The 115,343-nt window shown below is 42.3% G+C and carries 108 protein-coding genes and 1 tRNA gene (2 of these 109 running past the window's edge); 60 read left to right on the forward strand and 49 right to left on the reverse strand.

Annotation, left to right across the window (positions count from 1 at the left end; translation table 11 throughout):
• Together mltF and OS173_RS00870 are read left to right on the forward strand one after the other, a co-directional pair.
• Nucleotides 1-965 carry the 3' portion of a membrane-bound lytic murein transglycosylase MltF gene (gene mltF / locus OS173_RS00865; protein WP_267182384.1) on the forward strand. Its footprint begins 469 nt before the window's first position, so 965 of the gene's 1,434 nt are visible here — the last part of the coding sequence; the start codon falls outside the window, past its left edge; its stop codon occupies nt 963-965.
• A gap of 162 nt (nt 966-1,127) precedes the next feature.
• Complete coding sequence (locus OS173_RS00870) at nt 1,128-1,832, forward strand: PP2C family protein-serine/threonine phosphatase (RefSeq protein ID WP_267182385.1); 705 nt, start codon at nt 1,128-1,130, stop codon at nt 1,830-1,832.
• Here OS173_RS00870 and OS173_RS00875 read toward each other — a convergent pair.
• Together OS173_RS00875 and OS173_RS00880 are read right to left on the reverse strand one after the other, a co-directional pair.
• Nucleotides 1,829-2,893 (reverse strand): anhydro-N-acetylmuramic acid kinase, encoded by a 1,065-nt coding sequence (locus tag OS173_RS00875; protein ID WP_267182386.1) that lies wholly within the window; start codon nt 2,891-2,893, stop codon nt 1,829-1,831. The genes OS173_RS00870 and OS173_RS00875 overlap by 4 nt on opposite strands.
• A 14-nt stretch (nt 2,894-2,907) precedes the next feature.
• On the reverse strand, nt 2,908-4,272 hold the full coding sequence (locus OS173_RS00880; protein WP_267182387.1) for a peptidoglycan DD-metalloendopeptidase family protein: 1,365 nt from the start codon (nt 4,270-4,272) through the stop codon (nt 2,908-2,910).
• A gap of 120 nt (nt 4,273-4,392) precedes the next feature.
• Between OS173_RS00880 and tyrS the strand changes: the two genes are divergently transcribed.
• Complete coding sequence (gene tyrS / locus OS173_RS00885) at nt 4,393-5,592, forward strand: tyrosine--tRNA ligase (RefSeq protein ID WP_407659805.1); 1,200 nt, start codon at nt 4,393-4,395, stop codon at nt 5,590-5,592.
• 60 nt (nt 5,593-5,652) lie between these two features.
• Here the strand turns inward: tyrS and OS173_RS00890 are convergent, their stop codons facing one another.
• The gene (locus tag OS173_RS00890; protein WP_267182389.1) at nt 5,653-6,381 is read right to left on the reverse strand and encodes a DUF481 domain-containing protein; all 729 of its coding nucleotides are present in this window, start codon (nt 6,379-6,381) and stop codon (nt 5,653-5,655) included.
• A gap of 129 nt (nt 6,382-6,510) precedes the next feature.
• Between OS173_RS00890 and coq7 the strand changes: the two genes are divergently transcribed.
• The 3 genes from coq7 (at nt 6,511) to OS173_RS00905 (ending at nt 9,189) form a co-directional block, all read left to right on the forward strand.
• Entirely contained in the window at nt 6,511-7,143 is a 633-nt protein-coding gene (coq7, locus tag OS173_RS00895; RefSeq protein WP_267182390.1) for a 2-polyprenyl-3-methyl-6-methoxy-1,4-benzoquinone monooxygenase, read from the forward strand.
• Nucleotides 7,140-8,786, forward strand: a complete 1,647-nt coding sequence (locus OS173_RS00900; RefSeq protein WP_267182391.1) for an electron transfer flavoprotein-ubiquinone oxidoreductase — start codon at nt 7,140-7,142, stop codon at nt 8,784-8,786. Before coq7 ends, OS173_RS00900 begins: the two co-directional genes overlap by 4 nt.
• Before the next feature lie 187 nt (nt 8,787-8,973).
• A complete protein-coding gene (locus OS173_RS00905) occupies nt 8,974-9,189 on the forward strand; it encodes a cold-shock protein (protein ID WP_267182392.1) in 216 nt (71 codons plus the stop codon).
• Nucleotides 9,190-9,262: 73 nt separating this feature from the next.
• On the opposite strand, the gene OS173_RS00910 is transcribed toward OS173_RS00905, so the two are convergent.
• A complete protein-coding gene (locus tag OS173_RS00910; RefSeq protein ID WP_267182393.1) occupies nt 9,263-10,651 on the reverse strand; it encodes a GntP family permease in 1,389 nt (462 codons plus the stop codon).
• An 89-nt stretch (nt 10,652-10,740) separates the two neighbouring features.
• Nucleotides 10,741-11,709: a DUF4920 domain-containing protein gene (locus OS173_RS00915; protein ID WP_267182394.1), complete on the reverse strand. Its 969-nt coding sequence runs from the start codon at nt 11,707-11,709 to the stop codon at nt 10,741-10,743.
• Nucleotides 11,710-11,778: 69 nt separating this feature from the next.
• Here OS173_RS00915 and OS173_RS00920 point away from each other — a divergent pair, with 69 nt between their 5' ends.
• Both OS173_RS00920 and cdd read left to right on the forward strand, forming a co-directional pair.
• A complete protein-coding gene (locus OS173_RS00920) occupies nt 11,779-12,318 on the forward strand; it encodes a hypoxanthine-guanine phosphoribosyltransferase (protein WP_267182395.1) in 540 nt (179 codons plus the stop codon).
• The gene (gene cdd / locus OS173_RS00925) at nt 12,311-12,715 is read left to right on the forward strand and encodes a cytidine deaminase (protein ID WP_267182396.1); all 405 of its coding nucleotides are present in this window, start codon (nt 12,311-12,313) and stop codon (nt 12,713-12,715) included. The genes OS173_RS00920 and cdd overlap by 8 nt, the downstream gene beginning before the upstream one ends.
• On the opposite strand, the gene OS173_RS00930 is transcribed toward cdd, so the two are convergent.
• From OS173_RS00930 to OS173_RS00955, 6 genes are all read right to left on the reverse strand, one after another.
• On the reverse strand, nt 12,687-13,580 hold the full coding sequence (locus OS173_RS00930) for a UTP--glucose-1-phosphate uridylyltransferase (RefSeq protein WP_267182397.1): 894 nt from the start codon (nt 13,578-13,580) through the stop codon (nt 12,687-12,689). The two genes, cdd and OS173_RS00930, sit on opposite strands and share 29 nt — an antisense overlap.
• Complete coding sequence (locus OS173_RS00935; protein ID WP_267182398.1) at nt 13,537-15,399, reverse strand: polysaccharide biosynthesis protein; 1,863 nt, start codon at nt 15,397-15,399, stop codon at nt 13,537-13,539. Before OS173_RS00935 ends, OS173_RS00930 begins: the two co-directional genes overlap by 44 nt.
• Nucleotides 15,400-15,408: 9 nt before the next feature.
• Nucleotides 15,409-16,356, reverse strand: a complete 948-nt coding sequence (locus OS173_RS00940; protein ID WP_267182399.1) for an MraY family glycosyltransferase — start codon at nt 16,354-16,356, stop codon at nt 15,409-15,411.
• Nucleotides 16,343-17,491 carry a lipopolysaccharide assembly protein LapB gene (lapB, locus tag OS173_RS00945; RefSeq protein WP_267182400.1) on the reverse strand — a complete coding sequence of 383 codons (1,149 nt, stop codon included), beginning with the start codon at nt 17,489-17,491 and terminating at the stop codon, nt 16,343-16,345. The genes OS173_RS00940 and lapB overlap by 14 nt, the downstream gene beginning before the upstream one ends.
• A 20-nt stretch (nt 17,492-17,511) precedes the next feature.
• Nucleotides 17,512-17,832, reverse strand: a complete 321-nt coding sequence (locus OS173_RS00950) for a lipopolysaccharide assembly protein LapA domain-containing protein (protein WP_267182401.1) — start codon at nt 17,830-17,832, stop codon at nt 17,512-17,514.
• A 383-nt stretch (nt 17,833-18,215) separates the two neighbouring features.
• Nucleotides 18,216-18,941 (reverse strand): lysophospholipid acyltransferase family protein, encoded by a 726-nt coding sequence (locus tag OS173_RS00955; RefSeq protein WP_267182402.1) that lies wholly within the window; start codon nt 18,939-18,941, stop codon nt 18,216-18,218.
• A gap of 161 nt (nt 18,942-19,102) precedes the next feature.
• On the opposite strand from OS173_RS00955, the gene OS173_RS00960 reads away from it, so the two are divergent.
• The 11 genes from OS173_RS00960 (at nt 19,103) to OS173_RS01010 (ending at nt 30,873) form a co-directional block, all read left to right on the forward strand.
• Nucleotides 19,103-19,396 carry a hypothetical protein gene (locus OS173_RS00960; protein ID WP_267182403.1) on the forward strand — a complete coding sequence of 98 codons (294 nt, stop codon included), beginning with the start codon at nt 19,103-19,105 and terminating at the stop codon, nt 19,394-19,396.
• Nucleotides 19,393-20,391 (forward strand): aminoglycoside phosphotransferase family protein, encoded by a 999-nt coding sequence (locus OS173_RS00965; protein WP_267182404.1) that lies wholly within the window; start codon nt 19,393-19,395, stop codon nt 20,389-20,391. The genes OS173_RS00960 and OS173_RS00965 overlap by 4 nt, the downstream gene beginning before the upstream one ends.
• An 8-nt stretch (nt 20,392-20,399) precedes the next feature.
• Nucleotides 20,400-21,074, forward strand: coding sequence for an N-acetylmuramate alpha-1-phosphate uridylyltransferase MurU (gene murU, locus OS173_RS00970; RefSeq protein ID WP_267182405.1), 675 nt, complete (start codon nt 20,400-20,402; stop codon nt 21,072-21,074).
• A gap of 43 nt (nt 21,075-21,117) precedes the next feature.
• A complete protein-coding gene (locus OS173_RS00975; protein WP_267182406.1) occupies nt 21,118-22,767 on the forward strand; it encodes a Na+/H+ antiporter NhaC family protein in 1,650 nt (549 codons plus the stop codon).
• Complete coding sequence (locus OS173_RS00980; protein WP_267182407.1) at nt 22,764-23,210, forward strand: NUDIX hydrolase; 447 nt, start codon at nt 22,764-22,766, stop codon at nt 23,208-23,210. The genes OS173_RS00975 and OS173_RS00980 overlap by 4 nt, the downstream gene beginning before the upstream one ends.
• 13 nt (nt 23,211-23,223) lie before the next feature.
• Nucleotides 23,224-24,339 (forward strand): tRNA 2-thiouridine(34) synthase MnmA, encoded by a 1,116-nt coding sequence (gene mnmA / locus OS173_RS00985; protein WP_267182408.1) that lies wholly within the window; start codon nt 23,224-23,226, stop codon nt 24,337-24,339.
• Nucleotides 24,336-24,944 carry a high frequency lysogenization protein HflD gene (gene hflD / locus OS173_RS00990; protein ID WP_267182409.1) on the forward strand — a complete coding sequence of 203 codons (609 nt, stop codon included), beginning with the start codon at nt 24,336-24,338 and terminating at the stop codon, nt 24,942-24,944. Before mnmA ends, hflD begins: the two co-directional genes overlap by 4 nt.
• 136 nt (nt 24,945-25,080) lie before the next feature.
• On the forward strand, nt 25,081-27,744 hold the full coding sequence (gene acnA, locus OS173_RS00995) for an aconitate hydratase AcnA (RefSeq protein WP_267182410.1): 2,664 nt from the start codon (nt 25,081-25,083) through the stop codon (nt 27,742-27,744).
• A gap of 83 nt (nt 27,745-27,827) precedes the next feature.
• Nucleotides 27,828-28,802, forward strand: a complete 975-nt coding sequence (locus tag OS173_RS01000; RefSeq protein ID WP_267182411.1) for a DUF1207 domain-containing protein — start codon at nt 27,828-27,830, stop codon at nt 28,800-28,802.
• Between the two features lie 18 nt (nt 28,803-28,820).
• Nucleotides 28,821-29,717: a GGDEF domain-containing protein gene (locus OS173_RS01005; RefSeq protein ID WP_267182412.1), complete on the forward strand. Its 897-nt coding sequence runs from the start codon at nt 28,821-28,823 to the stop codon at nt 29,715-29,717.
• Nucleotides 29,718-29,802: 85 nt separating this feature from the next.
• Nucleotides 29,803-30,873, forward strand: a complete 1,071-nt coding sequence (locus OS173_RS01010) for a sensor domain-containing diguanylate cyclase (RefSeq protein WP_267182413.1) — start codon at nt 29,803-29,805, stop codon at nt 30,871-30,873.
• A 2-nt stretch (nt 30,874-30,875) separates the two neighbouring features.
• Here the strand turns inward: OS173_RS01010 and dapB are convergent, their stop codons facing one another.
• From dapB to OS173_RS01030, 4 genes are all read right to left on the reverse strand, one after another.
• Nucleotides 30,876-31,649 (reverse strand): 4-hydroxy-tetrahydrodipicolinate reductase, encoded by a 774-nt coding sequence (dapB, locus tag OS173_RS01015; RefSeq protein ID WP_267182414.1) that lies wholly within the window; start codon nt 31,647-31,649, stop codon nt 30,876-30,878.
• Entirely contained in the window at nt 31,649-32,788 is a 1,140-nt protein-coding gene (gene dnaJ, locus OS173_RS01020) for a molecular chaperone DnaJ (protein ID WP_267182415.1), read from the reverse strand. The genes dapB and dnaJ overlap by 1 nt, the downstream gene beginning before the upstream one ends.
• A gap of 94 nt (nt 32,789-32,882) precedes the next feature.
• The gene (dnaK, locus tag OS173_RS01025; protein WP_267182416.1) at nt 32,883-34,820 is read right to left on the reverse strand and encodes a molecular chaperone DnaK; all 1,938 of its coding nucleotides are present in this window, start codon (nt 34,818-34,820) and stop codon (nt 32,883-32,885) included.
• Nucleotides 34,821-35,053: 233 nt separating this feature from the next.
• On the reverse strand, nt 35,054-35,671 hold the full coding sequence (locus OS173_RS01030; protein WP_267182417.1) for a nucleotide exchange factor GrpE: 618 nt from the start codon (nt 35,669-35,671) through the stop codon (nt 35,054-35,056).
• Between the two features lie 108 nt (nt 35,672-35,779).
• Here OS173_RS01030 and recN point away from each other — a divergent pair, with 108 nt between their 5' ends.
• From recN to OS173_RS01085, 10 genes are all read left to right on the forward strand, one after another.
• Nucleotides 35,780-37,450 carry a DNA repair protein RecN gene (gene recN, locus OS173_RS01035; protein WP_267182418.1) on the forward strand — a complete coding sequence of 557 codons (1,671 nt, stop codon included), beginning with the start codon at nt 35,780-35,782 and terminating at the stop codon, nt 37,448-37,450.
• Nucleotides 37,451-37,454: 4 nt separating this feature from the next.
• On the forward strand, nt 37,455-38,651 hold the full coding sequence (locus OS173_RS01040; protein WP_267182419.1) for a hypothetical protein: 1,197 nt from the start codon (nt 37,455-37,457) through the stop codon (nt 38,649-38,651).
• Between the two features lie 36 nt (nt 38,652-38,687).
• Nucleotides 38,688-39,773, forward strand: a complete 1,086-nt coding sequence (locus OS173_RS01045; protein WP_267182420.1) for a hypothetical protein — start codon at nt 38,688-38,690, stop codon at nt 39,771-39,773.
• Between the two features lie 91 nt (nt 39,774-39,864).
• Entirely contained in the window at nt 39,865-40,860 is a 996-nt protein-coding gene (gene ubiU, locus OS173_RS01050) for a ubiquinone anaerobic biosynthesis protein UbiU (protein ID WP_267182421.1), read from the forward strand.
• Nucleotides 40,857-41,750 carry a ubiquinone anaerobic biosynthesis protein UbiV gene (ubiV, locus tag OS173_RS01055; protein WP_267182422.1) on the forward strand — a complete coding sequence of 298 codons (894 nt, stop codon included), beginning with the start codon at nt 40,857-40,859 and terminating at the stop codon, nt 41,748-41,750. The genes ubiU and ubiV overlap by 4 nt, the downstream gene beginning before the upstream one ends.
• 19 nt (nt 41,751-41,769) lie before the next feature.
• Nucleotides 41,770-43,287: a UbiD family decarboxylase gene (locus tag OS173_RS01060; RefSeq protein WP_267182423.1), complete on the forward strand. Its 1,518-nt coding sequence runs from the start codon at nt 41,770-41,772 to the stop codon at nt 43,285-43,287.
• Nucleotides 43,263-43,784: a ubiquinone anaerobic biosynthesis accessory factor UbiT gene (ubiT, locus tag OS173_RS01065; RefSeq protein WP_267182424.1), complete on the forward strand. Its 522-nt coding sequence runs from the start codon at nt 43,263-43,265 to the stop codon at nt 43,782-43,784. The genes OS173_RS01060 and ubiT overlap by 25 nt, the downstream gene beginning before the upstream one ends.
• Nucleotides 43,785-43,850: 66 nt before the next feature.
• Nucleotides 43,851-46,025 (forward strand): TonB-dependent hemoglobin/transferrin/lactoferrin family receptor, encoded by a 2,175-nt coding sequence (locus tag OS173_RS01070; protein ID WP_267182425.1) that lies wholly within the window; start codon nt 43,851-43,853, stop codon nt 46,023-46,025.
• A gap of 145 nt (nt 46,026-46,170) precedes the next feature.
• Nucleotides 46,171-48,318, forward strand: coding sequence for a cytochrome D1 domain-containing protein (locus OS173_RS01080; protein WP_323373161.1), 2,148 nt, complete (start codon nt 46,171-46,173; stop codon nt 48,316-48,318).
• Nucleotides 48,319-48,437: 119 nt separating this feature from the next.
• A complete protein-coding gene (locus OS173_RS01085; RefSeq protein ID WP_267182426.1) occupies nt 48,438-49,145 on the forward strand; it encodes a Crp/Fnr family transcriptional regulator in 708 nt (235 codons plus the stop codon).
• Here OS173_RS01085 and OS173_RS01090 read toward each other — a convergent pair.
• Nucleotides 49,140-49,856 (reverse strand): NAD-dependent deacylase, encoded by a 717-nt coding sequence (locus OS173_RS01090; RefSeq protein WP_267182427.1) that lies wholly within the window; start codon nt 49,854-49,856, stop codon nt 49,140-49,142. The genes OS173_RS01085 and OS173_RS01090 overlap by 6 nt on opposite strands.
• A gap of 104 nt (nt 49,857-49,960) precedes the next feature.
• Here OS173_RS01090 and ccmA point away from each other — a divergent pair, with 104 nt between their 5' ends.
• The 10 genes from ccmA to OS173_RS01140 all read left to right on the forward strand — a co-directional run bounded on the left by ccmA (nt 49,961) and on the right by OS173_RS01140 (nt 57,077).
• Nucleotides 49,961-50,584: a heme ABC exporter ATP-binding protein CcmA gene (ccmA, locus tag OS173_RS01095; protein WP_267182428.1), complete on the forward strand. Its 624-nt coding sequence runs from the start codon at nt 49,961-49,963 to the stop codon at nt 50,582-50,584.
• Nucleotides 50,581-51,243, forward strand: coding sequence for a heme exporter protein CcmB (ccmB, locus tag OS173_RS01100; RefSeq protein ID WP_267182429.1), 663 nt, complete (start codon nt 50,581-50,583; stop codon nt 51,241-51,243). Before ccmA ends, ccmB begins: the two co-directional genes overlap by 4 nt.
• A 10-nt stretch (nt 51,244-51,253) precedes the next feature.
• Nucleotides 51,254-52,009, forward strand: coding sequence for a heme ABC transporter permease CcmC (gene ccmC, locus OS173_RS01105; RefSeq protein WP_267182430.1), 756 nt, complete (start codon nt 51,254-51,256; stop codon nt 52,007-52,009).
• A 1-nt stretch (nt 52,010) separates the two neighbouring features.
• Complete coding sequence (gene ccmD / locus OS173_RS01110; RefSeq protein WP_267182431.1) at nt 52,011-52,169, forward strand: heme exporter protein CcmD; 159 nt, start codon at nt 52,011-52,013, stop codon at nt 52,167-52,169.
• The gene (ccmE, locus tag OS173_RS01115; protein ID WP_267182432.1) at nt 52,166-52,597 is read left to right on the forward strand and encodes a cytochrome c maturation protein CcmE; all 432 of its coding nucleotides are present in this window, start codon (nt 52,166-52,168) and stop codon (nt 52,595-52,597) included. The genes ccmD and ccmE overlap by 4 nt, the downstream gene beginning before the upstream one ends.
• A 1-nt stretch (nt 52,598) precedes the next feature.
• Nucleotides 52,599-54,542: a heme lyase CcmF/NrfE family subunit gene (locus OS173_RS01120; RefSeq protein ID WP_267182433.1), complete on the forward strand. Its 1,944-nt coding sequence runs from the start codon at nt 52,599-52,601 to the stop codon at nt 54,540-54,542.
• Nucleotides 54,539-55,066, forward strand: a complete 528-nt coding sequence (locus tag OS173_RS01125; RefSeq protein ID WP_267182434.1) for a DsbE family thiol:disulfide interchange protein — start codon at nt 54,539-54,541, stop codon at nt 55,064-55,066. Before OS173_RS01120 ends, OS173_RS01125 begins: the two co-directional genes overlap by 4 nt.
• A gap of 23 nt (nt 55,067-55,089) precedes the next feature.
• Nucleotides 55,090-55,452, forward strand: coding sequence for a cytochrome c-type biogenesis protein (locus tag OS173_RS01130; protein ID WP_267182435.1), 363 nt, complete (start codon nt 55,090-55,092; stop codon nt 55,450-55,452).
• Nucleotides 55,449-56,561 carry a tetratricopeptide repeat protein gene (locus tag OS173_RS01135; RefSeq protein WP_267182436.1) on the forward strand — a complete coding sequence of 371 codons (1,113 nt, stop codon included), beginning with the start codon at nt 55,449-55,451 and terminating at the stop codon, nt 56,559-56,561. Before OS173_RS01130 ends, OS173_RS01135 begins: the two co-directional genes overlap by 4 nt.
• Nucleotides 56,562-56,711: 150 nt before the next feature.
• A complete protein-coding gene (locus tag OS173_RS01140) occupies nt 56,712-57,077 on the forward strand; it encodes a response regulator (protein ID WP_267182437.1) in 366 nt (121 codons plus the stop codon).
• Nucleotides 57,078-57,107: 30 nt separating this feature from the next.
• Here OS173_RS01140 and orn read toward each other — a convergent pair whose 3' ends face one another.
• Nucleotides 57,108-57,674: an oligoribonuclease gene (orn, locus tag OS173_RS01145; RefSeq protein WP_407659804.1), complete on the reverse strand. Its 567-nt coding sequence runs from the start codon at nt 57,672-57,674 to the stop codon at nt 57,108-57,110.
• Nucleotides 57,675-57,749: 75 nt separating this feature from the next.
• Between orn and rsgA the strand changes: the two genes are divergently transcribed.
• Together rsgA and OS173_RS01155 are read left to right on the forward strand one after the other, a co-directional pair.
• Nucleotides 57,750-58,640: a ribosome small subunit-dependent GTPase A gene (gene rsgA, locus OS173_RS01150; protein WP_267182438.1), complete on the forward strand. Its 891-nt coding sequence runs from the start codon at nt 57,750-57,752 to the stop codon at nt 58,638-58,640.
• A gap of 13 nt (nt 58,641-58,653) precedes the next feature.
• Entirely contained in the window at nt 58,654-59,220 is a 567-nt protein-coding gene (locus tag OS173_RS01155; protein WP_267182439.1) for an NUDIX hydrolase, read from the forward strand.
• Between the two features lie 50 nt (nt 59,221-59,270).
• Here the strand turns inward: OS173_RS01155 and OS173_RS01160 are convergent, their stop codons facing one another.
• The 16 genes from OS173_RS01160 to OS173_RS01235 form a co-directional block, all read right to left on the reverse strand.
• A complete protein-coding gene (locus OS173_RS01160) occupies nt 59,271-61,442 on the reverse strand; it encodes a winged helix-turn-helix transcriptional regulator (protein ID WP_267182440.1) in 2,172 nt (723 codons plus the stop codon).
• Nucleotides 61,443-61,633: 191 nt separating this feature from the next.
• Nucleotides 61,634-62,911: a choice-of-anchor Q domain-containing protein gene (locus OS173_RS01165; RefSeq protein WP_267182441.1), complete on the reverse strand. Its 1,278-nt coding sequence runs from the start codon at nt 62,909-62,911 to the stop codon at nt 61,634-61,636.
• A gap of 570 nt (nt 62,912-63,481) precedes the next feature.
• On the reverse strand, nt 63,482-63,961 hold the full coding sequence (locus OS173_RS01170; RefSeq protein WP_267182442.1) for a UPF0158 family protein: 480 nt from the start codon (nt 63,959-63,961) through the stop codon (nt 63,482-63,484).
• A gap of 125 nt (nt 63,962-64,086) precedes the next feature.
• Entirely contained in the window at nt 64,087-65,034 is a 948-nt protein-coding gene (locus OS173_RS01175; protein WP_267182443.1) for a hypothetical protein, read from the reverse strand.
• Between the two features lie 118 nt (nt 65,035-65,152).
• Entirely contained in the window at nt 65,153-66,781 is a 1,629-nt protein-coding gene (pruA, locus tag OS173_RS01180; protein WP_267182444.1) for an L-glutamate gamma-semialdehyde dehydrogenase, read from the reverse strand.
• A gap of 95 nt (nt 66,782-66,876) precedes the next feature.
• Nucleotides 66,877-67,854, reverse strand: coding sequence for a malate dehydrogenase (locus OS173_RS01185; protein WP_267182445.1), 978 nt, complete (start codon nt 67,852-67,854; stop codon nt 66,877-66,879).
• A gap of 83 nt (nt 67,855-67,937) precedes the next feature.
• A tRNA-Pro gene (locus OS173_RS01190) sits at nt 67,938-68,014 on the reverse strand.
• A 363-nt stretch (nt 68,015-68,377) separates the two neighbouring features.
• On the reverse strand, nt 68,378-68,731 hold the full coding sequence (locus tag OS173_RS01195) for a MerR family transcriptional regulator (protein ID WP_188365322.1): 354 nt from the start codon (nt 68,729-68,731) through the stop codon (nt 68,378-68,380).
• Complete coding sequence (locus OS173_RS01200; RefSeq protein ID WP_267182446.1) at nt 68,709-69,017, reverse strand: integration host factor subunit alpha; 309 nt, start codon at nt 69,015-69,017, stop codon at nt 68,709-68,711. The genes OS173_RS01195 and OS173_RS01200 overlap by 23 nt, the downstream gene beginning before the upstream one ends.
• Nucleotides 69,014-71,395: a phenylalanine--tRNA ligase subunit beta gene (pheT, locus tag OS173_RS01205; protein WP_267182447.1), complete on the reverse strand. Its 2,382-nt coding sequence runs from the start codon at nt 71,393-71,395 to the stop codon at nt 69,014-69,016. Before pheT ends, OS173_RS01200 begins: the two co-directional genes overlap by 4 nt.
• Nucleotides 71,396-71,398: 3 nt before the next feature.
• On the reverse strand, nt 71,399-72,397 hold the full coding sequence (gene pheS / locus OS173_RS01210) for a phenylalanine--tRNA ligase subunit alpha (protein WP_267182448.1): 999 nt from the start codon (nt 72,395-72,397) through the stop codon (nt 71,399-71,401).
• Between the two features lie 122 nt (nt 72,398-72,519).
• Entirely contained in the window at nt 72,520-72,876 is a 357-nt protein-coding gene (gene rplT / locus OS173_RS01215) for a 50S ribosomal protein L20 (protein ID WP_267182449.1), read from the reverse strand.
• A 13-nt stretch (nt 72,877-72,889) separates the two neighbouring features.
• Nucleotides 72,890-73,087, reverse strand: a complete 198-nt coding sequence (gene rpmI, locus OS173_RS01220; protein WP_267182450.1) for a 50S ribosomal protein L35 — start codon at nt 73,085-73,087, stop codon at nt 72,890-72,892.
• Nucleotides 73,088-73,239: 152 nt separating this feature from the next.
• On the reverse strand, nt 73,240-73,746 hold the full coding sequence (gene infC / locus OS173_RS01225) for a translation initiation factor IF-3 (RefSeq protein ID WP_267182451.1): 507 nt from the start codon (nt 73,744-73,746) through the stop codon (nt 73,240-73,242).
• A gap of 39 nt (nt 73,747-73,785) precedes the next feature.
• Nucleotides 73,786-75,693, reverse strand: coding sequence for a threonine--tRNA ligase (gene thrS, locus OS173_RS01230; protein WP_267182452.1), 1,908 nt, complete (start codon nt 75,691-75,693; stop codon nt 73,786-73,788).
• Between the two features lie 82 nt (nt 75,694-75,775).
• A complete protein-coding gene (locus tag OS173_RS01235) occupies nt 75,776-76,507 on the reverse strand; it encodes a pyridoxine 5'-phosphate synthase (RefSeq protein WP_267182453.1) in 732 nt (243 codons plus the stop codon).
• A 331-nt stretch (nt 76,508-76,838) separates the two neighbouring features.
• On the opposite strand from OS173_RS01235, the gene OS173_RS01240 reads away from it, so the two are divergent.
• Nucleotides 76,839-77,606 carry a DUF3826 domain-containing protein gene (locus tag OS173_RS01240; protein ID WP_267182454.1) on the forward strand — a complete coding sequence of 256 codons (768 nt, stop codon included), beginning with the start codon at nt 76,839-76,841 and terminating at the stop codon, nt 77,604-77,606.
• Here the strand turns inward: OS173_RS01240 and OS173_RS01245 are convergent.
• A complete protein-coding gene (locus OS173_RS01245) occupies nt 77,601-78,449 on the reverse strand; it encodes a tryptophan 2,3-dioxygenase (RefSeq protein ID WP_267182455.1) in 849 nt (282 codons plus the stop codon). The two genes, OS173_RS01240 and OS173_RS01245, sit on opposite strands and share 6 nt — an antisense overlap.
• Nucleotides 78,450-78,868: 419 nt before the next feature.
• Here OS173_RS01245 and pdhA point away from each other — a divergent pair, with 419 nt between their 5' ends.
• The 7 genes from pdhA to OS173_RS01280 all read left to right on the forward strand — a co-directional run bounded on the left by pdhA (nt 78,869) and on the right by OS173_RS01280 (nt 85,072).
• Nucleotides 78,869-79,951 (forward strand): pyruvate dehydrogenase (acetyl-transferring) E1 component subunit alpha, encoded by a 1,083-nt coding sequence (gene pdhA, locus OS173_RS01250; RefSeq protein ID WP_267182456.1) that lies wholly within the window; start codon nt 78,869-78,871, stop codon nt 79,949-79,951.
• Nucleotides 79,944-80,924 carry an alpha-ketoacid dehydrogenase subunit beta gene (locus tag OS173_RS01255; protein ID WP_267182457.1) on the forward strand — a complete coding sequence of 327 codons (981 nt, stop codon included), beginning with the start codon at nt 79,944-79,946 and terminating at the stop codon, nt 80,922-80,924. Before pdhA ends, OS173_RS01255 begins: the two co-directional genes overlap by 8 nt.
• Entirely contained in the window at nt 80,921-82,234 is a 1,314-nt protein-coding gene (locus OS173_RS01260) for a dihydrolipoamide acetyltransferase family protein (RefSeq protein ID WP_267182458.1), read from the forward strand. The genes OS173_RS01255 and OS173_RS01260 overlap by 4 nt, the downstream gene beginning before the upstream one ends.
• A 160-nt stretch (nt 82,235-82,394) precedes the next feature.
• Entirely contained in the window at nt 82,395-82,805 is a 411-nt protein-coding gene (locus OS173_RS01265; protein ID WP_267182459.1) for an HvfA family oxazolone/thioamide-modified RiPP metallophore, read from the forward strand.
• A 9-nt stretch (nt 82,806-82,814) separates the two neighbouring features.
• A complete protein-coding gene (locus OS173_RS01270) occupies nt 82,815-83,669 on the forward strand; it encodes an HvfB family MNIO-type RiPP peptide maturase (protein WP_267182460.1) in 855 nt (284 codons plus the stop codon).
• On the forward strand, nt 83,647-84,393 hold the full coding sequence (locus OS173_RS01275) for an HvfC family RiPP maturation protein (RefSeq protein WP_267182461.1): 747 nt from the start codon (nt 83,647-83,649) through the stop codon (nt 84,391-84,393). The genes OS173_RS01270 and OS173_RS01275 overlap by 23 nt, the downstream gene beginning before the upstream one ends.
• A gap of 10 nt (nt 84,394-84,403) precedes the next feature.
• The gene (locus OS173_RS01280; RefSeq protein WP_267182462.1) at nt 84,404-85,072 is read left to right on the forward strand and encodes an HvfX family Cu-binding RiPP maturation protein; all 669 of its coding nucleotides are present in this window, start codon (nt 84,404-84,406) and stop codon (nt 85,070-85,072) included.
• 210 nt (nt 85,073-85,282) lie between these two features.
• Here the strand turns inward: OS173_RS01280 and OS173_RS01285 are convergent, their stop codons facing one another.
• Nucleotides 85,283-86,395, reverse strand: coding sequence for an OmpA family protein (locus OS173_RS01285; RefSeq protein ID WP_267182463.1), 1,113 nt, complete (start codon nt 86,393-86,395; stop codon nt 85,283-85,285).
• 151 nt (nt 86,396-86,546) lie between these two features.
• Complete coding sequence (locus OS173_RS01290) at nt 86,547-87,071, reverse strand: cob(I)yrinic acid a,c-diamide adenosyltransferase (protein ID WP_267182464.1); 525 nt, start codon at nt 87,069-87,071, stop codon at nt 86,547-86,549.
• A gap of 81 nt (nt 87,072-87,152) precedes the next feature.
• Here OS173_RS01290 and gcvT point away from each other — a divergent pair, with 81 nt between their 5' ends.
• The 4 genes from gcvT to OS173_RS01310 all read left to right on the forward strand — a co-directional run bounded on the left by gcvT (nt 87,153) and on the right by OS173_RS01310 (nt 90,609).
• Complete coding sequence (gcvT, locus tag OS173_RS01295) at nt 87,153-88,223, forward strand: glycine cleavage system aminomethyltransferase GcvT (protein ID WP_267182465.1); 1,071 nt, start codon at nt 87,153-87,155, stop codon at nt 88,221-88,223.
• Between the two features lie 4 nt (nt 88,224-88,227).
• Nucleotides 88,228-88,620, forward strand: a complete 393-nt coding sequence (gene gcvH, locus OS173_RS01300) for a glycine cleavage system protein GcvH (RefSeq protein ID WP_267182466.1) — start codon at nt 88,228-88,230, stop codon at nt 88,618-88,620.
• A gap of 8 nt (nt 88,621-88,628) precedes the next feature.
• A complete protein-coding gene (gene gcvPA / locus OS173_RS01305) occupies nt 88,629-89,984 on the forward strand; it encodes an aminomethyl-transferring glycine dehydrogenase subunit GcvPA (RefSeq protein ID WP_267182467.1) in 1,356 nt (451 codons plus the stop codon).
• A gap of 88 nt (nt 89,985-90,072) precedes the next feature.
• Nucleotides 90,073-90,609 (forward strand): DUF2937 family protein, encoded by a 537-nt coding sequence (locus tag OS173_RS01310; RefSeq protein WP_267182468.1) that lies wholly within the window; start codon nt 90,073-90,075, stop codon nt 90,607-90,609.
• Nucleotides 90,610-90,640: 31 nt separating this feature from the next.
• Here the strand turns inward: OS173_RS01310 and OS173_RS01315 are convergent, their stop codons facing one another.
• On the reverse strand, nt 90,641-91,138 hold the full coding sequence (locus OS173_RS01315; protein ID WP_323373162.1) for a peptidylprolyl isomerase: 498 nt from the start codon (nt 91,136-91,138) through the stop codon (nt 90,641-90,643).
• A gap of 113 nt (nt 91,139-91,251) precedes the next feature.
• Between OS173_RS01315 and OS173_RS01320 the strand changes: the two genes are divergently transcribed.
• Entirely contained in the window at nt 91,252-93,372 is a 2,121-nt protein-coding gene (locus tag OS173_RS01320; RefSeq protein WP_267182469.1) for a prolyl oligopeptidase family serine peptidase, read from the forward strand.
• A gap of 84 nt (nt 93,373-93,456) precedes the next feature.
• On the opposite strand, the gene tldD is transcribed toward OS173_RS01320, so the two are convergent.
• The 7 genes from tldD to rsfS are packed head-to-tail and all read right to left on the reverse strand — an operon-like array spanning nt 93,457 to nt 102,309.
• Entirely contained in the window at nt 93,457-94,899 is a 1,443-nt protein-coding gene (tldD, locus tag OS173_RS01325; RefSeq protein ID WP_267182470.1) for a metalloprotease TldD, read from the reverse strand.
• Nucleotides 94,865-95,716 carry a paraquat-inducible protein A gene (locus tag OS173_RS01330; RefSeq protein ID WP_267182471.1) on the reverse strand — a complete coding sequence of 284 codons (852 nt, stop codon included), beginning with the start codon at nt 95,714-95,716 and terminating at the stop codon, nt 94,865-94,867. The genes tldD and OS173_RS01330 overlap by 35 nt, the downstream gene beginning before the upstream one ends.
• Nucleotides 95,706-99,374, reverse strand: a complete 3,669-nt coding sequence (locus OS173_RS01335; RefSeq protein ID WP_267182472.1) for a YhdP family protein — start codon at nt 99,372-99,374, stop codon at nt 95,706-95,708. Before OS173_RS01335 ends, OS173_RS01330 begins: the two co-directional genes overlap by 11 nt.
• Nucleotides 99,375-99,397: 23 nt before the next feature.
• Nucleotides 99,398-100,855: an Rne/Rng family ribonuclease gene (locus OS173_RS01340; protein WP_267182473.1), complete on the reverse strand. Its 1,458-nt coding sequence runs from the start codon at nt 100,853-100,855 to the stop codon at nt 99,398-99,400.
• 15 nt (nt 100,856-100,870) lie between these two features.
• Nucleotides 100,871-101,467 carry a Maf family protein gene (locus OS173_RS01345; RefSeq protein ID WP_267182474.1) on the reverse strand — a complete coding sequence of 199 codons (597 nt, stop codon included), beginning with the start codon at nt 101,465-101,467 and terminating at the stop codon, nt 100,871-100,873.
• Between the two features lie 3 nt (nt 101,468-101,470).
• Nucleotides 101,471-101,941, reverse strand: a complete 471-nt coding sequence (gene rlmH, locus OS173_RS01350; RefSeq protein WP_267182475.1) for a 23S rRNA (pseudouridine(1915)-N(3))-methyltransferase RlmH — start codon at nt 101,939-101,941, stop codon at nt 101,471-101,473.
• Entirely contained in the window at nt 101,941-102,309 is a 369-nt protein-coding gene (gene rsfS, locus OS173_RS01355; protein WP_267182476.1) for a ribosome silencing factor, read from the reverse strand. Before rsfS ends, rlmH begins: the two co-directional genes overlap by 1 nt.
• 171 nt (nt 102,310-102,480) lie before the next feature.
• Here rsfS and ovoA point away from each other — a divergent pair, with 171 nt between their 5' ends.
• Entirely contained in the window at nt 102,481-104,607 is a 2,127-nt protein-coding gene (gene ovoA, locus OS173_RS01360; protein WP_267182477.1) for a 5-histidylcysteine sulfoxide synthase, read from the forward strand.
• Nucleotides 104,589-105,719 carry a pyridoxal phosphate-dependent aminotransferase gene (locus tag OS173_RS01365; protein WP_267182478.1) on the forward strand — a complete coding sequence of 377 codons (1,131 nt, stop codon included), beginning with the start codon at nt 104,589-104,591 and terminating at the stop codon, nt 105,717-105,719. The genes ovoA and OS173_RS01365 overlap by 19 nt, the downstream gene beginning before the upstream one ends.
• Here OS173_RS01365 and OS173_RS01370 read toward each other — a convergent pair whose 3' ends face one another.
• Together OS173_RS01370 and OS173_RS01375 are read right to left on the reverse strand one after the other, a co-directional pair.
• On the reverse strand, nt 105,720-107,528 hold the full coding sequence (locus OS173_RS01370; RefSeq protein ID WP_267182479.1) for a GGDEF domain-containing protein: 1,809 nt from the start codon (nt 107,526-107,528) through the stop codon (nt 105,720-105,722).
• 329 nt (nt 107,529-107,857) lie between these two features.
• Nucleotides 107,858-109,237, reverse strand: a complete 1,380-nt coding sequence (locus OS173_RS01375) for an FAD-binding oxidoreductase (protein WP_267182480.1) — start codon at nt 109,235-109,237, stop codon at nt 107,858-107,860.
• A 48-nt stretch (nt 109,238-109,285) separates the two neighbouring features.
• On the opposite strand from OS173_RS01375, the gene serA reads away from it, so the two are divergent.
• Complete coding sequence (gene serA / locus OS173_RS01380; RefSeq protein WP_267182481.1) at nt 109,286-110,518, forward strand: phosphoglycerate dehydrogenase; 1,233 nt, start codon at nt 109,286-109,288, stop codon at nt 110,516-110,518.
• Nucleotides 110,519-110,559: 41 nt separating this feature from the next.
• Complete coding sequence (locus OS173_RS01385; protein WP_267182482.1) at nt 110,560-112,338, forward strand: DUF885 domain-containing protein; 1,779 nt, start codon at nt 110,560-110,562, stop codon at nt 112,336-112,338.
• A 396-nt stretch (nt 112,339-112,734) separates the two neighbouring features.
• Here OS173_RS01385 and OS173_RS01390 read toward each other — a convergent pair whose 3' ends face one another.
• Nucleotides 112,735-112,941: a YgaP family membrane protein gene (locus tag OS173_RS01390; RefSeq protein WP_267182483.1), complete on the reverse strand. Its 207-nt coding sequence runs from the start codon at nt 112,939-112,941 to the stop codon at nt 112,735-112,737.
• Between the two features lie 123 nt (nt 112,942-113,064).
• Here OS173_RS01390 and rnt point away from each other — a divergent pair, with 123 nt between their 5' ends.
• A complete protein-coding gene (gene rnt, locus OS173_RS01395; protein WP_267182484.1) occupies nt 113,065-113,679 on the forward strand; it encodes a ribonuclease T in 615 nt (204 codons plus the stop codon).
• A 64-nt stretch (nt 113,680-113,743) separates the two neighbouring features.
• On the opposite strand, the gene OS173_RS01400 is transcribed toward rnt, so the two are convergent.
• Nucleotides 113,744-113,929 carry a hypothetical protein gene (locus OS173_RS01400; RefSeq protein ID WP_267182485.1) on the reverse strand — a complete coding sequence of 62 codons (186 nt, stop codon included), beginning with the start codon at nt 113,927-113,929 and terminating at the stop codon, nt 113,744-113,746.
• Nucleotides 113,930-113,944: 15 nt separating this feature from the next.
• The gene (locus OS173_RS01405; RefSeq protein ID WP_267182486.1) at nt 113,945-114,586 is read right to left on the reverse strand and encodes a DUF2959 domain-containing protein; all 642 of its coding nucleotides are present in this window, start codon (nt 114,584-114,586) and stop codon (nt 113,945-113,947) included.
• Between the two features lie 280 nt (nt 114,587-114,866).
• Here OS173_RS01405 and OS173_RS01410 point away from each other — a divergent pair, with 280 nt between their 5' ends.
• On the forward strand, nt 114,867-115,343 hold the 5' portion of the coding sequence (locus OS173_RS01410; protein WP_267182487.1) for an ACP S-malonyltransferase. Its footprint extends 444 nt past the window's final position; 477 of the gene's 921 nt are visible here — the first part of the coding sequence; the start codon lies at nt 114,867-114,869; the stop codon falls past the right edge of the window.

A 115,343-nucleotide genomic window follows, 5' to 3' on the forward strand; every position in this document is an offset into this window, starting at 1 on the left:
ATATTGAAGACTTATCAGAATTGACGGAAGCCAAAGGCTATATTTTAGCCGGCAGTAGTTACTTAAATTACTTGTCATATTTTAATCTTGAACAACAGAAAAGGATCACGGTTAGTGACACCTATTCGTTGTTTGAATTAATCCGGGAAATTAATTCAAAAAACATTGATTTCACCATTGGCGACAGTGAAATCATCACGATTTATCAAAAGTTTATACCGGGTCTGTACACCCCTGTTCAAATCTCAAACAATCAAAAAGTGGCATTTATGACTCACATCAGTCGTGCCAATAAATTGTTACAAAAGCTTAATCAATTTATTGTAAAAAGTGAACAAAATGGCCTACTTGAAACCTTTAAAAAGCAATTATTAAATTATATTCCTGAAATTGATACGGCCAATACTGTGACCTTTTTCAATAAGCTCCAGTCGGTATGGCCGGAGGTGAAACATTGGATTTACGAAGTGGCTGAAGAAATGGATTTTGATCCCATGTTATTGGCGGCCATTAGTTACCAGGAATCCCACTGGGATGTGGATGCCACATCCATTACCGGTGTTAAAGGATTGATGATGTTAACCCGATTTACTGCCAGAGAAATGAAGGTCACTGACCGCACTGACCCGGTACAAAGTTTGCGTGGCGGCATTAAGTATTTTAGGAAAATGAAAAACAAATTACCGAAACGTATTCGTGATACGGATCGCACCAAGCTGGCTTTAGCTGCTTATAATATGGGTTATGGTCATTTAGAAGATGCGCGAATACTTACGCAAAGACATGGTAAAAACCCTGACTTGTGGTCAGATGTAAAAAATTACTTGCCCAAGCTGAACCAACCGGAAGTTGGGCATACTTTAAAACATGGTACTGCAAATGGTAAAACGGCCAGAACCTACGTTGAAAATATTATGATTTTTCGTAAATTAATGGCCTGGCAACAGCAAAAAGAGCAAAATTAAATGACAGAAAATGTCGCCATTTATCGTTATAGAATTAAAAGACATTGTTTTTTTGTGAGCAATAACTCAAATTTGCGTATAATTGCCCGCTTCAATTAACTTGTTATTGTGGTTGTTTTTACAACACTGTATCCTTTAAAAAAAACCGTTACCCGGAAAACTATGAATTATCAGTTGGCACATAACAGCCACGAAGGCATAAAACGCAGCCACAATGAAGACACCTATGGTATAGATAATGAGCATCATGTGTTCTTGGTGGCTGATGGTATGGGCGGTCATGACCATGGTGAAATAGCCAGCGCTTTGGCGCGAGATTATATTATTGCCGGTATTGTGAAGGGCAAAAGCTTTTCTGAGAGCATTCAAGAAGCCAATGACGCCATTATTGCCTGCTCCTTAGAAAAAGAAAGTCAGTTACCCATGGGAACCACGGTGGCCTTGCTTCAATTTGATAATCAGCATTGTCATTGTGCTTGGATAGGCGATTCGCGTATTTATCGCTTACGTTCGGGTAAGCTCACTGCCATCAGCTCTGATCACTCCTATGTACAAGAGTTGGTTGATCAGCAACTCATTACCAGTGAACAAGCGCGGAGTCATCCGCACAGAAATGTAGTAACCCAAGCTTTGGGCGTAACGGATAACAGCGAAATGAAGATTGCTGAAATTACCGATAGTTTACAATCCGGTGACAAATTTTTGGTGTGTAGTGACGGCCTGACTGAAGAGGTAGAAGATCATGATATTGAACACATTTTGTGTCAAAATTTATCACCCAAAGAACTGTGTGATCAATTGATTATTAAAGCGTTGGAAAATGGTGGCTCAGATAATATCACAGCCATTGTTGTGAGTTTAGATTAACCTACGCCATAGCGAATCCCATAAATATGAGGTTTTTGACAGCCGGTAACTGTTTTTAAGTTTGTTTTTTGTCCACGGCAATGACGAGCAGCCAGCCACGCCATTAACATGGCTTCTATGTCATCGGGGGATATCGATAAGGCTTCACTGGTCATGACCGTGCAATCGAGTTTTTCTTGTAAGGTGACCATTAACAGTACATTATGACTGCCGCCACCCACCACAATCAATTGATCCAAGGATATTTGACTGTCTGTTATGGCTTGTTTAACTGATTCCGCCACCAAAATGAGCAACGTTCGTTGAACATCCTCGGGTAACACCTTCATGGCTCTAATATAAGCATTTAACCAACGCTGATTAAAATATTCACGACCGGTGCTTTTCGGCGGTTGTTTGAGAAAATACGGGTCTTGAAGAAAGGCATGGAGTAAGTTCGTATTTACTTGTCCGGTTTTAGCCCATTGTCCTTCATAATCATAGGCATGACCGGTGTGTAATTGGCACCACTCATCTAGTAAACAATTTGCAGGACCCACATCAAAACCAATTAATTGCTCACCAATAAGTGTTAGATTGGCAATACCGCCTAAATTAAGCACGCCAATATTTTGATTTGATTGCTTAAATAATGCCTGATGTAAAGCCGGTGCTAGTGGCGCACCCTGTCCGCCATAAACCATATCGGTTCGTCGAAAATCGCTGATTACCGGGATATTTGTTTGTGATGCCACTAAAGCCGGATGACCCAATTGTATGCTGTTGTTGACCGAGCCATCAGGCAAATGAGCCACTGTCTGACCGTGTAAACCAATTGCTTGGATAATTGTTCGATCGAGTTGATGTTTCTCTACGAAATGGTTAATGGCGTCGCTGTAAGCCTGTCCTAAATCAGCATCTAAACGTGCCATGTCACAGGCGCTTAAAGCCTCGCCTTGAATAACAGCCAATACCCTCGACTGAAGGTCTTTTTTAAAAGGAATGTAATCACTGCTAAGCAAAGTCAATGGCTTATCTTCAATCAAAGCCAAATCAATGCCATCGGCTGAGGTGCCGGACATAACCCCGATGGTTTTCACTCTATATGCGCAATTAAACCGTTATTAATGTTATGTAATTGACCCAAAATCGGTCTGGCATAATCTTGAAAATCAGCCATTTTATTTTTAGCCAATGGTTCTGCTTTGGGTAAATCAACCGTTCTTGGATTGCGGTGAACACCGTTGTAGATAAATTCATAATGTAAATGCGGTCCGGTGGCTAAACCGGTTGCACCAACATAACCGATGGTTTGTTTTTGCTTCACGCGCTGTCCTTGCTTGACGGCTCGCTTAGTGAAATGGAGGTATTTTGTCACAATACCGTTGGGATGCTGAATAAATACATGATGACCGTTGTATTTATTGTAAGCCGAGCGAATGACTTTGCCGGCACCTGCGGCATAAACAGGCGTACCTGTGGGCGCACTGTAATCAATGCCCCGGTGAGCTTTAACACGTTTTGTGACCGGATGAAGTCTTTTGGGGTTGAAGTTTGAACTGATATATGAAAAATTAAGTGGTGCACGTAAAAATGCTTTCTTCATACTACGACCATTGGGTGCGTAATATTGAGGATCATTTTCGCCATCATCATATAACACGGCTTCAAAGTGACGATCTTGGTTAGTGAAACTGGCCGCCAATATACGGCCATCCGTTAAAAACTCACCTTCTTTATATACTTTTTCATAAATCAAACTAAACTGATCGCCGGCTCTAATTTCCAAGACAAAGTCAATGTCCCAACTAAAAATATTGGCTAAATCCATAATCATTTTGTCACTTAAACCGGCTTTTTTTCCGGCAGAAAAAACCGAGTGATTGATAACGCCTTGAGTACTAACCAAGCGAACTTGCTGATCTTGGGTGATTATTTCGGTGGAAATCTGACCCATGTCATAATGAATGAATAAGGTTTTAAACTCAGACACTTGATAGGCCAAGCGTGTCAATTCACCGCTGTGATTAAGCTTAAAATCAATCGTATTGCCCGGCATGACTTTCGTTAATAAGCGACTATCTTCATTAAAATGCGCTATTTCTAGCAATAAAGACTGAGATAAACCCACTTCTGTAAAAATACCAGATAAGGTTTCGCCTTTTTTGACTTCACGACTAATGTGTTTGAACTGCTCACTACCAATTAAACCATTCTCAGAAAAGCTCATCAAAGGCGTGACAGGAATCGGTAAATCGTTATAGACCGGTCGGCTGTCTACGTGAGCGTCGGCACCCACGGATAATATATCAGCAATGGCAAGTAATACGAACACCACCATCATCGCCATAAAAAGAGACTTTTTACGGGTGAGTTTTGATAACAGTGATAGATTGTTCAAACGCGACTTGATAGTAGGCGTGTTTGATTTGTTAGGAATGGCCTGGGCTTTAATAACCAATTCTCCGATGTGTTGACGTTCAATCGGGATTATATGTTATTTTTTGGCTCATTACCTTAATTAAGGTTCTCATTTTCGCTGTGTTTTTGTAGAATTAACCCCTTTTTAACGAACTTATTAATCATGTCCATTCAAGACACCTTAGATTTAATTTGTCGCGGTACAGAAGAAGTCATTAAACTTGATGAACTAAAAAAGAAGCTATCATCCGGGAAGCGACTTAAAGTTAAAGCAGGATTTGACCCAACAGCACCTGATTTGCACATTGGACACACGGTTTTAATTAATAAAATGCGCCAGTTTCAGGATTTGGGGCATGAGGTCATTTTTCTAATCGGTGATTTTACAGGTATGATTGGTGACCCCAGTGGTAAAAGTGCCACCCGTAAACCCCTCACCCGGGAACAGGTATTGGACAATGCCAAAACCTATCAGCAGCAAATTTATAAGATTCTTGATCAGGACAAAACCACCATTGCCTTTAATTCACAGTGGTTTAAAGACATGAGTGCTGCCGATATGATTGAGTTATCTGCACAATATAATGTCGCCAGAATGCTGGAAAGAGATGATTTCAATAAGCGTTATAAATCAGGCCAGTCCATCGCCATTCATGAATTTATGTATCCATTGGTGCAAGGTTATGACTCTGTGGCGCTCGAAGCAGATGTGGAATTAGGTGGCACTGACCAAAAATTTAACTTATTGGTGGGCAGACACTTACAGGCACAAATCGGTCAGGACCCTCAAGTGGTGATTACTGTGCCTTTATTAGAAGGTTTAGATGGAGTGCAAAAAATGTCTAAATCATTGGGTAACTATATTGGCATTGATGAAAAGCCTGAGGTGATGTTCGGTAAAATTATGTCGATTTCAGACGAACTCATGTGGCGTTATTTTGATTTGCTGAGTTTTAAAAGTAATCAAGCGCTGGATCAACTCAAAACAGAAGTTGCAGCCGGTAAAAATCCGCGTGATGCAAAATTTGAGCTGGCATTAGAAATTATTGCACGTTTTCATAATGATGAAGCGGCAAAAAATGCGTTAGCCAGTTTTAAAGCTCAATTTCAGAAGGGTGCTATTCCTGATGACATCCCTACCCTGAACTTAACCACCGAGTCCGGGGAAATGGGTATCGCACATATTCTTAAAAATGCGGATCTATGTCCAAGCACATCAGAGGCCATTCGCATGGTTAAACAAGGCGCTGTCAAATTAAATGGTGAAAAAATTGAAGATCCTAAACAGATGTTTAGTGCCGGAACCCAAGGTGTATTTCAGGTTGGTAAACGTAAATTTGCGGAAATAACACTCAATTAATCATGTAAAAACCCGGCCAGTGGCCGGGTTTTTCTGTGTAAATTTTCAAGTAATTGCGCTTTAAAAGTCGTAAACCAAATTAGCGGATACCAAAGAATCATAGGATTTTTTACCGGGTGCAACATCCGTGTTATATCGGTATTGATGGGCCAACTTAACCGAAAACTGGCCATTCACTTTGAATTTCAAGCCCAAATCATTTTGCATAAACGTGTTGTCCTCACCGGATTCAATCAGTAACACTTCGCTCAATTTCATGGTTTCGGTTAATGCCCGCATATAATTCAATTTTCCGACAACAACAGCACCGGTGTTTTCAGTTCGATCGACATCTAGAGCTTCAATTTTATAACCAACACCAATTTCAGTTGAGAATTTATAATTTTCCGAATCAATAAATTGATGCCCCCAACCAAAGGATGTGGTAATGGTGTAATCAAAGCCTGAAAACTTATCTTTATCATAGCGGGTGTTGTTATAAATATAATCATTGTCATCAAATTTATAACCATTTCGAGAGCTTAAAGTATAGCGTTCAGCTGTTTCTTCGCCATCACTGGAAGCCCGCACCACATCAAGATTAAAGCTGTTAACCCATTTTTGCGACTCCCGTTCTAGCATTAACCCTGCCGTTAGGCTCTCATTGTCAGAATTACCAGAGGCCATCGAAAACCCGAGTTGCCCGGCACCGGACCATTGGCCATTGGCTGTGTCTTCATCGGCTGCTGTGGCCGGCATAAAGAAAAGTGTGCCTGATAACATTAAAAGTGAATTGAGTTGGTTACGCATAACTGTTCCTGTAAGAAAAAGGTTTAATTTAATGGTTTTATTCATAATTTCAATAATCAATGACTTAATAACTCAAAAAACCGCCGTTAAAATGTTAAAATTTGACTGTATTTAACGCAATTGATAACTATGGCAGAAACCTTAACAAATCGGTTAATGACTGAATTTGATCGTTTTCTTAAAGTGATTAACCACCAAAGTGACACCACAAAAGCGCATCCCGGACAGGCGATTCAAGCGCCGGAGTTAAGTGCCCGAGACAAACAACATGTGGGTGGTTTAATGCGCATTAATCATACCGGTGAAGTCTGTGCTCAAGCACTTTATAATGGTCAAGCCTTATGGGCGAAAGATGCCAAAACCCATGCCCACCTTCGCCAAGCGGTCGCTGAGGAACATGATCATTTAAACTGGTGCCAGGTGCGTTTAGATGAGCTGGGTGATACAGTCAGCAAGACCAATGTTCTGTGGTATGCACATTCTTTTGCGATTGGCAGTTTAGCGGCTTTTTTTGGTGATGCTGTGAGCTATGGTTTTGTGATTGAGACAGAGCGACAAGTAGAAAACCACCTTCAGGAACACCTTGACGACATAGGTGAGCAAGATCCGCGTTCTGAAGCCATTTTAAAACAAATGCAGCTGGATGAAATCAGACATGGTGAAGATGCCAAAGCTGCCGGCGGTGTTGAATTACCCGAACCTGTCAAAGTGCTGATGACCGGCCTTTCTAAATTAATGAAATTTGTGAGTTATAGAATATGAATAGAGAATCGATGGAATTTGATGTCGTTATTGTCGGCGGTGGCCCTGCGGGATTAGCCACGGCTTGTCGTCTGGCACAATTGTCACAAGAACAAAAAAAAGATTGGCAAATTGCACTGGTGGAAAAAGGTTCTGAAATTGGTGCCCACATCATGTCCGGTGCGGTGATTGAAACCGAAGCCTTAAGCGAGTTATTCCCGGATTGGAAAAATATGGGCGCTCCGGTGAAAACCGAAGTTAAAGACGACACCTTCTACTATTTGCGGGGGGCTGAAAAAGCCACAAAAATCCCCGGTCTATTTATTCCAAAACCCATGCGCAACCATGGTAATTACATCATTTCATTGGGACAGTTATGCCGCTGGCTGGGCGAACAAGCAGAAAACTTAGGTGTTAATATTTTCCCGGGCTTCCCTGCTTCTGAACTTATTTATGGCGAAGATGGTGCCGTAAAAGGCATTATTACCGGTGATATGGGCATTGGCCATGATGGTCAACCCAAAGACAGTTTTGAGCCGGGGTATGAGTTATTGGCCAAACAAACCATATTTGCCGAAGGTTGTCGCGGCTCTTTGGGTAAACAACTTAAACAACAATTTGATTTAGAAAAGGACTGTGATCCCCAGCATTATGGCTTGGGCTTTAAAGAAATTTGGCAAATTGATGAGCGTCTATCGAAACCCGGTGAAGTGGTTCATACCCTGGGTTGGCCTTTAGACAATCACACTGAAGGCGGGGGGTTTTTATACCACTCCGCTCCAGGCTTGGTGTCTTTGGGTTTTGTGGTGGCCTTAAATTATAAAAACCCCTATTTAAGTCCTTTTGAAACCTTTCAGCAATGGAAACTTAACCCGGTCATTAAACAACTACTCAAAAATGCCAAACGCATTTCCTACGGTGCCAGAGCACTCAATAAGGGCGGTTTTCAATCTTTACCGAAATTAACGTTCCCCGGTGGTTTATTGGTTGGTTGTGACGCCGGTTTTTTAAACCCTGTTAAAATCAAAGGCACCCACACCGCCTTAAAATCAGGGCTCATTGCCGCAGAATCACTGGCCAAACATCTACTCACTACGAATCCTAACTCAGAGCTCACATCCTATGGTGAAGAAATTAAACGCTCAAGCATTTATCACGAATTACAAAAATCAAGAAACTTTGAGCCTGCGTTAAATAAACTAGGTACATTCTGGGGTGCGGCTTTCACCTACATTGATCAAAATATATTTCTCGGTCATATGCCGTTCACCTGGCGAATAAAACAACCCGATTATGCCAGTTATCAACCGGCAGCTGAAAGCACACCGATTGAATACCCAAAACCGGATGGCGAGATTACCTTTGACCGCCTCTCTTCGGTGTTTTTATCCAGCACCAATCATGAAGAAGATCAACCAAGTCATATTAAACTTAAAGATCAGGATATTCCGATTCAAGTTAATTTACCGCAGTGGGCCGAACCATCGCAGCGCTATTGTCCGGCGGCTGTTTTTGAGGTGGTGGAAGAATCCGGTGAACAAAAGTTCAGAATTAACTTTCAAAACTGTGTGCATTGTAAAACCTGTGATATCAATGACCCCTCTCAAAATATAGTGTGGACAACACCGGAAGGCGGTGGTGGTCCAAATTATTCAAATATGTAAAGACAACTGTAACGATAAAATTAATTTTTATTTGACTCAGGCGAAGACTGTGCGTACAATCTCCCTTGCTCGAAGACTCGCCTGATTACATTTCCTATTCAAAGCTTTATCTTCAAAACATTGACCAGTGGGTGAAAATCCGTCGAATATCGAGTATTTTTAATTTTAATATATATAGAGTAAATTTATGTCAGAAAAAGTAACAGGTACCGTCAAGTGGTTTGACGAGTCAAAAGGTTTTGGTTTTATTCAACAAGCTTCCGGATCAGATGTGTTTGCACATTACAGTGCAATTAGCAATGACAACGACGGCTTTCGAACTTTGAAAGAAGGCCAACAAGTTGAATTCAACGTCACCCAAGGTCAAAAAGGCCCACAGGCTGAAAATATTGTTGCGTTGTAATTTCTAACTCATTACGCAATAAAAAAGCGGACGTCATGTCCGCTTTTTTTATGCCTGTAGGTAATTGCTGTCTTCATACAAAAAACACACTTAATACCGCAACTGTTAAAGCAGTTATCGATACCGGTATCGCCAAAGAAACCATGGCAATGTCTTTATAGGAGGTTTTATGCGTCAACCCACAAATGGTCAACAAGGTGATCACCGCACCGTTATGCGGTAAAGAGTCAAAACCACCGGAGGCCATCGAAGCCAAACGATGCATCCATTCGGGATTAATACCAAACTGAACCGCCATCTCAGCATAGGTGCTGCCCAAAGCTTCTAGGGCAATGGTCAGGCCACCCGATGCTGAACCGGTAATACCGGCCAATACATTCACCGCCACCACCTCTGAAATCAGGGGATTGTTGGGAGATATATTAATCACCGCCTCTTTCACCAAAGTAAATGCCGCTAAAGAAGCAATGGTGGCACCATAACCCACTTCAGAAGCGGTGTTAAAGGTCGGTAACATCGAACCAATGGCGCCTTTGGTCATACTGGTGTTGACATTGCGGATACGATTCCAGTTAAGCGCAATAACCGCCAAAACAGCCATAATCAACGCCATAATCATGGACCAGATAGACACCAATTTATCGGGATTAATGAAGCCAAATTTAGCGGTGTTGAGATAATCGGTGTTCCAGCCGGGGATGACATACTTTTGTAGAACAAAGTTCGATGCCACCACAATCACCACAGGCACCAAAGCGATCCAAATATTGGGCAGACTTTTTTCTAATTCGTGATCAATCACGGGCTCCATTTTATGGTGAGAACCATAGCCTTCGGCTTTAAATTTTTCGACCCGCCGTTTTATCCACCAGATACCGGTAAACATAATGGTAAATCCGGCCACCAATCCGACAATCGGTGCAGCATACATATCCGTACCGAAATAACTGGTGGGAATAATGTTATGTATTTGTGAGGTGCCCGGTAAAGCCGTCATACTAAATGTAAAAGCACCCAATGCAATGGCGGCTGGAATAAAGCGCTTGGGCATATCTGCTTCTTTAAATAAAGCGGCCGCCAAAGGATAAACAGCAAAAGCTACCACAAACACAGAAACACCGCCATAGGTTAACAAACCACAAGAAGCGACAATGGCAAACACCGAATGGTGCTGTCCCATTTTATTGATAAATGTTTGGGCGATGGCTTTGGCTGAACCGGAATCCTCCATTAATTTACCAAATATGGCACCTAACAAAAATATCGGAAAATATTTTATGGCGAAACCACCTAGCTGTACCATAAAGACTTGGGTGTATATACCTAAAAGCTGGGTTCCCTCACCGGCTAAAACCACTGCCAGCATGGCCAATACCGGTGCTAAAATAATAACGCTAATGCCACGGTAAGCTAAATACATCAATAACGCTAAAGACAATAAAATTCCCAATACGCCGAGCATATTAATATCCTATGAGAGTTCGAGGTTATGTTTTAGGTACAGTCACCTCAGTGAATAAAAAACCCGAAATAACTCGGGTTAAACTTAAATTAATTGAGTAGCAGGACTGAATCTGCAATTAACTCATGGCTTTTTGCCGGCATCTCGCCTGCGCCCTCTGCTTTAAAGTGAGCTATTTTTTCGGGGCTGTGTTCAACCACTGTTAATTGTCCATGTACATGTGCTTGTCCGCGACTGTCTTTAGGAATCAAAAAGCTGTGGTTTTTAAAATCAACACGCACAAATTGTTCACCGGACTTAAGCATCATCCAACAACCCATTTTTTGACAAACCTGGGTGATTTCACCTTTAAAATAATGTTTGTCTTGTGTGTAATCTTCAGGGTTGCTTAACGCATTGGCCACATCAACCACTTGGGCATCACCTATTTGCCATGAATCACCATAGACTACGCCGGCATCGATTTCCTCTGTGATGACTGGTTGTTGCTGTTCATGGTTTTGCGAATCATTATTTGAAACTTCTTCAGCGTTATTTTCTTCGGTTTGCAACTCATCTAAAGCGGCTAATACTTCACTAACATGTGTGTTTGGATCCACTTCTTCAAAATGTCTGGCAATCATGCCTTCGGGGTTGACGATAAAGGTTTGGCGTTTGGCGTAACTAAAAAAAGCGGCACCACCATCAACACCATAAGCACGCGACATCACTTTATCGCTGTCCACCAATAAGTTAAAAGGTAAATTATGTGCTGCAATAAATTGACGATGTGACTCAGCATCATCCAATGAAATACCTAAAACCTCAGTGTTCATGGCTTTCAGTTGTTGATAATTATCTTTAAACTCATTGGCTTCGACAGTACAACCTGAAGTGCCATCTTTCGGATAAAAATACAGCACCAACCATTGACCATCATAATCAGCCAATTGGTGTGCTTCTCCATTTTGATCCTTTAAATTAAACACCGGCGCGGGTTGTCCTTGCATACTGCTGGCAACCGCCATAAAATTCATCAACATGAACAGAACAATGAGCGTATATTTTTTTAACATCATGGCGTCTCTTTGGTATAAAAACGAATGATTCTAACAAAACCACAGTCTTAAAAACCAATTAAATTTAATATGTATCAAAAAATATTACCTGAAAGCGCTAAAATTTTAGTGGATAAAAATAAAATCGACGCTTCCACAGCCCAAATTGCCCATCAAATTAATCAAGATTATGCCGATAAAGAAGTGGCATTTTTAACCATTATGAATGGTGGCATGATATTTGCATCAGAACTCAGCTTACGTCTGAATATCGATATGGAAATGGATTACCTGCAATTATCACGATACGGTAAAAGTACCACAGGCGGTCAACTGGTGTGGAAATACCAACCTGAAATACACTTGCAAAATAAGCACGTTATTTTATGTGACGATATTTATGACCAAGGTCATACTTTGAAAGCAGCTCATGATTGGTGTTTACGTAAGGGTGCGGCCTCTGTTAAATCAGTGGTTTTGGTGTTCAAAAAACATGACCGTGGCTATGCTAATTATCAGCCTGAATATTCGGCATTACATATTGATGACCATTATATCTTTGGTTATGGCATGGATTTGGAAGAGCGATTACGTCACTTACCCGCCATTTATTACTTACCTGATGCCTGATTTAAAACGGCTCATTGATACTGCAAAGAAAGCCATGGAAAAGGCTTATGCGCCGTACTCCAACTTTCAAGTGGGTGCGGCTATTTTAGATAACAATGGTCAATTACATGCCGGTTGTAACGTCGAAAATTCAGCTTATCCAATTGGCTGTTGCGCCGAACAGGCGGCTGTTACTGCCATGATATTAGGGGGTGGTCAAGCCATACAGGATATTGTTGTAATTGCTAAAAAACACAACCCCTGCCCACCCTGTGGCGCTTGTCGACAAGTGATAGCAGAACACAGTGATCACAACACCAAGATACATCTGTTAACCCAAGGCGATGGATTAACGACTTTCCAGGTCAGCGAATTATTGCCACAGGCTTTTAGCCCTGATCATTTAGATAGTTGCTGATTTTAGTGCGTAATTGAGGATCTTTCATGGCGACGTGTAAATTCGCCATAACAAAACCTTCATGGTGTCCACAATCAAAACGTTGCCCATCCAATTGCACCGCATGCACACCTTCCTGTTGAAGTAAGGTTTTAATGGCATCGGTTAATTGAATTTCACCTTTACCATCAGCAGGTGTGGCTTTGAGCACCTCAAAAATACGAGCGGGCAAAACATAACGTCCTATAACACCAAAGTCTGAAGGCGCCTCATCTTTGTGTGGTTTTTCAACAATGGCATCGATTTCTGCTGTTCCCTGATGCCATTGCTTGGGTGAAACAATGCCATAGCTACTGATTCTCTCTGCGGGCACTTGCTCGACGCTGAGCGTGGTTTGACCGGTCACACGGGCACATTCAATTAATGCCAATAACGGGTTTTGAGGGGCTTCAATAAAATCATCGGCCAATAACACTGTAAACATTTCATTCACGCCAATTAAACTTTGGGCTTGCAACACGGCATGACCTAAACCGAGTGGTTCACCTTGCGGAATATAAACTGTTTTTATGTCCGGTGATAAGATATTGACCTTCTCCACTAAATCCATTCGACCCTGTTGCTCAAAACGCATTTTCAATGAAGGCATCGGATCAAAATGATCAAAAATCGCGTGTTTACTGGCACTGGTGACAAATATTAAAGTTTCGATACCCACCGCCAAAGCTTCTTCCACGGCATATTGAATCAATGGTTTGTCAATAATCGGCATCAATTCCTTGGGCATTGACTTTGTGGCCGGTAAGAAGCGTGTACCTAAACCGCCCACCGGAAAGACAGCCTTAGTTATTTTTGCCGGATGATTGTTGTCCTGATGTGATGACATTGAGTTGATTTCCTTTAAATTCCTTGATCATTTTCTGTAACAACACCTTCAAATCTCGATGTTGATAATTAACCGCCGCTGTTCTGCCCTGCTCAATCTGTTTTATTAACTGTGCAGTTGGAATGCTATTGTGTTTAGCCAAATTGATTTTGTCAACTTCAGTGGCTGTCAGTTCTTCATTGGCATAATGCAATTCTTCAAATAACTTTTCACCTTGACGTAAACCGGTATATTCAATTTGTATTTTTCGAGACTGACCGGTTAACGCGATCATGCGTTTGGCTAAAGATTTTATTTTGATGGGATGCCCCATATCAAGTACCAAAATGCCATCATCATGGTCAACGACTAAGCCTTGTAAAATTAATTGACAAGCCTCCTCAATGGTCATGAAGTAACGCTCCATACGGGCATCTGTTACAGTGACCGGTCCACCCTGTTCAATTTGTTTTTTAAATAAAGGCACCACGGATCCCGCTGATCCCAAAACATTGCCAAAGCGCACTGTCACATAATCTGTTTTACTGATGGTGTTGAGGTATTGACAATATTTCTCAGATAACCGTTTGGTGGCACCCATAACGCTATGCGGATTGACCGCTTTATCCGTTGAAATCAACACCATTTTAGACACGTTGAATTGGTCACAGCAGTCTGCAACAATGCGGGTACCTATGACATTATTCAAATAGGCTTCGCAGAGGTGGTTTTCCAATAACGGTACATGCTTATAAGCAGCTGCATGGAATACCACATCAGGTTTAACTTCTTTAAATAGATAGAACAACTGCGCTTGGTTGGTGATGTCACCTAAATGAGAACGAATCAAAGTTGGACCGCCGGCTAATTCATTATCAATCGCATATAAATTATATTCAGAATGATCAACAATGGTTAATTGACTCACCCCAAAACGGGTTAATTGGCGACACAATTCAGCACCAATTGAACCACCACCACCGGTGACCATGACGGACTTGTTACGCACAAACTGAGCCACTTTTTGCCAATCCAGCTCTACTTTTTCGCGGCCTAATAAATCTTCCACTGTAATGGGTTGCAAATCATTGACGTTGGCTAAGTTACTGTCGTAATCATCAGGATCCGGGGCAATACGGATTTGACAATCACCATCGGCCAAAGCATCCACCACAGTTCGAATTAAATTTGCATCCGGATTTTGTTTGGTAATGACCACCAAATCCACATCATATTGCGCAACTAAATCTGGCAGTCGCTCAACGCCACGCTGGATTTTAATACCGCGTAATTGGGTGCCTTGGTATTTCACATCATCATCGACAATGCTCATGACGTGACAACTGCGATTGGTCACTGCATTGCGGATAAATAAATCAGCAATATTGCCGGCGCCAACCAATATCACCCGCGGTATACTGTCGCTACTTAAATTAAAATATTTATCTTTCCACAAGCGATAACTGATGCGAGGCACTCCCCAAAACAGCACCAATAAAATCGGATACATAACAATGACACTGCGTGGCATTCCACTTAATCGATTCATTAAGAAAAACAAACCGGCAATGGCTAACGTCCCTACCAACGCTGATTTAAGCAGATTCATCAAATCAGGGACACTGGCAAATCGCCACAAACCTCGGTACATATCAAAATAAAAGCTAACCAAACCCTGAACCAGCAGCACCAAAGCAATTTCCAATGACCATAATTCCACTGTCGGTGACATCGGCCAAATACTGTAACGGATATAAAAACTGGCCACCCAAGCCAACCACACCATCAATAAATCATGTGTAATAACAGCCAGTCTCAAATGCACCATTCGATTAATCATGCTGCTATTTTACCTGCCGATTGAGCGACTGTGAAAAAAAACAACCGCTAAAATGGCATAAACTGACACAAACCACAACATTTGCTGTTTTAATGAAAGCTCAGTCATCATATAGACCACCAAACAACAGACAGCTGTGACCGTCGCATAAGCAACACTAATCTTCCAATGAGAAATACTGTTACTGATTAAACGTTGATATAAATGGCTGCGATGGGCTTCAGTTAAACGCTCACGGCGATAAGCACGAACTGCTAAAGTCAAGGTACCATCGGTAATGAGTACGGCATGCATAACTGCGATTTGCAAAGCCGTTAAAGTGTCTGTTTTCAGTGCGATTAAAGAAGTTAACGCAATCACAAAAGCCAGCGGCAAACTGCCAGAATCACCCATAAATAAAGCTTTTTTAACAACATTAAAATAAAGATAAACCAGCAAAGCAACAACCGTCATGGCAATTAATAAGATGTAATCAGCTGTTAAGGCATGCATCAATAAAAGCCATAATAAAGTCACAATGGCGTGCATCGCCACTAAGCCGTTGGCACCATCCATAAAATTAAATAAATTGAGCCACCACAACATAGCCACGCATAAAAACAACCACCACAAAGACAGCTCAAACCCTAAAAGCCAAAGACTGGTAACAGTCACCACCACTTGAACTAAAAACCTAAAACGTGCCGACAGTTGCTTAACATCATCGACGGCGCCGAGCAAAGTTAAGCACAGTAATAAGATCGCCGGTATATAAAGCTGCAGCCATAACATAATCCCTGTCAGCGGTATAAACATAATTAATCCACCACCGGTTAAAACCTGGCCATGATGTAAACTGCGGTGGTTAGCACTGTCTAAAAAACGCACCAGATGGCCACTGACGTAAACTCGTAACAACACAAATATCACGCCGGCCCATAACAGCAGAATAAGCCAGTTGGATTTAAACCACATCATCAATGGGTTTTACCACACCCCAGTTTTTACAACTCGGGCACTGCCAGTGCACCGATTGTGCACCAAAACCACACTTACGACAACGCAACCGTGGTTGCTTCGCAAGTAAACCATCAATCAGTTGTTTCAATATGGCATCATCAGGATTTTTTGAATCAGAATCATCATTATCACCGTCAAGCCTTATTAACATATCCAGACCCTTAAAAGATGGCTTATCTTTCAGATGATTACGTAAGAAATTTTGCGCAGCCTGACCACCGGACAGTTGATGTATTTCTTGGGTGAGTGACAACACCGGACTAATCCCTGAATAATCATCAATTAATGACTTTAGATATTCTGATAAAGCCGCTTCATCTTGAATGGCGTGATAACTATTAACCATCGGTTCTAACACAATCGGTATAAAACTGTTATCGGCTTCAATGGCTTGTTTAAAAGAGTCAATCGCTGCTTGGTGATTATTGTTCGACTGTTGGATTAAACCAATGGATAAGTGGGCTCTAACCGACGCCTTATCAACGCGTAAAGCCGCAGCCAAGTGTTGTAATGCCTTATCATCGTCATTGGCTAAACGCGACACGTCAGCCAGTTCACAATGAAAGTGAGCTATGGTTTTACGCATTGAACGACCGGTGGCAGCTTGAAAACGCGAAGCCGATTTAATGGCTTGTAACCAATCTTGTTCTTGTTGGTAAATATCCATCAGCCACTTTAGGGCTTCCGGGGTATGGGCTTCAAGCTCAACCAATTCCGCAAACAAAACTTCAGCACGATCCAACAAACCGGCACTCATATAATCCTTGCCAATGGCTAGTAGTGCGCGTGTTCGGTAGCGTTGTGGTAACTGTGCTTGAGCAATCAGTGCCTGGTGTAATTTAATGGCTTTATCCACCTCACCCTTCTTACGGTATAAATTGCCAAGTGCCAATTGTGGCTCAAAGGTGGCATGCGAGGTTTCAGCCAGTTGGATAAAGACATCAATGGCTTTATCAGACTCATCATTCAATAAATAATTTAAGCCTTTGAAATAGCGGTGATTTAGTTGTTCAAATTTCTTTTGTGTGGTGAGATTTCGTAACACATAGGCCAAATACATACCCATTAAAACACCACTCAACAGAGCCATCATTACCCAAATAAAACCACCGGTCATTTTGCTTCAATTTGTGTGTTAATGGCTCTTTTAGGCTTGTCGTTTTGCTCAGTCTGCTGTCTGAGTTGATGGTACTGCCGCTGCCAATGACGTTTTTCTCGATTAGCCGGCCACAGCCAAAGTAACCAAGAAATCAAACTGCCAATGACCACACCGGCAATCAAAGTCATCAAAACAATAAAACCCAAACTGGCATTGAGCTTGAAGAAATACATATTAAGCTCACTGGCATCCAGGTTTAAAGCACTCAAAGTAATGATGAATGACAACAAAATCACAATCAAAGTGATAACAAGCGTTTTTTTAAGTGTTTTCATAGTCAGACATTATAATGGAATGTCCTTGGGACTTCATTCACTTTTGATATTTGTAATTTAATTTAGTGAACAAAAATGAAAGCGGCCACGGCGGACATGTCTTTAGTCTATTACACGTATAGCTCTGACTCGCGTTGCTCGCCAACCGCTAAACGTGGGGAAAGTTCTTGGGACTTCATAGCCTTTTAGGGTTGAAAAGAAGATAATCACTGAAAGAAAACAGGCAATATCACTTTGTTTGACCTTTAAATAAATGATAAGTACCATTCATGAACTAAATATAAATCAACTACTGCTTGAGCTTTTAGAAGTTCCCTTCAATTCACTACGCACTTTATCAATGCCATAGCTAACTCGTCGGAATGTTTATGTATCCAACAAAATTATAAAGCCTTACTGATTTGCGCGCGGACGTGCTCAATCAGTGATTCAGTTGATTGTTCCTTAAATGATTCCGGAGAAATCGGTGCATGAAAAAAAAGCTCAATGGTGCCCGGGAGAATTCGCAGACTTTTAGCCGGCATCACATTGTCGGCGCCTTTGATGGTTACCGGCAGAATGGGTAATGACAGTGATTGTGCCATTTTAAAGGCACCTTTTTTAAAAGGCAGCAGCTCATGGCCATTATTGCGGGTGCCTTCCGGGAAAAACAACACTGATGTACCGCCGGTGAGTTTTTCGCCGGCTTGTTGCATGGTTTGTTTGGCTGCCCGTCGGTTACTGCGATCCACATATATATGGCCCATTAAATTACAGGTATATCCAATAAATGGTACTTTTCGTAATTCAATTTTCATCACCCATTTAAAGGCCATAGGTAAATATCCATACAAAGCTAAAATGTCATAGGTACTTTGGTGGTTGGCAACAATCACATAAGATTGTGAGGCATCAATGACATCGGCATTATGTATGTTTACCCGCACCGGAGTTATCCACAGGATAAACCGTCCCCACAGTCGCGCCACGTATTTATCAGCCCAGGCACCGGCCCCGAGCCAGGTTAAAATAATAACAATTATGGCAATTAGAGCAGTCCACAGCCAAGCCACCGGATAAACAAATAACCAGACATAGATTTGAAAAACATGTTTTAAAACGACTGTCATGGCGTGCATTATAAAGGAAGTAGCGAAACTGCCAAGTGGTTCACAGTCGCAAAATTGTTTATTTTTAAGATACATGTGATTCAACTTATTGGTAAAATAGGATTTATAGGTCATTATAAAGACCTCATATTAATGACTAAATTAAGAATTGGGAGTAAAAAATGAACATTAAACAAGTGGGATTCATGTTGCTTTTATGCCTGATATTCACTGCTGCCACTGCAGAGGTGTTACTTATCGAGCGTACGCAACAGCAACCTAATCAACCTCTACCGAAACATGGACAAACCATGCAACAGGTGGAAGCGGAATTCGGCCAGCCAACCATGCGTCATGAAGCTGTTGGCGATCCACCCATCAGTCGTTGGGAATATGGTGATTATGTCGTCTATTTTGAGCATAACCTGGTGCTCAATAGTGTCATGAAAAGAACCAAAGACCTTAGCCAGCCTTGACTAACCGCACTAAATTCAATCGCCAAACAGAACGGCATCATTGGCTTGCCAATCATTTTGGTCATCGTAATTTTTCAATTGAACCGGCGTCAGCTGATGCCAGTTTTAGAAGTTACTTCCGGGTGAAATCCAATGAGAGAAGTTTTATTTTGATGGATGCCCCACCCGATCAGGAAGACTGTCGACCTTTTATCACAGTTCAGCAAATGTTGATCAGACATCATGTCCATGTACCTGAAATCTTTGCACAGGATATAGACAATGGTTTTTTGTTACTCAGTGATTTAGGTTCAACTTTGTATTTGGATGTGCTGAATGAGGACAATGCCAAATCTTTATACCAACAAGCCATTGACAGTTTACTGAGTTTGCAAACCACCCCGCAAACAACGCCCTTACCCAAGTATTCACAAGAGTTATTAACCACAGAAATGTGCTTGTTCGATGAGTGGTTTATAGCTGAGCACTTGGGTCATGAATTAAATGATAAACAACACCGAATTCTCAAAGAAACCAGACAATGGATATTGGGTTATGTTTTAGAACAACCGCAAGTAATGGTGCATCGTGATTACCATTCTCGTAATCTAATGGTTACGGAAGAGAACAATCCGGGAATAATTGATTTTCAGGATGCGGTTCATGGCCCTTTTAGTTACGATTTGGTGTCTCTATTGAAAGATTGTTACATCAGCTGGCCGCATGAATTGGTTACTGAGTTATGTGAATACTTTCTCAATCGGTACAACAAAATTCATCACAGCACCATAAGCCTATCTGAATTTATGAATTGGTTTCATCTGACCACAGCACAAAGGCATTTAAAAACCATTGGGATCTTTTGTCGGTTGAATTATCGCGATGGTAAAAAAAATTACCTCAATGATATTCCAAGAACTTTACATTATTTAAAACATGTGACCGAAATGTATCCTGAATTGTATGAATTTAATCAATTGCTCGAACAGCTGCAACCCAAAATCAAAGTTCAATAAAGCAACGCATGAAAGCTTTTATTTTAGCGGCCGGTCGTGGTCAGCGGCTTAAACCCATTACCGATGAGATTCCAAAACCATTGGTTGAGGTGCAGGGAAAACCATTACTTTTGCATCATTTACTGGCACTGAAAAAAGCCGGCTTTCGTGACATTGTGATTAATGTTTCGTGGCTGGGTGAGCACATCATAGATTTTCTTCACAGCGAAACACCTACGGGTCTTAAAATCAGCATTTCTGATGAGCGTCAGCAGGCTTTGGAAACCGGCGGCGGCATGCTGAAAGCGCTCAAACTATTGGGTGATAAGCCGTTTTTAAGTATTAACGCCGATGTTTTTACCGATTTTGATTACCGTCAGTTCATTACGTTTGCATTAAACAATGACCTGCTTCACGTTGTCTTGGTACCCAATCCAGAGCACAATACAGCGGGTGATTTTAGCTTAAATAAAAACAGATTGGTAAGTCCAGGTTCGATGCACGATAGTTTCACCTATAGTGGCATCGGTATCTACAACCCTGCTCTTTTTAAACCTGTGCGCAATCGTCTTAATCAAGCCTTCAGACTGAAGCCTTTAATCCAGCAAGCCATCCGCCAGCAACTGGCCGGTGGTCAGATTTATCATGGACAATGGACGGATGTGGGCACCACCGAGCGTTTGGCTGAATTAAATCAGCGATGATGCTAAAATTCGCCATTTCTATGATAAAAAAGGGAAAACCTACATGCCTTCCATCCGATTCATAACAGGCCTAATCGCCCTGTTTTTTGTGACTGTTTTACAGGCACAGGAAACAGAAACCACCATTATCTATGCTGCCACATGGCTGTCCGTGGTGCCGCCATTATTGGCGATTGCCGTGGCTTTATTGTTCAGGCAGGTGATACCGGCGTTGTTTGTCGGTCTGATGTTTGGGGTTTGGCTCATCGGTAACTTTTCTTGGCAGTCACTATGGACATCGCCCTTAGTGGTTGTTGAAGAATACACGGTGGCGGCCTTAGCCGATACTGACCATGCATCTGTAATTATCTTTTCGCTATTGATTGGTGGTTTGGTGGGTATCAGTTCACGCAATGGCGGTATGGTGGGTGTGGTTAATCTGATTGTTAACTGGGCGAATACCGTGAAACGCGCCTCATTGGCTACCATTGCCATGGGTTTAAGTATTTTCTTTGATGATTATGCCAACTCTTTGGTGGTGGGTAATACCATGCGACCGGTTACCGATAAAATGAAGATTTCTCGGGAAAAGCTGGCTTATCTGGTGGATTCCACGGCAGCACCAATTGCCAGTATTGCCTTTATCACCACCTGGGTTGGTTTTGAGGTGGGATTAATCGATGAGGCCTTGAAATCCATTGGTCATACCGGTGATGGTGCTTACATTATGTTTTTACAATCCATACCGTATAGTTTTTATCCGATATTTGCCATCGGCTTAACCCTATTAATTGCTGCCACCGGCCGTGATTTTGGCCCCATGCTAAGTGCAGAGCAGCGGGCTCGTGATGGTTTTATCAACACCACTGAAGGGATTGGTCTGGCTGATGATGACATTCAGCCGATTGAAGGTAAGCCGCACCGTGCCATTAATGCATTAATTCCTTTTGGGGTTTTGATTATAGTGGTTTTAGGTGGTTTGTATGTCACCGGTGTCGATAGCAACATAGAAAATCAAAGCCTGAAAGACATCATTGGTAATTCCAATGCCTTTAAAGCCATGCTCTGGGCCAGTATCGCTGCCACTTTAGTGGCCGTCGGTATGAGTGTTAGTCAACGAATTTTAACTTTGGACGACACCGTAGAAGCCTGGTATGAGGGCATGAAGCCGATGCTACAGGCGATTGTGATTTTGGTTCTGGCCTGGTCATTGGCAGCCATCACTGAACAATTACAAACCAGCATGTATATCTCGTCTTTATTGCAAGACAGCTTGAGTTATTACTGGTTACCGGTTTTGACCTATATATTAGCCGCCCTCACCGCTTTTGCCACTGGTTCAAGTTGGGGAACGATGGGGATTTTGATTCCCTTAATTATCCCCATTACCTGGAATGTGATGGGTGCCCAAGGGGTATTGGATACCGAATATTTACACATCATTCACATCACCATTGCCAGCGTTCTGGCCGGTGCTGTATGGGGTGACCACTGCTCGCCGATATCTGACACCACCATTCTATCTTCCATGGCTTCCGGCTGTGATCATATCGAGCACGTACGCACCCAAATCCCGTATGCCACTTATGCCGGTGGCTTTGCTATTTTAATTGGCATTATTCCTGCCAGCTTTGGTTTATCACCCTGGATAGCCCTGGCAGTAGGCTTAGTGGGCATGTTTATCGGATTGCGTTGGCTGGGTACGAAAGTATGAGAACCTGGTTACCCCGCGTTACCGTGGCCACCATTGTAGAACGTGATGGCCTCTTTTTAATGGTCGAAGAAGACGTACACGGTGAACTCAAACTAAATCAACCGGCCGGACATTTAGAAGCCGATGAAACACTGATTGAAGCCGCTGCCCGTGAAACACTAGAAGAAACCGCCTGGCAAGTTGAAATCGATTATCTGGTTGAATTTTCTCAATGGACCAGTGAATCAGGAAACCATTATTTACGGGCTTGTTTTGCCGGTACTGCTCTTGAATTAATACCCGATCAAACTCTGGATGACGGTATTCTTCGTGCCGTTTGGTTGAGCCGCGATGAGGTGGCGGCTCGTCAAGAACAATTACGTTCCCCTCTTGTGTTGCACCATATTGACCACTATATCAATGGCAAGCAAACACCCTTAGAAATTTTTAGTTATTACGACTAAGTAAGTTAATTTTATGGCCGAAAAAATTATTGTGGGCATGTCCGGTGGTGTCGATTCCTCGGTCAGTGCTGCACTTCTAAAACAACAATACCCTGGTAATGTCGCCGGTATGTTTATGAAAAACTGGGAAGAAGACGATACCGATGAAATCTGCACGGCTGACGAGGATGTTAAAGATGCGCAAGCTGTTTGTGATCGCTTAGGTATCAAATTGCACCGCCGTAATTTTTCGTCTGAATACTGGGACTATGTTTTCAGTGAGTTTTTAGCCGAATATCAAAAAGGCCGCACCCCAAATCCGGATATTTTATGTAACCGTGAAATTAAATTTAAAACCTTTCTCGACCATGCCGATGATTTAGGCGCTGAATTTATTGCCACCGGTCATTATGTGCGTAAAGATGAGCGAAATGGGCAGTATCAATTGCTGAAAGGTGTGGATAACAACAAAGACCAAAGCTATTTTTTGTACGCCATTCAACAGCACCAACTGGCGCGTAGTTTATTTCCTGTGGGCGAACTGGACAAGTCAGAGGTACGTGATAAAGCCGCAGAACTGGGTTTGTCGGTACATGACAAAAAAGACTCCACCGGTATTTGTTTTATTGGTGAAAAACGTTTTCAAACTTTTTTAAGTCAATATTTGAAACCCAATCCGGGTGACATCGTAAGCCCTGAAGGGACGGTTGTGGGTCAACACAATGGTCTGATGTATTACACCATCGGTCAACGTCAGGGACTTGGAATTGGTGGCGTTAAAGATGCCCTGCCGGAGCCTTGGTTCGTGATTGCCAAAAACCATAAGAACAACCAGTTGATTGTGGGTCAAAGCAACCATGAATCATTATTGATGGGGCAGCGACTCTCTGCGGATCAAATTAATTGGATCAGTGGTCAGGCACCTGATTTCCCCCTAAGCTGTCACGCTAAAATACGTTATCGACAATCGGACCAAGCCTGCACTGTAAAGATTGGTGATAAGGGACAATTAATGGTTGATTTTGAACAACCCCAACGCGCCATCACGCCGGGGCAATCCATTGTTTTTTACGATAAGGATGTTTGTTTAGGGGGTGCTGTGATAGAAGATTCGGATTTATTGACCTCAACCTGTGAGTTAAAACCATGAGAGACCAAACCATTGCCTTAGCCGGCGTTTATCAAGCCGCCGCTTTTGCCCATGAATTGGCCCAATCCGGTGCGGTGAGTCGACGTGACTGTTTTGCCGGTAGTATTGAAAGTTTATTTGCGGTTAATCCGGATTCGACCATGGCCGTATTTGATCATGATATGAACCGCATATCACTGGGTTTAAGCACCTTAATTAAATCGTTTAATAAAGACAAAGCCTATTTGAACATCATTAAATATGTTCTGACACTGTTAAATCTGCAATCAAAATTTATCACGCATGATGCCATGGTGAAACAAGTTCAGCACGGTATTCAACAAGCCAGTCATATCGGCTCTTTTGATGAGCATGAAAAGGCCGTGATAGAAATATTAGCTGCCACCTATTCTAAAACCATTAGCCAACTTCAACCACGTGTGGTCATAGCAGGCCAACCTTTTCACTTAAAAAATAATGAAGTCACCATGCAAATAAGGGCTGTTTTATTGGCGGGCATTCGCTCTGCTGTATTATGGAAACAGGTTGGCGGTAGTCACTTACAATTGCTATTCAAACGTAAAGCCTACATTCAAGAAGCGGAACAGTTACTTAAACAGCGATAAAAGCCTATTTGAATATCCTATACGCAGTAACTGGTGCTGTCTTTTTACATTAAAAAATGCGATAATACCGCGCTTTTTAATGGCCACCCTCTGATGTGGCCGATTCACTAATTCACTGAAGCAGGGGTTCAATAAAATGAGCGATACACTTAAAACAGCCATGCATTTGGCCGTTAACAATAAAAATTACCGTTACTACAGCTTAGCTAAACTTAACGAGCACTATGACATTAATAAATTGCCGTTTAGTTTAAAGATTTTATTAGAAAACCTGTTACGCAATGAAAACGGTGTGGATGTCACTGCTGACGATATTAAAGCCCTGTGTCAATGGGATCCGCAAGCCAAACCAACCACAGAAATTGCCTTTACACCATCGCGGGTGGTTCTACAAGATTTTACCGGGGTACCGGCTGTCGTTGATTTAGCCGCCATGCGCGATGCCATGAAAAAATTAGGCGGTGATGTGCAAAAGATCAATCCATTGTCACCGGCTGAACTTGTGATTGACCATTCAGTCCAAGTGGATAAATATGGCACGGCCAATGCCGCTGACTTAAATACACAAATAGAGTTTGAACGTAATAAAGAGCGTTACGGATTTTTAAAATGGGGTCAAACAGCCTTTGATTCCTTTAAAGTGGTGCCTCCGGGCATGGGTATCGTTCATCAGGTTAATTTAGAATATCTGGCGCGTGTGGTTTTTGGCGCGCAACAAAATGGCGAACTCACGGCTTATCCTGACACTGTGGTTGGCACTGATTCTCATACCACCATGATTAATGGATTGGGTGTTCTGGGTTGGGGTGTCGGTGGTATTGAGGCCGAAGCGGCCATGCTGGGGCAAGCCATTTCTATGCTGATTCCACAAGTGGTTGGCTTTAAACTGACCGGCCGCTTGCCTGAAGGTGCCACCGCCACTGATTTAGTGTTAACTGTTGTAGAAATGTTACGTGAGCACGGTGTTGTTGGTAAGTTTGTTGAGTTTTTTGGCTCCGGCTTACAGTATCTCCCCTTAGCTGACCGTGCCACTTTAGCCAATATGGCGCCTGAGTACGGTGCCACTTGCGGTATGTTCCCGGTTGATGAAGAAACATTACGTTACTTGCGTCTTTCAGGCCGTACAGAAGAACAGGTTAAACTGGTCGAAGAATACTGTAAAGCACAAGGCATGTTCCATGATGCCAACAGCCCGGATGCAAACTACACAGCCACCTTAGAATTGGATATGAGCACCGTGGTACCCAGTATCTCAGGTCCGAAACGTCCACAAGACCGCATTGTTTTAACCGAAGCCAAAGAGAAGTTCCAAAATTTATTCAATGCCTTTGAAAATGGCCGTGACAAGAAATCAATCCCGGTCAAGGCCGAACGCGGTGACTATCAGTTCTCTGATGGTGACATTGCGGTGGCCGCCATTACATCCTGTACCAACACCTCTAATCCTGCAGTTATGTTAGGCGCCGGATTACTCGCCCGCAATGCGGTTGCTAAAGGTTTGACCGTTAAACCATGGGTAAAAACGTCTTTAGCCCCCGGCTCAAAAGTGGTTACCCATTATTTAAAAGCCGCTGACGTTCTTGATGATTTAGATGCCTTGGGCTTTAATGTGGTTGGTTTTGGTTGTACCACTTGTATCGGTAATTCGGGCCCCTTGGATCCGGCCTTGTCAAAAACCATCAATGAAAACGACTTGATTGCCACCTCTATTTTGTCAGGAAACCGTAACTTTGAGGGACGGATTCATCCCGATGTGCAGATGAACTTTTTGGCTTCTCCGCCCTTGGTGGTCGCTTATGCCATTGCCGGTACCATGGACACTGATATTCAGAAAGACCCACTGGGACAAGATCAGGACGGCAATGATGTGTTCTTAAAAGACATTTGGCCCAGTAATCATGAAATCGCTGACACCATTTCTGAGCATGTCTCAAATGACATGTTTGCCAAAGGCTATGAAGATGTGTTTGCAGGTGATGATAACTGGAAAAATGTTAAAACTGTGGAATCACAATTATTCAACTGGCAAGATGACTCCACTTATATCAAAAACCCACCCTACTTTGATGGCATGACTTTGGAGGTGGGTGAAATCCGTGACATTACAGGCGCCCGTGTGTTAGCCAAATTAGGAGATTCCGTGACCACGGACCATATTTCACCAGCCGGTTCAATTGCCGAGGATTCACCGGCCGGAGAATACTTAAAAGCCAAAGGTGTGCCCAAGCATGAATTTAACTCTTATGGTTCCAGACGAGGTAACCATGAAGTCATGATGCGTGGTACTTTTGCCAATATTCGTCTGCGCAACCAATTGGCACCGGGTACTGAAGGCGGTTGGACCCGATTCCAACCAAGTGATGAGCCAATGACCATCTTTGATGCCTCCATGAAATACCAGGCTGATAATGTGCCGTTATTAATCATTGCCGGTACTGAATATGGCACCGGCTCTTCCCGTGACTGGGCCGCTAAGGGCACGAACCTTTTGGGTGTTAAAGCGGTCTTAGTACAAAGCTATGAGCGCATTCACCGCTCTAACCTGGTCGGTATGGGCGTGGTGCCACTACAATTTAAAGATGGTGAAAGTGCTGATACCTACAGTTTAACCGGCAGAGAAACCTATGACATCACCGGTTTAGACAACGGCAACAGTAAAACCGCACAAATCACAGCACACCGCGCTGATGGCAGTACAGTTTCTTTTGAGGTGGATGTTCGCATTGATACCCCGAAAGAAGTTGAATATTGTCGCCACGGCGGTATTTTGCACTATGTGCTGAGAAATTTAGCGGGATAACCCAAACAACCCACCGGATAAGTCTATCCGGTGGGTTTTACATAGAGCCAAATCCGATGCATTTAAAATTAATACTTATACTTTTGATAGCCTGGACCAGCGTTCAATCAGAAACAACAAATGAGACCCTGTTAGAGGCTTTACAAAATTGTCAACACATTGAAAGTGATTATGGTCGCTTGGTTTGCTATGACAATTTAAGTAAAGCGCAACAAGAAAGTGCCACGGCTCAATCTTCTCAAGCTGCCATTAACGAAGATGTTTCAACAAAGCAAACTGCTGCCATTGAGAACAATCGCACAGTCACCAAACAATTGCCTGTGTTAGTGGCTGATCTTGATGAAGCGGGTTTTAAATACAGTGTCGGTCGCATGGATTTATTGGGCCATGAGTTTGATGCCATGTTGGTTAGTTTAGGTCACCGAGTTAATGTGGCAGATTTTTCATTATCGAATCAACCTGATATATTCTTTAATGTCTTCGCTCAAATTCGATCTCAATTTGATGTGGAAGAACTCAGTACCCGCAATAATCGCGGTGGCGCGTTGATTAATACAGATTTTACAGTCGGTGGTGAGCTGGTACAGATTCGACCTGATTGGCAATGGCGACTGTCGTATCGTCATCGCAGCACTCATTTGGGCGATGAGTTTTTAATCGAAAACCAGGAATATCTCGACAAACGGCTCAACCTGTCTTACGAAACCCTGAAATTTCTGGCTTTTAAATCCCTGGGACAATGGGATATTTACGGTGGTGGCGGCTTTATTACCCGCATGGAACCCAGTGGCTTACATCAATTCCAGTGGCAGGCCGGTGGCCAGTATAAAGTCAGTGGCTTTCCTGATTTTACGCCTGTATTAGGCATGGACTTAGCTGCCTGGGCAGAAGCGGATCGCAACCTGAATGTTACCTTACGTGCGGGTATAGAAATCAATAAATGGTTCAACCGGCCCGTGAATATTTTCCTGGAATATCAGGAAGGCCATTCTCCTTATGGTCAATTTTTTACCGAAGATTTCAATTATTTTGGTTTAAGCGTCTATAATCACTGGTAATTTCTCTTAGAAAATACCATGACCATTGATAACCAGGCCCCTCGGTTAAAAACTTATCTGCTGTTCAATAAGTTTCTTAAGTTTAAAAAATTAAAGTATAAATTATTCACACTGGCATTTTTAGCCACGCATGTGCCGTTAATTTCCTATATCGCTTATATTTTCCTGTCAAAACAGCACAATTGGTCAATAGCAGAGTTGCTTCTGATATTACTGGCAACGCTGGCGGGTACCGCCTTTGTTTTATGGTCGATTCATCATTTATTAAAACCATTGAATTACAGCGTGCAAGCACTTGACCATTATCTTGAAGACTCAACCATCATACCCTTACCCCATCATATTAATGACGAAATGGGCCAGCTGATGCGCAGTATTGAATACACTTTACACTCGTTAGACCGTCGCTATAAAGACCTTGAAACTGTATCATCCTATGATTTTTTAACCGATTTACATAATCGACGATCTGCCAAAGCAAAACTAAAAAATGACTTGGTTGTGAATGATAATCAACCATTGTGCCCATTTATTATTATGATAGATTTAGATCGCTTTAAAGCCATCAATGACAGTCATGGGCATTTTGCCGGTGATGTTGTTTTGAAAGATCTGGCAAAAGAAATTAAAAACAGTTTTATGACAGCGGATGATTGGGCGGCACGTTGGGGCGGTGATGAGTTTTTGCTGATATTGCATGGCAATGAGTTATCTGTGAATGATCAGCTTCACATATTACGAAAAAATATTTCCAATAAACAATTATCTTTTGAAAATCACCAGTTAACTTATACCATCAGTATTGGTATGTGTGCTTATACAGGTCAACAATCCATCCATGAAACCATCAAACTAGCAGATAGCGCTCTCTTGATGGCAAAAAATAAAGGTAAAAATCAAATTCAGCGGGCTTAATAGATGAAAACCTGTTAAATACTAAATAACACAAGCCCAAATAATTTCTATATAATACCTCTCTAATTTCGCCAAAAAGTAATGAATGAGGCAGTCTTTTAAAACTCACGATAAACAAACCAAGCATTTAAGCAATTTAAATCGCTTACCGAAAGCTGTTTATCCAATGCGAATATTGGGCATGGGCATGGCGGCCATTGCCATTGGCAGCGTTTTTATTGAATTACAGGTCAATATGGCCACTTGGAGTTGGTTAGTTCTGAGTTGCATTCTCTGGCCTCATATCGCTTTTGCCATGACTCAATTAACCGGTCAGCCTTATAAAACCGAAAAAATTAACTTATTAATTGATTCTTTTATTGCCGGATCGTTTGTACCTTTAATGGCTTTTAACTTATTGCCTTCAGTTCTTTTGATTTTGCTTAATGTTACAGATAAGGTTAATACCGCCATTAAGGGCATATGGATTAAAGCGCTTGTTGTCTCGTTTCTGTCCATTTTATTGATTGCTTTAATGATTGATGTACCATGGCAGACAAAAACCAGTTACTTTGTTATTTTGGGCTGCTTACCGTTAATTATTATTCATTTTACGATAATCAGTTTCACCGCTCACCGCTTAATTCATAAAGTCCAAACCCAAAATCGCTTGTTAAATAAACTGAGTCAACAAGATGATTTAACAGAACTTTATAATCGACGAACCTGGCAACATAAAACCCAGCGTATTTTGGATCAACATAACGCAAACAGAGACGGCCCGTTAACACTCATGTTAATCGATGTTGATCAATTTAAAACCATCAATGATGATTATGGTCATGCCGTTGGTGACGATATTTTAGTCACCGTTGCGCAAACCATTAAAGCATGCTGCAAAGACAACGCCATCATCGGTCGCTTGGGTGGTGATGAATTTATTGTGGTATTACCTGAGGGCGAGGAAAACGCCAAAGTAGTTGCTCAATCCATTAATCAGCAAATCAACAATATTAAAACCCAGTCCCCTGATTTGCGTTGTTCAGTGAGCATTGGATTGGCCACCATTACCACCACCACTCAGGATATCCGTTCCTGGTTTGAAGCGGCAGATAAAGCGCTTTATGAAGCCAAAGATTTAGGTCGAAACACCTTAGTTGGTAAGCAAATTCACTGACGTTAAGCCAATAAAATGGCATTTAAATCGTATAGCCCTCTACCCTGTTGAACTAACCACTGCGCGGCTTTTACAGCACCCTCAGCAAATAAATCACCGCTTTTAGCAATATGGGTTACAGTGATGTTCTCGTGGGGAAATTGACATTCGATTTGATGGGTTCCGGGCACCTCTGCTTGACGCACAGAGTTGATACGAACTTCACCTATATTGAAGGCATGTTGGTCAAGAATTTTGAGCTGTTGTTGGTCGGTCAAACTTTGTGCCAAAGAAATGGCTGTGCCTGAAGGCGCGTCTTTTTTATGTTGATGATGGGTTTCAGTAATATAGTATTCAGCTTTTTGATTTTTTTGTTTGAAAACCTGTAGTAAATTCTTGATTATCTGCATATTTAACGAAAAATTTGCAGCCCATAACACGGGAATAAAGTGCCCTGCTTGGCTGATGCGATCAAATTGTGCTTGGCTAAGGCCGGTGGTACCACTCACCAAGGCTGTTTCACTGAGTACACAGTAATCGACAACCGCATTAAATCCTTGTGGCTGACTGAAGTCAATGACCACATCTGCCTCAAGTCCATCAAAAACACTGACAATGGGCGCCGTGTCGCTTTGGTTTTGGGTTATCACTGATATGGGTTTACCCACATGCTTATTATCATGGGAGGTGACACCGGCAACCACTGTTATATGGTTAATTTGATGCAATGCTTTAATAATCCGCTGCCCCATTCTGCCGGTTACACCAGATATAATAACGCGACATGAATCTGTCATTAGCTTGTGACCTTATCTAAAAATGATTTAACGTTATCAAACCATCCTTTACGTCTTGGGTTGTTTTTATCACCGCCTTTTTTAAGGCTTTCATCAAAACTTTTTAAAATGTCTTTTTGTTCATGATTTAAGTTAACCGGCGTTTCCACATGAACTTTACAAAATAAATCACCTTGACTGTGAGATCGTACCGATTGTACCCCTTTACCACGTACTCTAAACTGTTTACCGGACTGTGTTTCAGGCGGAACTTTTAATTTAACAGCGCCGGACAAAGTCGGCACATTCAACTCACCACCTAAGCAAGCCGTGGCAAAATCCACCGGAATTTCACACAATAAGTCATCGCCTTTACGGGTAAATATATCATGAGGTTTGACCCGAATATCCACATATAAATCTCCGGCTGGGCCACCTTGTGGTCCGGCTTCACCTTTCCCTGTTAGACGAATACGATCGCCTTCGTCGACACCGGCTGGAATATTAACCTTTAACTGACTATTTTCTTGGCGACGGCCTTGGCCACCACAGTGACCACAGGGGTTACTGATGGTACTGCCTTGACCGCGACAATCGGGACAAGTTTGTTGCACTGAAAACATACCTTGTTGCATGCGTACTTGACCAATACCGCCACAAGTTTGACAGGTACTTTTCTCACCATCTTTGGAACCGCTGCCATGACATGGTTTACAAGTTGCCATGGTGGGCAAGGTGATTTCTTTTTCTAAGCCGTTAATGGCTTCTTCTAACTCAATGCTCAGTTCCACTTGCATATCATGACCGCGTTGCGGACCGGCAGAGCGAGCACCACGACGGCCTCCGCCAAAGATATCGCTGAAAATATCACCAAAAATATCACCAACATCACCTTGAAAACCGCCACCAAAACCACCGTGGCCACCGCCGTTTTGGCCGGATACGGCATCAAAACCATATTGGTCATACATTTGTCGCTTGCGTTCGTCTTTCAGAATTTCATAAGCCATTTTAGCTTCTTTAAATTTTTCTTGTGCATCGGCATCATCACCAGCCCGATCAGGGTGGTGCTTCATGGCTAAACGGCGATACGCCTTTTTAATGTCTGCTTGGCTGGCCGATTTATTGACGCCTAAAATTTTGTATAAATCTTTACTCATGTGAATTGACTACTTGCTTGTTTATGTAATTCATGGAAAAAGCCGGCATGCGCTTTTAATCATGCCGGCTTTTCGTTATTAACTGAAATGGCTATCAGCTTTTCTTATCGTCATCAACTTCTTCGAACTCAGCGTCGACAACATCGTCATCTCCACTGCTTTCAGCTTGTTGATTATCTGCGCCAGCGCCAGCGGCTGCAGCCTGTTCGCCTTGAGCAGCTTGAGCAGCCTTTTGCATGACCGGTTGCAATGCAGCTTGTAGCGCTTCATTGGCAGAATCAATGGCCGCTTTATCGTCTTCTTTCATCGCCTTTTCAGTGGTTTCAATGGCCGATTCAATACTGGATTTTTCTCCATCATCGATGATGGCTTTGTGCTCTTCCAGTGTTTCTTTGGCTGAATGAATCATGGCATCAGCGGTGTTACGCGCTTGCACAGTTTCATGAAATTGCTTGTCTTTTTCCGCATTCATCTCAGCGTCTTTAATCATTTGATCAATTTCTTCATCAGACAACCCGGATCCGGCTTTGATTTCAATGCGTTGCTCTTTACCCGTGGCTTTGTCTTTCGCCGATACATGAATAATTCCGTTGGCATCAATATCAAAGGTCACTTCGATTTGTGGCATACCGCGTTTAGCCGGCGCTATGCCTTCTAGGTTAAATTGACCCAGTGATTTATTGGCACTGGCCACTTCACGTTCACCTTGCAAAACATGAACAGTCACGGCTGATTGATTGTCTTCAGCTGTTGAGAACACCTGTGATGCTTTGGTTGGTACGGTGGTGTTTTTCTCAATCAACTTGGTCATCACACCGCCCAGAGTTTCAATACCCAAAGACAAGGGTGTCACATCCAATAACAAGACATCTTTAACATCACCCGACAACACCCCACCTTGAACAGCGGCACCCATGGCCACTGCTTCGTCCGGGTTCACATCTTTACGTGGTTTTTTACCGAAAGTCTCTTCAACAATGGCTTGTACTGCCGGCATCCGTGTTTGACCACCGACTAAAATAACATCGGCAATTTCATTTAAAGAAACCCCGGCATCTTTAATGGCTGTTTCACAAGGACCCACGGTTCTTTTCACTAAATCACCCACTAAAGACTCTAATTTTGAACGGGTAATTTTGATGTTCAAATGTTTAGGACCGGAGGCATCTGCCGTAATATACGGCAAGTTGACTTCAGTTTGGTCTAAGGTTGATAGTTCAATCTTGGCTTTTTCAGCGGCTTCTTTTAAGCGTTGTAAGGCTAGTGGATCATTGTGCAAATTGACACCCTGGTCTTTTTTAAATTCTTCAACCAAATAATCCATCAAGCGATTATCAAAGTCTTCACCACCTAAAAAGGTGTCACCGTTGGTGGCCAATACTTCAAATTGTTGCTCGCCATCAATATCAGCAATCTCAATGATTGAGACGTCAAAGGTACCACCACCTAAGTCATAAACAGCAATTGTTCGATCACCACCTTTCTTGTCCATACCGTAGGCTAAAGCCGCTGCAGTTGGTTCATTGATAATACGTTTGACTTCTAAACCGGCAATGCGACCGGCATCTTTGGTGGCTTGACGCTGTGAGTCGTTAAAGTATGCCGGTACTGTAATTACAGCGGCGTCAACTTTTTCACCTAAATAGTCTTCAGCAGTGGCTTTCATTTTTTCTAAAATTCGCGCTGAAACTTCTTGCGGTGCCATTTTTTTGCCGCGTACTTCAACCCAAGCATCTCCATTATCCGCACCAATAATTTTGTAAGGTACGATGTCCTGGTCTTTTTTTACGACATCTTCATTAAATTTACGACCAATCAGTCGTTTAATGGCGAATAAAGTGTTTTCAGGATTGGTGACCGCTTGACGTTTCGCCGATTGGCCCACTAAGGTTTTACCCTCTTCGGTAAAAGCAACAATCGACGGGGTGGTTCGATCGCCTTCTGCATTTTCAATCACCTTGATGTCTTTACCTTCCATCACGGCAACACAGGAATTGGTGGTTCCTAAATCTATACCTATAACTTTTGACATGTTAAATATCCTCTGAATTTTATATTTTAAACTGGTTACTATCTATGGACTTGTTGACATAATTCAAGCGAAAGCTGCGAAGCAGATTGAGTCGCCAAGCCGGTTGGTGAGCGAAGCGAATCAGAGGCGCACGGCGCAACATCAAAATTATGTTCGCAGTGGCCGCTTTCACTTTTGACATATCAATCATTAGCAAACACAAAAGTGAATGAAGTCCCAAGAACATTCCTTCTTTACTGGGCGACAACAACCATAGCGGCTCGTATGACGCGACCATGCAACAAATAGCCTTTCTGAAAAACATCAACCACGGTGTTTTTTTCATGCTGGTCTGATTTGACCATGCTCATGGCTTCATGAATTTCGGGATCAAACTTTTCGCCCAAAGGGTTAATGATTTCAATGCCATATTCTTGTAATACCTTAGCCAAGGATTGTTGGGTATTTATGGTGCCTTCAACCATTGATTCAACCGTGACTTCAACCTGTTGGTCTTCCACAATTTCAAGCGCTTTATCAAAGCTGTCCATCACAGGAACCATGGCCTTAATCAACTTTTCATTGGCATATTTACGGGTATTCTCCAACTCGCGCTGGAGCCGTTTTTGTGCATTCATACCTTCGGCGGCCACACGTAAAACTTCTTCATCTTTAGCCGCCAATTGCATCTCTAACTCTTTGATTCGTTGCGCCAACTCTTCACTATCAGCCGCTTCTGAATCAGGATTATTAACAAATTCAACCTCATCATCGGTGGAGTTATCCACGTTTTGGTTCACGTCATCAGCCTGATTCGGCGCTTCATGTAAAGTCTCGTTGTCAGCATCATTATGATGTTTATTGTCAGTCATGATAATTTCTAATAAAGATTTAATGGCTGTGATATAGTGTTAGCAGATGACAATTCAAGTCGCTGTGGTTAAAATAAACCATTAATTTCAATCCCATTCTTAACCTAAATGCTGCATTCCATCTACATAAAAAACTATGTCCTGATTGAACAATTAGAAATTGATTTTAATCAACGGATGACTGTTTTTACCGGTGAAACCGGTGCCGGTAAATCCATTACCATTGGTGCCTTGTCATTGGTATTGGGTGCCCGAGGTGATACCGCGGTAATTGGTTCATTTGGTGAAGCCTGTGAAGTTGTGGCCACTTTTGACATTAGCAACCACCCTGCAGCTCAAAAATGGCTTTTAAACAATGATTTAAGTGATGACAATACCTTAATCATTCGCCGTACATTAAATCAACAAGGCCGCAGTAAGCTATGGATTAACGGCAGTCCGACACCGGCCCATTTAGTGAAAGAGCTGGGGCGTTATCTGGTACAAATTCACGGTCAACATGACCAGATTAAATTATTACAAAGCGCCACCCAGCGACAACTTCTGGACCGCAGTGGCGATTATGGCAATTTGCTCAATGAGGTGGCCGAAGTCACGCAACAACTGAAACAAATCGATAATGACATACTGGCGCTCAAGCAAGCAGGCTCTTTATCAACCGAACAACAGCAGTTACTCGATTACCAATATCAGGAACTTCAAGAATTGGATTTACAAGTTGGTGAATACGAACAACTCCACCACGACTTAATGCGAGTCAGCCACGCCCAGGAAATTCAACAAACCTGTCAGCAAACCATTGAGGATTTAGATGAGTCCGATCAATCAGTCAGACATCTTTTGGCACATCATATTAATCAACTCAAACACCTGAAAGGTTTTGATGGCGCCCAGGCTTGTCAAATGCTCGACGAGGCTTTAATTAATGTTCAAGAAGCCATTCAATATTTAACTGATTATGCCAGTGATATTGAACATGACCCCCAACAACAACAAAATATTGAAGAGCGTTTAGCGCAGATCAGTCACATTGCCCGCAAACAAAACACCCAAGCTGAGCAATTGATTGATCACCAAAAACAATTGGCCGAACAATTAAACCAACATCAACATCAATCTGAACAACAACAAAAACTCGATAATCAACGCCAAAAACTGCGGCATCATTATTATCAACTCAGCCAACAATTAACTGAGACCAGAAGACAAGCCGCCCAACAATTGGCGAAAAACATAAGCACCATGATTCAACAATTGGGTTTGCCCGATGCACAATTAAGTATTGCTGTGAATCCGGCTGATTTTAATGACAATACCAAGCCGGTGGCCGTGGGTTTGGACCAAATCGAATTTATGATTGCCGTGAATAAAGGCCAATCACCTCAACCCCTGAGCAAAACCGCATCCGGTGGTGAACTATCACGTATTTGTCTGGCCATTGAAGTGGTCGGCCAGAACCATGACCACAGCGCCTTTGTGTTTGATGAGGTCGATACCGGTATTGGCGGCGCCACCGCTGCAAAAGTCGGTGCCATTATGCGCAAACTCAGTGAGCAACATCAGGTGTTTGCGGTCACCCATTTACCGCAAGTGGCGGGTCAAGCCCATGACCATATTTTGGTGTCTAAATCCAGTGATGAAACCCACGGCCTGACACGCTCAGCCGTTCAGCACCTTAATCGCGAACAACGCATCCAAGAACTGGCACGTATGTCTGGTGGCGAAACCATCACCAAAACCACCCTCGCTCAAGCCGAGGAATTTTTAAAAACAGGTTAATTATATGATTAAACCATTATCTGTATTTTTTTTATTGATCTTAATACTGCCCATCACCATGGCAGCGCAAGCTGATTCAGCCAATAATGCGGAAGAAACTGAAGCGGCAAAAAAAGCTCGTCAGACTATGTTGACATTAATGCGAGAACCCACTGAAGCAGAACAAGAATCGATGGAGTTACTGGCGAAATGGAGTCAACAATTAACGAATTATCTATTGAATCACGAACAACCCTATGCCCAAGCCATTGGGCTCAATCAGACCCATACCACACTGCATGCAACTACTGACCAAGATGAAGCACGGTTAATAACCATCCGACAAAATTATGCAGATCATATCAATCGTTTGGTTAAAAACAAGTCATTAAATATTGAAACTTTTCAACTATTACAGCCCTTATGTTTTAAAAAAGAACTGGATGGATATTGTGATCGACAAGCTTTGTTGGACAAGCAAATGAAACAATACCCTGCTGACCTCAGTGTTTATACTAAACCCTTAGAAATCGCCATAAATGAGCAAAATGATGAACTAATAAAAAACTTATTGCGTGTCATGAGCGGCACCCATCAGATGACCCATGTTGACTACTTATTGCCGGAGTTTATTGACCTAATTAAAGACTACATCAAAACCAACCCAATACCCCCAAAGGCTTTATTACGTGAGAGAAATGACTTAATCGCCACCACAGATTTCAGTGAAAAAGACCGTAAGCTGATTGATGACAAATTACCGGAAACGCAAGTTTACATAATGCTTATCGGTATGCAAATGGCTCTGCCCATTCCGTCATTGAAACCCGTCAAAGATGTATGTCAGAATAACCCTCAGTTTAGTGCTGAGTGTCTTTACATTGCAAACATGATGACTCAACATGGCAATTCAATTATCAGCAAAGCGCTCGGTCACATTATTAATATAGCGGTTTATGAGCTCAATGACCAACAAGACATGCTGGCAGCCAGTCAAGGTAATCATGACCGTTTTAAAAATTATGTCGAATGTCTCAGCAAAAGTTACAGCAGCAACAATGACTTTGTGGCTGATTTTTTTGATAAAGACTATTCACAAATGTGGTTTGCTGCAGAAGACGAACTGACCAGACTAAATAAAATTGCTGCTTACCTCTATAACAAAAGACAAGCTGAAGGCGCTGATAATCTCAAAGACCCGACCACCTGTCAGGTTCAATAATATGCATAACTTACAGTCCTTAAGTACACTAAATACATGACTAAAAAACTCAATACTTTATTGTTAGCGCTGATCTTTTCAGGTTTAAGCCTGGCTCAGGATGACAACGACAGATTAAATCTTGTCTACCAACAGTGGGAAGATTCCTTACATCGCACATTATTAAATCATCCCCATCCTTACGTTCAGACCATTGGTTTAAGTTTATCAAGTCCCGAGTTACCACTGCGACATGCAGTGGATAAGAATTTTAAACGCAATGATGCACAGCAAAACTATGTTGATCATATTAATCAACTGGCGAAATTAGACACGCTCAACCCTGAAACCATCTTTTTATTGCTTTCAATGTGCTCTCATGACGCCATCCGTGACGCTTGTCACCACCAAAGTCTGGTTAATAAATACCAACAATTGTATCCCGACGATTTAAACACCTATTTTGAGCCATTTTATCAAGCCATGAACAATAATGATGCTGCCATGGCTGAATACCTGATTAAAAACATGCGCGACGCTAAATACGTCACGGATATGACGCTTCTGCACGAAGTTGTTAAATCGGTTATTAAAGATTATATGGACAACAACCCGCTGTCGCGCTCAGTCCTAAGAATTCAATTAGATGGTCTTGTCGATATGGATGATTCAGTATCTAACAAAGATATAAATCAAGCTTTTTACTACATAAAATTATCCGGTATAAAAATGGCGATGCCCATACCAGGCTACAAAACATTGTTAGATTATTGTTCATCAGATGCCAGCCCAACCCCGGCTTGCGTTCAAGTTGCAGACATTTTAATTAAACAAAGCAAAGACATAATCTCACAATTAATTGGCCATCGTTTAAAAGTCAATAGCTATGAAAACTCAAATGAAACTGATTTGCTCATAAAAGCGGAGTTTGAGGGTGATAGTTTTAGAAACAATTATGAATGTATTAGAGATACTTTATCAAAAAACAATCATCAGGTTGATTATTTGGATGTCACCTACGCCAAAATTTGGTTTACCCAAAACAATGAATTACAGCGGATAAAATCCGCCGCTCAGTATTTGTATCAAAAAGGCCTGACAGCAGGTTATACCGACCTAAAAAATCCTGATGAATGTGAATAAAATCAAGCATCATCACACCAATTGACCTAAATCAAGGCAGGTTCAATTAATCTTACCTAAACTGTTCACCACTTAACGATATGAACAGCTTATGGAATTGGTTTGTCCCGCCGGTAATCTGCCCTCCTTAAAAGTCGCTGTTAAAGCCGGTGCTGATGCGGTTTATATGGGTTTGCAAAATGCCACCAATGCCCGTCATTTTGCCGGTTTGAATTTTACCGAAAAACAAATGACGCAAGGCATTGAGTTTGCGCAAAGTCGTGGTTGTAAAGTCTTCTTAGCGGTAAATACTTATCCCTACTGTCACGATTTACCCACCTGGCAGCAAGCCGTCGATACCGCCGCTGAACTCAAAGTCGATGCGTTAATTTTAGCTGATATGGGTGTTATGGATTATGCCTGCGAGAAACACCCCGATTTAAACATTCATTTATCGGTTCAAGGTTCAGCCACCAGTGCCGCTGCGGTTAATTTCTTCGCAGAGCAATTTAATATCAAGCGGGCTGTTATTCCGCGGGTGTTATCGATTAAACAAGTGGCGCATTTGGTTAACAATTCTTTGGTGCCCATCGAAGTGTTTGGTTTTGGCAGTTTATGTGTGATGGTGGAAGGTCGTTGTTTATTGTCCTCTTATGCCACCGGTTTGGGGCCTAATAACCATGGTGCCTGTTCGCCGGCTGAATTTGTTGAATGGAAAAACACCGACAGCCACTTAGAAACACGCCTCAACGGCATTTTGATTGATCAAGTGGCAAAAGACGAATCCGTCGGCTATCCAGTGATTTGTAAAGGCCGTTATCAAGTGAATGATCAAATCGGCTATGCCATCGAAGAACCCACCAGTTTAAACACCTTATCGATATTGGCGGAACTCAAGGCCATTGGTGTGGCAGCGGTGAAAGTTGAAGGTCGCCAGCGCAGTCCGGCTTATGTTCGGCAAGTCACCGAAGTGATGCGTGCCGCCATAGATGATTGCTTGACGCGACCGGATAAGTATGTCGTTAAAGACAGCTGGAATCAAACCTTGGGTGATTTATCCGAAGGTCAACAAACCACCTTAGGGGCTTACTATCGGAACTGGCAATGACTAAACAAAACACTAAAAAGCTTTCATTGGCACCAATTCCTTACTTTTGGGATCGGGATTATACCCATCAATTTTATCAGCAGGTGGCACAATCACCGATTGATATCGTTTATTTGGGTGAAGTAGTTTGTAGTAAACGGCGGGCTTTGTCGCTGCAAGACTGGATGACAATTGGCCATGATTTACAGGCAGCCGGTAAACAAGTGGTGTTATCCACGTTGTCTTTAGTGGAAGCCGCTTCAGAATTATCGGTGATGACCAAAATCTGCCAGCAAGGTGACTTTATGGTCGAAGCCAATGACATGTCTGCGGTGCAATTGCGCACAAAATTTGAGTCCAATGCGTTTATCGCCGGCAGTTCCCTCAATATCTATAACCAACGGAGTCTGGATAAACTCAAATCACTCGGCTTAAGCCGATGGGTATTGCCTCATGAACATAATCAACAAGCCCTACATGCATTTGACTTAGGGAATGTTGAATTAGAACTGCCTGCATGGGGGCGTTTATCACTGGCGTACTCGGCCCGCTGTTTTACTGCTCGGACCCATAACCGCAGTAAAGACCAGTGTGGTTTTGTTTGTGACCAATACCCCGACGGTTTGGCCATGAAAACCCAGGAACAAAAAGATTTTTTGGTGATTAACGGTATCCAGACCCAATCAGGAACCATTCAAAACCACTTAGAAGCCATCAATGATGACGCTGTTGATATTTTGCGTATTACTCCGCAACAAAATAACTGTTTTGAGGTGATTGCACTTTTTGATCAGGTGAGAAAACAGCAACTCAGTGTTACTGATGGCCAGAAACAACTGACTGAATGTACGGTACACCCCATCAGTAATGGTTATTGGCACCAAAAAGCCGGCAAAGACTGGGTGGCCTGATAACCAATGAGAACCACGCATGTCCTTTGACCGTTTTATCGCTCACACCCTGGATTCGCACAGCAGCGAACATATCCATAGTTTGCGTGATTTTTTGAGCACTCTTGATGAAGATTTATTACAGGTTAATCAATCCGTTGATTTAAGACATGAACTAACCGCCCTCTGTCATCGCAGTTTAGGTGAACAAGGTCCGGCCTTACAATTTAATCAATTAAAAAGTAATCACAGCATGCCGGTGATTGGTAACTTATTCGGCACCGAAGCGCGGGTACTTAAAGCGTTGGGCGTACAGAATAAAAAGCAACTGAAAGAATTGGGGCAACAGTTGGCCTATTTACAATCGCCTGAATTACCCACCAGTCTTCAACAAGGCCGGGGCCTGGCTAAAAACCTCAAACGTTTAAGCTACGTCAACCCCCGAGTTGTTGATAAACCGCCCTGTCAAAACCATGTACTGAAAGGTTCTGATGTGGATTTAGGTGTTCTACCCTTACCCACTTGTTGGCCAGATGATGTCAGTGCCTTGTTAACCTTTGGTTTGGTTATTACCCAGGGCCCGCATCAAAAACGTCAAAACATGGGCATTTACCGTCAACAACCCATTGCCAAAAACAAACTCATTATGCGATGGCTGGCGCATCGTGGTGGCGCCACAGATTTTAATGATTTTAAACAAGCCCATCCCGGTAAGCGTTTCCCGGTGGCGGTGGTTATGGGTGCCGATCCCATCACCACTTTAGCTGCGGTATCACCCATTCCAGATACCTTAAGTGAACACTATTTTGCCGGATTGCTGCGTGGTGCTAAAACCCAGGTTACAGCAGGTGTTATTCATCAACATTTACAGATTCCGGCCCAGGCTGAAATCGTTTTAGAAGGTTATATTGAACCCGATAAAACCGCCGCCGAAGGCCCATTTGGTGATCACACCGGTTTTTATAATTCAGTAGAAAATTTTCCGGTGTTTACCGTAGAAGCCATCAGCTTTCGTGACAATTCCTTGTATCACACCAGTTATATGGGGCATCCGGGACAGGATGAACCTTCGGTCATGGCTTCGGTACTTAATGAATTATTTATACCGCTGTTACAAAATCAGTTTCCGGAAATTGTGGATTTTTATTTGCCACCGGCGGCCTGCTCCTACCGAATGGCGGTGGTCAGTATCCGCAAGCAATACCCCGGCCACGCGAAACGTATCATGATGGCAATCTGGTCATTTTTACGGCAGTTTAGTTACACTAAATATATTATTGTCACTGATGAGGATGTGGATGTGCGTAACTGGTCTCAAGTGGTTTGGGCCATGAGTACCCTCGCCGATCCGGCCAGAGACAGCTTTATTATTGAACGCTCACCGGTTGATTACCTCGACTTTTCCAGTCCTGACAGCAGATTGGGCGGCAAAATGGGCTTAGATGCCACCCACAAATGGCCAGCTGAAACCACACGCACGTGGGGTCGACCCATTAAACATTCAGACACCTTTAAACAACACATCGAAGCCCTATGGACACAAATCAGAACCAACTAACAACAACCCAAAAATTAAACCAGGTTCCGCAAGTGCCCAAACCATTGGCATGGCCTGTTAAATGGATGCCACAAGTTATCCAGCACCATGTGATAGAACATGCTTTAAATCGTTTCTTTAAACAAGCGCTTCAAGATGATGAGTTGGCGTTTTTAGATAACCGAGTGATTCATGTGCATATCAAAGATGCTTATATCCGGTTTGCTTTACAATTAAAACAACAAAATTTACGGGTATTACCGCTACAAAATTCAGCTGATTTGTCCCTATCCACCGATGTATACACTTTGTTACAACTGATAAGCCAGCAAGAGGATGCCGATGGTTTATTTTTTAGTCGCCGTTTAGACAGCCAGGGTGATACTGAACTCGGACTTTATGTGAAAAATTTTTTAGCGGCACTGGATCCCGATGAATCGAAGCCTTTGTCACTGGGCATGACCATGAGTAAGCAATTATTACACCTTATCAACCTCAAGAATCGCCTGTTCAATTGACAAAAATCAATACATAGCAAACGCCATCAGTTACACTATGGCGTTTTGTAATTTAATCCAATTGTCATGTATAAAGTTATCAGCACAGTGTGGTTACTCATGCTGCCAATATTTTCAATCGCTCAACAAAAAGAAACCTCGGAAGACCTCGAAACCACAGCACTCAGCCCCTTAATTGTGGTGGCTTATAAACAAGCCCGACAATTACTGGAAGTGGCCGCAGATGTCAGTGTTATTGGTGCCGAGCACATTCGACAGACGCACAGTGAAGACATGGCCGCTGCTCTGCGCTATGAAACCAACATTAATATCGAAGATGCCGGAAATCGTTTTGGTACTTCTGGCATAAATATCCGCGGTATCGGCAGTAATCGGGTGGCGGTGGAAGTGGATGGCGTGCCCAATGCCAAAGCCTTTGATATTGGTTCTTATTCCTTTGCCACAGCGCAATACCCCGATGTCTCTGTAATAAACAGCATCGAAGTGCTCAAAGGCCCTGCTTCAACCCTGTACGGCAGTAATGCTTTGGGCGGTATTGTCAGTATCCATACCTGGAATCCCCAGGATTTGGTTGGTGATGGTGATCATTGGCGGCAATTTAGATTGGGCTTTAATGGTCAATACAATGGTCGTCATGGCACTTATACCCACGCCTGGAACGGCGAAAATAATGGCTTAATTTTCAATATTAATCAACGCGATGGTAAAGGCATACAGCGACCCAGTTCATTGGCAGAAGACCATGCAGACTGGGATCAACAGTCTGCGTTTGGCAAATGGGTCACGGATTTAGCACCGGGTCATCAATTATCGTTTAACCTACAAGCGCAACAGCGTGATCAAACAACCCAGATTCATTCTTTTATCGGTACCGGCCGCTTTAACAACACCACCGCTTTGGCCGGTGATGATACCAGCGAATCACAAAAATTCAGCGCAACTTATGATTTTATGCTCAATAAAAGCTGGGCTGATGACGGCTTGGTTCGTCTTTATCATACCAATACCGAGTTTTTACAAAACACCACAGAACACCGCTTTTCACGCCGTGGCACGCCACTAAGACAAAACCGCACTTTCAGTTTTGAACAATCCGCCTTCGGCATGGAAGTCAATTTTACCAAGCAATTTAACACCGGTCATTGGTCTCATCGATTAATTTATGGTGTTGAAATGATCCGGACGGATGTGGCTGAATACCGTGATGCACTGGAAACCAACCTCACCACCGGTACCAGTACCAATGTGCTGTTAGGCGAAGTTTTTCCATTTCGTGACTTTCCCCTCACCGATGTGAAGGAATTGGGCGTTTTTATTCATGATGAAATTGAATTAAGTCCGAACTGGACCTTAATACCGGCGGTGCGCTTTGATCGCTATGATTTAAGTCCTGAACGCGATGCTTTATTCGACAATAATGCCGAGGACATTGAAGTGGTGAATATTGATGAGTCTGATTTCTCGCCTAAATTAGGATTGTTGTACCAAATCAATGATTACAGCAGTGTCTATGGCCAATATGTACGTGGGTTTCGAGCACCACCGGCTGAAGATGTCAATATTGGTTTCAACATTGCCCTGTTTAATTACCGTTCAATTCCCAACCCGGATTTAAAAAGTGAAACCTCAAACGGTTATGAAATGGGCTATCGATTATTACTGCCCAATCAACGTTTGACCGTTAATGGTTTTTATAATGAATACAAAGACCTGATTGTCTCACGCGCGCCTTTGGGAGTTGATCCTGAAACCCAAGCACTGCTGTTTCAATCACAAAATATTGAAAAAGCCCGTATTCATGGTTATGAAATTGAACATGAATGGTTAATCAACGATCACTGGCAAACCCATGCGGCTGTTTCCTGGACCAAAGGTGTCAATAAAACCAACAACCAGCCTTTAAATACAGTGTCACCAGCGAAGGCTGTGCTTTCAGCAAAATGGAACAGTGCATCAAATAAATGGCATATGGGTTTTTATGGCCGCTTTAGTGCCGCTCAGGATGATATTGATATGACTCAAGGCGAACTTTTTCAAACACCGGGTTATGCTGTTTTTGACTGGATGACCAGCTATGAAATCACCCCAAATGGTCGCTTGCAATTGAGCGTCAATAACCTGACTGATAAAACCTATTGGCAATGGCAGCAAGTTCGTAATTTCGATGCTGATGACCCGATTATCAATGCATTAACACAATCTTCACGTTATTTTTCAATATCTTACTCGCATCAATGGTAATCGAATGGTAAGATAAATAATGATAAGTTTTCAATCAGTTGACTTACATCAATGAAGACATTTGTACTAATCGTACAATACTCTATTGAAAGAGTGTCAACACTTATTCGGAACAATGATTTTTTAATATTAGGAGTTAATAACCATGATTAAACTAAAGCAAAGTCTGTTAATCGCCGGCATGGTGATGGCCTTACCGGCCTGTGCAGACCAAGCCGACAAATCAGCAGAAAAAGATCCTCTAGCGGGTCACAAAGCTGAAATGAAAGCGGGAAGCACAGATCTGGCAACACAAATAGCTGAAGGTGAGAAACTGTACGGCATTCACTGTGTGGCCTGTCACCAACCTGACGGCAAAGGTATGACCGGTGTCTTTCCACCCTTGGCAGAGTCAGATTACTTATTGGCTGATAAAAAACGTGCCATCGGCACTGTATTACATGGTCAAACCGGTGAGATCACCGTTAATGGCGTTAAATACAATGCCGTTATGCCTAATTTAGCCTATTTGAATGATGAACAAATTGCCAATATTTTAACTTATGTCACCCACAGCTGGGGCAATGAAGGCTACCAAGTCAGTGCCGCCGAAGTCGCCAGTCTGCGTGCCGAAGACCAGGAAAAAGAAGTTGCAACAGGTGCTCCTGTCACACATCCAGGTGGTACCCAAGCTGAAATTAAATATCAAGGCGCACCATCAGGTATTGATCCTGCCACAACCAAGAAAATGGTCGATTCACAAGGCCCTGCCATGACTGAAGAAGAGTTTGAATTTGCCACTAAAACCTACTTTGAGCGTTGTGCCGGTTGTCACGGTGTGTTGCGTAAAGGCGCCACTGGTAAACCGTTGACCACGGATATTACCCGTGAAAAAGGCAGCGATTACCTGAAAACCCTGATTACCTATGGTTCGCCTGCGGGTATGCCTAACTGGGGTAGTTCCGGTGATTTTACCAACGAAGAAATTGATATCTTAGCCCGTTTCTTACAACATGAGCCACCTGCACCACCAGAATGGGGTCTGCCAGAAATGCAAGAATCATGGGTTGTCCATGTTAAACCGGAAGACCGGCCAAAAACCAAGCAACATGACTATGATGTTGATAATTTCTTTGCTGTGACCTTACGTGATGCCGGTCAGATGGCCATCATCGACGGCGCATCCAAAGAAATCGTCTCTATTTTAGAAACCGGATATGCGGTACATATTACCCGCCCTTCTGCTTCAGGTCGTTATGCTTATACCATTGGTCGTGATGCCAAAATTGACATGATTGATATGTACATGAATCCGCCGAAAATTGTGGCCACCATTAAAATTGGTTTAGAAGCCCGTTCTGTGGAAACATCTAAGTATAAAGGCTACGAAGATAAACTGGCGATTGCCGGCGCTTATTGGCCACCACAATACGTTATTATGGATGGTGATACATTAGAGCCTAAAAAAGTCGTTTCGACTCGTGGTATGACGGTCGATACTCAAGAGTATCATCCTGAGCCTCGTGTAGCTGCCATTGTGGCTTCTCATTTCCACCCTGAGTTTATCGTCAATGTCAAAGAAACCGGTCAAATCTTACTGGTTGATTACAGCGATGTTGAGAACTTGTCTGTGACCACCATTGGCGCGGCTCGCTTCTTACATGACGGTGGTTGGGACAGCAGCAAACGTTATTTCTTAACCGCTGCCAATAATTCAGATCGCATTGCCGTGGTTGATGCCAAAGAGCGTAAGCTCGTTGGTATGCCCGAAGTGACTAAGATTCCTCACCCAGGTCGTGGTGCCAACATTGATGATCCAAAATACGGTCCGGTATGGGTTACTTCAGCTCTGGGTAATGACAACATTACCTTCTTAGGTACTGACCCCGAAGGGCATCCTGATAACGCTTGGAAAGTGGTGCGTACCTTAAAAGGTCAAGGCGGTGGTTCATTGTTCGTGAAAACACATCCAAAATCTTCAAATCTTTGGGTCGATACCACTTTGAATCCGGATGAAGCCAAATCACAAAGTATTGCGGTCTTTGACACCAATAACCTGGAAGCCGGTTATGAAGTGTTGCCGATTGCCGAGTGGGCTAATTTAGGTGACGGACCAAAACGTGTGGTTCAACCTGAATACAATAAAGCCGGTGATGAAGTGTGGTTCTCTGTCTGGAACACCATGGATGAGAAATCAGCCATTGTTGTGGTCGATGATAAGACCAGAAAACTGAAAAAAGTCATCGATGATGAACGCATTGTTACACCAACCGGTAAATTCAATATTTACAACACAGTGAACGACGTTTATTAACACTTAAAAAAGTGTTTTACCAAGGCGGCCTCTTTATGAGGCCGCTTTTTTTTGGTCTTAAAAAAATCAAAAAAGCCTACTTTATGCTAATATGCCTGTTTTTAAAGCGACCATAGGTTATGCTCGATAAAACACTGAATCACAATGTGGTGATGGCCTTAAAACAATCTGTGATGTTTTCCGGTTTTGATGCAGAAACCTTCGATGATATTTTGAAGTTTTCGCGTTTAAGCAAGACCACTGCAGAACAAATAATTTTTCATCAAGGTGATCCACTGAGTCACATCTATTTTGTCTATGATGGGGCTGTTAAATTGGGCCGCGGTAGTTTTAAAGGTGAGGAAAAAATTATCGAAGTGTTGCTACCTGGAAGAACATTTGCTGAAGGGGTTTTATTCGCCGGCGCGCCTAAATATCCGGTCACTGCCACGGCACTCAAAGACAGTATATTGATCGCCATCGACGGTCAAAAACTGTTATCGATACTTAAAAATTCAGCTGAATTGTGTCTAAAAATGCTCAGTCACCTGTCTGTTCGTTTGCATTGGATGGTTAATGAGCTGGACAAACAAACCTTACACAATGCATCATTTAGGATGGTTGACTATTTTCTCAGCCATATTAGCCATCAAGCAGGTAATGCCTGTGAATTTAAATTACCGGTGCCCAAAAGAGACATCGCTTCACGCTTATCAATAAAACCCGAAACATTTTCCCGTGCGTTAAAATCGCTACAAACTAAAGGACTAATCAGTATCAAGGACCAAACCATCTGTTTACATGATGTGGCTTTGTTAAAGGAAATGATTGAACTTGAAGAGTTATAAGTCCGGTGGTTTAAAACCCAATTTATCATAAAAATAAGCCGGCACCACTTGTGATGCTCTTCCTGTTCTCACCTCATCAAACAAGGCATTATCCGTACCATCTAAATTCAACATCACTGTATGGGCTTTATTTCTCTTCGCTATTTCCACGAAGCCGGCGGCCGGATAAACAGTCCCTGACGTCCCAATGGCGACAAATAAATCACAGCGCATAAGGCGAGTCATAATGTCATCTAAATACAAAGGCATTTCACCAAACCAGACTATATCAGGCCGCAATGATCCATGACTCTGACAATGCGGGCAAACGCTGTGTTCATTTAATTCATCATGCCCTATTTGATCAACCACATGGCATTGAACACATTGGTACTGATTAAGTTGACCATGTATCGATAACACATCTTCACTGCCTGCCCGTTGATGCAAATCATCAACATTCTGGCTGATTAACGTAAAATCATCACTTTGTGTGGCGACATCAGCCAAACATATATGCGCCCTATTCGGTTGTGCTTGGGCGGCGGCTTGTCTGCGAAGTTTATAAAAACGATGCACCAGAGCCGGGTTTTTCATAAAAGCTTCCGGTGTGGCAACCTCTTCAATACGATGATCTTCCCATAAACCATCGGCAGCACGGAAGGTCGCTAAACCACTATCGGCCGATATACCGGCACCGGTTAAAACCACAATATGTTGGTATTGACCCATATCAAACTTATCTCCGTAAATCGTCGTTATCGTAGCGGCATTGCTTTACTTTGCGGCCACTAAAAACTAAAATGCTCATGTATAAATAAACCCCACACAAGTCTTTGCAATCAACCATTCTACATATTTCACGTGCCCAGTGTCAAAAAGGCGGCGAGCCTTTGTTCGCGCCGATTGATTTAACCTTGAAACCCGGACAAATGGCTGTGGTTGCCGGTAACAACGGCTCTGGTAAAACCACACTTTTAGAAGCGGTTGCCTGTTTAGGGGTGTTCAGTTATGGTGGTATTAATTTTGCCCCATATGACAATCAGGAAAAATGGCTACTACACAGTCATTACATTGGCCACTCTCTGGGTAATAAAGCCAATTTGTCTTGTCTGGAAAATTTAAAATTTGCGGCCGCTATCAATGGCATCAAAGTCAGGGAAAGACAGTTGTCTGAGACACTTGATTCAGTGGGTTTGCGTGGTTATGAGTACCAATTCGCCAGTGATTTATCTGCCGGTCAAAAAAAGCGTTTGGCTTTGGGTCGCTTGCTTTTACTAAACAAACAATTTTGGTTACTGGATGAGCCCTTTGTTAATTTAGACACCACCGGCTGTGATTGGCTGTTTACTTGTATCAGTGATCATATCAATAACGGTGGGGCCGCCTTACTAACGGCTCATGACAACAAACGCATTCATGAAAAAGCCGACCATCTGATTCAATTGGAGCGGCCATGAGGTTTTGGATTCTTTTACAGCGTGACGTACTGGTGGCCTGGCGCAAAAAATCAAATATTTATCAACCCCTGGTATTTCAATTATTGATTGTCACAATGTTCCCATTAGGCTTGGGTGCAGGTGCCCAAACATTGCAAAAAATTGCGCCGGCGGTGGTCTGGATTTTGGCTTTAATCAGCACCCTCATCACTTTGGAAAATATTTTTAAAGATGACTATGAAGACGGCAGTTTGGCTTTATATGTGTTATCAGGTATGTCTTTACCGCTGGCAGTATTAGGCAAAGCCGCAGCCCATTGGTTAACCACCGGTTTACCGGTGATTTTATTCGCGCCGGTTATTGCTGTATTGCTGCATTTGCCGAGCACGGCTTATGGGGTTTTAATGTTGTCTTTGTTGATTGCCACCCCTATATTTAGCTTATTGGGAACCGTGGGTTCTGCCCTAATCATGAACATTAAAAATGGTGGCATGTTACTCAGTGTGTTAATCATGCCGCTGTTGGCACCGGTATTGATATTCGGTGCGGGTGCGGTATTGGAAACCACCTTGGGTAATAACCCGTCAGGGCATTTATCACTATTGGCCGGCTGTTTTGTGCTCAGTCTAAGCTTGGCACCTTTGGCGGCTGCTGCTGCCATTAAGGTTAACCTGGAGTAAGATTAAAACAATGAATAAACTTGTTAAATTCTACCACCAAATGGGCTCGCCACCGAGCTTCTATAGAATCACCGGCTATTGGCTAAAACCTTTACTCATTTTAGCCATGTTGTTGATGGTTTACGGTTTAGTGGATGGCCTGTTTTTTGCACCACCTGATTATCAACAAGGTGATTCTTATCGCATTATGTTTGTGCATGTTCCGGCGGCCTGGATGAGCATGTTTATATATGGCATTATTGGCGTATCGGGAATCATCGCTTTTGTCTGGCGTATGAAAGTGGCTGAAGCTGTGATGATGGCCAGCGCTCCGATTGGTGCATTATTTACCGCATTGACCTTACTGACCGGTATGCTTTGGGGCAAACCCATGTGGGGTACTTACTGGGACTGGGATGCCCGGATGACCTCAGAATTAATTTTACTGTTCCTATACATTGGTGTGATGGGGATTTACAGTGCTTATGATGATGATCCGCGTAAAGCCGCCCGGTTAGCTGCTTTGGTGGCCATTATTGGTTTGGTTAATTTGCCCATTATTCGGTATTCTGTGGTGTGGTGGACCAGTATTCACCAGGGCGCCAGTATTTCATTAATGGGTGGTAACAGTGGTATTAAAGAATGGTCTATGTTAAGACCCTTATTGGTGATGGCCCTGGCCACAAAATTCTATTATTTATACTCCATGTTGCATCGCGCCCGCAGTTATTTATTGCGCACCGAGCAAAATAAATCATGGGTCATAAAACAAGTGATTGAGGATTAATATGTTAACGCTATTCGACATGGGTAAGTACAACTTCTTTGTCTGGAGTTCAATGGCCCTATTTGGCTTAATGCTGACGGTTGATTTAATCAGTATTCATCGCCAAAAACGCAGCATCCAACGTCAAATCAAGTCCCGTCAAAGGAGAAAAGAATCATGACACCGACCCGTAAAAAAAGATTAATACTCATCTCCTTGGTGGTCATGGGTGTGGGTGTGGCCACGGCCATTTTCCTCACCGCTTTTAAGGACAATATGATGTTTTTTAAAAGCCCCACTGAAGTCAGTCAGAATGATTTTCCTGAAAACCGCAGCTTCCGCTTGGGCGGCATGGTTAAAGAAGGCAGCTTGCAACGCATAGACAATAGTTTGAAAATTCGTTTTAGTGTGACAGACTACGGTGCAGATGTTCAGGTTGAATATGAAGGAATATTGCCTGATTTATTCCGCGAAGGACAAGGCGTGGTCACCATTGGCCAGATGCGCGAAGACAATGTCTTTGCCGCAGAAGAAGTGTTGGCCAAACATGATGAAAACTATATGCCACCGGAAGTCAGCAATATTCTACAAACAGAGGCACAACAATAATATGTTACCTGAAATTGGACAATTTTTACTGGTTTTGGCCCTGTTATTGGCCACCGCCCTCACGGTCTTGCCAATGCTTGGTTATGCCCGAAACAATGAAACATTGATGCAAACAGCACGACCGCTTTCACATGTTTTATTCATCACAACCATGGCCTCATTTGTGATTCTGGTGGTGTTGTTTGTTCAACAAGACTTTTCCGTTAGGTACGTGGCTGAAAACTCCTCGTTGGAGTTGCCGTTGCGCTACCGCATTACCGCTGCCTGGGGTGCCCATGAAGGATCGATTTTGATGTGGGTCACGGTCCAAGCCCTGTGGATTGCTGCGGTGGCTAAATTCAGCCGATCATTGTCACTAGACCAGATTGCGCGGGTGTTATCGGTGCTTGGATTTATTGCTTTGGGATTCGTGGCTTTTGTTTTGTTTGCCTCTAATCCTTTTGAAACTATTTTTCCGGTACCGCTTGATGGCCGTGATTTGAATCCTTTGCTACAAGATTTTGGCATGATTATGCATCCACCGCTATTGTACTTTGGTTATGTGGGTTTATCGGTGGCATTTGCGCTATCGGTGGCCGCTTTAATTGGTGGTGAAATTAATGAGCAATGGATTCGCTGGTCACGCCGCTGGACCAACATTGCCTGGGCATTTCTGACCATGGGTATTATTTTAGGCTCCTGGTGGGCCTACTACGAACTCGGCTGGGGCGGCTGGTGGTTTTGGGATCCGGTTGAAAATGCCTCATTCCTACCGTGGTTAGCCGGAACTGCTTTAATTCACGTTCAGGCGGTCAGTGAACGTAAAAACGCCTTCCGTGGCTGGACTGTTTTATTGGCGATTATTGCTTTTAGTTTATGTATTTTAGGCACCTTCTTAGTACGTTCCGGCAGTATTACTTCTGTTCATTCTTTTGCTGCCGATCCTTTCCGTGGAATTTTTATCTTGGTGTTGCTGGCGATTTATTCAGGTGGTGCCTTAACACTTTACACATTCCGTGCCAATCAGCTTAAATCCCGGGATACCATTAACCTCAATTCCCGTGAGACTTTAATGCTGGCCAATTCATTAATCTTTATCACCGCCACGTTTACAGTTTTATTAGGTACTTTATTCCCCATGATTTTTGAAGCAGTGGGTAAAAAAATATCTGTTGGCGCACCCTATTTTGGTTTGATGTTTTTTGTCCTGATGATTCCCATGGCAGTATTATTACCCCTGGGTAGTCAGCTTAAATGGCACCGCGATGATGTGATGCTCGCCATCAAACAATTGGTGCCTTATTTACTGATAACCACCGTATTGGCTGTTATCGTGTGGTTTTTATTTAAACCATTGAATATGCGAGCCATCGCCGGAATTTATGGCGGTTTGTGGGTGTTTACTGCGACCGTTGGTCAATGGTTCAAGCACCCTGCACGTGGCAGCGCCGGCGTCATCGGTATGAGTGTCGCACATATCGGTGTCGCGGTATTTTTATTTTCCATGTCCATGACTGAACATAAAGACACGGAAAAGGACATTTTGATGCAGCCGGGCTCTACCCATCAAGTGGCCGGATATGATTTCACCTTTACCGGTGTCGATCGGGTGCAACAAGAAAATTACCAGGCTCAGCAAGGCCACGTTGAAGTTCGGCGTGAAGGCAGACTAATCACCACGCTTAACCCACAAAAACGTTTCTACCCGAAACAACAAATGCCGATGACTGAAGCGGCTATTTATGCTGGCTGGACTAAAGATATTTATGTGTCCTTAGGCGAAGCGGTTAATAAAGAAGGTGGATGGGCGGTACGTATTTATATCAAACCATTGATTCGTTGGATGTGGTTTGGTGGCATTTTAATGCTATCTGGCGCCATTATCGCTTTATTCAGTACGCGGATTAAACGCCAGGAAGATAAACAACGTGATCGTGTCATGGAACAACAACTAAAATTGTCATGAAAAAAATTGTTATTACCTTAATTCCTTTAGCCCTGTTTTTCGGTTTAGTCACTTTATTATTTCTAAATATGGGCTATCACAACGAGCATGTACCCTCACCACTCATCGGTAAATCAGTGCCGTCTTTTGAGCTGCCTTTATTGTATGAGGATAAAACCATGACAGAACAGGATTTTATCGGTGAACCCTGGCTACTCAATGTCTGGGGAAGCTGGTGTCCGAATTGTCTGTATGAACATCCAGTTGTCACTGACTTAGCCCAATCAGGAAAACTAAAAGTCGTTGGTTTGAATTGGAAAGATGAGTTTAGTGATGCTGATAACTGGTTAAAACGTTTAGGCAATCCCTATGATGTTATTTTGGTTGATTATGTCGGTAATACAGCCATTGATTTTGGCGTTTACGGCGCCCCTGAATCTTTTCTTATTGATGCCAATGGTATCATTGTGCATAAGATTGTGGGTGAATTAACGCCGGAAAACGTCGCCAACGAAATTTTACCCAAATTAGCGCAATTACAATGAACACACGATATCTAGCATTAATTTTGTTGTTATTAAGCTCGAGTTCACTATGGGCCATCGAAGTTTATGACTTTAAAAACCAACAGCAACGAGAACTTTATCAGGAATTGACCCAGGAATTACGCTGTCTGGTCTGTCAAAACCAAAACTTAGCCGATTCCGATGCAGATTTGGCCAAGGACCTTAAAAACCAAGTGGCTGATTTTGTCATGAATAACCAAGATAAAGACACCATCTTGGCTTATATGGTGCAACGCTATGGTGATTTTGTAACTTACAACCCGCCATTAAACGCCGGCACATTTTTCCTCTGGTTTTCACCCTTTATTGTGTTATTAATCGGTGCCGTCATACTTATATTTAATATCAGGAAGAAAAAACAATGACTCCTTGGCTTATTTACAGCACCATTATTCTGGCTTTAGCTTTAATCTTTGGATTTTTGATGTGGGGTCAAAACAAACGACAGTCAAAACGTTGGTTAATTCAAAAAATCAAACAAGACACTGAGCAAAAAGACAGATACATTCAAGCATTAAACAAACTCGATACCACGAAAAGTCAGGCTTTAAAGACCACTTTAGTGTTGTTTATTTTCATGGTTCCAGGCGCCATTTTGTTAAATAGCTATTTATTTCCGGCTGTCAATCATGACTTGCAGCAACCGCCCAGTATTGAAGAAGCCATAGGACAATTAGAACAGGCCTTACAACAGAACCCCAATGATTTAGAAGGGCAAATGCTGTACGCCCGTGCCATGATGTCCATGCAAAACTTTTCAGCGGCGGTTAAATCGCTTAGAAAAGCCAATGAATTATCCCCTAATAATGCCAATATATTGACAGAATTGGCAGAAGCTGTGGCTTTTCAAAATAACACCGGCAGTTTTTTAGGCGAACCTGAGAGTTTTATTGAAGCGGCTTTAATCGCTGACCCACAGCACCAAAAAGCACTCTGGCTAAAAGGTATTATTGCTTTCGAAAATCAGGAATATACCGAAGCGGAACAACTCTGGACCACCCTGTTCAACATCATCTCAGATGAGAAAGTAAAAGCCACTATTATCAAACAAATCAACCAAGCCCGCAGTCAACAAAATAAATCAGCGGTAACACACAATGATTTAACCGGAAATATGAATGCCCAAACGGATCAGATCGTTTCATACAGCGTAACTGTAGAAGCTTCTGAAGACATCAAAAATCAGCAGTTTCCGGCAACCACTCGTGTCTTTGTGGCTGCCAAAGCAATGACCGGACCACCTATGCCAATCGCAGCCATTGATTTGGCCCCACCATTTCAGTGGCCGCTTAAAATTAATTTAACAAATCAACATAACTTAACACCGAACAGACAGCTCAGTGATTTTGAGGAAATTGTTATAACCGCACGATTAAGTGTCAGTGGTGATGCTGGCGTAAGTGATTATATAAGTCAGGATTTCGTTGCAACAAGCAATCAACCGGATGTAACTGTTCAATTATCAACACCCTAAATGTATTATTAGTGACAATAATTGACCCTTTTATCAGGTGGTATTCCGCTGGTCATTTAATATTGACCTTTTAGCCGGGTAAACCAACTATGTTTTGCAATTAGGGTATATTTTCATTAAGATAATGCTGGGTTTAAACAGAATAACAACATGGCAAGAATATTAATTATTGATGACTCCCCTTCTCAGCTTCACGGCATGCAAAAAATTGTCGAAAAGCTTGGTCATGAGACCATTACCGCTGAAGATGGAAAACATGGGATTCAAATTGCAAGGGAACAGTTACCAGATCTTATTTTAATGGATGTGGTCATGCCGGACCTCAATGGTTTCCAGGCAACTCGTAAAATCAGCAAAGATGAGAGAACCGCGCATATTCCGGTGATTATTGTCACCACTAAAAAGTTGGAAACAGATCGTGTTTGGGGACTGCGACAAGGTGCGAAAGAGTACCTGGTTAAACCGGTGACAGAAAAAGCCTTAAAAGACGTATTGGAAAGTCATTTACCTCAATAAAATGCTCAATGAATCAAAAAAACCACTGCTTTAGTCAGTGGTTTTTTTATGTCCGCCTGCTTCGCCCATAAATTGTCGGTAATAACGTAATTCTTTAATAGACTCTTCGGTATCTGCCATCGCCAGATGTTGGGCTGACTTACTAAAACCATCTAATAATTGTGGATTCCAGCGACGGATAACCTCTTTAATTGAACTGACATCAATTTGACGGTAATGAAAATAGTTTTCTAATTCTGGCATCCATTTGGCTAAAAATCGGCGGTCCTGACAGATGCTGTTGCCACACATGGGTGAGGCATGTATTGGTACATGCTCTTGTAAAAACTCAATGGTTAAGCGTTCTGCTTCTCGAACAGTGGTATCTGAATCCAGTACCCGCTGCCATAAACCTGATTGGCTGTGATGTTCAGTATTCCACTCATCCATGGCATTAAGGATTTTTTCAGACTGATGAATAGCAATATCCGGTCCCCGAGCAATGATCTCCAAATCAGCATTGGTAATAATGGTGGCGATTTCAATAATATGGTCCTTCATGGGATTAAGACCGGTCATTTCCAAATCAATCCAAATTAAATGGTGTTCTGATCGCAATGTAATTCCTGAAATAAAAAAACCTATTTTAACCTGTTGTATAATGCATTGTTAGCTTAAATACAAAACTACCAGATGGTTCCTCAATACCGTATAACCGCCACCCAGAAAAAAACCGCTGCCGTCATGGATTTGTCAGATTACCAAATCCGACAAGTGTTTTTCTCACGTCATTTAAAACCAATTTGCGGCGATTACGTTACGCTGACACAGGATAATGACGATTATCGAATCGCGGAAATCTTGCCACGAAACAATGTTTTTAGCCGTGCCGATGGCCAAGGTCGAAAACAGCATTTAGCCGCTAATATTGACCAGATTCTAATTATTATGGCGGTATCCCCGGAACCAACCCGTGATATTATTAACCGCTATTTAGTGGCGGCTGAACTCAATCACATTGAACCCATTTTGGTTTTTAATAAAATCGATTTAAAATCAGATTTTTTCATCAATACCGCCCATACTTATCGACAATTGGGATATCAGGTATTTATGACCAGCACCCAACAAGCTGATACCATTGTCGAATTACAAAAAGTATTAACACACAAAACAACCTTGTTAGCAGGACAATCAGGAGTAGGAAAATCCAGCTTGAGCAATTTGTTGTTTCCCACCTTGGACCTAAAAACCGGAGATCTGGCGAAAAAGACCGGCAAAGGCGCTCACACCACCAGTGTTACACGGTTATACTTTGATGCTTCACAAGAAGCCTTTTTAATTGATTCTCCAGGTGTATGGGAATACGGCTTATGGCAGCTGTCACCCATTGAAATAGTTGGAGGTTTTCGGGAATTTCAACAATTTTTAGGCGCCTGTAAATTTAGCAACTGCACCCATAGTCATGAACCTAATTGTGCTATTATTCAAGCGGTTGCCGATGGTAAAATAAATGAAAAACGTTACCAGTCTTTTATCCGAATTTGTGAATCAATGAAATACTGGCACCATACAGACTATTAAAAAAATCAATGATATGACCATTAAATTTTGTAACCAATGCGGACACCACGTTGAATATCAAATACCTGAATCTGACAACCAATTACGTGCTGTCTGTCAAAAATGTTTCTATGTCCAGTATGAGAACCCACTCATTGTTAATGCCTGTATTATCGAGCATAAAGGCCGAATTTTATTGGGTAAGCGCACCATTGAACCCCGTAAAAACTGCTGGAATGTTCCGGCCGGATTTATGGAAAATGGCGAATCCACACAAGCCGGTGCTGTCCGTGAGGTCAAAGAAGAGGTTTTGGCTGATGTGAAAAATATTACCCTATTTGGCGTCTATAATATTATTCAGCGCAGTCAGGTACATGTTTATTTTCGAGCTGAACTTGATTCGCCGAACTACGGCGCAGGCGCAGAAACCTCAGAAGCTCAGCTATTTTTGCCTGAAGATATTCCTTGGGATAATATGGCTTTTCCGGTGAGTGTCACAGCTTTAAAACGCTATGTTGAAGAAATGAAAACCGGCAACTTTACTATTGAAGAAAAAGACATACTCATTGACTACGAAATGCTCAGACAGTTTGATCGTTAATATTAACCACGACTTATTCAGTAGCCGCATTTAAACAGCTTTACAGAATGTTAATTAATCGCTTTTTTGACTGTTTCTAATAAAGTTTGCTCTTCTAATCCCCAAATTTCAGGTGCCTGTTGTTGACAAGCCATTAGAGTCTCCAGGGCTTTAATTGGTTGGCTATGTAAAAACTGTGCTTGTGCCTTAATTCTTAGATATGGAATAGCAAAAGGCTGATGCATTTCTGATTCAGCCAATATATTGAGTGCTTGTTGCGGCTTATTTTGTTGCAAATAAAATGTTGCCAGGTAATTATTGGCGTTAATAATCGATTCAAAATCAGCCAATTCTGCGGCCAATTCTTTTGCTTTTAGTAAGGTTCTTATGGCCTCATTTTTTTGTCCTAGTAACCACTGATAACGGCCACGAAACACCTCTAAAGCCGGCTGCATCAGCAATTCATCTGCGTGATCAATGTGTGATTGCACCAGGCTTATCTTGTTGGAAACCTCTGATGTCATGTCTTGATCTAACAATAAATTAATGCGAAACAATTCTGCTTTAGCTAGTCGCCTTTGGTCATGAATATCCTCAGCCAACTGCTGATAACTGTTTAACCAACGGGTGGCTGCGCCCCAGTCACTTTGAATGCGCGACATCTCATAAAAAGCCTGATAAGCAGCCATCAGCATCCCCGAATACGCTAAATCTGTGCCAATGGCCAACACGCGGTTATTGAGTTCCCAGGCTTCTTTATGCTTGCCTTGCAGCATCAGCGCATAAATTAATTCATTTAAAACCGCCCCTTCGCCCAATTTATGACCCACCGATTCTGTGATGGTCAAGGCTTGGCGCAGGTATTGTTCAGCCAGTTTATAGTTGGCTTTTTGGTTGGCAATACGTGCCAATACCGAGTATGTTCTGGCCACACCAACGGCATCTTTATTGAGCTCATGTAAATGTAACGCTTGTTCAGATTCATAAATGGCACCCTCAACATCACCCTGCTGTTGTAACAAACTGGCTTTAGAAGCCCTGACAGCCGCCAACAAAGCCACATCTTCAGTCAACAGCGCCTCATCAATAAAGCGATTATAAATGTTTAAAGCCTCCTGGGGCTTATTCAGATACTGGACAATGGCCGCATACTCATAGGTTGCAGCATACCAAATATCTGCCGGTGCTTTACGATTACTGTCAACCAGTTGCTGATAAATATCGGCGGCTTGAGCGTATTCACCTTTAACCTTTAAAATGCGCATTTTTAACGTGGAAGCTGCCACCTTAAGGCCATCAGGCGCGTTTAACTGCATTAAAGTATCTAAACCAGAAAAAGCGGCTTCGTTGTTGCCCAATTGATTTAACGTTTCTGCCAGTTTTAACCGCGCCAAATAGAAATTAGTTTGTTCATTAACCGCCAGCTGAAATTGTTGTTTGGCTTTATTTAAGTCGTTGGCGGCTAAACTTTGCAAACCGCGCACATACAGGTCCATAACAAAATCCTGGTCAGGCAATAAACCATCGATGGTGGCTGAGGACAAGTTCAACTGATCAATTAGCACTTCAGCACTTTTCGACAGCAACGTTTGGAAACTATCCGCCGACACCTGTGCCTCCAGTAATAATTGACCCGATTGCAAAACCTCAATCAACCACGCCATGTCATCTTGTTTAGATAAGGGCTTAATTTTTATGATGGTTAAATCTGGAATCAGTTTCTGTTGGTTTACAACGAAATCATCCGACAACACAAATTTCGGTCGGTCATCGATACTTTTAACAGTGGTGTCACCAGAGTAAGTTAATAATTGACGCAAAAACTGACCGGCAGATGCCAACACCACATCACCCTCTTCTGCCGAGAGTTGAAATAAGAGTGTTGTCGGCTGCTGAGAGGTGTTAGCGGCTTGCTTTGATTGCCACCACCACAGGCTTAACACAATAGCGACTAAAATAATTAATATGCCGGCAATTTTTGGAAATTTATTGAATCTTTTTTGTTGAGACGCCTGTTGGCAAACCGGTTCTGTCCATTTTATGCCTTGTCCATAGATAGATTCGATCAATGATTGATCGGTATAGTCACTGAGTATTTTACGTAATTTTGAAATCGTTTGATCAATGGTGTTACCGCTAACCGCACGGCCATGCCAAACCTGCTCAATAAGGGTTTCTTTACTGTGTACTTTTTGGGGATTTTTAACGAGAAACAGCAACAAGTCGTATGTTTTCTTGGTCAATTCCACGGATTGATTACTGTGCCTTAATTCTTTATGGTTTGTATCTAATTGGAACCCCGAAAAATAAAACAATGCATTTAACCCATCTAAATGAGTTTATTTTGGCATGCATCCCATTGTTTTCCAAGTTTAAATCAGGCAACCTTTTGAAAATGAACAATACGTCCCTGTATTGCTCATTAGAGGTAAACTTACATATCGTCTTCAAAACTATTTTTGAAAATGATATCGTTATCTAATTCAGTCAGTTCAACCGCACCCATATCGCAACCCGACCCTTGTGGTCGAAGTACCCCTCTTTGGTCGCTGGAAGTACAATCTCCCGCCAAAGCCGAGTCAACCGCTGAACCATTGGCTCCGGGCAATAAGGTCTCAGTGAAGCCGCCGTGGTCACCTAATGGGCTCAGTAATGGATCACTTGAGGTTGTGTCACTACAGGCACTGTTTGCAGGACAACCGGTTTCCAACACACTGTATTCAAAAATGCCGCTAAAATGACTCATATAGGCAATGGGATCATTATTCACTGCACTGTTGCCCCAAAAAATGGAATTAGTGACTAACACCACACTTGGATTATTCTCATTGGTACTAGCACCAATGGCACCACCACTATTGGAGGCCGCGTTTAAGTAAAAGGTGGTGTGATTAAAACTGGGATAGCTCTCAGCTATCCAACCACGGGTATGAACCGCGCCACTAACCATCGCTTCATTGCCAAAGAAAGTCACATTCTCAAATGATGGATTCACGCTGCCGGAATAACCATCGTTATAGACAGCACCACCATATAAATTCGCTTGATTCAAAATAAAACTGGAATCTTTGATTTGAGGATTAGCAACACCATTCCCATAACCACTGATATAGAGCGCAGCACCATATCTTGAGCTATTATCAATGAAAGTTAAATTGACCAATAGTGGACTGCACTCGGCATTCGTACCATCACAGAATAAACCGGCTCCTTTGGTATTTTGTGCAACACCGGTTACTTCGCCATAACCTTGGGTGATGGTAAAACCATTAATCTCAGTACTTGTCGTTATCGATCCATTTGCCGTTGTGCCATCCACAAACACCACATGATAACTGTTATCAGTTTCATCATTAATGTCACCAATATTACCCGACAGAATCGTTGGATATGCGCCCGGAACACGCTGGCTAGGCATTGACTCAGTGCCTTCAAAACCACCCAATAACCGCACAGCACGGTCAATCACAAAGCTCACATTCCGATCAGTTCCTGAAGTCGGATAATAAGTCCCCTGCTTAACCCAAATCTCAGAACAACCGGGATCTGCTAAAGCCGTGGTTAAATCCATCGTTTGTGACCAAGAACTGCCATTACCCGTTCCCGCCTCACTAACATGACAGGCCGAACCGGCCTGCACAGAACCGATTGACGCAACCGACAAAATCCCAAAGGTGGTCACTTGTAAATAACTGCATAGCTTATGTTTCATTGAATCCTCTTTAATTTAGATTGTTGATATTAATGAAGATTGTATGAAAAACGCGATTTCAGATTATGAAAAACCCCTGAAAAGATTCTGAAAATGTGCTGAATAACGTGAATTTAGCGTGTTTTTTATTAAAATTAATGAATTCTCACCCTACTCTTAAACTAAAGTCTAAAAAATAAATATAGATTAATCATGGACACGCTAAGGTATGCGTCTGGCGATTTAAGCAAAACATAAAAGCGTAAAACCTGCCTGGTGCTTCTCAGCTATATTAACTATTTCTCTAAGTCATTCGTGTTCTAAATAGTTAGGAGCTACTAGCATTTGTTCATTGGAATTTTTTTTAAGAAGACCATTATTATGAGAAGCAATTGCTTTTGAATTTTTTGGTTGCTCCTTGGACAAGCTGTGAGTGTTTACTTGTTTATCCGAGGTAGCACGGGCTTCGCCCACCCACAATAAGTCTTATGTTTTAAGGCTATTTATGTTGGGCGGAGCCCACCCTACTTGAATTCACTGAATTATAAAATTGTTAGACGCGCTGAATTAAGTGCTGGGTAAAGTGCATTGTTAGACATCATCTTCGGCTATGTCAAAGCCGTTATCCTCACACCAGGTTCGGGCAATCTCAGTGAATGCTTCGGTTTTGAACTTATACCATTCGTCAATTACACCGATGTCTAAGGCGGTGTCTTTAAAGCGTCGAAAGGCTTTACTTCCGGTTAAAGCGGCTTGCAGTTTTTGATTCTCGTTGGTATCAATCCGACTATTGGCAAAGGCGCGCATTATCTGGTATTCGTTTATCTCAAATTGAGATGGCAATTCGACCCAATCATCACCTGACTCAATGTCCTGGGGTTGAATAATTTCTTGTTTTTGGCACTCAGGCATCATCGCATCAACTTTATCCGAGTTCGATGATATTAAGAAATCTTCAAAGACAATTACAACGTCACCGTTGTTGACGTTAATGTAGGAAACCGACTCACTATTCTGAGTTTCAAAGGCATCTACGATGGCATTGAGATTAACCTTCACTTTTTTGGTCATTTCAAGTGGTATTTATCAATCAATTTAGCACATAGTACATCACAAAAAAGGCAGAAATACATATTTGGGATTAATTTCTGCCTTTTATATTTATGAAATCAAGGTATAAGACAGCCCGCTTGGCATCATTTCAAGCGAAAGGTTTCTATCAAAGAATCAAAGAGCGCTTTGGCATCAGTTTCTAAATCACTGCCTAACGCCAGTACCCTGTAATAGCCATTATTATCACGACCACGAATAAGTAACTGCCAACAGTCTAAGGGTTCTGATGTTTCGCTATCGGTGCCTGTGCTTTTAATAAAATAAGATTTTAAACCATTTATTTCACGCGATTGCTCCGACTTAATCGAGTCAAAGTCATAATACTTAATAGTTTTCAGTAGCTCAATATTTGTTGAGCGCAGAGAGCTGATTTCTGTGCCGTCTAAAGAAGGTACCACAATGATAACTGGCCAATCAGCGGGCGTACTGTGCTGCGGTGCACCCGTGCGTGATAGTTTAATCATTTTTCCTATATTACCGGGTTCACGGATTTCCCAGCCCGGTGTTACATTAAACTCAAAATCAACCAGATCAAAATCTTCGGGCGCCGGCATATCACGCCATTCAGCACTAATAATCGCATCTCGCAGCGCATCATAAACTTGGTCTTTTTGGTTTTTTAGATAGATGCCATTTAAAATCACTAATTCATGGTCACCCTCGATTAGACGAACGATTTTCTCCACCACACCGGCGGTGGTATTTTGTTGCAAGAAAACCAAACCAATCATTTGACTATTGATAAGCATGTCTTCACGACCAAGCATGGTCATGTTTTGTTTTTGTAATTGCGATTCAGAAAACATCTGTTGGCCCACATCATCCAATGAAACATCCTTTAACGGCATAACTATCAAAGATGATTTTGTGGCTACTTGTTCAAAACCGCTAAATCGTTTTGATTCGGTAAACCCTTTCGGTGGCTTTATAAAAATACCGGTACCTGGGACTTGTTCCAATGATGCCGTCTGGGCAAATATGGAGGCTGAAAACACCATCAAACACAGCATAATAATGAATTGTTTTTTCATGAGATTTATTTTTATTTTAATATGTTTAAATTGAGGTTTAAAAGAATCAATTGAGACCGTACTGAACGTTAAAAAAGGCGACCATTCGGCCGCCTTTAAGTCACCTATTCTGATTAAGTTATCCCAAGAATGGATAGCGGTAATCGGTGGCGGGTACGAAGGTTTCTTTAATGGTTCGGGGTGATAACCAGCGGTAGAGATTTAAGGCACTGCCGGCTTTATCATTGGTTCCGGAAGCACGGCCGCCACCGAAGGGTTGTTGGCCGACTACCGCACCGGTGGGTTTGTCGTTAATATAGAAGTTGCCGGCGGCGTGACGCAGACGATCGGCCATGTGATTGATCACATAGCGATCCTGGGCAAAGATACCGCCTGTCAGGGCGTACATGGAGCCTTCATCACATAATGTCAGGGTTTCCTCGAAATCTTTATCCTGATAGACATAGACGGTCAATACAGGGCCGAAAATTTCTTCTTCCATGGTTTTAAAACCGGGGTCGGTGGTGACAATCACGGTCGGTTCGATAAAATAACCGGTGCTTTTATCACAACCACCGCCAATAATAATGTCTGCATTATCAGCTTGTTTGGCGTGATCAATATAGGATTTAATTTTGTCGAATGACGGCTCATCGATAACGGCATTGATAAAGTTACCAAAATCACGGGTGCTGCCCATATTAAAAGATTTAACGTCTTTGATCAGTTGTTCTTTAATGTCTGACCAGAGTGATTCGGGTAAGTAGGCGCGCGAGGCTGCAGAGCATTTTTGACCCTGATATTCAAAGGCGCCCCGCGATAAGGCGGTGGCCACAGCCACCGGATTCGCCGAAGGATGGGCAAAAACAAAGTCTTTACCGCCGGTCTCACCAACAATGCGCGGATACGAACGGTAGTTATTGATGTTGTTACCAATTTCTTTATAAATATGTCTAAAGGTGCCCGTTGAACCGGTGAAATGCACACCGGCTAAATCAGGTCGGGTTAATAACGCCTCGCCGGCCACAGGACCGTCAGCAGCGACCATATTAATGACACCATCAGGTAATCCGGCTTCTTTAAAGACTTGCATAATCACGTGTGCCGACAGCATTTGAGTGCCGGATGGTTTCCACACCACAGTATTACCCAACATGGCCGGTGCCGCCGGTAAATTGCCGGCGATGGCGGTGAAGTTAAAGGGTGTAATGGCCAAGATAAAGCCTTCTAATGGCCGCCAATCCAACTGATTCCAGACACCCGGTGAAGACATGGGTTGTTCTGACATAATGTCTTCGTAAAAAGCGGCATTAAAGCGCAGGAAATCAATCAACTCACAAGCCGAATCAATCTCCGCCTGAAACGCATTTTTTGATTGACCGTGCATGGTAGCGGCATTAATGATATTGCGGTAAGGTCCGGCCAATAAATCGGCGGCTTTTAGAAATACCGCTGCCCGTGATTGCCAGGGTAAGCGTTCCCAATCGGCCTGCGCTTTTACAGCGGCATCGGCGGCTTGATTTAACATGGCTTTATCGGCTTTATAATAAGTACCTAGTACATGCTGATGGTTATGAGGCATGGTGACTTCGGCTTTGTTGTCGGATTTGACTGCTTGACCATTGATAATATTGGGAATATCGGTGTGCTGCTTCGCCATCTCGTCCATGGCATTTTGTAAAGAAATGGTTTCATCACTACCGGGACGGTATTCTTGAATCGGCTCGTTACTAACCGCAGGTGTTTGTGGGATGTTGGCTGAAATCATGGCTAAGTTCTCCATAAATTGATAAATAAAAAACACCGCCTGATGTGGTCATACCATCGGCGGTGCTCATAGTATTACATTGAAAAGTTGTCCGCCTACTTAAATAAGTGCTCGACCGCCGCGCGTTCTTCGCGTAACTCTTGGTTAGTGGCATCAATGCGTTGTTGTGAGAATTCGCTAATGGGTAAATCCTGTACAATGTTGTATTGGCCATTGGCACAAGTGACCGGATAACCAAAAATTACACCCGGCTCAATACCATAGCTGCCATCACTTGGGATGGCCATTGAGACCCAATCATTGTCCGCTGTACCCAATGCCCATGACTTCATGTGGTCAATGGCGGCTGAAGCGGCTGAGGCGGCACTGGATGCACCACGGGCTTTAATAATGGCTGCACCACGTTGCTGTACGGTTGGAATGAAATCGTTTTCATACCAGTCTTGATCAATGTTCTGAAGGGCTTCACCCTTGACTTTTAATTGAGAAATATCGGGGTATTGGGTTGATGAATGATTCCCCCAGATGGTCATATGGGTTATTTCATGGGTGCCCACAGAAAGTTTATTGGCCATTTGCGCAATGGCTCGATTATGGTCCAAACGAACCATGGCAGTAAACTGTGCCGGATTAATATCGGGGGCATTTTGTTGGGCAATCAGGGCATTGGTATTGGCCGGATTACCAACAACCAGAACTTTAATGTCCTTATTGGCATGGTTGTTTATGGCTTTGCCTTGTACGGAAAAAATCTCGGCATTCTTTTTCAATAAATCACTGCGCTCCATACCCGGTCCACGAGGCATGGCACCCACCAACAAGGCATAATCGGCGTCTTTAAAAGCAACGTTGGCATCATCAGTGGCGACAATATCGTGTAACAAAGGGAAAGCACAATCTTCTAATTCCATGACCACGCCCTGCACAGCTTGCATGGCCGGTGGAATTTCCAATAAATGTAGAATGACAGGTTGGTCATCACCCAGCATATTGCCGGCGGCGATTCTGAACAAAAGCTGATAACCAATTTGACCGGCAGCACCGGTTACAACGACTCGAACGGGTGATTTCATCATCATCTCCTTTATGCGGATTGTAGAATTTGAACTGACTAGTGCATCTATGCTTCGTACACTGTACTCAACTGACTGAAAATTGGTCGGAGCGAGAAGATTCGAACTTCCGACCCCCACAACCCCATTGTGGTGCGCTACCAGGCTGCGCCACGCTCCGAAACCAGGTGCGTATTCTAACACCTTTGGACTATGTTAGGAAAGATTTAGAATTGAATAAATAAATTAACCGGGTAATTAAATATTATTTAGGCTATGAGAAAATATGTTAAAAAGCCGTTGGTTACCGGCTTTTTTAATAGACAGAAGGAATTCGCAGTTGTCTTTTTATTAACCACAAAGCTCTCAAAGGTTTCCACAAAGGACACAAAGTCATTTATTCAATTATTTTCTCTTTGTGGACTTTGTGAATTCTTCGTGCTCTTTGTGGTTAAATTTCACTTCGGCAGGGTAAGATAATTCTCTAAGACACTGGTTACCGACCTGCGCCGGTAAGGCTGTTAAAAGTTGAGGTAGTAGTGATTTATTTCAGAATGCTGAGGATTTCTTCCAGTTCCTGCACAGTTTGCTGAATCACCTGATAGGATTTACTGGCTTCTTTTTCTTCAACCTGTCCGTTAAGTTTCTGCCGGGCACCATTAATGGTGTAACCGTGATCATACAATAAACTGCGAATTTGACGAATCATCATGACATCGTTCCGCTGATAATAACGGCGATTACCACGGCGTTTAACCGGATTCAAATTATCAAATTCGTTTTCCCAATAGCGCAGTACATGTTGTTTGACATCACATAAGTCGCTGACTTCACCAATGGTGAAATAGCGCTTAGCAGGGATTGGTGGTAGCGTTTTATTGTGTCCTTGATCCAGCATATGTTTCTATGGTATTCCTCAATTTTTGACCCGGCTTAAAGGCAACAACACGGCGTGCCGATATCGGTATTTCTTCTAAAGTTTTGGGATTTCTTCCAGGTCTTGATTTTTTGTCCCGTAATTCAAAATTCCCAAAGCCAGATAACTTGACACCATAACCATTTAACAATTGTTCTTTGATGGTATCAAAAAAAACACTCACAAACTCATTGGCCTCACGTTTATTTAAGCCCACTTCCATGTATAGGATTTCGGCTAAGTCAGTTTTTGTAATGGTTTCATTCATGTTCTGATAACTGCATTTAGATTTTGCTCTAAAAAGGATACCCCTTTTTCCACCAGTTTGTCCACTTCTTTATCCTCCAAAGTCCGATTATTTGCTTGAAAAATCAGCGCGATGGCAAAACTTTTGTATCCTTTTTCAATATGCTCACCTTTATAAACATCAAATAACAATAATTGTCGCAAAACATCACTTTCTGCAGAGATGGTTTGTTCTATACCCTGTTTGACTGTTCGCCAGTCTAAGCTATCAGGTAATTGAAGCGACAAATCGCGTCGTGTGCTTGGAAATTTAGTATCGGCCTGCCATAAAGGTAACCGACGTTGTTTAATATGTTCCCAGTTTAATTGAGCCACATAAATAGGTGTTTTAATTTTTAAACTATGGGTTATTGATGGGTGAACTTGACCCATGTGACCAATACATTCATTTTCTATAAAAATTTCAGATTGTCTGCCGGGATGTAAAAAATCCAGCTTACTTACTTGATAGTTAATTTCACCGGGTACTTGGGTGAGCAAAGAATCAACGTGACCTTTTAAATCAAAAAAATCGACTTGCCGGCTTGTATTGCCCCACTGTTCCGGTTGCACTTGACCGCATAAAGCCAAAATCAATACATCTTCTTGTTGCAATTCTTGATTGTCAACTTGATTAAAAACCTTACCCATTTCAAACATGGCCAGATCCAATTCACCATGTGCGCGATTGGCTTGTACGTTGGACAAAATACCAGGTAATAAGTGGGTACGCATCACCGCCAGTTCTTTGTTTAAGGGGTTAGCCAAGGCGTAGGCTTGCGCGTCAAGATAGCTATTTGATAATTGTTTTTCAGCCACAAAAGCGTAATTGATAACTTCTTGAAAACCCATGGCCACCAAGTGTTTTTTGATAGTCATTGGCACCACTTGTTGCTCAGGTGCTATGTGGATAACATCATCACTGTGCATTAAATCGGCTGGCATTTGATCATAGCCAACCACTCGCACAACTTCTTCAATCAAATCTTCAGCAATACTTAAATCAAATCGCCAACTGGGTGTTTTAATTGACCAACCAGACTGATGTCTGTCCACCTGAAAACCTAAATGTTCAAAAATTTCTGTGACACGCTCAAAAGGCACCTCAAAACCCAATACCCGTTTAAGGTGACTGGCTTCCAAATGAATGGTTTGCTGCTCAGGTATATGAGACTCATCACTTACTGTGGTGATTGGACCGGCTTGTCCACCACAAATTTCCAGGATTAAACCGGTGGCTCGTTCCATGGCTTGTTCTTGTAATTGCCAATCCACACCGCGTTCAAAACGCAGACTGGAATCAGTGTGCGTTCCTAAACGACGTGATTTACCCATAATCTGGGCAGCATCAAAATAGGCTGATTCAAGAATAATATCTTGGGTTTGTGGTTGCACGCCACTGTCCAGACCACCCATAACGCCGGCCACTGCCAATGCATTGTGCTCATCGGCAATCACCAAAAATGAATCATCTAAGACTGCTTCATTGCCATCTAACAGCATCAGCGTTTCTTTATCTTTAGCCATACGAACCACAATGCCGCCAGCAACTTTATCTCGATCAAATGCATGCATCGGTTGTCCAAGTTCCAACATCACATAGTTGGTCACATCGACCACGGGATGAATTGAGCGAATACCTGATTTTCTCAAGGCTTCTTTAAGCCATAACGGGGATTGTGCTTGGTTATTCAAACCGGTCAAAACACGACCACTATAGCGTGCGCAAGCTTGCGGTGATTTTATTTTTATGGTAACCGTGTCTTTAGTGGTTGCTGGTACTGTCTCTATAGCCGGTTCGAAATATTCAAGGTTATTTAATGTAGCCAACTCTCGCGCCACACCACGAACACAAAAGCAATCGGCGCGATTAGGGGTTAAATCAATGTCAATAATATGATCATCAAGTTGTAAATAATCTCTCATTGACTTGCCGACCGGCGCATCGGCGGGTAATTCCATTAATCCAGATCCCTCTTCGCTCAATCCTAACTCAACTTCCGAGCACAACATCCCAGCAGATTCTTCACCGCGAAGTTTAGATTTTTTTATTTTAAAATCACCGGGCAAAATGGCGCCAACTCGTGCCAGTGGCACTCTAATGCCGCTACGGGCATTAGGCGCTCCACAAACAATCTGTAGTTGCTTGTCTCCAGCATTTACTGAGCATATTTGTAATTTATCCGCATTAGGATGTGGCTTGCAATCAATGATTTCAGACACAACAACACCACTAAACTCACCACCGGCAGGTGTCACGTCATCAACCTCTAAACCCAGCATGGTTAATTGAGACACTGTCGTGTCAATGTCTTGCTTCAGGTCCACCCATTGATTTATCCACTGTTCACTTATTTTCATCCCTTAACCCCTAAATTGTTTTAAAAAACGTAAATCATTTTCAAAGAACTGGCGCAAATCTTGCACCCCGTAACGCAACATAGCAAAACGCTCAACACCTAAACCAAATGCAAAGCCGGTGTATTTGTCAGGGTTAATGCCACCAGCCTTTAAAACGTTAGGATGTACCATGCCACAACCCAAAACTTCTAACCAGCCTTCACTGCCGTCTTCTTTTTTCCAAGCCACATCAACTTCTGCTGAAGGTTCCGTAAAAGGAAAATAAGAAGGACGCAATCTGATCTCTAAATCATCTTCAAAAAAGGCGTTAACAAACTGATTTAAAACACCTTTTAGAGCTGAGAATGTCACATCTTCGGTGATAACCAATCCTTCAATCTGGTGGAACATCGGGGTATGGGTTTGATCAGAATCACTGCGATAAACCTTACCGGGCGCAATAATCTTAATCGGTGGCTCCATGGTTTTCATGGCGCGTATTTGTACCGGTGATGTATGGGTTCGTAATAAGTGGCCATCCGGAAAATAGAAGGTGTCGTGCATGGCTCTGGCCGGATGATGTGGCGGGAAATTCAAAGCTTCAAAATTATGATAATCATCCTCAACCTCCGGTCCAGTCACCACCTGAAAACCCACTTGTGAAAATAAATCGACGATACGTTCCATGGTTCGGGTCACAGGATGTAAACCACCCGTCATTCCCTGACGTCCGGGCAAGGTCACATCAATGGATTCAGCCATTAATCGCTGATTAAGTTCTGCAGCCATTAATTGTTCTTTGCGGCTTTGTATGGCTTTAAAGAGATTTTGTTTGGCTTCGTTGATGCTTTGTCCGGCTTGTTTACGCTCATCCGGCGGTAACTGTCCTAAATCTTTTAATGCCGTTGTAATAATTCCTTTTTTTCCGACAAATTGAACCCGCACTTCATCCAATGATTGCGTATTGTCGGCAGCATTCACTGACTTGATACCGTCTGATAATATTTTTTCCCAATGATTCACTTCACTTCTCTGGAGTTGAGGTAGCCACATTTAGTTGTGGTTATTAAATTGCAAAAAAAAGAGGAACCAGTGGCAACTGATTCCTCTTCTCATCATTTTAACTCATGCCCTTAAGGCATCAATTATGACAAAGCAGCTTTGGCTTGTTCCACAACAGCAGCAAATCCAGCTTTATCATGAACCGCCATATCGGCTAAGATTTTACGATCTAAAGAGATATCAGCTTTTTTCAAGCCATTAATAAATCGTGAATAACTTAAACCGTTAGTACGGGCACCCGCATTAATTCGGGTAATCCATAGTGCTCTGAAGGTTCTTTTGCGGTTACGACGGTCACGGTATGAATATTGACCGGCTTTAATAACCGCTTGTTTAGCCACACGGTAGGTTTTTCTACGCGCGTTGTAATAACCTTTGGCTAACTTAAGAATTTTTTTGTGTTTTTTACGGGCTTGTACGCCTCTTTTCACTCTGGCCATAATCTAACTCCTTTTATTTAGCGTAAGGTAATAAGCGTTCAATCACAGGTGCATCTGATTCATGAACAAGACAGGTACCACGTAAATTACGTTTTCGTTTTTGACTCATTTTAGTCAAAATATGTGAGCGATAAGCTTGTTTACGCTTAAAACCGCCCGCGGTTTTCTTAAAGCGCTTAGCAGCGCCTTTTTTGGTTTTAATTTTAGGCATGATGCCTCCTTTAGTTTAAATTTTATACTCCTGCAAGTTGCCGATTAAACGGCATTTCGGGGACTCGCAGGTCAGCTTCTTCTTTAATGTGTCTTCATGGCCACTTCTTTTTGCTGCGCAAAAAACCGTACTATGAAAACTTAAATGATTTGTTACTTGTCCGGTTTTGGTGCCAGTAACATAATCATAAATCGACCTTCCATTTTCGCTGGTCGTTGCTCAACAACCGCTTCATCCTGAACTTCTTCGACCACCCGATCCAACATTTGTGAACCGAGTTCTCGATGCGCTAATTCACGACCTCTGAACATAATGGTCACTTTGACCTTATTCCCTTGATCAATGAATTTTCGCAAATTCTTCATTTTGACTTGAAAATCGCCTTCATCTGTATTCGGCCTGAATTTGACCTCTTTCAGTTGAATTTTCTTTTGTTTTTTCTTGGACTGTTGGTTTTTTTTGGCTTGTTCAAACTTAAACTTGCCATAATCCATGATTTTACAAACCGGTGGTCTTGCTTTGGGTGAAATTTCCACCAAGTCTAAACCGGCTTCAGCAGCGAGTTTTCGCGCTTCATCGGTAGCCATAACACCAACCTGATCACCATTTTGGTCAATCAGTCTCACCTCAGGAATCTTAATTTGCTGATTCCTACGCACTTTTTCAGTTTTAGCGATTAGTCAATCCTCCTAAAAAATTTATAATTTATCTTTGATTTGAGTATTCAGTTTATCAATCAAAGCATTTAATGTCATCGAACCTAAATCGTCACCACTGTGCGTTCGCACGGTTACGGTTTGGTTTTCAAGTTCATTATTACCCACAATAACCAGATAACTGGTCTTGTTTAATGTGTGTTGGCGAATTTTATAGCCGATCTTTTCGTTTCTCAAGTCATAATTGGCCCGAAACCCCTGATTTTTCAAAGTTTTGGCAATTTTTTCGGCATATTCGGACTGTTGGCCGGTAATATTAAGCACAACCACCTGTGTTGGCGCTAACCACAGAGGTAAATCTCCGGCATGGTGCTCAATCAAAATACCAATAAAACGTTCAAATGAACCCAGAATCGCACGGTGTAACATCACCGGTACTTTTCGCTCGCTGTCTTCATCGACATAACTGGCATCTAGACGGCCCGGCATGGAAAAGTCCACCTGAATCGTGCCACACTGCCACACCCGTCCCAAACAATCTTTCAATGAAAACTCAATTTTAGGTCCGTAAAAGGCACCCTCACCCGGCAGCTCTTGCCAATCAATGTTTTTATCATCCAAGGCTTTGGCCAACGCCTGCTCTGATTTATCCCAGTCGGCATCACTGCCAACGCGATTTTCAGGCCGTGTGGATAAACGATAAATAATATCAGTAAATCCAAAATCAGTGTACACCTCATGCAATAAATCAATAAACTCTGCCACTTCGCGAGCAATGTCTTTTTCTTCACAAAAAATATGTGCGTCGTCTTGTACGAAACCCCGTACCCGCATCAAGCCATGTAAAGCACCAGATGGCTCATTACGATGACAAGAGCCAAACTCTGCCAGGCGAATTGGTAAATCACGGTATGATTTAAGACCTTGGTTAAAGACCTGAACATGACAGGGACAATTCATCGGTTTAATGGCAAACTGTCGACCTTCTGATGCCACCGAGAACATATCATCACCAAATTTATCGGCATGGCCGGAACGTTCCCACAAGCTATATTCAACAATCGATGGGGTATTGATTTCTTGATAATCTCTTTGCGATAGTTTTTCTCGCATATACCCACGAACAGTTTGATAAATTGACCAGCCACGAGGATGCCAAAAAACCATACCCGGCGCTTCTTCTTGAAAATGGAACAAATCCATTTTTTTACCCAATTTACGGTGATCACGATTTTCCGCTTCTTCCAGACGGAACAAATATTGTTTTAAATCCTTTTTATCGTGCCAGGCTGTACCATAAATACGCTGAAGCATGGCGTTGCGACTGTCACCCCGCCAGTAGGCACCGGCAACACTCATCAGCTTAAAAACTTTTAATTTGCCTGTGTTTGGCACATGCGGACCTCGGCACAAATCAGTAAATTCGCCTTGACGATATAAAGACAAAGTTTCGTCAGCTGGAATATCACGGATAATTTCGGCTTTATAGTGTTCACCTTTTTCTTCAAAAAAAGCAATCGCATCATCACGTGACATCTCAAAACGTTCAACCGGAAGCTTTTCTTTGACGATGCTTTTCATTTCAGCAGTGATTTTGGCCAAATCCTCATCACTGAATGGTTCGTCAGTGGCAAAATCATAATAAAAGCCATTGTCAATCACTGGACCGATGGTGACTTCAACTTCCGGAAATAATCGTTGAACCGCTTGCGCCATTAAGTGAGCAGCCGAATGACGTATCACTTCTAAACCTTCTTCTGACTGGCCGGTTATGATGGTTAAATCACTGTCTTCAGCAATTTTATATGATAAATCAACCATTTGATTATTAACACGGGCAGCCAATGCCGCCTGCGCTAAACCTGGGCCGATGTCTTCTGCCACTTCAGCAACAGTTAATGCTGATTCATATTGTCGTTGACTGCCATCAGCCAAGGTCACCGTAATCATGATAATTTAAATCCACTTAAGCCAAAGACATTATGCTCTTTGGCGGTTTGTAAAAGGAGCGAGATTATAACACGTAATATTTCTATGAATTGGCACATATTTGTAAATACTGTTTAACCACGATATCGACTCCCTGATAAAGGCTTTCGACGGTTAATGCATGGCCAATTGACACTTCTAAAATATGGGGTATAGTCAGAAATTCTGTTAAATTATTTAAATCTAAGTCATGTCCAGCATTAACACCTAACCCCAAACTTGTTGCTAATTGTGCTGCTTCAAAATATTGTGCCCAAATATCATCATAATCTCCATCAGCATAAGCATTTGCATAAGCTTCTGTATAGAGTTCTATGCGATCAACACCGGTTTTAGCCGCCAACTCGACTTGTTGACAATCAGGATCAAGAAAAATCGAACTTCGCACACCAATGGATTGTAACTGTTCGGCCAAAGTTTGAATACGATCAAAATGTTGGTGTAAATCCCAACCATGATCTGATGTCAATTGATTTGGTGAATCAGGCACCAGTGTGCACTGATGAGGCCGGGTTGCCAGAATCAGCTGCAAAAAACGCTCATCAGGATACCCTTCGACATTGAGCTCAACGCCAGAAAAAGCGCCCACCAGTTCGCGTAAATCGTGTACATCTTGGTCTTTGGTATGACGCTGATCTTGTCGTGGATGTACCGTTAAGCCCTGAACACCCAGATCAATTAAATGGCGTCCATAGGCCACCACTTGCGGATAATCGCGTCCTCGAGAATTCCTTAGTAAGGCAATTTTGTTTAAATTAACACTCAGTGCAGTCATGACTGATAAAGATTAATAGGTAAAAAACTGAATTTTAACGCATCTTGTCACAAGATGGCACTGATAGAGGTGAAATCACAGGAACTTAAAACGAAAAAAGGCGAGCACAATACAGAGGGAAAACGTCAACCCACAAAACTCTGTATTGGCCCACCGCTTTTGGGTATGCATATAGATAACCCATTTTGGAGATTTTTATATTATACCTCCCCTAAAAGCTGTCACATTATGCGAAATGAGATAGTCAATGCGTACTCGCTTAAGGTGGAATCTATTGTACATATTTTTAACACCGTGCTAATATTGTGTACAAATATGCGCACAAAAAATTATGACAAACCCCCAAACCCACCTGGTCCAATTACAAAAAGCACTGATACCTGTGTCAAGAATGGTTATCAAGTTTGGACTACAATGCCATGAATTCAAAGACAATATTGAATTTGCTTACATCCAAGCGGCCAAAGAACTGCTCCATGAAGAACAACGACCCATCACCAGTCAAGCGATTGCCGTCAAAACCGGAATCGATCGGCGAAAAGTAGCAGAATACGTCCAACAAAAGGGCAACAGAAAAGGTTTTAACAAGATGGATTTGGTGATTTTAGCACTCCAAAAATGTAAAGCTGGCGGGCAAAAAAAACTGAGTTCAGCCCGCTTAAGCCAAATCATTGACAGCATTTATGGCCAACATATCCGTGCAAAGGCCATTATCACTGAATTGATTCAGGCCGAAATGATTACACCTGACAAATCACACTATCGCATCACTGACGTACTGCATCAGAAATTATCATTACAAGCTGAACTGGCGGATGAAGTTGACATCACCACTCAGCGTTTATTTGAAACATTTTATAAGAAAATGTTCGGTGAAAATGATGTTTCATTAAATCAAAAAACTGTGCAGTCCAGCAAAATCCCGCCACGCAAACATGCAGAAGTTCATACTTTACTAAATCAACTATTAACAGATTTCCAAAATCAAGTTGAATCGGTATTAGATGAGTATGCCGTCAATGTCGCAGAAAACACCTACCCTAAAATAGGTATCAATCAGTTTCAATTTAGTGAAAACGCAGAGAAGCAACCGTCATAAAGCTGTTCTTAATTTTAATAATTCAGGGAAAAAGGTTAAATCCAAGGCCTTTTTTAAAAAACCAACACCAGAGGAGCCACCACTACCGGTTTTGAAACCAATGATACGTTCCACTGTTTTCATGTGTCGAAATCGCCATAATTGAAAAGACTCTTCCACGTCAACCAACTGTTCACATAAGGCATATATGGACCAATGCTCTTCAGGATACCTATAAACATCCACCAATGCATTCATGAGTGACTCATTGTATCGATGTGGTTGCCTATAATCTCGGTTAACCAATTCTTTATCAAGCGGGTAACCGTGATTGTATAAATAATGTATAAATACATCATAAATACTCGGTGATTCTAATACCTCCTGCAATACCTCTCTTGATTTGGAGCCTTCGGGAAAAACTGATAACATTTTTTCATTTTTATTACCCAGTAAAAATTCAACCTGACGATATTGAACTGACTGAAAACCTGAAGCATTACCAAATACCCCACGAAATTGTACATATTCACTGGGCGTAAGGGTTTCCAAAACCGCCCATTGTTCAAATAGTTGTTTTTGAATTTGTTTAACCCGTGCTAAAATCTTAGAAGCCTTACCCAAACGCTCTTCTTGAACCCACGCTATCGCTGCTTTTAGTTCATGAATAATCAATTTCATCCATAATTCAGAAGTCTGATGCTGGATAATAAACAGCATTTCATCATGATGCTCGGGATTGCTTAGTGGTTTTTGTGCCGACAACAAACGATTCAAATATAAATAACCACCATAGTTTTTACGCTCAGATAAATCTAACTTAATGTCTGCTTCTAAATTTCTGATGTTATCATCTTGACTCATTTCTATACCTAATAATTAATGTAAGGCGTTATTGTAGAATCTTGATAACGATTTCGCATTGTTTCATATCAAAATCTCACCATTAAAGCGATAAAATAATTATCATCATTACTAATAGCGACCTTTTGTGATTGTTCATCTTCTAAATCAGTGACAATGTGCCAATATATAAAACACTGCACCAGCTTACTTTATTATTTAGTGTGATTAACTTATAATACACTCCGCAAAAAAGGTTGCAAACAACAACCACTATTTATAATGTATGGCCCTCATAACAGGACGATTTAACAACCGACAATATGTCGGTTTAATAACCCGGGCCTGCTATCTGCCAGCAGAACTTCTTAGATAATAGCTATGCTATTCAAATTTGGCTGGTTAGATGATAACCAATCCAACATATTCGGAGAGTGAAATTGACTACAGTTGCCTCGTTCAATATCGACTACTTACAATACCTCACCCCTAACGGTGAGTTGGTGGGGGACAAAAAACCTCGTATTGCCACTGATTTTGAAAAGCTCAAATCCATTTATGAGCTAATGGTCTTAACCCGTACTTTTGATAGTAAAGCGGTGGCTTTACAACGCACCGGTAAGCTTGGTACCTATGCCTCTTGTTTAGGTCATGAAGCGGTTCATATCGGCATCGGTTCTGCCATGGCAGAGTCTGATGTTTTTGCCCCCATGTACCGTGAATATGGTGCTCAATTTTATCGTGGTGTAAAAATGTCTGAAGTACTCAATTACTGGGGCGGTGATGAACGCGGTAGTAATTTTTCCGGACCACAGCATGATTTTCCTTGGTGTGTACCAATTGCCACCCAATGCACCCATGCCGCCGGTGCTGCCATGGCCATGAAACTACGTGGCGAAAAACGGGCTGCTGTTTCAGTGGTTGGTGACGGTGGTAGCTCTAAAGGTGACTTTTTAGAAGCCATTAACGCCGCCAGTGCCTTTACGTTGCCGATGGTGTTAATGATTGTGAATAACCAATGGGCCATCTCTGTACCACGTAAAAAACAATCCGCGGGACGAACTCTGGCACAAAAAGGTCTGGCCGGAGGACTACCATCCCTTCAGGTGGACGGCAACGACTATATCGCTGTGTACACAGCTGTTCGAGCTGCTTTAAAACGGGCTTATGAGGGCAAAGGTGCCACCGTTATTGAGGCCATTACCTATCGGCTCAGTGATCACACCACTGCCGATGATGCCAGCCGTTATCGCCCGGATGATGAGGTTGAAAATGCCCGTCAATTCGAACCCATTAAGCGCATGCGTAAATATTTAATGAGTAACAAACAGTGGAATGAACAACTGGAAAACCAATTACTAGAAACCAGTAAAAAAGAAGTTGAAGAAGCCGTTGATGAGTATTTAAGCAGTGGCAACCCCGGAGTTGCTTCAATGTTTGACTATATGTTTGCAGACATGCCGCATACTTTAGAAGCGCAGAAACAATATGCCCTGGATTTAGAGGAGAAGTCAAATGGCTAAAGTGACCTTAGTTGAAGCGGTTACCATGGCAATGGACCATGAACTTGGACATGATAAAGATGTCGTCATTATGGGCGAAGATGTGGGTATTAATGGTGGCGTTTTTCGTGCCACCAAAGGACTGGCTCAAAAGTATGGTGAAGACCGTGTGATTGATACACCACTGGCTGAAGCCATGATTGCCGGAATGGCAGTAGGTATGGCCACTCAAGGGATGAAGCCGATCGCGGAAGCACAATTTATGGGGTTTATATATCCCATGGTGGAACACATTGTCTGTCATGCAGCACGCATGCGTAACCGGACTCGTGGACGCTTAACCTGTCCTTTGGTTATTCGCGCCCCATACGGCGGCGGCATTCACGCACCTGAGCATCATTCAGAAAGTACTGAAGCTTTATTTGCACATATTCCTGGTTTACGGGTGGTCATTCCGTCCTCCCCTACCCGCGCTTACGGCTTGCTATTGGCCGCCATTCGCAGTCCGGATCCGGTTATCTTTTTAGAACCCAAGCGTATCTATCATTGGAGTAAAGAAGAAGTTGAAAATGATGGTGAGGAGTATCCATTAGACATGTGTTATGTCATCCGTGAAGGTGAAGATGTGACCTTAGTGACCTGGGGTGCGATGATGAAAGAAACCTTAGAAGCGGCTGACAAGCTTGCTGAACAAGGTATTTCAGCTGAAGTTATTGATGTCGCCACCATTAGTCCGCTTGATATGGACACCATCGCTGAATCAGTGGCTAAAACCGGTCGCTGCGTGATTGTTCAGGAAGCTGCACGTCACTGTAGCTTATCGTCAGAAATAGCCGCCAATTTAGCGGATCAGGGTTTGTATGATTTACAAGCACCCGTAAAACGGGTAACCGGCTATGACGTCATCATGCCATTGTTTAAAATGGAGAAAAAATATATGCCAACCACTGAACGTATTTTGCAGGCAGTTAATCAAGTATTGGAGGTTTCATGAGTATTTTTAAATTACCTGATTTAGGGGAAGGTTTACCGGACGCAGAGATTGTTGAGTGGCATGTTAAGGTGGGTGACAAAGTCACTGAAGACCAGCCAATGGTCTCCATGGAAACAGCCAAAGCAGTTGTTGACGTACCGGTGCCGGTTACCGGAACAGTTAAAAAGTTATATGGTGAACCGGGTGATGTTATTGATACCGGAGCACCCTTAATTGAATTTGATACCGGTGATGGAGCCATTGAAGAGCCTGCTGTTGACGATGAAAAAGACTCACCAACTAAGTTGCGTGAAGAAGCCGAGCAAGTTTTAATGGATCTTGATAAAGAAGAATCCCAGCAAACAAGCACCGAACAACCGGCAGCCGCAAGCAAACAAGGCACCGTAGTCGGCCAAATGGAAACCTCTGATACCGTTCAAGATAGCATGACCGATTTCGGTGGCAAAAAGGCCGCACCTGCGGTACGGGCATTAGCCAAAAAACTAAAAGTTGATTTAAGCCTGGTTGAAGCCACCGGTACAGGCAGTGTGATTCGACCCAGTGATGTTAAGAAAGCGGCCCAATCGGGTCAGGCTAAAGCTTCAGAATCACCTAAATCCACTGTCAAACAACAAGTCACCACTGAAGCCCCAACAGTCGCAACTAAGCCAAGTCAACCAAAAGTCCAGGCTGATGATAACTGGCAGCAGGTCAAAGGTTCACGTCGCACCATGGCTCGGGTTATGCAAAATGCCCATGTCACTGTTGTACCAACCACCATTATGGATGATGCCGATATTCATGCTTGGCAAGCCGGTCAAGATATCACCGTACGTTTGATACGCTCTTTGGTGGTTGCCGCCCAAGCTGAACCGGCTTTAAATGCCTGGTTTGATGGTGATAAATTGGCCCGCAGAATCATTTCTCATGTGGATATTGGTATTGCAGTAGACACTGAAGACGGTTTATTTGTGCCAACCATGCGAAACTGCGAAAGCCTGTCCCCACAAAAAGTCCGTGAGGAAATGAATGTTATTAAAGAACAGGTTAAATCGCGCAGCATACCGCCGGAATCCATGAAGGATTACACCCTCATGTTATCCAATTTTGGGGTTTATGCCGGTCGCTATGCAACGCCCATAATTACACCTCCCTGCGTGGCAATTGTGGCTGCTGGCAAGCTACGTCATGAAGTGGTTCCGGTCATGGGTGGTATGGAAGCACATCGCACCATCCCGTTATCATTAACTTTTGATCATCGCGCTGCCACCGGTGGTGAAGCCGCCCGATTCTTGGCTGCCATGATTAAAGATTTACAAAAAAGCCAATAACTGTTTTTGTAAATAAATTGTTAAAAATAGCCCGACTACGATTAGTTGGGCTTTTTTTTATCTAATTTTCATGGCAATAGTCTTAACTTTTCATGCTACCATGACTTACGGTCATTTATACTTGGCCTTAAAACTACTCAACTTATGACAGGACATGTTTATGAAAAACAATAAATTTAATGCAGTTAATATCGCCTTAGCAGGCGCAGTTGGTGTGATTGGTGCTGGTGCACTGTCATCAGATGTGAACCCATTTAATCAACAGGATCTTAGCGACGGTTATAACAACAAAAATACCACACTATTGGGTAAAATAGCCATAGGCGAAGGCAAATGTGGTGAATCTAAAGCCAAAGATGAGAAACATGCCGAAGGTAAATGTGGCGAAGGCAAGTGCGGTGAAACTAAAAGCAAAGATGAAAAACACGCCGAGGGAAAATGTGGCGAAAGCCATGCCAAAGATGACAAAAATGCTGAAGGCAAATGTGGTGAACACAAAGCCAAAGACGATAAAAATGCTGAAGGCAAATGTGGTGAAGGGAAATGCGGCGAAGGCAAGTGCGGTCACTAACTTTTTAACATGAAACTCTCACAACTTTCCGGTGCCGGATTGGGCCTTCGTCGAGCCTTTATTCCGGCATTGGAATCCTCCAAAAACCTGTCCGATATTGACTTTTTAGAAGTGGCGCCTGAAAACTGGTTAAAGTTAGGTGGCCGCTCTCGACAAACTTTTGATCGGTTGGCTGAACAATTCCCCATTGTATTACATGGTTTGTCGTTATCTATTGGTGGCCCTGATGATTTAGACCTAACGCTTATACAATCGGTTAAACAATTTAAAGAACAATACCAATGTCCACTTTACACCGAACACCTATCATACTGTACAGATGGCGGTCATCTTTATGATTTAATGCCCATTCCATTCAATGAAGAACGTGCACAATATGTCATTGACCGTGTAAAGCAGGTACAAGATATAATGGGCGAGCGCATGGCACTGGAAAATGCCTCTTATTATTTACGTCTACCCGGCAGTGACATGACTGAGTTGGCATTTATATTGACCATTTTAGAACAAGCGGATTGTTATCTTCATTTAGATGTTAATAATGTATACGTTAACAGTATCAACCATGGTTATGATGCCCAATCATTTATACGACAACTACCGACAGAACGTATCGTTTATGGTCACATCGCCGGGCATGAACAAAAAAGCAAAGATTTGATTATTGATACCCATGGTAGCGAGGTTATTGATCCGGTATGGAGTTTACTTGAATATAGCTATCAACAACATGGTGTATTCCCTACTTTACTGGAACGAGACTTTGACTTTCCTGAATTAAGCACATTATTGGAAGAAGTTAATCACATCAAACATATTCAAATGATCAGCCAAAGCAAACATGTCAGACAGTCACAAGGTTAAAGATCTGCAAAAGGCTTTTGCAGCGCACATCAGAAATCCACAACGTTATCCCAAACCAGATGGCATTGATGAACACCGCATGCAGGTCTATCGGGACTTGTTTTTTAATAACATCAGCGCACTCATTAAGCAGACCTTTCCGGTTTTAAACTCACTTTATAACTCGCAACAATGGTCAGTACTTATACGAGATTTTTACCAAACCCAACACAATAAAACACCCTATTTCACCGAAATTGCCGGCGAGTTTTTGCTTTATTTAAAACAACATTCATTCGACAAAACCCGACCATATATCTATGAATTAGCACATTATGAGTGGCTTGAATTAAAGTTGCAAAAAGCCACACACCAACCAGAATTTAAAAAAATAAAACCCGCACAGTTATTAGATAAAACACCAATCATTTCGCCTTTGGTTCAGGTCCACAACTATCACTATCCAGTACACCAAATTGGCCCTCAATATCAACCGCAAGAAAGCCAAAACATAACCCATCTACTGGTTTGGCGAGACCGTGATTACACAATTCATTTTGCTGAATTAAACACACATTCAAACAATTTATTAAAAAAATTACAAAACCATGATTTAACCGGACGCAATACCATTTTATCTGTGTTTGCAAAGTCGGCGACAATGTCTGAAGATAAAATCATTGAATTTGGTCATCAACAACTGCTTAAATGGTCACATCAGGACATCATTATCAGCACCCAATAGAGGCACAAATATGAAAGCAATACAAAGTCTACAAAATATATGGCACCCTGTTAAAAGCCGACTCAATGCTGCTGGACACTGGCTACCGCCTTTTTTTCTAAGGGCCTTATTATTTTGGGAGTTTTATGGTGCCGGTGTCGGTAAACTTAATGGTGAAAATTGGTTTGATTCCATACAGCAAAATTTCCCACCCATTTTTAGATCACTTGATTCCAATACATTATGGCTTATGGCTGCATGGGGTGAAACAGTCTTTGCCCTATTACTGCTGGTTGGTTTATTTACCCGCTTTGCTGCCATGAGTTTAATCGTTATAACAGCCGTGGCAGTATATGCCGTCCATTGGCCTGAAGCTTACGATGGCTTGTCACAATTATGGCAAGGTTACGCCATTAGTAACGATGGCTACGGGAATTTTAAATTACCTTTAATATTCATTGTTATGCTGTTGCCACTGGTATTTTCCGGTGCGGGGAAATTAAGCTTGGATTACATGTTCACATATTTAGCCGGCACAGGAACACGGCCATCACAACAATCTGATTTTATATCTAAAGGGCTTGGGTTATTGGTATTCACCTTACCATTGATGTTCTTTTTCCCTGTATTGGCGCTTATTTTAGGCTTATTAGGTATCTTGTTGATTCTTGGAAATGGTTTTATAACACCTCAGGAATAAACGCATGGATTTTGTATGTAAAACTATGTGCTTCGGCCTGCCGCTGAATACTTCTGGTCCGAACTGAAACCATCAGCAGACCATGCTAAGAAAAGACATTAAGTACAAGGAACTCAATTATTACCTACCACAACCCAAATTAACTTTAACACAAAAAAAAGGCCACTTTCAAAAGTGGCCTTTTATTCTTTAACTGAGTTAAATTATTGATTAATTTTGAATTTGTAACTCAGTGCGTCGGTTGCGTTGACGTCCTTCATCGGTTTCATTGGTGGCAATCGGACTATTCTCACCGTAGCCTTTCCAAGTCATGCGATCTGCTTCAACACCTTTATCAACCAAGTAGTCGTAAACAACTTTGGCACGACGCTCAGATAAATCCTGATTATAGCTTTCGGCACCGACTGAATCAGTGTGACCGGCCACTTCAACCAGAATAGTACCGTGCTCGCCCATAGTTTTAACAGCTGCATCTAAAATTTTAATCGACTCAGGACGTAATGTGGCTTTATCAAAATCAAAGTGTACACCTTGTAACTCAATCACCACTTGTACTTCACAGCCGTCCTTATCAACCACAGCACCAGCTCTGGTATCTGGACATTTATCACGTGAATTAGGTACACCATCGTTGTCATCATCACCATCTGTAATTGGGCAACCGTACTCATCCACTTCAACACCGGCTGGTGTATTTGGACAACGATCCATTTGATCGCTGACACCATCACCGTCAGAATCCAACTGTGGTGCCGGCTCAACAGGCTCAGCAGGCGCTGCCTGGCGGGCTTCACCTAAGGCAATACTTACGCCCATAGAAAACATGTAATCATCATAACTGCTGGCGGTATTGGTGTAATCATCGGTGTCAAGACGATATTTAATTTCACTGATGAAATCCATACGATCAGTCATGGTTTTACGAAGACCAACACCTAAATTCAACATCCAATCATCAGAACTAACTCTTGGTTCCTGACCGTCATGATCTAATAACCCGGCTCCCATAGCAATAAAAGGACGTAAGCTTTCACCTTCATTAAAATGATAGCGAGCCATTAAACCGTAACCGGTTTGCTTTAATGAGCCTGGACGTGGGTCTTTGGCAAATCTGGCATGATCAATTTCAAAGTCCAAGGTCCAATTTGGGTTAATAAATTTACCAATACCAATACCTGCGCCGAATTGAGATTCAATGTTCTTTTCGCTGTCGGTGGCGGTAAAGTTAATGGTCGGTGACAAACGCCAACGATCATCATAATCTTGTGCCAATGCCGTACCTGCTAAGGCCGACAAAGATAATCCTAACAATATTTTTTTCATAGACGACTCCTCTCGTTTAAAGTTTGAAAAAATGAATTTTACCATATTCAGCTAAATTTCCCCATAAATCTTTGAATTAGCAATAAAAAAACATAATTGTGTCACAAATTAGTCACTAATTAAGCATATATAAACTCGTACAAGTCTTAATTTATTGATTCTGTTGCCAAAAAACCTCTTGTTTCTTATTTAAAGCCCGTGCCAACACAAATAAATAATCAGATAAACGATTTAAATAATGCAGTACTTCAATTTCAATGTCATGCTTTTCAGCCGCCAGCCAAACATGTCGCTCAGCACGACGACAGATACTTCGTGCCAAATGAACATGTGAGCCGATTCGATTCCCGGCCGGTAAAATAAATTGTTTGATGGGTGTCAATTCTGCCTGAAAGGCATCAATCCATTGTTCCAATTGTTGCACTTGTCTTTGCTTAATTGGATTGTCTTTAAATTGCGCAACTTGAGCCCCAATATCAAACAAATGGTGCTGTATAACGGCTAACTGTGCATCAATATCAGCTTGCGGCTGATCGGCCCGAATCAGACCGACATGGGCATTAAGCTCATCAATATCACCTATGGCCTCCACCAAATTCTGGTGTTTTCCTATACGTGTGCCGTCAGCTAATCCGGTTTCGCCGGCATCTCCACTACGTGTATAAATTCTGGCCATTATGTTAAACTTTGGTTGCAGTTAATAAGCTCTTTAGAGTATAGTTCGACTGGAATTTTTTCAATCAATTTTTAATTAAACATGAATAAAACAGGCTTGTATCAAGCGCACCTTGATGCCGGTGCAAAAATGGTTGATTTTGGTGGCTGGCAAATGCCCATCAACTACGGCTCACAAATTGAAGAACATCATGCAGTTAGACAAGAATGCGGCATGTTTGATGTGTCTCATATGACTGTTATCGATGTTAAAGGAAAGGATGCCACCACATTTCTCTATCGGCTATTAGCCGGTGATATCACCAAAACAAACACCAATCAAGCCTTATACAGCACCATGCTCAATGAGCAAGGTGGTGTAATAGATGATTTAATTGTATACAAATTGGCCGATGATAACTACCGCATTATCTCCAATGCCGCCACCCGTGATAAAGACATGGCATGGATTTCTAAACAATCATCCGATTTTGACGTCAATATAAAGGAACAAACCGACTTAGCCATTATTGCTGTACAAGGTCCGGAAGCCGAACAGCAGCTACAACCACTACTCAATATCGATTTATCATCCTTAAAGAAATTTTATGCCGACCAAGACCAATCCTATTTTATTGGTCGCACAGGCTACACCGGTGAAGATGGTTTTGAAGTGGTCTTACCTGTAACCGATGCCCCGGTCTTTTGGCAAAAACTATTGGATACAGGTGTAAAACCTTGTGGTTTAGGTGCACGCGATACGTTACGCTTAGAAGCTGGTATGCATTTATATGGCCAAGATATGGATGAGGGTATTTCACCGATTAATTGCGGATTGGCTTGGTCAGTGCGGAAAAAAGACCACGACTTTATTGGTGGTGACATCATCGCTAAGCAACGTCAACAAGGCAGTGAAACCAAATTAGTGGGATTGGTGCTTGATGGCCGAGGTATTTTGCGCCATGGACAAATCATCAGTGATGATAACAATGACATCGGCATCATAACCAGCGGCGGCTATTCACCAACCACCGAGCAAGCAATCGCTTTTGCTCGCATACCCAAAAACAACCAAGACAAACAGCTCTATGTCAGTATCCGCAATAAAAAGCTGCCTTGTCGTGTTGTTAAATTACCTTTCGTTAGAAACGGACAATCATTATTAGAGGAATAAAATCATGAGTTATGTACCTGATAATTTACTTTATACTGCCAGCCATGAATGGTTGGAAAAAATTGCTGATAATCGCTACCGTGTCGGCATCACTGAATTTGCACAAGAGCAGCTTGGTGACATCGTATTCGTTGAATTACCCGAAACCGATGAAACCTATGCCCAAGAAGATGAATGTGGTGTGGTTGAATCTGTTAAAACTGCCTCAGATTTATTTGCACCTTTAACCGGAACAGTTGTGGAAGCCAATGACGCTTTAGAAGACAACCCGGAATTAATCAATGATTCTCCCTACGATGATGGCTGGATTTTTGTGATAGAGATTACTGAGGACAGTGAGTTAGACAGTTTACTCAATGCCGAAGATTATCGTACCAGTATTGAAGACGAAGAGTAAACCAAACCATGCCTTTTATCCCACACACAGACGAAGACATTAAAGCCATGTTGGATACCATTGGGGTAGCCAACATTGATGACCTGTTTGATGAAATACCCAAAGAGCTATGGTCATCCAAACTGGATCAATTAGACGATGGTTTGCCGGAAATGGCCGTCATTAAAAAAGTCTCCGCGTTAGCAAAAAAAGACGGTACACCGGTTTGTTATGCCGGTGCAGGTGCTTATGAGCATCACATACCGGCCGCTGTTTGGCAGGTAGCGACCCGAGGTGAATTTTATACCGCTTATACACCTTATCAGGCTGAAGTGTCACAAGGCACGTTACAGGTTATTTACGAATACCAAAGCATGATTGCTCACATGACCGGTTTAGACGTTTCCAATGCCTCCATGTACGACGGCGCGTCTGCTTTGGCAGAAGCCATGATTATGGCGGTGCGAGCTAACCGAAAAAGCAAATCAAAACTGATTTTAGTCCCCAAAAACCTGAATCCGGTTTATGCACGAGTGGCCCACAATATTGTTAAAAATCAGGAAATTACACTTGAGTACGTCGAATTTGATCACAAAACGGGACTGATTGACCACCAAGATTTAAATCGGTTTAAAGATCAAGATATCACCGCATTGGTGATTCCTCAGCCCAACTATTTTGGTCTTTATGAAGATGTTCATGCCTTATCCGATTGGGCCCATGACAACAAGGCCATGGCCATTGGTGTGGTTAATCCAATGAGTTTGGCTTTATTAACCGCGCCTGGTCAATGGGGCAAAACCGGTGTTGATATTTGCTGCGGTGAAGGCCAATCCATGGGCGTACCTTTATCTTCCGGTGGACCTTATTACGGGTTTCTTACCTGTAAACAGGCGTTTGTTCGTCAAATGCCGGGTCGCATAGTGGGTATGACAACAGATCTTGATAACAACCCGGGTTTTGCTTTAACCTATCAGGCTCGGGAGCAACATATTCGTCGTGCCAAAGCGACCTCAAATATTTGTACCAACCAAGGTTTGATGGTTACCGCCTCGACCATTTATATGGCTTTGTTGGGCTCCAATGGTTTACGCAATGTCGCCGCACACTGTATCAATAACACCGCTATGTTGAAAACAAAACTATCCGCTCTAAAAGGCTTGAAAGTGCTGTTTGATGGAAGCGGCTTTCATGAGTTTTTGATTCAGGTTGAACGACCTGCTGATGAAGTTATCACAGAGATGGCAAACAAAGGTTTCGTTGCCGGTGTTAATATCAGCAACGATTACCCTGAATTAGGCCAATGTATTTTACTGTGTGTCACTGAAACCAAAACAGATGAAGACTTGGATACGTTTGTTAAAGCATTATCTGATTGCCTGTAACCTTTTATAGTGCAAAGTCTGTTGTATGTGAGAATGAAAAAACCGGCCATGTTGCCGGTTTTTTGCTTTCCCCTGCTATAATAAGTGGATGCTAAAAAATCTGCTCGACAAAATATTCTTTGCCCTTGGGGTGATTCTGTTTTTACAGTTACCTCAGTTTATCGATCAATACACCCAAAGAATTGGCGGCTATGTCGATTCACAAAAAAGTCAAATATCAGAGTACCAAACCTTAGCAGATCGTCATTTTAATGGTGATTTGTCAGCTTATATTCAACGTTTAAGAGAAAATCAAGATCCGGTGATTGCCGATTCAGCAAAACAAATAGATGCCTTTATCAGCCACAGCGATGATTTAGCGCAAGAAGCAGTTGTCTATGAAAGCAAACCGTTGTGGTACACAATTCCTTATTTGATTGGCCATTTTCGTGTGGATTTAGTGAAAGGAACCGCAAAAAACTTTACGCCGGGGATGCCCATTAATCTATGGTCATGGCTCTATGGACTCATTGGCGGAATATTGTTTAGTTTGTTGTTTAATGGCTTGGTAAAGTTACCATCTTTATTTTTCAATAAGAAAAACAAATCGACTTTTTCAGATAACCATCCGACCTTACACACTTAATGTCTAAGGCCGGATAGTTAATTACTGACACTTAAAGATGCTGATTCCACTCTTTAACACGGTCAGCCTGAGCTGCCAATAAAGCATCCGCATCACCACTGATTTCAATGGTTTTGATTTCATCGTTTCCAGCAATGGCATCAACCACTTTTTGGTCTGCATCTGATTGTATGGCGCCAAATACAGTGTGTTTACCGTCTAACCAAGGTGTGGCAACGTGGGTAATAAAAAACTGACTGCCATTGGTGCCGGGACCGGCATTGGCCATAGATAAAACACCCGGTTTATCATGCTTTAAACTGTCATCGAACTCATCTTCAAAACGATACCCGGGATTACCGGTACCGGTGCCAATCGGACAACCGCCCTGCACCATAAAATCAGGAATTACGCGATGAAAACTTAAATCGTCATAAAATCCTTGTTTTGCTAAATTCACAAAGTTAGCGACCGTTACCGGCGCTTTATCAGCAAATAAATCTAAATGAATATCACCTTTATTGGTTTTAATTGTGGCTTGAATTGTCATGCTGTTTTCTAAAATGTTAAAGTGACAATATGGGATGATTTGATGTTATTTCAAGGTCATATCATACAGATGTCATGTATAATTAATCTCTTTATAACCCCATTTAAAAAATTATGAACAAAACATATTTAATTCTTTTAATTGCGATATTCTTTATGACTGCGTGTAGCCAAAACCCAAAACCAGAAAATACTCAAACCAAATCCATTAATGTGAGTCAAGAGGACCCATTTCTTTGGCTTGAAGACATTGATGGTGAACGCGCCATTACATGGGTCAAAAAACACAATAAACGTTCTTTAGATATTCTTGAAAATCAACCTCTGTTTGATGAGCTGTATGAAGCCAATAAGCGCATATTAAATGCCGATGATCGAATTGCTTATGTCAGTCAAATGGGTGGTCATTTATATAATTTTTGGCGCGATGAGAACCACGTCCGTGGTATTTACAGACGCACCACTTTAGACTCTTATAAATCCAAAAACCCAAAATGGCAGACCATTTTAGATGTCGATGCTTTGGCGGAAAAAGAAAATGAAAACTGGGTTTATAAAGGTATAAACTGTCGCCAACCCGAATATGATCTGTGTTTGGTCAATTTATCTCGTGGCGGCGCTGATGCCACTGTGGTTAGAGAATTTGATTTAAATACACAATCTTTTGTAGACAATGGTTTTATTTTAAGTGAAGCAAAAAATGGTCTAAGTTGGGTCGATAAAGATCATTTGCTGGTTGGCACTGATTTTGGTGACGACACCATGACCGATTCTGGTTACCCTAAAATCATTAAATTATGGCAGCGCGGAACGGATATCAGTGAAGCTAAAACAATATTTACCGGAAATAACAGTGACGTGGGCGTTTGGCCGTCGACTTTTTATGATAACGATACACGTTACCTGATGATAACCCAAGCCGATAGCTTTTATACCTCTAATAGCTTTCTGCTCGATGAAAACTATAAAACTGAAAAACTCGATATCCCCCACGATGCCACAATTTCAGGGCTTATTGATGGTCAATTATTAATAGAATTAAAATCTGATTGGAACAGACCAGAACGGGTATTTAAACAAGGCAGCTTAATTACCACTCGCTTAGATGAGTTACGCAAACGACAAGCAACTTTTGAAACGCTAATGACAGCGACCGCAAATACCGCAATTGCCGCTGTCAGTAGCAGTAAAAACCATGTGTTTGTTAACACCTTAGAAGATGTCGGCAGTGTTTTGTATCGTTTTGCGCCCAATGAATTTGGTTGGGCACAAAAACGCATTGAACTACCCGCCCTGGGAACTATTTCAGTGACCGGTAGCAGTGATGACAATGATGATGTATTTATCAATTTTAGTGATTATTTAACGCCTTCAACTTTATATCATTATCAAGCCAATGAAGACGCCTTAGAAATTATCAAGCAATTACCTGCGCAATTTAATGCCGAACCTTATCAGGTACAACAACATTTTATGACAGCCGCGGACGGTACCCAAGTGCCCTATTTCCTGGTGCACCATAAAGACATGCCTTATAACGGCAAAAACCCGACTTTATTATATGGTTATGGCGGCTTTGAAGTTCCGGTAAGACCCAGTTATTTGGATATAGTTGGTACCGACTGGCTACAGCATGGTGGTGTTTATGTGGTAGCCAATATCCGTGGTGGCGGTGAATACGGCCCTGCCTGGCACCAAGCGGCTTTAAAAGAAAACCGCATGGTTGCTTATAACGATTTTATCGGTGTCGCAGAAGATTTAGTGGCTAAAAATATCACCTCAGCTGAACATTTAGGTATTTATGGTGGTTCAAATGGCGGGCTACTGGTTGGTGCAGTCACCATGTTGCGACCTGACTTATTCAATGCCGTAGTTTCTGCGGTACCCTTATTGGATATGAAACGGTTTAACCAGTTATTGGCCGGTGCCAGTTGGATGGCTGAGTACGGTAATCCTGATATTCCCGAAGAATGGGCGTATATCAAAACATACTCACCGTACCATAACTTAAAAGCCAATGAGAATTATCCGGAAATATTTTTTACCACCTCCACCCGAGATGACCGCGTACACCCGGGTCATGCCAGAAAAATGGCAGCCCTCATGGAAGCTTATGAGCATGATTTCTATTACTATGAAAACATTGAAGGTGGCCATGGTGGTGCTTCAAATAACGACCAAACTGCCTATTTACGGGCTTTGATTTACAGTTATTTATTGATGAAATTGCAATAGCATAAACTGTAATTAACTTTAATTAGTAAGCACAAAAAACCCACCGATTTTTAGGTGGGTTTTTTTTAGTGTTAAGTTGTTGATTTAAACCTGGGTACCGCCCACCGTTAATTTATCAATTTTCATGCTTGGCTGACCAATACCCACAGGTATGGTCTGTCCATTCTTGCCACACATACCTAAACCTTGGTCAAACTGCAGATTATTACCCACCATGCTAACATGTTGCATGGCAGTAGGACCGTCACCGATTAATGTCGCGCCTTTTACAGGATGTTTAATTTGACCGTTTTCAATCAAATACGCTTCAGAAGCTGAAAACACAAATTTACCGTTGGTGATGTCCACTTGGCCACCCATAAAGTTAACCGCATACAAACCCCGTTCAACGGATTCAATAATTTCACCGGGATCATGGTCACCGGCCAACATATAGGTATTGGTCATGCGCGGCATGGGTAAATGCGCAAAGGATTCACGACGACCGTTTCCGGTGGTTGGCATACCCATTAATCGCGCATTGAGTTTGTCTTGCATATAGCCTTTTAAAATACCGTTTTCAATCAGTACGTTTTCGGCGCTCGGTGTACCCTCATCATCCACTCGAAGTGAGCCACGGCGGTTGGGTAAAATGCCACTGTCAATCACGGTACAACCTTTAGCGGCCACTTGTTGCCCGATTTTTCCGGCAAAAGCCGAAGAGCCCTTGCGGTTAAAATCACCTTCCAGACCATGACCCACGGCTTCATGTAATAATACACCCGGCCAGCCACCGGCCAGTACCACCGGCATCACCCCGGCCGGTGCCGCTTGGGCTTGTAAATTAATTAAGGCGCCACGCACTGCATCCTGAACATACACATCGGCGTAGCCCGGCTGGAACACATCTTTTAAAAGGATGCGGCCACCACCACCGGCATAACCCATTTCCATGCGGCCTTTATCATCCGCACATATCACCTGGATACTGAGTTTTACCATGGGTCGGATATCTGTGGCCATTATACCGTCCGTAGCAGCCACCAGAATTTCTTCCTGTGATGACACCAATGAGCACACCACTTTTTTAACCCGTGAATCCTGTTTACGGGCTTGTTTATCCATGCGCATCAATAAATCAATCACTGTTTGATTATCAACATCACTTAAAACATCTTTGGCAGTGTATAAGACCGGCGCTTGTTGCGCGGATAAGCGAACGCCTTGTGTGTTGTTCTGACCTTGTCTGGCAATACTGCGTGCAGTATTAACAGCCTCTGCCATGGTTTTTTTCTGCAGAACGTCGGTGTAAGCAAAACCAGTCTTTTCACCTTCATTAACGCGAACCCCCACACCTTTATCGATGCGATGAGAGCCGGATTTGACCTGCTGATTCTCAAGCACCCACGATTCCACACGGGCTGACTGAAAATACAAATCAGCAAAATCACCACCGGTATGTAAGGCCTCAGCTAATAAATATTCGATATCCGAAAGGTTCAAGCCGCCTGGCTCAAGAAATGTTTGTTGTATTTGATGGATGCTCATAAACTCTGCTGCTCAAAATAAAGGCTAACATCATTGATGCCAGCACATAAGCGATAAAATAATAGACACCAATTTGTAAGGTGGCATCAGTGGCGCCGCCTGCTTTGGTGGAAAAATAAATGACCAATAAAGCGATGACAAATACATCCAGCATGGACCACTTACCAATCAACTGTAACCAAGTTATACAGCGTTTTGAGAAGTGTAGTCGTCGGCTCAATAATATTAATGCCATAACTGCAGATTTCATTATGGGGGTTAAGATGGTAAAAATAAAGATGAGCCCGGCAATAACCCACTGTCCGCTTTCGGCTAATTTTTGAATACCTGAAACAATGCTTTTTGATTCAAATTGAAACAAGGTGTGTCCCAACACCGGTACTTCCTGATACGCCTCAATGGCCAACACCGGAGCCAACCAACCGGTCACCAAAGCCACCGTGGTGACAGCCAACAAAGCCAATAATGTCGCCACTGACGGCATCATAAAAGCCAACAAGAACAGCAACACCATACTCGCCATAAATAACTTGGTGTACTTATGGGCTAAATATTGCTGATTATCCGCATCAGCCTGCTGAGTTTGTAAATCAGCCAACTGTTGAGAGTACCCGTCATACCAGCTAAATGTCAGCCATTCCAAAGCTTTTTTGCCGGTGGTCTTAACGTTATCTGTTAAACTTAATTGTTTATTTAAGGTTACAATTTCTTGTTCAAATTGAATCGAATGTTGCCATGATTGGTACGCAAAATAACCACATATAACGGTTAATAAAATCAAAAATAATGCGCGCCATAAAGTTAATTTATTCATCATTTTGTTCTAATAGTTTGATATCAGGTGTGGACCATGGGCCGGTCACATGATATTTTATTTCATTGGCTGACTTCAATTGCTTACTCAATAAGCCCTGAACTAAAAAACCGGCTGCTGCCCCCACCGGACCACCGGCAATCGCACCTAAGGTCGGAAAGGTTTTACCAATCTGTGGTCTTATGATGATCAATTGGTCATAACTTCTATCGACAAAGTTAACCACGCCATGCATATAAATTTTTGCCGCAGAGGCACGAATTAAAAAATTATCAGTCTCTGCTACACCATCACTTAGCTTAAATTCTCCCACCATTTCTTCAAAATGTAAGCCTTCTGACAAAACATCACGGAAATCCAGTAATAAGCGTCGAGGCAAATTAGTGAGGTTAAATAAACCCAACACCCGACCAAACCCCGGTTGTTGGTCCACCACTTCACCTTGGCCAATATCAATTCGTAAAAAACCCGATAATGCCGCGACATCAAAAGCCGCCGGTAATCCCGGCCAGTGAACCTCCATTTCAATCAATGTTTGGGCATTTGAAATCGGTGCATTAAAATCCATTTGTTGTAAAAAATCAGCAATCCGCTCTGAAATAATAACAATATCAAAACGGGAAGTACCCATCCCTTGACTGGTACGCAACCATTCGCCGTTGGCATTAAGTTCAATTAAATCCGATTTCATGGTTAGCTGTTCAACTTTAATACCATCAGCCACATTGCGAAGCTCTAAACGTAATTGCCCCAAAGGAACACCACCAAAACTAAATTCTTCAGCCCACAGATGAATGTCGGGAATCTCACCATCAGTGGCTTCATCAAGCCTTGATTCAATATCAGCTTGTTGCCAATTAAGGTAATCAAATTCAGCCGTTATACCCCGACTAACTAAATCATCAGCCACTAAAACCTGACCCTTGACGGCGTCACTGTTTACAACGATTAAGACACCGTCATCTTGTTCTGTAATGGCTAACCGAACATTGCGTATAGTGCGAGACATAAAAATTAACTCATCAACCACAATGTCCGTTTTTAGCAGGGGTTGTTGACTGGTTTTATTGTTTTTTAGTTGCCATGTTTTCGCCAACTCCAGCCATTGATCTAAATTTAAACGCTTAATCTGACCACCAATATTTTTAGCGGTGGTTTTATCAATGCCACCAAATTGGATACCATTAAGCAAAACCTGTTTTTGGTTGAGCATTAATTCAACGACAATGGTACCTCCATAATTAATCACCACCTTACCCTGGTCACAAGGAATATCGCAGATCACAGATACTTTTTTCGCTTCTGTAGCCAATTTACGCAAAGGTGCGGGTAAATTGAGAGCAACACCCAATAAATCTGTGGTGGCTGTCAGTTGAACCTCATCGTCCTTATTTTGTATTTGAATTTGCCATTTGGACTCACCGCTCATGGGTGCCGGCGACATGTCGACTGCAAACCAATCAAGAATACTAAATACACCTTGTAACTGAATGTCAACCTGAGCGCCACTTTGATTGCGTGTATTAATGGCGCCACTGACCACCGTATCCCGTCCCGCTAATTGAGCTTTCAGTTGTTGTGGTTTCAGGGTAAAGCCGTCTAACTGCACCACACCATTTAAGTCAGATAATTCTAAGTCCTGCCACTTTAAATGACCATTGGTTAAACGAATTTTACCTTGGGGTTCAACCAGTGGTTGTGGCCCATCAACAATTGGAATCTGTAAATCCAGCGTCACATCTTGGCGACCTGTTATGGTTAAATCCTTTTGTAAATTTAAGTCACCTGCTACCGGTGATTTGCTTAAGTATTCTATTAAAGCATTGCCACGACTGTTAGCGTTAATATCAGCCAACACTTCAACATCACTAAAATCAGGAATAATCACCCGGGAATTCTCGACATAAATGGCTTCAGTTTTAGCCTGTTCGATCATCACATCGATGGAATCAGCAGTAATTTCTACTGTGGCATTTAACGTTTCAACCAAAGGCCAGTCGGGATTAAATTGAACCGATGCATCACGTACTCGCGTCTGGGCATTCATGACTGCAGTGCCATTTTTAAATGTTTCTGGTCTGATTTCACCGGCCACATATAACCTGGCTTCAGCCACAGTCCCCGAGACAAGACCTTGATCCAACCATGCAATGGTTTTCGGCTTCCACACTTCATGAGGCCAATAATTATAAAGTTGAGCAATATCGACATCTTCAATGTGACTGGTCAACTGTAAATAAGGAACCTCATCAAAGTCAATTACGGCATTGGCATTTAATTGAAAATCATTACAATCGCACCACAATTGATTAACGTTTAACTGTGATACTTCACCATGTCGCCAATCAGCTTGTAACAGCAGCCGTTGCCACTTAGTTGCGCCCCGAAAAACACCCGGCAAAATGAGAGAGCCATGTTCACTGTCAATCTGTAATCGGCTCATATTATCTTGATACCAATAACGACCTGATAATCCACTGACAGTTATTTGAGACGTGTCGGTAGTAAGTCCGCTAAATTGGGCGGACAGATTGTGCAATCGTCGATTGCCGTGGTTATATCGAAACCGAAGCTTGTCAATTTGACCTTGATTTTGTTTGATTAATTCATTGCGTTGATTCAAAGTGGCGTCAGGCAGTAAAGAGTTAACAAGCAAATGACTCAGCCACGACACGGGTATATCTTGTCCATGATATTCAACATCATCGTCTTGCCAGCGACCGATAAACGAAAACCCTGGATAGACTGAACTGTTGATACTGATATCGCTGATATGCCAAATATTCTCACCGGTTTTATCATCACCCTGATAACTCATCTCCAATTGGAAATTGAGTTCAGGCTGACTCTGTTGCCATTGCCAATGACCTGTGGCATCTGTAATAACACCTGCCTCAGTGGTGACCCATAATTCCCCACTTACGCGGGCTTCAGGGAGGTTTGGAACAGCTAAAAATGGTTGCAAAAAACTAACCGAAAGATCATTAAAGTGCACATACCAGCGAGCCGTTTTCATGATCTGTTGCGAGCGATCAGTGACCGCTCGAATCTCGAGTTCCTGTTGATCCGCTTCTTGAATCAATAACTGTAAACCCCGTAACTGACTGTCTTGTTGTAATAAAAAATCTGCGGTTAAATCCGTTACAATGGGCTTGTCTTTAGTGTCCAGTAAATTAAGTTTTAAAGCTTGTACCCGCAACGAGCCTGCCTGTAAAAGTCGATCTAATGTCGCAGTAAGCTTTTTATCGTCCTCATTTGATTTTAGACTAACTTGGGCACCTGACTGAATCATGGCAAGCTCAGCTTCATTGATACTCAGGTCAATACCTCGCTCACCACCGGGCATGAGCAATTGATATAAATTGAGTTGAATTTTGGCTGATTTTAGTTGTAAGGACTGTTCGCCTTGTAGTGATAGATCCTGTAATATAAATGAAGGACCATAACCTTGCCAAGAACCGTCAATGTCAGCGACTGTTACCTGCATCTGCCATTGTTGTTCAAGAAAATCAATTAAACGTTCCTTGTATAATCCATCAAAAGGCAACAGTAAACTCATAATTCCGACCAGAACTCCGGCAGCAATAATAAGTAAGGCCAGGAAACCTCGGGCTTTAACCCATAACTTAAATAGCCAGTGATGACGCCGTGTTTTGGTCATAAGAGAAACAGACTGTGCATTATTTACAACAACACCACATCATGCTGGGTGCGCTGATAACTATCTTCAGCCTGAAAAGCGATGCGTTTACCCAAACTATCTTCCATTTCTGCAATGGTGGTCGAGTGTTCTTCCGTGATGTATTGCACCAAACGAGATGAGCCGATGACCATGATTTTATTGGCTTTAAATTGTTTAACCGAACGGCTGATTTCTCGGAACAATTTAAAGCTAACAGTTTCGATGGTTTCTATGCGCCCACTGCCATGACACTTGTCACAGGTCTCACATAAAATTTCAAGCAAACTTTCGGTGGTACGTTTTCGTGTGACTTCCACCAAACCCAATCGTGTAAAACCCAGTACATGGGTTTTAGCCCGATCTTTTTGTAGACCATCTGCCAAAGTTTGTAGAACTTGTTGGCGGTGAGCCTCATCAAACATATCGATAAAATCAATGATGATAATACCACCGATATTGCGCAAACGTAATTGTCTGGCTATCATTTGAGCGGATTCTAAATTGGTCTTAAAAGCTGTATCCTCAAGGGACTTATAGCCCACATATTGTCCGGTATTAACATCAATTGTGGTCATGGCCTCATTGCTATCAAAAACCAAATTACCGCCAGATTTTAACGGCACAGTGCGATTTACCGAGCGGTCAATCTCATCATCTATTTGGTACAAATCAAATAATGGCCGAGAAGCCGTATGATGCTGTAATTCTCCACCCCACTCAGCAGCAAAATCTGATAAAAAAGTCTTTACTGATTGAAATAAATTAAAATGATCAATACTGACTTTTGTGACTTCGTCATTGATTAAGTCTCGAACCACACGTTTTGCCAGACAAAATTCACTATAAATTAATTCAGGGGCGTTGGCTGCTTTTATACGGCAATTGATTTTATCCCACAAACGGTTTAAAAATCGCCAATCATGATATAAAGCAGTGTAGCTGACAAATTCAGCGTGGGTTCGGGCAATCAGTCCAAATGAATTATGTTTACTATTCAATTTAGCCAATAGCCGTTGTAGCCGTTGTCGCTCTTCATCATCTGTAATGCGTGCCGATATCGCCTCTATCTCAGGCGCATGTGGCATCATCACCAAATAACGACTGGGAATACTCAGTGCTGTGGTAATGCGTGCGCCTTTACTCCCAATGGGATCTTTGTAAACCTGCACAATCAGTTTTTCACCCTCATGAACCCGCTGGCTGATGGGCATGGTATCGACACTGGCCTGATCTTCAGTACCTAAATCTGAAACATGCATAAAAGCCGCCTGTTGCTCGCCAATGTCAACAAAAGCGGCCTGTAATCCGGGTAAAACTTTAACCACACGACCCAGATAAATATTTCCAACCAAGGAATACTTTTTGGCACGTTCCATCCACACCTCGCATAACTGACCATCTTCAATCAGCGCCACGCGGGTTTCAAAATCATTACTACTTATCAGTATCTCTCGGTACATATTTGGGTATTTAAGTTAAAGTGTTTTATCAGACATTATATCCAGTTTTGTTAATAATCTGGCCGTTTCAAACAAAGGCAAACCCATAATACCACTATAACTACCGGTAATGGTCTCAATCCATCGACCTGCTGTGCCCTGGATACCATAGGCACCAGCTTTATCATAAGGTTCCTCAGTGTTCGCATACGCTGATATCCATGATTCATCTAACTCAGCAAATTGCACTCGACTAATTTGAATATCATGTATCACTTCACCATGATGATAAACAGCAATGGCAGTCATTACCTGATGTTCGACACCAGATAAACGCTGTAAAGTGGCAACAACGGTTTTCTTGTCTTTGGGTTTTCCCAAGGTTTCATCATCTAAAACAACAATGGTATCAGCCGTAATAACTGGCAAAGCTGGATTAAATTGAGACACTGCTAAGCGGTTTTTTGCTAATGCCAGCCGCACACAATAATCCGCAGGTGGTTCATCTTTCTGTCGTGACTCATCCATAACAATCGGTTGTACCTGCACCTGACATCCCAATTGTATTAATAATTCCCGACGTCTCGGTGATGCTGAAGCTAAACACAAAATGGGTTGTCTATATTTATTCATCAATTATTCTCGGTGATAAGGGTGATTATTTAATAATGAATAAGCACGATAAATTTGTTCGACAATAATTACTTTGACCAATTGATGCGGAAAAGTTAACGCAGATAAAGACCATTTTTGATGGGCTTGATTGCTGATTTTTTGATGTAAACCATCTGCGCCTCCAACAATCAAATTAACATCTGATCCGGTCATCTGCCAATCAGCCAATTGTTGTGAAACAAAAAGGGTATCAACTTTTTTACCGCGCTCATCAAAAGCAATATTAATTTGGCCGGGTTTTAAATGCGCTAAAATGGCATCGGCTTCCAGTAATTTAATGTTGCTTACCGATTGATTTTTTCTACGGATTTGGGTCGTAATCGGCACATGCTGCAGACACAAATGTTGAGGTAATCTTTGATTATAAATGGTGAATGCGGTTTCCACCCAATCCGGCATTTTATGCCCGGGTGTCAATAAATGAATACGCATTAAGTGTTTTGTTCAGCCAAATCCCACAAACCTTCCAGTTGGTAAAAGCCCCGTGCTTCCTCGCTCATGATATGAACAATCACATCGCCTACATCAACAATCATCCAGTCATCAGAGTCTAAACCTTCACGACTAATGATATTTAAACCGGCTTTTTCAGCCGCTGCTAACGTGGTTTCTGCAATATGGCGCATATGACGAGATGAGGTTCCACTACATATAATCATATAATCAGTAATGGCTGTTAAGTGAGCCACATTCAAACAGGTGATTTTTTGGGCTTTGGCATCTTCAACTGCGGTTGTAATAATCTCTAAGGATTGATTTGCAGTTAACATGTTTTTTTGATTTGAATTTTTATTTTGCACGCAATTTTAAGTCATAAATGGACGACCATTTTAACATGCGAAAGTCAAGATAGCCCAAGCATTGATATAAAAAACCATAAAATCCAGGAAACCGACAAAATTTTCACAAGTCATCGCTAAACTAAACGGCAAAACAACGCGCTATTTTTTTATATTTGTTAAAATACCACCATGACATTATCACTCACACCCACACCCATTATTGACCACGGTGATTCTGAGCAAATCAGACAAACCATTAAAAAACACTTTCTATCGACTTATGAGGGGTATGAAAAGTTATTTAGCCTTCTTAAAAATGACCAGGCTTATTATGAACAACCCGAGCCACTTCGCCATCCTTTGATATTTTACCTGGCTCATACTGCGGTGTTTTTTGTTAATAAATTACGCGTCGCTAAAATCATCGAGTCACCGGTCAATACCAATATGGAATCCATGATGGCCATTGGTGTTGATGAAATGTCCTGGGATGACCTGAATAGCGGCCATTATGACTGGCCCTCAGTACAAGCGGTATATGATTACCGTCATCAGGTCAAGCAATTGGTGTTACAACAAATTGAGCAATTACCAATACCCGTGCCGATACAATGGCAAGACCCATTTTGGGTTATTTTAATGGGTATTGAGCATGAACGAATTCACCTGGAGACCTCTTCGGTACTGATTCGACAATTAGATTTGAAGTTTATTGAAGCCAATGCCGACTGGACACATTGTCAAGACACTGGTCAGGCACCTGACAATCAACTTCTCACTGTACCGGAAGGGTTAGTCAAACAAGGTCGTAGTTTACCTTCAGAAACTTATGGCTGGGATAATGAATACGGGCAACAAAATACCCAAGTAGCAGAATTTCAAACGGCACAATTTCTGGTCTCAAACAAAGAGTTTTTAGCTTTTGTGGAAGCTGATGGCTACCATGATTCTGCATTCTGGTGTGAGGAAGGATGGCAATGGCGACAATTCACCCAAGCTGAGCACCCGACATTTTGGCGTCAACATGATGAGCAATGGCTTTATCGTAGTTTATGTGAAGAAATTCCGATGCCATGGTCATGGCCGGTGGATGTGAATTACCATGAAGCCAAAGCTTTCTGTCGCTGGCTCAGTAATGAACGCAATCAAAGTCTCCGTCTGCCTACAGAGGCCGAATGGATCAAATTGTATCAGCATACTTTCCCCCGAGAACAAAAATCCCATTATCCACATTGGACCAAAGCCCCGGGTAATATTGACCTACAACACCACGCTTCAGCATGTCCTGTGGATAAGTTTCGCTTTGGAGAACAACGATTCGGTGATGTCATTGGTAATGTTTGGCAATGGACAGAAACCGCCATTGACGGATTTTCAGGCTTTAAAGTACATCCTGTTTATGACGATTTTTCAGTACCTACTTTTGACGGAAGACATAATTTAATCAAAGGTGGCAGTTTCATCAGCACCGGCAATGAAGCCCATCGTCAGTCACGTTACGCTTTTCGTCGACATTTCTTTCAACATGCAGGTTTTCGCTATGTTCACTCCGACCATGAGGTATCACAGCAGTTTAACACCTATGAAACTGACGAATTAATTGCCCAATATTTAGAGTTTCATTATGGAGATCAATACCATAATGTGGCCAATTTCCCAAAAGCTTGTATCGACTTCATCATGCCCCATATTGATGCCTCTCATCGTCAGCGGGCGTTGGATTTGGGTTGTGCCGTGGGTCGCAGTAGTTTCGAATTGGCGCGCTATTTTGAGCATGTGGATGCCGTTGATTTTTCAGCACGTTTTATTCAAAATGCCATCAAACTGGTTGAACACGGTGAGATTAAATACCTCATTACCGATGAAGGCGAACTACAAAGCCTGAAGACCTTTCATTTGTCAGATTTGGACTTAGATGAACGTATTCAAAATATTGATTTCAGCCAAGGTGATGCCTGTAACCTTAAACCAAAATACAGGGAATATGACTTGGTGTTTGCCGGTAATTTGATTGATCGACTTTATCAGCCGGAGGCATTTTTACGCGATATCATGACCCGCATCAATGCTGGCGGTTATCTAGCCATCACCTCACCATACACCTGGTTAGAAGAATTCACCGAACGCGAACATTGGCTTGGCGGTTATAAAGAAAACGGTGAAAATGTCACTACGCTCGATAGCTTACAGCGGATTTTAGGTGAGCAATTTGAAGCCGTTTGTGACCCAGCTGACATTCCATTTGTCATCAGAGAAACCGCCCGCAAACACCAACACACCATCGCACAATTAACCCTATGGCGCAAACGAGCTTAACCAACCAATCCAAGATGGCGGCCTTTACACAAGGGCTGCCAACAGGGTTAATTAATTTACACAGTAGTCATCCCGCAGCCTTAAATCAACAACAATTGACTGATATCGTCCATCTCGATGCACCGGCTTTTATTGAGGCATTGTCACTTGATTATGCCCCGGTGATTGGCAGTAGCGATATTCGCCAGGCCATAGTTGACGCCCATTATAGCGATACCCATGCTGATGATATTTTGACAACTTGTGGCGCCCAAGAAGCGATATTTATCACCATGCAAGCTGTGTTACAGAAAGGTGATCAGGTGGTGTGTCTAACGCCGATATTTGAACCACTTTATCAACAGGCAAAAATGATCGGTGCTGACATTCACACTGTGCCGTTATTATCTGATCAAGCATGGGCTATTGACTGGCCGGCTTTAAAACAAGCCGTTAATCATCACACCCGAATGCTGATTATTAATTTCCCCCATAACCCAACCGGCAGTCATATCAACCAAGATGAACTCAATCAATTATTGGAATTATGTCGTCAACATGATTGTTGGTTATTATCCGATGAAGTGTTTCGGGGCTTAGAACATCAGAGCAATCAACGCCTGCCGGCAGCGGTGGATTGTTATGATAAAGCCATCAGCATAGCGGTGATGTCAAAAGCCTATGGCATGCCTGGCATTCGTCTGGGATGGATTGCCTGCCGTCAACATGAGATGCGAAAACGTATGATTAACGTTAAACGCCATTTATCGATTTGCGGTAGTCGTCTGGATGAAGTTGCGGCATCACAGTTAATACCACTTTCTGACAAGATTTTTACGCACCACCGTAAACAGCTTAATCAAAACCGTCAATTATTGGCGAACAGCCTTGCACACTTACCTCATTTACAATGTCATTTACCACAAGCCGGTGCCACTTGCTTTGTTCAAATTTGGTCTAAGCACTCGATATCACAATCTGATAGTGGGGAAGATTTTGCCCGACAATTAGCCTTAGATAAAGGTATTTTGGTACTACCTGATGTGTGTTTTTTAACCGATGTATCGGGTTTTCGATTAAGTATCGGCCATACCGATACAGCTGAATTTTATAATCAGCTTCACACGAATTAATTATTCAGGACTTTGCGGTACGACCGGTGTTTTTTTGCCATCCGGTTGATAAAGCACCACTTGATTACGGCCATTATTTTTAGCTTGGTAAAGTGCTAAATCAGCCTGCGTTAATAACATTTGTAAGGAATAACCGGCGGTTTCTGTTGATGCCACGCCAAAGCTGGCCGATAAGGTTATTGGATGATGACATTCACTGTAATCTAACTCCATGACCATTGTCCGCATTCGCTCTAAATAATTAAGCATGCCTTGGTTGGAAAGACCACTGCCTAAAATGGCAAACTCCTCACCACCTAAGCGACCGATAATCATGTCGGTATTCAGCACAGATTTTAAATGATAAATGACATACTTTAGAACCCAGTCACCGGTTAAGTGACCACATTCATCATTCACTTTTTTAAAATGGTCTAAATCCATAATGGCTAAATGAACCGGCTGTCTCTTTCCGGACTTACGGCTTAATAATTGACCCACATGATCCTCAATACCTTTACGATTGAGAATTTTGGTGAGATGATCCAGTTCCACTAAAGTCTCTAATTTTTTGCGTTTTATTATTACTCTCGTCACCCAAAACAAGAGTAAGCCCACCATGAGTGCCAACCAAGCCATAATTAATTTTTGATTGAGACTTTCTTTTTTTGCCAGGATTTGCTGCACTTTCAATAGCTCATTTGATTCACCTAATTGCTGCAATTGCAATTCCTTAACCAGAATATCATGCTGTATCGCCTCAAATGCCTCTTGTTTATCCAATTTATCTTTCATTAATGCAGACTCAATATCACTACGTTTTGCTAAATAATTATAAGCCATGACATAATTATTTTTGAGTCGAGCAATCGCCTCGAGCACTTGATAGGCTTTCTGCATGTGCTTTGATTCGCCCAAAAGTGTGGCATCCTTAAGCACTTGATGCGCATATTTCTGTGCTAAATTTAAGTTATCATTGGCTAAATGCAACTGTGCCAAGAGCGCATCTTTACCAGTTAAAATGCTTTTAAATTGCTGGGCATCAATATGTAAACAAGTTTCTTCCACCGCAGCGATTAAACGATTAATCTCATCGCTATTTCTATTATTGTCTTGTAATTGTGAAAATTGGTGGGCATACCACTTTAATGCCAACATGTCTGCAGCGATGTATTGTTTTTGAGATTGGCACAATTCAAAAATTTCATTGAAAACATCATCATGAATGTTGTCATTGTTTTGCAATTCTATGTGAGCCACTTGATGATACACCATGGCACGGCAACGTTTAAAAGGATTTGGATTATCATTCAGCAAAAAACCGCTAAAATCCAGGCTCAATTGAAAGCGATCTGTTAACAAATAACTGTTAGCAGTGGCTAAATAAATGCTGTGTTTTAGCTCTTTATCCTTTAGTTGAGGTAACATGTCAGTGACATATTCCAGTGCTCTAAATACAGCGCGATAATCACGATTGAAGGCATAAATATTGGACAAGCTGGATTGTGTTCTTATTTTTACAAACACTGATTCTGCACGCGTAAAAAGCGACTCAAAGGCATTGATGGCCTCATTATATTGACCTTCATAAAGCAAATTAAAAATCAACAAATAATCCAGGTATTCTTGTTGCTCAGTGCTTAATTGTTGCCGTTGCTGCTGTAAGGTCTCAAGGGATAAATTGAACACCTCTTTGGAGCCACCTTTGTTCTTATCTGCTTGATTTAACAACACATCAAATGAATCAACAGATTCTTCTGCCCAAACCGGCACCGAAATGATAAGCAGAAAAAATAAGCAGATAATTTTAATGATTAATGTCTTGATCACTGCCTGACCACAAAAATGATAGAATTAATAATCATTCTGAATGGATTCAGAAGAAATCAATGTAACATGATTTAAATTAATAGCATCTGGTAATGATCTCCCCGATTCAACAAGCACTGACAATTTGCATAAACATGACAGCGGATTTAAAGAAACAGTTTGACCGATAACAACTAGTTGTTTAACAACACACATCACTATACTCCTTTTATTATGACACTTTATAGCCCCTAACCTCACTATATATTAGCACAATTAAAATTTGATTTGATTGGTTTTTGTTAGCCAAAGACTGTGAATCGAATGTCGTTCATCATGAAAATAGAATTTCAATCAATGACCTTACCCGGATTTAAAATGCCTTGTGGATCAAAACTGTGTTTGATGGCTTTTAATAAGTTGATTTCAGAGCCTGATTTTGAATACTTGAGGTACGGTTTTTTCAATAAACCGACACCATGTTCCGCAGAAATGCTGCCGCCTAAAGATTCAATCAGTCCATAGACATGGTCATTCACGGATTCACACTGTTGTTTAAAGTCAGCCACCGATAAATCTTCGGGTTTTAAAATATTTAAATGCAAATTACCATCGCCGATATGCCCAAACCAGATGGTTTCAAAATCCGGATATTCTTTCATTAAGAGCGTATCAAGCCGTTGCATAAAATCTGTCACCTGTGAAATTGTCACAGAAATGTCATTTTTGTAGGGTGTGAATTCGGCAATCGACTCGGATATACCTTCGCGGTATTGCCACAACTGCCCGGCTTGTTCGAGACTTTGCGCAATAATACCATCGGTGATATGCCCCTGTGCTAATCCCTGTTCAAAAATCGCCATGGCCGCGGTTTCATCTTCATCAAATTCCAACAAAACATAAAAAGGATGGATGGCATCGAACGGATTCGTTAAGCCACGATGTGACATCACCCGGTGCAATGCTCGGTCTGAAAAGAACTCAAAGGAAGACAGTTGTAGCTGACTTTGTGCTGTTGTAAACGTGGCCATCACCGCAGCCAGGTCTGACAAGGATAACAACATCACCATTTGTGGCGGCGGTGGTTGTATTAATTTAATCTCAGCGGCAACAATAATCCCCAAAATGCCTTCTGAGCCAATCATTAAGTGCCGCAAATCCGGGCCGGTGGCGTTTTTGACCAGGCCCTTGTTTAACTGTAATAAGCCGCCATCCGCGGTGACCACCGTTAAACCCATGACATAATCCCGGGTTAAGCCATAACGCAGTACCTTGATGCCACCGGCATTGGTGGCAATATTTCCACCGATGTGACTGGAACCGGCCGAAGCAAAATCCACCGGATACATTAAACCCTGCTCTTCGGCAAAAATTTGTAACTGCTCGGTAATCACACCGGCACCGACTGTCACAGTTCGGTCAACGGCATTAAATTCACCGATCTGATTTAATCGCACCAGTGAAATCACCCACTCACCGCACGTTGCCACGGCACCGGCACTGTACCCGGTGCGCCCGCCAGAGGGCACCACCGGTTGCTCATGGGCATGCGCCACCTGCATAATGGTTTGCACCTGTTCAATGTTATCGGGATAAAAAATAACCGATGGCTTGGGGTCGTGAAAACGGGTCCAGTCCTGACCAAAATGGTATAAATCCGCAGGCTTTGTGGAATGGGCAATGGTCGACAGGTCATCTTTTAATAAATTGGCCAGTTTATCCGGTGACATTTTGTTAAAATCCTCGCATTCATAGTGGTAAACAAGTGCAAACAGAATATGACCAAATTATCTCTAAGTAAAGAAAAAATCAAAGTGGTTTTACTGGAAGGCGTTCATCCTGAAGCCGAACAGCTTTTTCGCCGTGACGGTTACAGCCAGATTGTCACTGTGGACAGTACACCGGCGGACGATGAACTCCATGAAACCATCTGTGATGCCCATATTCTCGGCATCCGTTCCCGTACCCAGTTAAGCGGAGTTAATTTAGATGCCTGTGACAAATTGATGGCAGTCGGGACATTCTGTATTGGCACCAATCAGGTGGATTTAGACTCCTGTAAAGCCCGCGGCATACCGGTCTTCAATGCCCCCTTTTCAAACACCCGCAGTGTCGCTGAACTGGTCTTGGGCGAGATTATTTTGTTGCTGCGCGGCATTCCTGAAAAAAATGCCAAAGCCCATCGCGGTGTATGGCAAAAATCCGCAGTTCGTTCCCATGAAACCCGTGGCAAAACCCTGGGTATTGTCGGTTACGGTCACATTGGTTCACAACTCGGTGTATTGGCAGAAGCCCTGGGTATGCATGTGCTGTTTTATGACATTGAAAATAAGCTGCCTTTGGGCAATTGCCGCGCCGTGGCCAGTTTAGACAAGTTATTACCGCAAGTGGATGTGCTGTCTTTGCATGTGCCGGCCACTGAATTGACTGAAAATATGATTAGCGCACGGGAATTGGCTTTACTGCCGGCCGGCGCCCATGTGGTTAATGCCGCCCGTGGTAATATTATTGTGATTGATGATCTGGTGGATGCCCTGCGTTCAGAACACATCGCCGGCGCGGCCATTGATGTTTTTCCACAAGAGCCGGCCAGTAATGCCGATGCCTTTAACTCGCCATTGACTGAATTTGATCAGGTCATGTTAACACCGCATATCGGCGGCTCCACGCAGGAAGCGCAACTCAATATTGCCAATGAAGTGGCCGATAAACTCATTAAATACTCCAACAACGGTTCCACGTCTTCGGCGGTCAATTTTCCTGAAGTCTCCCTACCCAATCTACATCCCGATTTAACCCGTGTCATGCATATTCATGAAAACAAACCCGGCATGCTGGAAAAAATCAACCAGGCTTTTGCCCGTGAAAATATGAATGTGGCCGCCATGTATCTTCAAACAGCCGGCGAAGTGGGTTATGTTATTATGGATGTACAATGCGATTCTTCTGAGGGAATTGTACAACAACTGAAAGACATCTCCGGCACCATTCGGGTGCGCGTTTTGCATTAACAGAGACGACACTAACTGAAATTACATTCAAAGAGATAACGATGCGATTATTATTTATATTACTGTCAACATTCAGCCTATTTCAGGCACAGGCAAAAGATGCCACAACCGAATTTAATCAGGTTTTGGATAACATCCAGGAAACCCAAAAAAAACACTGGCCGCAAACAGCCGCTTATTACGGTGATGAATCAAAAGCCGGTGAACTGAATGATGTCTCCGCACAGCATTATAGAAAAGTGCGTGCTGATTTAGCCCTGTTAAAGCAGGCTCTGAGTGCCGTTAACCCCGACAAACTCAGTTTTCAGGAACAAATTTCCCGACAGATGCAATTGGATAATTTACAACAACAAATTGCAGACATTGACTTTAAAGAGTACCAAATCCCGATTAATTCAGAAAGCTCTTTCCATGTGGGCTTGGCCACCATGCACCGTTATTTAAGCTTTAAGAATCAACAAGACTATGATAACTATATCAGTCGTTTAAAGCAGGTTCCTCGGGTTGTTGATCAACACATCAGAAATCTGAGTGATGGTTTAAAAAGAGGCTTTACCCAACCCAAAATCATCTTAGAACATTACCCTGAATTTATTGATGCCTATATCGAAGACGATGTCAGCCAATCCGGTTTTTATCAACCTTTTTTACAAAAGCCGACACAACTCACAGACCAGCAATTTAAAAACTACCAACTACACGCACAAAAACTGATTAAAGAGCACGTTAACCCGAGCTATCAGCGTTTTAAAGACTTTATGGTCAATACCTACTTACCACAAACCCGCACTGAGATTGGTGCCTATCAATTGCCTGATGGTAAAAGTTATTACCAACAACAAATCAAAGAATACACCACCTTGGATTTAACACCCCAAGAAATCCATGACATCGGTTTGAAAGAGGTCAAGCGCATCCGTGCTGAAATGGAAGCTATTATCGAATCACTGATTGAACAAGGTGAATTTACCCCGAAAACCGATGACCGCTTTGCTGAATTTATTCAGTTTTTACGCACCGACACGCGATTTTACCCAAAAACAGCCGAGGAATTGCTGAAAGAAGCGTCTTATATCGCTAAGCAAATGGACGGTCAATTACCGAAATTATTCAATAAGCTACCACGTCAACCCTACACCGTTAAACCGGTTCCTGCAGCGTTTGCCCCAAACTACACCACCGGCCGTTATTCCGGTGCACCCATTGATTCCACCCGTTCTGGTGAGTATTGGGTCAACACCTATGCCCTGGATAAACGGCCCTTATACAACCTGGAAGCGCTGACTTTTCATGAAGCAGTGCCCGGCCATCATTTACAGAACGCCTTAACGCAGGAATTGGATAATTTACCCGAATTTCGCCGCCGTGGTTATATCTCGGCCTTTGGTGAAGGCTGGGGCCTGTATTGTGAAAAACTGGCCAAAGAAGTCGGCTTTTACAAAGACCCCTATTCAGACTTTGGTCGTCTGACTTATGAAATGTGGCGTGCCATGCGGCTGGTGGTAGATACCGGTATGCATGCCATGGGCATGAGTCGGGAAGAAGCCATTAACCTAATGGCTGATAACACCGCGCTTTCAAAGCATAATGTCCGCACCGAAATCGATCGTTATATTGGTTGGCCGGCTCAGGCCCTGTCCTATAAACTCGGCGAAATTAAAATTTGGGAATTGCGCCACAAAGCCGAACAAGCCCTTGGCTCTGACTTTGACTTACGTGATTTTCATGACACGGTTCTCTCCGGCGGCGCCGTGCCTTTAGACGTGTTAGAACAGATGATTGACCGTTATATTAAACAATCACAAGAATCATCTATTTAACCTCCTTTGTGGTTGTCTTTGTATAACCACAGAGGTCACAGAGGTTTTCACTAAGGGCACAAAGTGGTTAAACCCAGATTATCGTCACCCTCGGACGCAGATCCGAGGGTCTCAAAACGATAACAAAAATATTTGCTCATTGAATAAATTTTCAAACGACTTTCTCAAAGACGCTGGTTACCGGCCTTCGCCGGTACGACGTTGAAATGCTTCGCATCAACACCTTGTCTTTGTGTACTTTGTGTGATCTTAGTGCCCTCTGTGGTTATCCATTATTTATAAACCTCAAATATACAAAGCCGGTAAAACCCGGATTATCGTCACCCTCGGACGCAGATCCGAGGGTCTCAGCACAATTTAGACCTGGTCAGTTAACGTACGTCATACTCACTCATGTCACTCCTTCACACCGGCGGCTTTTAAAATTTTCGCCAGGGGACAAAAGCCGGTAAAGCTCGACTGAAACAGGTTAAAACCAACAAAAACCGCAATCCATAACCAGGTAGGCTTTAATAAATTAACATCACCTGTGATGTGTGCAAGCAATAAGCTAACCAAAACAAATAAACCAGCTAAACGCTGAATCCAACGATTAATATTCATGATACAACCTCAATAAGTAGTTCATGACATTATAAATTAGATTCGTTTTATATGCAATTTATTTAAAGTTTGAATTATTAACAAGCCTGTTACAATAGCGCTTTATTCTACAAATCAAAAACAATGAGTTTAATTAAAAATCGTTTTCGCGGATTTTTACCGGTGGTTGTGGATGTTGAAACCGGTGGTTTTAATAATCAAACCGATGCCTTATTAGAAATTGCTGCAGTGATTCTTGATATGGATGATGATGGACTGATTAAACCCATTGAAACCATTAATGCCTATGTCGAGCCATTTGAAGGTTCTCACATTGACCCAAAATCTTTGGAAATAACAGGCATCGATTTAAACCACCCATTACGACAGGCTTTGGATGAAAAAGCCGCATTGGGTAAAATATTTTCACCGGTACGAAAAATGATAAAAGCCACCGGTTGTAGTCGTGCTGTTCTGGTTGGACATAATGCCCATTTCGATTTAGGCTTTGTCCATGCTGCCGCTGAACGCGCAGGGATTAAACGCAATCCTTTTCATCCGTTTAGTTGTTTTGATACGGTTACTTTAGGCGCTCTGGCCTACGGTCAGACCGTATTAGCAAGAGCCGTACAAGCCGCCGGTATCGAATGGGATAGCAATCAGGCTCATTCAGCCCTTTACGACACCGAAAAAACCGCTGAACTGTTCTGTAAAATCATCAACGGCTCACACCAAACTGGATTATATAAAGCCAACTAAAATCCATTAAACTGATAGCTCAGAAGTTTAAACTTCAATTAGTTCTGATTTATTCAATATAACTTCAGAATTTTTCTTTTTTGTTTAATGTTTTTAAAATCTCTGCCTGAATGGTTGCCATTTGTTGCTGAGATTGTGCAATCGAGCGCAATGAAGTGACCACGCTGTATAAAGACCACAGCAATAAAAAGAAAAAACCCAAATAAACAAGTGTTGTTAAAAAAAATATAACAGGTTCTGATAATGACATAATTGAACTCCTGACTTATTCTTTACTCATTGAACTAATAAAGGTGTTGGCTTCATTGATCGAACGTTCCATTTCCGCCACCAAACCGGCGACATCGGTTTTGATGCTGATGTATTCTTGTTGCAATGCTGAAACAGCACGGGCATTGAGGTTATGCTTTAAATACAAAACCTGATCCTGGAATACCGCCAGTACCGGTGGAATTTTGGCCTGCGCACGACGCATGGCACGAATTAGTTTTTGATATTCTTGTCGGGTATTTCGCAGTTGCTGGGCACTGTCACGTTTCATTTTGGCATTACTGTAATCATCAAGCTCTTCTTGCCACTCTGCAAATAAATCATCAGCCACTTTTTCAATGGCATCAATGCGTTCATCGAGGTCTTCAGTTGCCGCGACACTGTCATCATATTCTGACTGTAAACGCTTATAAATTTTCTCCAAAGAACCACCGTCGTAATTGACCACAGACGCAAATTGCTCCAGCGCTGAATTAAATTGCTCTTTGGTGTCTTCCTGACTGTCTCTGGCCTCTTCCACCCGATCCACCAGGATATCACGCTTATAGACACCAAATTTTTCCATGGTGTTGTAATAAGCCGGAGAACAAGCGCTTAGAAACGCCATAATTATGATTGTGATTAATGCCTTTTTCATTGCAAATATTTTGATTGAAGTACTGTCAGTATAACTAAATTTTCAGCAAAACAAAAACCCATGACACGCCAACGGGTGAATTGTAAACTTTGATTTAATCTTTTTATAACAGAGTAAGCAATGAGCGCTTAAGCACCGCAGTATGTCATTAAAAATTAAAAAATAGTCCTTATATATCATACGTTTGTTTGATTTTTAATGTGCCCAAATAACAAGATATGGCTTGAAACCCACCGCAAAAATCCCCATAATTCAAGCCTCTTTATTACTAACTAAAAACATGAGTTTTAATGCGGTCGTATTTCCCGGTCAAGGTGCCCAGAAAAATGGCATGGCCAAAGATTTTATCGAAACCTATTCAGAATCATCCGATATATTCTCTACAGCCAATCAAATTCTGCCCTTTGATGTTTATGACATCTGTCATGAAGACAATGAGTTGTTAAACCAGACCAACTACACCCAACCCTGTATCCTGACCGCAGAAATCGCCATGTTTCAGGCACTTAAAGCACACCATCAGTTAAATGCTGATTACTTTGCCGGTCATTCATTGGGCGAATATGCGGCCCTGGTGGCTGCCGAGGTGTTGCCTTTTGAGTCCGCATTAAAAATTGTCGCACGTCGCGGTGAATTGATGAATCAGGCCGATGATCAAGGTGCCATGGCTGCCATTATTATGGACAATATCGACCTGGACGCCATCGGTGCCATCGCTGATCGACATAACATTGATATTGCCAATGATAATTCTGCC

It is taken from the genome of Marinicella gelatinilytica (assembly GCF_026410405.1).
Taxonomy (GTDB): domain Bacteria; phylum Pseudomonadota; class Gammaproteobacteria; order Xanthomonadales; family Marinicellaceae; genus Marinicella; species Marinicella gelatinilytica.

Coding starts and splice junctions, on each gene's coding strand:
- thrS (WP_267182452.1), bottom strand. CDS start 75,693: ATGATTACGGTGACCTTGGCTGATGGCAGTCAACGACAATATGAATCA.
- acnA (WP_267182410.1), top strand. CDS start 25,081: ATGAGCGATACACTTAAAACAGCCATGCATTTGGCCGTTAACAATAAA.
- OS173_RS01390 (WP_267182483.1), bottom strand. CDS start 112,941: ATGAATATTAATCGTTGGATTCAGCGTTTAGCTGGTTTATTTGTTTTG.
- gcvT (WP_267182465.1), top strand. CDS start 87,153: ATGAATAAAACAGGCTTGTATCAAGCGCACCTTGATGCCGGTGCAAAA.
- OS173_RS00950 (WP_267182401.1), bottom strand. CDS start 17,832: ATGAAAACACTTAAAAAAACGCTTGTTATCACTTTGATTGTGATTTTG.
- OS173_RS01290 (WP_267182464.1), bottom strand. CDS start 87,071: ATGGCCAGAATTTATACACGTAGTGGAGATGCCGGCGAAACCGGATTA.
- OS173_RS01340 (WP_267182473.1), bottom strand. CDS start 100,855: ATGTACCGAGAGATACTGATAAGTAGTAATGATTTTGAAACCCGCGTG.
- OS173_RS00940 (WP_267182399.1), bottom strand. CDS start 16,356: ATGATGTGGTTTAAATCCAACTGGCTTATTCTGCTGTTATGGGCCGGC.
- gcvH (WP_267182466.1), top strand. CDS start 88,228: ATGAGTTATGTACCTGATAATTTACTTTATACTGCCAGCCATGAATGG.
- OS173_RS01320 (WP_267182469.1), top strand. CDS start 91,252: ATGAACAAAACATATTTAATTCTTTTAATTGCGATATTCTTTATGACT.
- OS173_RS00890 (WP_267182389.1), bottom strand. CDS start 6,381: ATGCGTAACCAACTCAATTCACTTTTAATGTTATCAGGCACACTTTTC.
- OS173_RS01345 (WP_267182474.1), bottom strand. CDS start 101,467: ATGAATAAATATAGACAACCCATTTTGTGTTTAGCTTCAGCATCACCG.
- OS173_RS01275 (WP_267182461.1), top strand. CDS start 83,647: ATGTCAGACAGTCACAAGGTTAAAGATCTGCAAAAGGCTTTTGCAGCG.
- OS173_RS01120 (WP_267182433.1), top strand. CDS start 52,599: ATGTTACCTGAAATTGGACAATTTTTACTGGTTTTGGCCCTGTTATTG.
- OS173_RS01010 (WP_267182413.1), top strand. CDS start 29,803: ATGAGGCAGTCTTTTAAAACTCACGATAAACAAACCAAGCATTTAAGC.
- pruA (WP_267182444.1), bottom strand. CDS start 66,781: ATGATTTCAGCCAACATCCCACAAACACCTGCGGTTAGTAACGAGCCG.
- OS173_RS01270 (WP_267182460.1), top strand. CDS start 82,815: ATGAAACTCTCACAACTTTCCGGTGCCGGATTGGGCCTTCGTCGAGCC.
- murU (WP_267182405.1), top strand. CDS start 20,400: ATGAAAGCTTTTATTTTAGCGGCCGGTCGTGGTCAGCGGCTTAAACCC.
- OS173_RS00870 (WP_267182385.1), top strand. CDS start 1,128: ATGAATTATCAGTTGGCACATAACAGCCACGAAGGCATAAAACGCAGC.
- serA (WP_267182481.1), top strand. CDS start 109,286: ATGACCAAATTATCTCTAAGTAAAGAAAAAATCAAAGTGGTTTTACTG.
- OS173_RS01310 (WP_267182468.1), top strand. CDS start 90,073: ATGCTAAAAAATCTGCTCGACAAAATATTCTTTGCCCTTGGGGTGATT.
- OS173_RS01315 (WP_323373162.1), bottom strand. CDS start 91,138: ATGACAATTCAAGCCACAATTAAAACCAATAAAGGTGATATTCATTTA.
- gcvPA (WP_267182467.1), top strand. CDS start 88,629: ATGCCTTTTATCCCACACACAGACGAAGACATTAAAGCCATGTTGGAT.
- lapB (WP_267182400.1), bottom strand. CDS start 17,491: ATGATGGCTCTGTTGAGTGGTGTTTTAATGGGTATGTATTTGGCCTAT.
- OS173_RS01385 (WP_267182482.1), top strand. CDS start 110,560: ATGCGATTATTATTTATATTACTGTCAACATTCAGCCTATTTCAGGCA.
- OS173_RS00910 (WP_267182393.1), bottom strand. CDS start 10,651: ATGCTCGGCGTATTGGGAATTTTATTGTCTTTAGCGTTATTGATGTAT.
- OS173_RS01175 (WP_267182443.1), bottom strand. CDS start 65,034: ATGAAAAAACAATTCATTATTATGCTGTGTTTGATGGTGTTTTCAGCC.
- OS173_RS01405 (WP_267182486.1), bottom strand. CDS start 114,586: ATGAAAAAGGCATTAATCACAATCATAATTATGGCGTTTCTAAGCGCT.
- OS173_RS01125 (WP_267182434.1), top strand. CDS start 54,539: ATGAAAAAAATTGTTATTACCTTAATTCCTTTAGCCCTGTTTTTCGGT.
- OS173_RS01030 (WP_267182417.1), bottom strand. CDS start 35,671: ATGACTGACAATAAACATCATAATGATGCTGACAACGAGACTTTACAT.
- OS173_RS01200 (WP_267182446.1), bottom strand. CDS start 69,017: ATGAATGAAACCATTACAAAAACTGACTTAGCCGAAATCCTATACATG.
- OS173_RS01260 (WP_267182458.1), top strand. CDS start 80,921: ATGAGTATTTTTAAATTACCTGATTTAGGGGAAGGTTTACCGGACGCA.
- OS173_RS01245 (WP_267182455.1), bottom strand. CDS start 78,449: ATGAGTCAAGATGATAACATCAGAAATTTAGAAGCAGACATTAAGTTA.
- OS173_RS01155 (WP_267182439.1), top strand. CDS start 58,654: ATGACCATTAAATTTTGTAACCAATGCGGACACCACGTTGAATATCAA.
- ubiU (WP_267182421.1), top strand. CDS start 39,865: ATGGAATTGGTTTGTCCCGCCGGTAATCTGCCCTCCTTAAAAGTCGCT.
- OS173_RS01045 (WP_267182420.1), top strand. CDS start 38,688: ATGACTAAAAAACTCAATACTTTATTGTTAGCGCTGATCTTTTCAGGT.
- recN (WP_267182418.1), top strand. CDS start 35,780: ATGCTGCATTCCATCTACATAAAAAACTATGTCCTGATTGAACAATTA.
- dapB (WP_267182414.1), bottom strand. CDS start 31,649: ATGACAGATTCATGTCGCGTTATTATATCTGGTGTAACCGGCAGAATG.
- OS173_RS00920 (WP_267182395.1), top strand. CDS start 11,779: ATGTATCAAAAAATATTACCTGAAAGCGCTAAAATTTTAGTGGATAAA.
- ccmC (WP_267182430.1), top strand. CDS start 51,254: ATGAATAAACTTGTTAAATTCTACCACCAAATGGGCTCGCCACCGAGC.
- OS173_RS01280 (WP_267182462.1), top strand. CDS start 84,404: ATGAAAGCAATACAAAGTCTACAAAATATATGGCACCCTGTTAAAAGC.
- rnt (WP_267182484.1), top strand. CDS start 113,065: ATGAGTTTAATTAAAAATCGTTTTCGCGGATTTTTACCGGTGGTTGTG.
- OS173_RS01195 (WP_188365322.1), bottom strand. CDS start 68,731: ATGCTGGATCAAGGACACAATAAAACGCTACCACCAATCCCTGCTAAG.
- OS173_RS01170 (WP_267182442.1), bottom strand. CDS start 63,961: ATGACCAAAAAAGTGAAGGTTAATCTCAATGCCATCGTAGATGCCTTT.
- dnaK (WP_267182416.1), bottom strand. CDS start 34,820: ATGTCAAAAGTTATAGGTATAGATTTAGGAACCACCAATTCCTGTGTT.
- ccmB (WP_267182429.1), top strand. CDS start 50,581: ATGAGGTTTTGGATTCTTTTACAGCGTGACGTACTGGTGGCCTGGCGC.
- OS173_RS01265 (WP_267182459.1), top strand. CDS start 82,395: ATGAAAAACAATAAATTTAATGCAGTTAATATCGCCTTAGCAGGCGCA.
- OS173_RS01135 (WP_267182436.1), top strand. CDS start 55,449: ATGACTCCTTGGCTTATTTACAGCACCATTATTCTGGCTTTAGCTTTA.
- OS173_RS00935 (WP_267182398.1), bottom strand. CDS start 15,399: ATGATTAATCGAATGGTGCATTTGAGACTGGCTGTTATTACACATGAT.
- OS173_RS01365 (WP_267182478.1), top strand. CDS start 104,589: ATGGCGCAAACGAGCTTAACCAACCAATCCAAGATGGCGGCCTTTACA.
- OS173_RS01330 (WP_267182471.1), bottom strand. CDS start 95,716: ATGATGAATAAATTAACTTTATGGCGCGCATTATTTTTGATTTTATTA.
- OS173_RS01165 (WP_267182441.1), bottom strand. CDS start 62,911: ATGAAACATAAGCTATGCAGTTATTTACAAGTGACCACCTTTGGGATT.
- OS173_RS01005 (WP_267182412.1), top strand. CDS start 28,821: ATGACCATTGATAACCAGGCCCCTCGGTTAAAAACTTATCTGCTGTTC.
- OS173_RS01080 (WP_323373161.1), top strand. CDS start 46,171: ATGATTAAACTAAAGCAAAGTCTGTTAATCGCCGGCATGGTGATGGCC.
- OS173_RS01070 (WP_267182425.1), top strand. CDS start 43,851: ATGTATAAAGTTATCAGCACAGTGTGGTTACTCATGCTGCCAATATTT.
- ccmE (WP_267182432.1), top strand. CDS start 52,166: ATGACACCGACCCGTAAAAAAAGATTAATACTCATCTCCTTGGTGGTC.
- tldD (WP_267182470.1), bottom strand. CDS start 94,899: ATGAGCATCCATCAAATACAACAAACATTTCTTGAGCCAGGCGGCTTG.
- OS173_RS01375 (WP_267182480.1), bottom strand. CDS start 109,237: ATGTCACCGGATAAACTGGCCAATTTATTAAAAGATGACCTGTCGACC.
- OS173_RS01060 (WP_267182423.1), top strand. CDS start 41,770: ATGTCCTTTGACCGTTTTATCGCTCACACCCTGGATTCGCACAGCAGC.
- OS173_RS01400 (WP_267182485.1), bottom strand. CDS start 113,929: ATGTCATTATCAGAACCTGTTATATTTTTTTTAACAACACTTGTTTAT.
- mnmA (WP_267182408.1), top strand. CDS start 23,224: ATGGCCGAAAAAATTATTGTGGGCATGTCCGGTGGTGTCGATTCCTCG.
- OS173_RS00875 (WP_267182386.1), bottom strand. CDS start 2,893: ATGTCCGGCACCTCAGCCGATGGCATTGATTTGGCTTTGATTGAAGAT.
- OS173_RS01085 (WP_267182426.1), top strand. CDS start 48,438: ATGCTCGATAAAACACTGAATCACAATGTGGTGATGGCCTTAAAACAA.
- ubiV (WP_267182422.1), top strand. CDS start 40,857: ATGACTAAACAAAACACTAAAAAGCTTTCATTGGCACCAATTCCTTAC.
- hflD (WP_267182409.1), top strand. CDS start 24,336: ATGAGAGACCAAACCATTGCCTTAGCCGGCGTTTATCAAGCCGCCGCT.
- OS173_RS01140 (WP_267182437.1), top strand. CDS start 56,712: ATGGCAAGAATATTAATTATTGATGACTCCCCTTCTCAGCTTCACGGC.
- pheT (WP_267182447.1), bottom strand. CDS start 71,395: ATGAAAATAAGTGAACAGTGGATAAATCAATGGGTGGACCTGAAGCAA.
- OS173_RS00905 (WP_267182392.1), top strand. CDS start 8,974: ATGTCAGAAAAAGTAACAGGTACCGTCAAGTGGTTTGACGAGTCAAAA.
- OS173_RS00980 (WP_267182407.1), top strand. CDS start 22,764: ATGAGAACCTGGTTACCCCGCGTTACCGTGGCCACCATTGTAGAACGT.
- rsgA (WP_267182438.1), top strand. CDS start 57,750: ATGGTTCCTCAATACCGTATAACCGCCACCCAGAAAAAAACCGCTGCC.
- dnaJ (WP_267182415.1), bottom strand. CDS start 32,788: ATGAGTAAAGATTTATACAAAATTTTAGGCGTCAATAAATCGGCCAGC.
- rlmH (WP_267182475.1), bottom strand. CDS start 101,941: ATGCGTATTCATTTATTGACACCCGGGCATAAAATGCCGGATTGGGTG.
- OS173_RS01185 (WP_267182445.1), bottom strand. CDS start 67,854: ATGAAATCACCCGTTCGAGTCGTTGTAACCGGTGCTGCCGGTCAAATT.
- OS173_RS01040 (WP_267182419.1), top strand. CDS start 37,455: ATGATTAAACCATTATCTGTATTTTTTTTATTGATCTTAATACTGCCC.
- OS173_RS01240 (WP_267182454.1), top strand. CDS start 76,839: ATGACAAACCCCCAAACCCACCTGGTCCAATTACAAAAAGCACTGATA.
- rpmI (WP_267182450.1), bottom strand. CDS start 73,087: ATGCCTAAAATTAAAACCAAAAAAGGCGCTGCTAAGCGCTTTAAGAAA.
- OS173_RS01255 (WP_267182457.1), top strand. CDS start 79,944: ATGGCTAAAGTGACCTTAGTTGAAGCGGTTACCATGGCAATGGACCAT.
- ubiT (WP_267182424.1), top strand. CDS start 43,263: ATGGACACAAATCAGAACCAACTAACAACAACCCAAAAATTAAACCAG.
- OS173_RS00930 (WP_267182397.1), bottom strand. CDS start 13,580: ATGTCATCACATCAGGACAACAATCATCCGGCAAAAATAACTAAGGCT.
- coq7 (WP_267182390.1), top strand. CDS start 6,511: ATGGCAGAAACCTTAACAAATCGGTTAATGACTGAATTTGATCGTTTT.
- OS173_RS01090 (WP_267182427.1), bottom strand. CDS start 49,856: ATGGGTCAATACCAACATATTGTGGTTTTAACCGGTGCCGGTATATCG.
- ccmD (WP_267182431.1), top strand. CDS start 52,011: ATGTTAACGCTATTCGACATGGGTAAGTACAACTTCTTTGTCTGGAGT.
- OS173_RS00900 (WP_267182391.1), top strand. CDS start 7,140: ATGAATAGAGAATCGATGGAATTTGATGTCGTTATTGTCGGCGGTGGC.
- OS173_RS00960 (WP_267182403.1), top strand. CDS start 19,103: ATGAACATTAAACAAGTGGGATTCATGTTGCTTTTATGCCTGATATTC.
- OS173_RS00915 (WP_267182394.1), bottom strand. CDS start 11,709: ATGATGTTAAAAAAATATACGCTCATTGTTCTGTTCATGTTGATGAAT.
- OS173_RS01235 (WP_267182453.1), bottom strand. CDS start 76,507: ATGACTGCACTGAGTGTTAATTTAAACAAAATTGCCTTACTAAGGAAT.
- ovoA (WP_267182477.1), top strand. CDS start 102,481: ATGACATTATCACTCACACCCACACCCATTATTGACCACGGTGATTCT.
- OS173_RS01285 (WP_267182463.1), bottom strand. CDS start 86,395: ATGAAAAAAATATTGTTAGGATTATCTTTGTCGGCCTTAGCAGGTACG.
- cdd (WP_267182396.1), top strand. CDS start 12,311: ATGCCTGATTTAAAACGGCTCATTGATACTGCAAAGAAAGCCATGGAA.
- OS173_RS00975 (WP_267182406.1), top strand. CDS start 21,118: ATGCCTTCCATCCGATTCATAACAGGCCTAATCGCCCTGTTTTTTGTG.
- rplT (WP_267182449.1), bottom strand. CDS start 72,876: ATGGCCAGAGTGAAAAGAGGCGTACAAGCCCGTAAAAAACACAAAAAA.
- OS173_RS01335 (WP_267182472.1), bottom strand. CDS start 99,374: ATGACCAAAACACGGCGTCATCACTGGCTATTTAAGTTATGGGTTAAA.
- OS173_RS00955 (WP_267182402.1), bottom strand. CDS start 18,941: ATGACAGTCGTTTTAAAACATGTTTTTCAAATCTATGTCTGGTTATTT.